The sequence below is a fragment of the Roseateles flavus genome (genome assembly GCF_039872765.1).
GTDB lineage: Bacteria > Pseudomonadota > Gammaproteobacteria > Burkholderiales > Burkholderiaceae_C > Roseateles_B > Roseateles_B flavus.
In genome coordinates this window covers 109,035-204,608 of record NZ_JBDPZC010000009.1, presented here as the reverse complement: position 1 = coordinate 204,608, position 95,574 = coordinate 109,035, and the positions used below count along the sequence as shown (strand labels likewise).

The 95,574-nt window shown below is 68.2% G+C and carries 84 protein-coding genes, 1 tRNA gene and 1 rRNA gene (1 of these 86 cut by a window edge); 31 read left to right on the top strand and 55 right to left on the bottom strand.

The window, feature by feature from the left end:
• From rrf to ABDJ40_RS18860, 3 genes are all read left to right on the top strand, one after another.
• A 5S ribosomal RNA gene (rrf, locus tag ABDJ40_RS18870) occupies window positions 1-113 on the top strand.
• Between the two features lie 430 nt (window positions 114-543).
• A complete protein-coding gene (locus ABDJ40_RS18865; RefSeq protein ID WP_347611921.1) occupies window positions 544-837 on the top strand; it encodes a hypothetical protein in 294 nt (97 codons plus the stop codon).
• Window positions 838-1,045: 208 nt separating this feature from the next.
• Window positions 1,046-1,432, top strand: a complete 387-nt coding sequence (locus tag ABDJ40_RS18860) for an SET domain-containing protein (protein ID WP_269633755.1) — start codon at window positions 1,046-1,048, stop codon at window positions 1,430-1,432.
• Window positions 1,433-1,495: 63 nt separating this feature from the next.
• Here the strand turns inward: ABDJ40_RS18860 and ABDJ40_RS18855 are convergent, their stop codons facing one another.
• On the bottom strand, window positions 1,496-2,083 hold the full coding sequence (locus ABDJ40_RS18855) for a UPF0149 family protein (RefSeq protein ID WP_347611919.1): 588 nt from the start codon (window positions 2,081-2,083) through the stop codon (window positions 1,496-1,498).
• Between the two features lie 130 nt (window positions 2,084-2,213).
• Window positions 2,214-4,841: an alanine--tRNA ligase gene (gene alaS, locus ABDJ40_RS18850; RefSeq protein WP_347611918.1), complete on the bottom strand. Its 2,628-nt coding sequence runs from the start codon at window positions 4,839-4,841 to the stop codon at window positions 2,214-2,216.
• 164 nt (window positions 4,842-5,005) lie between these two features.
• Here alaS and ABDJ40_RS18845 point away from each other — a divergent pair, with 164 nt between their 5' ends.
• Complete coding sequence (locus ABDJ40_RS18845; protein ID WP_347611915.1) at window positions 5,006-6,496, top strand: NAD-dependent succinate-semialdehyde dehydrogenase; 1,491 nt, start codon at window positions 5,006-5,008, stop codon at window positions 6,494-6,496.
• A gap of 67 nt (window positions 6,497-6,563) precedes the next feature.
• Here ABDJ40_RS18845 and ABDJ40_RS18840 read toward each other — a convergent pair.
• A tRNA-Gly gene (locus tag ABDJ40_RS18840) sits at window positions 6,564-6,637 on the bottom strand.
• Between the two features lie 65 nt (window positions 6,638-6,702).
• Entirely contained in the window at window positions 6,703-7,557 is an 855-nt protein-coding gene (locus ABDJ40_RS18835) for a dioxygenase family protein (protein ID WP_347611913.1), read from the bottom strand.
• 92 nt (window positions 7,558-7,649) lie between these two features.
• Here ABDJ40_RS18835 and ABDJ40_RS18830 point away from each other — a divergent pair, with 92 nt between their 5' ends.
• Window positions 7,650-10,214, top strand: a complete 2,565-nt coding sequence (locus ABDJ40_RS18830) for an ABC transporter permease (protein WP_347611911.1) — start codon at window positions 7,650-7,652, stop codon at window positions 10,212-10,214.
• A 94-nt stretch (window positions 10,215-10,308) separates the two neighbouring features.
• Here the strand turns inward: ABDJ40_RS18830 and ABDJ40_RS18825 are convergent, their stop codons facing one another.
• The 7 genes from ABDJ40_RS18825 to ABDJ40_RS18795 form a co-directional block, all read right to left on the bottom strand.
• Window positions 10,309-12,315: a methyl-accepting chemotaxis protein gene (locus ABDJ40_RS18825; protein ID WP_347611910.1), complete on the bottom strand. Its 2,007-nt coding sequence runs from the start codon at window positions 12,313-12,315 to the stop codon at window positions 10,309-10,311.
• Window positions 12,316-12,489: 174 nt separating this feature from the next.
• Window positions 12,490-14,607: a methyl-accepting chemotaxis protein gene (locus ABDJ40_RS18820; RefSeq protein WP_347611909.1), complete on the bottom strand. Its 2,118-nt coding sequence runs from the start codon at window positions 14,605-14,607 to the stop codon at window positions 12,490-12,492.
• Between the two features lie 96 nt (window positions 14,608-14,703).
• On the bottom strand, window positions 14,704-15,234 hold the full coding sequence (locus ABDJ40_RS18815; protein WP_183105294.1) for a chemotaxis protein CheW: 531 nt from the start codon (window positions 15,232-15,234) through the stop codon (window positions 14,704-14,706).
• Between the two features lie 49 nt (window positions 15,235-15,283).
• Window positions 15,284-17,086 (bottom strand): methyl-accepting chemotaxis protein, encoded by a 1,803-nt coding sequence (locus ABDJ40_RS18810; RefSeq protein WP_430765659.1) that lies wholly within the window; start codon window positions 17,084-17,086, stop codon window positions 15,284-15,286.
• 43 nt (window positions 17,087-17,129) lie between these two features.
• A complete protein-coding gene (locus ABDJ40_RS18805) occupies window positions 17,130-19,262 on the bottom strand; it encodes a chemotaxis protein CheA (protein ID WP_347611904.1) in 2,133 nt (710 codons plus the stop codon).
• 26 nt (window positions 19,263-19,288) lie between these two features.
• Window positions 19,289-19,651: a response regulator gene (locus ABDJ40_RS18800; RefSeq protein WP_183105291.1), complete on the bottom strand. Its 363-nt coding sequence runs from the start codon at window positions 19,649-19,651 to the stop codon at window positions 19,289-19,291.
• A 49-nt stretch (window positions 19,652-19,700) separates the two neighbouring features.
• On the bottom strand, window positions 19,701-20,084 hold the full coding sequence (locus ABDJ40_RS18795; RefSeq protein WP_269633766.1) for a hypothetical protein: 384 nt from the start codon (window positions 20,082-20,084) through the stop codon (window positions 19,701-19,703).
• A gap of 379 nt (window positions 20,085-20,463) precedes the next feature.
• On the opposite strand from ABDJ40_RS18795, the gene ABDJ40_RS18790 reads away from it, so the two are divergent.
• Genes ABDJ40_RS18790 through ABDJ40_RS18770 form a run of 5 tightly spaced genes read left to right on the top strand, consistent with a single transcriptional unit; the run spans window position 20,464 to window position 26,168 of the window.
• On the top strand, window positions 20,464-21,618 hold the full coding sequence (locus ABDJ40_RS18790; RefSeq protein ID WP_347611902.1) for a hybrid sensor histidine kinase/response regulator: 1,155 nt from the start codon (window positions 20,464-20,466) through the stop codon (window positions 21,616-21,618).
• On the top strand, window positions 21,615-22,262 hold the full coding sequence (locus tag ABDJ40_RS18785) for a response regulator (RefSeq protein ID WP_269633768.1): 648 nt from the start codon (window positions 21,615-21,617) through the stop codon (window positions 22,260-22,262). The genes ABDJ40_RS18790 and ABDJ40_RS18785 overlap by 4 nt, the downstream gene beginning before the upstream one ends.
• A gap of 48 nt (window positions 22,263-22,310) precedes the next feature.
• A complete protein-coding gene (locus tag ABDJ40_RS18780) occupies window positions 22,311-23,651 on the top strand; it encodes a diguanylate cyclase domain-containing protein (protein ID WP_347611900.1) in 1,341 nt (446 codons plus the stop codon).
• Window positions 23,641-25,650, top strand: a complete 2,010-nt coding sequence (locus ABDJ40_RS18775) for a TonB-dependent receptor plug domain-containing protein (protein WP_347611899.1) — start codon at window positions 23,641-23,643, stop codon at window positions 25,648-25,650. Before ABDJ40_RS18780 ends, ABDJ40_RS18775 begins: the two co-directional genes overlap by 11 nt.
• Window positions 25,650-26,168 carry a YfiR family protein gene (locus tag ABDJ40_RS18770; protein WP_347611897.1) on the top strand — a complete coding sequence of 173 codons (519 nt, stop codon included), beginning with the start codon at window positions 25,650-25,652 and terminating at the stop codon, window positions 26,166-26,168. The genes ABDJ40_RS18775 and ABDJ40_RS18770 overlap by 1 nt, the downstream gene beginning before the upstream one ends.
• A 40-nt stretch (window positions 26,169-26,208) precedes the next feature.
• On the opposite strand, the gene fliR is transcribed toward ABDJ40_RS18770, so the two are convergent.
• From fliR to fliF, 13 genes are all read right to left on the bottom strand, one after another.
• Window positions 26,209-26,973 (bottom strand): flagellar biosynthetic protein FliR, encoded by a 765-nt coding sequence (gene fliR, locus ABDJ40_RS18765; protein ID WP_347611896.1) that lies wholly within the window; start codon window positions 26,971-26,973, stop codon window positions 26,209-26,211.
• An 18-nt stretch (window positions 26,974-26,991) separates the two neighbouring features.
• A complete protein-coding gene (gene fliQ / locus ABDJ40_RS18760; protein ID WP_183105284.1) occupies window positions 26,992-27,261 on the bottom strand; it encodes a flagellar biosynthesis protein FliQ in 270 nt (89 codons plus the stop codon).
• Window positions 27,262-27,381: 120 nt separating this feature from the next.
• A complete protein-coding gene (gene fliP, locus ABDJ40_RS18755) occupies window positions 27,382-28,143 on the bottom strand; it encodes a flagellar type III secretion system pore protein FliP (RefSeq protein WP_347611895.1) in 762 nt (253 codons plus the stop codon).
• On the bottom strand, window positions 28,133-28,480 hold the full coding sequence (locus ABDJ40_RS18750) for a FliO/MopB family protein (RefSeq protein WP_347611893.1): 348 nt from the start codon (window positions 28,478-28,480) through the stop codon (window positions 28,133-28,135). The genes fliP and ABDJ40_RS18750 overlap by 11 nt, the downstream gene beginning before the upstream one ends.
• Before the next feature lie 120 nt (window positions 28,481-28,600).
• Complete coding sequence (gene fliN / locus ABDJ40_RS18745; RefSeq protein ID WP_347611891.1) at window positions 28,601-29,020, bottom strand: flagellar motor switch protein FliN; 420 nt, start codon at window positions 29,018-29,020, stop codon at window positions 28,601-28,603.
• Between the two features lie 10 nt (window positions 29,021-29,030).
• Entirely contained in the window at window positions 29,031-30,035 is a 1,005-nt protein-coding gene (gene fliM, locus ABDJ40_RS18740; RefSeq protein ID WP_347611889.1) for a flagellar motor switch protein FliM, read from the bottom strand.
• Between the two features lie 24 nt (window positions 30,036-30,059).
• Window positions 30,060-30,656 (bottom strand): flagellar basal body-associated FliL family protein, encoded by a 597-nt coding sequence (locus ABDJ40_RS18735; protein WP_347611887.1) that lies wholly within the window; start codon window positions 30,654-30,656, stop codon window positions 30,060-30,062.
• Window positions 30,657-30,821: 165 nt separating this feature from the next.
• Window positions 30,822-32,306 (bottom strand): flagellar hook-length control protein FliK, encoded by a 1,485-nt coding sequence (locus ABDJ40_RS18730; protein ID WP_347611885.1) that lies wholly within the window; start codon window positions 32,304-32,306, stop codon window positions 30,822-30,824.
• A 46-nt stretch (window positions 32,307-32,352) separates the two neighbouring features.
• On the bottom strand, window positions 32,353-32,826 hold the full coding sequence (gene fliJ, locus ABDJ40_RS18725) for a flagellar export protein FliJ (RefSeq protein WP_347611884.1): 474 nt from the start codon (window positions 32,824-32,826) through the stop codon (window positions 32,353-32,355).
• Between the two features lie 34 nt (window positions 32,827-32,860).
• Window positions 32,861-34,297 (bottom strand): flagellar protein export ATPase FliI, encoded by a 1,437-nt coding sequence (gene fliI, locus ABDJ40_RS18720; protein WP_347611883.1) that lies wholly within the window; start codon window positions 34,295-34,297, stop codon window positions 32,861-32,863.
• Window positions 34,294-35,076: a FliH/SctL family protein gene (locus tag ABDJ40_RS18715; protein WP_347611882.1), complete on the bottom strand. Its 783-nt coding sequence runs from the start codon at window positions 35,074-35,076 to the stop codon at window positions 34,294-34,296. Before ABDJ40_RS18715 ends, fliI begins: the two co-directional genes overlap by 4 nt.
• A gap of 42 nt (window positions 35,077-35,118) precedes the next feature.
• Window positions 35,119-36,114 (bottom strand): flagellar motor switch protein FliG, encoded by a 996-nt coding sequence (fliG, locus tag ABDJ40_RS18710; RefSeq protein WP_269633782.1) that lies wholly within the window; start codon window positions 36,112-36,114, stop codon window positions 35,119-35,121.
• Window positions 36,115-36,450: 336 nt separating this feature from the next.
• Window positions 36,451-38,151, bottom strand: a complete 1,701-nt coding sequence (fliF, locus tag ABDJ40_RS18705) for a flagellar basal-body MS-ring/collar protein FliF (RefSeq protein WP_347611881.1) — start codon at window positions 38,149-38,151, stop codon at window positions 36,451-36,453.
• Window positions 38,152-38,374: 223 nt separating this feature from the next.
• On the opposite strand from fliF, the gene fliE reads away from it, so the two are divergent.
• Window positions 38,375-38,698, top strand: a complete 324-nt coding sequence (gene fliE, locus ABDJ40_RS18700; RefSeq protein ID WP_347611879.1) for a flagellar hook-basal body complex protein FliE — start codon at window positions 38,375-38,377, stop codon at window positions 38,696-38,698.
• Between the two features lie 28 nt (window positions 38,699-38,726).
• On the opposite strand, the gene ABDJ40_RS18695 is transcribed toward fliE, so the two are convergent.
• From ABDJ40_RS18695 to ABDJ40_RS18665, 7 genes are all read right to left on the bottom strand, one after another.
• Window positions 38,727-39,476 carry a flagellar brake protein gene (locus ABDJ40_RS18695; protein ID WP_347611877.1) on the bottom strand — a complete coding sequence of 250 codons (750 nt, stop codon included), beginning with the start codon at window positions 39,474-39,476 and terminating at the stop codon, window positions 38,727-38,729.
• A 90-nt stretch (window positions 39,477-39,566) separates the two neighbouring features.
• Window positions 39,567-39,866 (bottom strand): flagellar protein FliT, encoded by a 300-nt coding sequence (locus ABDJ40_RS18690; protein WP_183105270.1) that lies wholly within the window; start codon window positions 39,864-39,866, stop codon window positions 39,567-39,569.
• A 54-nt stretch (window positions 39,867-39,920) separates the two neighbouring features.
• Window positions 39,921-40,352, bottom strand: a complete 432-nt coding sequence (gene fliS, locus ABDJ40_RS18685; RefSeq protein WP_347611875.1) for a flagellar export chaperone FliS — start codon at window positions 40,350-40,352, stop codon at window positions 39,921-39,923.
• Between the two features lie 172 nt (window positions 40,353-40,524).
• Window positions 40,525-41,928, bottom strand: coding sequence for a flagellar filament capping protein FliD (gene fliD / locus ABDJ40_RS18680; RefSeq protein WP_347611874.1), 1,404 nt, complete (start codon window positions 41,926-41,928; stop codon window positions 40,525-40,527).
• A gap of 153 nt (window positions 41,929-42,081) precedes the next feature.
• Window positions 42,082-42,996, bottom strand: coding sequence for a flagellin N-terminal helical domain-containing protein (locus ABDJ40_RS18675; protein ID WP_347611872.1), 915 nt, complete (start codon window positions 42,994-42,996; stop codon window positions 42,082-42,084).
• 306 nt (window positions 42,997-43,302) lie between these two features.
• Window positions 43,303-44,217, bottom strand: coding sequence for a flagellin N-terminal helical domain-containing protein (locus tag ABDJ40_RS18670; protein ID WP_183105266.1), 915 nt, complete (start codon window positions 44,215-44,217; stop codon window positions 43,303-43,305).
• Window positions 44,218-44,567: 350 nt separating this feature from the next.
• Window positions 44,568-45,476 (bottom strand): flagellin N-terminal helical domain-containing protein, encoded by a 909-nt coding sequence (locus tag ABDJ40_RS18665; RefSeq protein WP_347611868.1) that lies wholly within the window; start codon window positions 45,474-45,476, stop codon window positions 44,568-44,570.
• A 715-nt stretch (window positions 45,477-46,191) separates the two neighbouring features.
• Between ABDJ40_RS18665 and ABDJ40_RS18660 the strand changes: the two genes are divergently transcribed.
• The 14 genes from ABDJ40_RS18660 to ABDJ40_RS18595 all read left to right on the top strand — a co-directional run bounded on the left by ABDJ40_RS18660 (window position 46,192) and on the right by ABDJ40_RS18595 (window position 60,104).
• Entirely contained in the window at window positions 46,192-46,683 is a 492-nt protein-coding gene (locus ABDJ40_RS18660) for a hypothetical protein (protein WP_347611865.1), read from the top strand.
• Window positions 46,684-46,921: 238 nt separating this feature from the next.
• Window positions 46,922-47,248 carry a flagellar transcriptional regulator FlhD gene (flhD, locus tag ABDJ40_RS18655; protein WP_347611863.1) on the top strand — a complete coding sequence of 109 codons (327 nt, stop codon included), beginning with the start codon at window positions 46,922-46,924 and terminating at the stop codon, window positions 47,246-47,248.
• A gap of 209 nt (window positions 47,249-47,457) precedes the next feature.
• On the top strand, window positions 47,458-47,994 hold the full coding sequence (gene flhC, locus ABDJ40_RS18650; RefSeq protein ID WP_183105262.1) for a flagellar transcriptional regulator FlhC: 537 nt from the start codon (window positions 47,458-47,460) through the stop codon (window positions 47,992-47,994).
• 17 nt (window positions 47,995-48,011) lie between these two features.
• Window positions 48,012-48,806, top strand: a complete 795-nt coding sequence (locus tag ABDJ40_RS18645) for a class I SAM-dependent methyltransferase (RefSeq protein ID WP_347611860.1) — start codon at window positions 48,012-48,014, stop codon at window positions 48,804-48,806.
• Between the two features lie 124 nt (window positions 48,807-48,930).
• A complete protein-coding gene (gene motA, locus ABDJ40_RS18640; RefSeq protein ID WP_269633793.1) occupies window positions 48,931-49,791 on the top strand; it encodes a flagellar motor stator protein MotA in 861 nt (286 codons plus the stop codon).
• A 45-nt stretch (window positions 49,792-49,836) separates the two neighbouring features.
• The gene (gene motB, locus ABDJ40_RS18635; RefSeq protein WP_269633794.1) at window positions 49,837-50,763 is read left to right on the top strand and encodes a flagellar motor protein MotB; all 927 of its coding nucleotides are present in this window, start codon (window positions 49,837-49,839) and stop codon (window positions 50,761-50,763) included.
• A gap of 104 nt (window positions 50,764-50,867) precedes the next feature.
• Window positions 50,868-51,260 (top strand): chemotaxis response regulator CheY, encoded by a 393-nt coding sequence (gene cheY, locus ABDJ40_RS18630; RefSeq protein WP_183105258.1) that lies wholly within the window; start codon window positions 50,868-50,870, stop codon window positions 51,258-51,260.
• Window positions 51,261-51,271: 11 nt separating this feature from the next.
• Window positions 51,272-51,907, top strand: coding sequence for a protein phosphatase CheZ (locus ABDJ40_RS18625; RefSeq protein ID WP_183105257.1), 636 nt, complete (start codon window positions 51,272-51,274; stop codon window positions 51,905-51,907).
• A gap of 275 nt (window positions 51,908-52,182) precedes the next feature.
• The gene (flhB, locus tag ABDJ40_RS18620; RefSeq protein WP_347611857.1) at window positions 52,183-53,361 is read left to right on the top strand and encodes a flagellar biosynthesis protein FlhB; all 1,179 of its coding nucleotides are present in this window, start codon (window positions 52,183-52,185) and stop codon (window positions 53,359-53,361) included.
• Window positions 53,358-55,448, top strand: a complete 2,091-nt coding sequence (flhA, locus tag ABDJ40_RS18615) for a flagellar biosynthesis protein FlhA (RefSeq protein WP_430765658.1) — start codon at window positions 53,358-53,360, stop codon at window positions 55,446-55,448. The genes flhB and flhA overlap by 4 nt, the downstream gene beginning before the upstream one ends.
• Before the next feature lie 46 nt (window positions 55,449-55,494).
• The gene (gene flhF / locus ABDJ40_RS18610) at window positions 55,495-57,123 is read left to right on the top strand and encodes a flagellar biosynthesis GTPase FlhF (RefSeq protein ID WP_347611855.1); all 1,629 of its coding nucleotides are present in this window, start codon (window positions 55,495-55,497) and stop codon (window positions 57,121-57,123) included.
• A 37-nt stretch (window positions 57,124-57,160) separates the two neighbouring features.
• Window positions 57,161-57,970 carry a MinD/ParA family ATP-binding protein gene (locus ABDJ40_RS18605; RefSeq protein WP_347611853.1) on the top strand — a complete coding sequence of 270 codons (810 nt, stop codon included), beginning with the start codon at window positions 57,161-57,163 and terminating at the stop codon, window positions 57,968-57,970.
• Window positions 57,971-57,987: 17 nt separating this feature from the next.
• Window positions 57,988-58,701 carry an RNA polymerase sigma factor FliA gene (locus tag ABDJ40_RS18600; RefSeq protein ID WP_269633798.1) on the top strand — a complete coding sequence of 238 codons (714 nt, stop codon included), beginning with the start codon at window positions 57,988-57,990 and terminating at the stop codon, window positions 58,699-58,701.
• A gap of 44 nt (window positions 58,702-58,745) precedes the next feature.
• Window positions 58,746-60,104, top strand: a complete 1,359-nt coding sequence (locus tag ABDJ40_RS18595; RefSeq protein WP_347611851.1) for a methyl-accepting chemotaxis protein — start codon at window positions 58,746-58,748, stop codon at window positions 60,102-60,104.
• A gap of 30 nt (window positions 60,105-60,134) precedes the next feature.
• Here ABDJ40_RS18595 and ABDJ40_RS18590 read toward each other — a convergent pair whose 3' ends face one another.
• Genes ABDJ40_RS18590 through ABDJ40_RS18580 form a run of 3 tightly spaced genes read right to left on the bottom strand, consistent with a single transcriptional unit; the run spans window position 60,135 to window position 66,700 of the window.
• Complete coding sequence (locus tag ABDJ40_RS18590; RefSeq protein ID WP_347611849.1) at window positions 60,135-61,997, bottom strand: GGDEF domain-containing protein; 1,863 nt, start codon at window positions 61,995-61,997, stop codon at window positions 60,135-60,137.
• 15 nt (window positions 61,998-62,012) lie between these two features.
• Complete coding sequence (locus ABDJ40_RS18585; RefSeq protein WP_269633801.1) at window positions 62,013-64,262, bottom strand: putative bifunctional diguanylate cyclase/phosphodiesterase; 2,250 nt, start codon at window positions 64,260-64,262, stop codon at window positions 62,013-62,015.
• Window positions 64,259-66,700, bottom strand: coding sequence for a PAS domain-containing hybrid sensor histidine kinase/response regulator (locus tag ABDJ40_RS18580; protein ID WP_347611847.1), 2,442 nt, complete (start codon window positions 66,698-66,700; stop codon window positions 64,259-64,261). Before ABDJ40_RS18580 ends, ABDJ40_RS18585 begins: the two co-directional genes overlap by 4 nt.
• Window positions 66,701-66,951: 251 nt before the next feature.
• On the opposite strand from ABDJ40_RS18580, the gene ABDJ40_RS18575 reads away from it, so the two are divergent.
• Window positions 66,952-68,286, top strand: a complete 1,335-nt coding sequence (locus ABDJ40_RS18575) for a sensor histidine kinase (protein ID WP_347611845.1) — start codon at window positions 66,952-66,954, stop codon at window positions 68,284-68,286.
• Between the two features lie 25 nt (window positions 68,287-68,311).
• Here the strand turns inward: ABDJ40_RS18575 and ABDJ40_RS18570 are convergent, their stop codons facing one another.
• The 14 genes from ABDJ40_RS18570 to flgB all read right to left on the bottom strand — a co-directional run bounded on the left by ABDJ40_RS18570 (window position 68,312) and on the right by flgB (window position 84,953).
• Window positions 68,312-68,923, bottom strand: coding sequence for a response regulator (locus ABDJ40_RS18570; RefSeq protein ID WP_347611844.1), 612 nt, complete (start codon window positions 68,921-68,923; stop codon window positions 68,312-68,314).
• 224 nt (window positions 68,924-69,147) lie between these two features.
• Entirely contained in the window at window positions 69,148-72,873 is a 3,726-nt protein-coding gene (locus ABDJ40_RS18565) for a PAS domain S-box protein (protein ID WP_347611842.1), read from the bottom strand.
• Between the two features lie 111 nt (window positions 72,874-72,984).
• Complete coding sequence (locus ABDJ40_RS18560; RefSeq protein WP_347611840.1) at window positions 72,985-74,172, bottom strand: EAL and HDOD domain-containing protein; 1,188 nt, start codon at window positions 74,170-74,172, stop codon at window positions 72,985-72,987.
• A 19-nt stretch (window positions 74,173-74,191) separates the two neighbouring features.
• Window positions 74,192-75,403, bottom strand: a complete 1,212-nt coding sequence (gene flgL / locus ABDJ40_RS18555; RefSeq protein ID WP_347611839.1) for a flagellar hook-associated protein FlgL — start codon at window positions 75,401-75,403, stop codon at window positions 74,192-74,194.
• 36 nt (window positions 75,404-75,439) lie between these two features.
• Window positions 75,440-77,440, bottom strand: a complete 2,001-nt coding sequence (gene flgK, locus ABDJ40_RS18550) for a flagellar hook-associated protein FlgK (protein ID WP_347611838.1) — start codon at window positions 77,438-77,440, stop codon at window positions 75,440-75,442.
• Between the two features lie 42 nt (window positions 77,441-77,482).
• Window positions 77,483-78,343 (bottom strand): flagellar assembly peptidoglycan hydrolase FlgJ, encoded by an 861-nt coding sequence (gene flgJ, locus ABDJ40_RS18545; RefSeq protein ID WP_347611837.1) that lies wholly within the window; start codon window positions 78,341-78,343, stop codon window positions 77,483-77,485.
• 138 nt (window positions 78,344-78,481) lie between these two features.
• Window positions 78,482-79,588 (bottom strand): flagellar basal body P-ring protein FlgI, encoded by a 1,107-nt coding sequence (locus ABDJ40_RS18540; protein ID WP_269633811.1) that lies wholly within the window; start codon window positions 79,586-79,588, stop codon window positions 78,482-78,484.
• Between the two features lie 42 nt (window positions 79,589-79,630).
• On the bottom strand, window positions 79,631-80,320 hold the full coding sequence (locus tag ABDJ40_RS18535; RefSeq protein WP_347611835.1) for a flagellar basal body L-ring protein FlgH: 690 nt from the start codon (window positions 80,318-80,320) through the stop codon (window positions 79,631-79,633).
• A 42-nt stretch (window positions 80,321-80,362) separates the two neighbouring features.
• Window positions 80,363-81,145 (bottom strand): flagellar basal-body rod protein FlgG, encoded by a 783-nt coding sequence (flgG, locus tag ABDJ40_RS18530; RefSeq protein ID WP_269633813.1) that lies wholly within the window; start codon window positions 81,143-81,145, stop codon window positions 80,363-80,365.
• A gap of 33 nt (window positions 81,146-81,178) precedes the next feature.
• A complete protein-coding gene (gene flgF / locus ABDJ40_RS18525) occupies window positions 81,179-81,913 on the bottom strand; it encodes a flagellar basal-body rod protein FlgF (RefSeq protein ID WP_269633814.1) in 735 nt (244 codons plus the stop codon).
• Window positions 81,914-82,040: 127 nt separating this feature from the next.
• A complete protein-coding gene (gene flgE, locus ABDJ40_RS18520; RefSeq protein WP_269633815.1) occupies window positions 82,041-83,372 on the bottom strand; it encodes a flagellar hook protein FlgE in 1,332 nt (443 codons plus the stop codon).
• Between the two features lie 32 nt (window positions 83,373-83,404).
• Entirely contained in the window at window positions 83,405-84,070 is a 666-nt protein-coding gene (locus ABDJ40_RS18515) for a flagellar hook assembly protein FlgD (protein WP_347611834.1), read from the bottom strand.
• A 17-nt stretch (window positions 84,071-84,087) separates the two neighbouring features.
• Window positions 84,088-84,504 carry a flagellar basal body rod protein FlgC gene (gene flgC / locus ABDJ40_RS18510; protein WP_183105235.1) on the bottom strand — a complete coding sequence of 139 codons (417 nt, stop codon included), beginning with the start codon at window positions 84,502-84,504 and terminating at the stop codon, window positions 84,088-84,090.
• A 35-nt stretch (window positions 84,505-84,539) separates the two neighbouring features.
• Complete coding sequence (gene flgB, locus ABDJ40_RS18505) at window positions 84,540-84,953, bottom strand: flagellar basal body rod protein FlgB (protein WP_269633817.1); 414 nt, start codon at window positions 84,951-84,953, stop codon at window positions 84,540-84,542.
• A 204-nt stretch (window positions 84,954-85,157) separates the two neighbouring features.
• Between flgB and flgA the strand changes: the two genes are divergently transcribed.
• The 3 genes from flgA (at window position 85,158) to ABDJ40_RS18490 (ending at window position 86,803) form a co-directional block, all read left to right on the top strand.
• Window positions 85,158-85,907, top strand: a complete 750-nt coding sequence (gene flgA, locus ABDJ40_RS18500) for a flagellar basal body P-ring formation chaperone FlgA (protein WP_347611833.1) — start codon at window positions 85,158-85,160, stop codon at window positions 85,905-85,907.
• A 145-nt stretch (window positions 85,908-86,052) separates the two neighbouring features.
• The gene (gene flgM, locus ABDJ40_RS18495) at window positions 86,053-86,385 is read left to right on the top strand and encodes a flagellar biosynthesis anti-sigma factor FlgM (protein ID WP_269633819.1); all 333 of its coding nucleotides are present in this window, start codon (window positions 86,053-86,055) and stop codon (window positions 86,383-86,385) included.
• A gap of 16 nt (window positions 86,386-86,401) precedes the next feature.
• The gene (locus ABDJ40_RS18490; protein WP_183105231.1) at window positions 86,402-86,803 is read left to right on the top strand and encodes a hypothetical protein; all 402 of its coding nucleotides are present in this window, start codon (window positions 86,402-86,404) and stop codon (window positions 86,801-86,803) included.
• A gap of 66 nt (window positions 86,804-86,869) precedes the next feature.
• Here the strand turns inward: ABDJ40_RS18490 and ABDJ40_RS18485 are convergent, their stop codons facing one another.
• The 3 genes from ABDJ40_RS18485 to kefF are packed head-to-tail and all read right to left on the bottom strand — an operon-like array spanning window position 86,870 to window position 89,796.
• Window positions 86,870-87,301 (bottom strand): DUF1841 family protein, encoded by a 432-nt coding sequence (locus tag ABDJ40_RS18485; RefSeq protein ID WP_347611831.1) that lies wholly within the window; start codon window positions 87,299-87,301, stop codon window positions 86,870-86,872.
• A gap of 42 nt (window positions 87,302-87,343) precedes the next feature.
• The gene (gene kefC, locus ABDJ40_RS18480; RefSeq protein WP_347611830.1) at window positions 87,344-89,188 is read right to left on the bottom strand and encodes a glutathione-regulated potassium-efflux system protein KefC; all 1,845 of its coding nucleotides are present in this window, start codon (window positions 89,186-89,188) and stop codon (window positions 87,344-87,346) included.
• A complete protein-coding gene (gene kefF / locus ABDJ40_RS18475; RefSeq protein ID WP_347611829.1) occupies window positions 89,185-89,796 on the bottom strand; it encodes a glutathione-regulated potassium-efflux system oxidoreductase KefF in 612 nt (203 codons plus the stop codon). The genes kefC and kefF overlap by 4 nt, the downstream gene beginning before the upstream one ends.
• Window positions 89,797-89,903: 107 nt before the next feature.
• Here kefF and ABDJ40_RS18470 point away from each other — a divergent pair, with 107 nt between their 5' ends.
• Both ABDJ40_RS18470 and ABDJ40_RS18465 read left to right on the top strand, forming a co-directional pair.
• The gene (locus ABDJ40_RS18470) at window positions 89,904-90,533 is read left to right on the top strand and encodes a nucleotide-binding protein (protein ID WP_347611828.1); all 630 of its coding nucleotides are present in this window, start codon (window positions 89,904-89,906) and stop codon (window positions 90,531-90,533) included.
• Between the two features lie 147 nt (window positions 90,534-90,680).
• Window positions 90,681-91,421 carry a response regulator gene (locus ABDJ40_RS18465; protein ID WP_347611827.1) on the top strand — a complete coding sequence of 247 codons (741 nt, stop codon included), beginning with the start codon at window positions 90,681-90,683 and terminating at the stop codon, window positions 91,419-91,421.
• Between the two features lie 64 nt (window positions 91,422-91,485).
• On the opposite strand, the gene ABDJ40_RS18460 is transcribed toward ABDJ40_RS18465, so the two are convergent.
• From ABDJ40_RS18460 to metG, 4 genes are all read right to left on the bottom strand, one after another.
• The gene (locus tag ABDJ40_RS18460) at window positions 91,486-92,355 is read right to left on the bottom strand and encodes a segregation and condensation protein A (RefSeq protein ID WP_430765657.1); all 870 of its coding nucleotides are present in this window, start codon (window positions 92,353-92,355) and stop codon (window positions 91,486-91,488) included.
• A gap of 41 nt (window positions 92,356-92,396) precedes the next feature.
• On the bottom strand, window positions 92,397-92,600 hold the full coding sequence (locus ABDJ40_RS18455; RefSeq protein ID WP_269633825.1) for a DUF3460 family protein: 204 nt from the start codon (window positions 92,598-92,600) through the stop codon (window positions 92,397-92,399).
• A gap of 66 nt (window positions 92,601-92,666) precedes the next feature.
• Entirely contained in the window at window positions 92,667-94,376 is a 1,710-nt protein-coding gene (locus tag ABDJ40_RS18450) for a SulP family inorganic anion transporter (RefSeq protein WP_347611826.1), read from the bottom strand.
• A 211-nt stretch (window positions 94,377-94,587) separates the two neighbouring features.
• Window positions 94,588-95,574: the 3' portion of a methionine--tRNA ligase gene (gene metG, locus ABDJ40_RS18445; protein ID WP_347611825.1), read on the bottom strand. It continues 1,059 nt past the right edge of the window; only the last 987 of its 2,046 coding nucleotides appear in the window; the start codon falls outside the window, past its right edge; the stop codon is at window positions 94,588-94,590.

Here is a 95,574-nt window from a genome sequence, read left to right as displayed (position 1 = left end):
CCTGATGACCATAGCGACTTGGTCCCACTCCTTCCCATCCCGAACAGGACAGTGAAACGAGTCAGCGCCGATGATAGTGCGGATTCCCGTGTGAAAGTAGGTCATCGTCAGGCTAATATCCCGCCAAACCCCCGGTCCCCAAAGGATCGGGGGTTTTGCTTTTGGGGCGAGGATGCCCGCCGAGTATTCGCGGACGCCTTCCAACAATGCACGGGCGACATTCCGGTGAGCAGATGTCTTCTCCCCGCAGCCCTATCCAGACATGCCGCAGGCGTTGCGCTCTATCGGCGCTCCGGAGGGCCGATCAGTGCCCGCAGTCTGATGGGGCGCGCTGTGTATGCATCCAGACCAGGCGCCTGTCCTGCGCTCGCTCCCCGCTCATCACAACTGCGAGCGACTCGCATTTCGTCCGCTACCCAGGCGTTTCATCCGACGTGGGCGCAGGTCACTCTTCAAGGACGGCGCTTCGTCGCTTAGGGCTGGCGGGCGCCCCCATGACTTCAGATACTGTGTCTACACAATCTGACAGGGCTGGTGGGATCTATGAAGCAAATGCAGCAAGCTGAACGCGTAAGCCGCAAGGGTGCGGTGATGGCCGCTGCATGCCTGCTGGCTGTGAGCCTTTTTGCTCCTGCCCGGCCTGCGGATGCCAGCGAAGTCGTCAAGCTGACCCGACTGGTCCTCACCGGCAAGCGCTCCGTGGACAACGGCAGCAAGGCTGGCCCTGCTCAGGGCCCGATTGAGCGACTTCCCAAGGTCAGTGTTGATGGTCTCCGCATGGATGAGACCCCCACCCAGGTTGCCGGCCAGCTGCGCAGCGGCAGTCGCCCCAGCTGAAGCTTCCTCATCCCTACCGAGGGAACGGGGCCCTGCACCTGAGAGCGCCTGAGCAGTCCTTCAGCACCGCGTTACAGTGCAGGGCATTGCCATTGCCGACCCTGCCTAGATGCCCAAGCTTGTTTCCATTGCCACCGCCGAGCCCGCCCGGACTGCCACGCCCCGCGGAGAAGCGCCTGCTGGGCCTCAAGCAGCCGAGAAGTTTCTGGTGAGCGTGCAGCCTTCTCGCATTGACGGCCACGGCGTCTTCGCCGCTGAGCCTATTCCGGCGCGGCGCAAGATCGGCGAGATGCGCGGTGAGCTGATTTCCGTCGCCGAGGCCCGGCGGCGTATCAAGGGCCGGGCCCGCATCCACATGGTGGAGGTGAGCGAGCGCCGCGCCATCGATGCCACCAATTCCGATGGCCCGCTGCGCTACATCAACCACTCCTGCCAGCCTAACGCGGTGCTGCGCATCCGCCAGGGGCGTGCCGAGTTCTATGCTATCCGCGACATCGAACCCGGTGAGGAGCTGACTGCCGACTACGGCGAGAGCCACCACGAGGGACGGCTGCGCTGCGCCTGTGGGGCCTCCAATTGCAAGGGGCGCCTGTAAGTCTGGCTGCGGCCATGCCGGGCGCGGTCTTGCCCGCACCGTCAATGGCTCGCGAGGGAGGTTTCAGCGGGGCGCCTGGCGCAGATCCTGGGCAGCAAACAGTGCATCATCGATGAGTGCTGCCGCGCCGATGTCCTGCGGCCTGTCGTAGGCCTCCTGAAGATAGCCGAGCAGCTCAGGGCCCTCGTCCATGGTCAGGGCTGCAATCACGCCTAGCAACTCAGGGTCAGCGTCAGGGTGGGCCTCGGCCTGGCACTGGTGAAGGAAGCCCTCCGCCCATGCGCGCGCGGCTGCAGGCATTTGTCCTGAAGGAGCCCCCGCGCCGAGCCGGTCGATCGCCCATGGCAGGACCTCGGCCAGGGGCAGGGCGTCCGGGTCCTGGTGCAGCTGCTGAGGGTCGAGAGCCTCCTGCAGCGCTTGCCACCGTTCTTCCAGCCACGCCATGAACTCGTCCAGGAGCTCCTGTTCCACGAGGGCTTCGGCCCAGTCCTGGCCCCAGCAGGTGTCCAGAACGGCGACCGGCTCGTCGGCGGCTTGGAGGCACAGGGCGGCACACAGATGTCCGTCCAGATGATCCGGTGACAGGGGCGCTGCGCCACTCCGATCATGGACCGGGAGCAGGGCGAGGAGCTGTATCAGGCGTTCTTGCACAGAGTGGGTTTCCTCGGGCGATTGGCGTCAGACGCCGGCCCATTGCCGGTACAGGCGGTCCGCCTGCAGTGGGGCGCATGAAAAGAAAAAGGGGCCTCGCTGGAGGCCCCATGATGCATCAGGCAGGTGTTCAGAGGCGCTCAGCCACCCAAGCCTGCACGCTGGCCAGGGCTGCGGGCACAGCGCGCACATCGGTGCCGCCGGCCATGGCCATGTCGGGCTTGCCACCGCCCTTGCCGCCGACCTGTTGGGCCACGAAGTTCACCAGCTCGCCGGCCTTCACCTTGCCAATGCTGTCAGCGGTGACGCCTGCGGCCAGCTGGACCTTGTCGCCATCCACGGCGGCCAGCACGATGGCGGCGGTCTTGAGCTTGTCCTTGAGCTTGTCCATGGTCTCGCGGAGGGTCTTGGCGTCGGCCCCGACCAGCGTGGCCGCCAGCACTTTGAGCCCCTTGACGTCCACGGCCTGGCTCAGCAGTTCATCGCCCTGGGCCGAAGCCAGCTTGCTCTTGGCAGCCGCCAGGTCTTTCTCCAGTGCACGCACCTGGTCGAGAACGCCTGCCACGCGTTGGGCCAGCTCCGCCGGGGCGGCCTTCAGGCTACCGGCCAGACCGTTCACGGTGTCTTCCAGCGACTGCAGATAGGCGAGGGCGTTGTCGCCCGTCACCGCCTCCACGCGCCGCACGCCAGCGGCCACACCGCCTTCCGCGACGATCTTGAAAAGGCCGATGTCACCGGTGGCCTTGACATGGGTGCCGCCGCAGAGCTCCTTGGAGCTGCCGATGCTCAGCACGCGCACGGTCTCGCCGTACTTCTCGCCGAACAGCATCATGGCGCCGCTCTTCTGGGCGTCGTCCAGTGCCATCACCTCGGCCTTGGCACCGGCATTGGCCAGGATCTCGGCGTTGACGATGGCTTCGACCTTGCGGATCTCTTCGGCCGTCATCGGCGCGTTGTGGGCGAAGTCGAAGCGGGTGCGCTCGGCATTGACCAGCGAGCCCTTCTGCTGCACATGGGCGCCCAGCACTTCACGCAAGGCCTTGTGCATCAGGTGGGTGGCGCTGTGGTTGCGCACGGTCTTGGCGCGCGCCTCGGCGTTGACCTGGGCCTTGAAGCCGTCACCCACCTTGACGGAGCCTTCCATCACGCGGCCGTGGTGGCCGAAGACGTCCGCCTGGATCTTGAGCGTGTCCTCGACGAGCACGCGCGTGCTGGCGTTGCGCAGTTCGCCGCTGTCGCCCACCTGGCCGCCGCTCTCGGCGTAGAAGGGGGTGTGATCCAGCACGATCACGGCATCGTCGCCGGCCTTGGCCTCTTGCACGGACACACCGTCCACGTAGACGGCCGTGACCTTGCTGGTCTCGCAGACCAGGTGCTCATAGCCATGGAAGGCGGTGGCGGCACCGCTGTACTCCAGGCCCTGGGCCATCTTGAACTTGCCGGCAGCGCGAGCCTGCTCGCGCTGCTTGTTCATGGCGGCGTCGAAGCCGGCCTGGTCCACGGTCACACCGCGCTCGCGGCAGACGTCGGCGGTCAGGTCCACGGGAAAGCCGTAGGTGTCATGCAGCTTGAAGGCGGTGTCGCCGTCCAGCTGCTTGTCGCCCTTGGTCAGGGCGGCTTCCAGGATTTCCATGCCGTTGGCGATGGTCTGGAAGAAGCGCTCTTCCTCCTGGCGCAGCACCTCGGTCACGCGGCCTTCAGCCTGGCGCAGCTCGGGGTAGGCCTCGCCCATCTGGCGGACCAGCTCGGCCACGATCTTGTGGAAGAAGGGGGTGCGGGCGCCCAGCTTGTAGCCGTGGCGGATGGCGCGGCGGGCGATGCGGCGCAGCACATAGCCGCGGCCTTCGTTGCCCGGGATCACGCCGTCCACGACGGTGAAGCTGCAGGCGCGGATGTGGTCGGCGATGACCTTCAGCGAAGCGCTGCTCTTGTCGCAATCGCCGGCGCCGGCACCGTCCACGGCAGCCTTGGCAGCGGCCAGCAGGCCCACGAAGGTGTCGATCTCGTAGTTGGAGTGCACGTGCTGCAGCACGGCGGCAATGCGCTCCAGGCCCATGCCCGTGTCCACCGAAGGCTTGGGCAGCGGATGCATCACGCCGTCCTCGGTCCGGTTGAACTGCATGAACACGTTGTTCCAGATCTCGATGTAGCGGTCGCCGTCTTCATCGGGGCTGCCGGGAGGGCCGCCGGCGACGTCCGGGCCGTGGTCGAAGAAGATCTCGGTGCAGGGGCCGCAGGGGCCGGTGTCGCCCATCATCCAGAAGTTGTCGGACAAGTAGCGGCCGCCCTTGTTGTCACCGATGCGCACGATGCGCTCGGCGGGCACGCCCACCACCTTGTTCCAGATCTCGTAGGCCTCGTCGTCCTCGGAGTAGACGGTCACCCAGAGTTTCTCGGCCGGCAGCTTGAAGTGCTGGGTCAGCAGTTCCCAGGCGTAGCTGATGGCGTCCTTCTTGAAGTAATCACCGAAGCTGAAGTTGCCCAGCATCTCGAAGAAGGTGTGGTGACGCGCGGTGTAGCCGACGTTGTCCAGATCGTTGTGCTTGCCGCCGGCGCGGATGCACTTCTGGGCCGTGGTGGCCCGGCTGTAGGCGCGCTTGTCGAAGCCCAGGAACACGTCCTTGAACTGGTTCATGCCCGCGTTGGTGAACAGCAGGGTGGGGTCGTCCCCCGGCACCACGGGGCTGGAGGCGACGATCTGGTGTCCCTTGGATTCGAAGAACTTCAGAAAGGTCTGGCGAATGTCTGCTGCTTTCATGCGGCCACTTTCATTGCGGGCGTGGGCCCGGGGCAAGGGCGTCGGCGACGCGGTAAATACTTGATTTTTGGGGATTTTTGATTATAAGGGCCTGCATTGACCGAGGTGGCTTTGCGGCCGGGGTAGAGTGCTGTCTCCACACCCCCCCATTCCCGGAGTTTTCAATGGACAGCAAGACCCCCGCCCTGGCCGCCCTGGACGACGCCAGCCTGTTGCGCCAGCAGGGCCTGATCAACGGCGAATGGGTCGGCGGCGAGACACGTTTTCCCGTGAACGATCCGGCCACGGGTCAGCTGCTGGCCGAGGTGTCCCGGCTGGGGGCGGCGGAGGCCGAATCTGCCATCGCTGCGGCCAATGCGGCCTGGCCGGCCTGGCGCAGCAAGACCGCCAAGGAGCGGGCGGCCATCCTCATGCGCTGGCACCAGCTGATGCTGCGCCATGCGGATGATCTGGCTCGCATCATGACGGCGGAACAGGGCAAGCCCCTGGCCGAGGCGCGGGGCGAGGTGGTGTACGGCGCCAGCTTTCTGGAATGGTTCGCCGAGGAAGGCAAGCGTGTCTACGGCGAGACCATCCCCACCACGGACAACAACAAGCGCTACCTGGTCATCAAGCAGGCCATGGGCGTGTGCGCGGCCATCACGCCCTGGAACTTCCCCATCGCCATGATCACCCGCAAGGTGGCGCCCGCCCTGGCTGCGGGGTGCACCGTCGTGATCAAGCCGGCCGAGGCCACGCCGCTGTCGGCCCTGGCCGTGGCAGAGCTGGCGCAGCGCGCCGGGCTGCCTGCCGGCGTGCTGAATGTGCTGACCTCCGATGCGCAGGGCTCCATCGAGATCGGCCAGGTGCTGTGCCAGAGCGACGTGGTGCGCCACCTGTCCTTCACCGGCTCCACCGAGGTGGGCCGCATCCTGATGCGCCAGTGCGCGCCCACGGTCAAGAAGCTGTCGCTGGAGCTGGGGGGCAATGCACCCTTCATCGTCTTCGACGATGCCGACCTCGATGCCGCCGTGGAAGGCGCCATGGCCAGCAAGTACCGCAATGCCGGCCAGACCTGTGTCTGTGCCAACCGGCTGTATGTGCAGCGCGGTGTCTATGACGCCTTCGTGGAGAAGCTGTCGGCCAAGGTGGTCGAGCTGAAGGTCGGCAATGGCTTCGAGCCTGGCGTCAACGTCGGCCCGCTGATTGACGCGGATGCCGTCGCCAAGGTGGAAAGCCATGTCGCCGATGCGCTGGCCAAGGGCGCGCGGCTGCTGGCCGGCGGCTACCGTGCCGAGGGCCTGGGGTCCGGCCAGTTCTACGCGCCCACCTTGCTGGCCGATGTGAAGGCCGACATGCTTTGTGCCCGGGAGGAAACCTTCGGCCCCGTGGCGCCGGTGTTCTGCTTTGACACCGAGGCCGAGGTCATCGAGGCAGCCAATGCCACTGAGTTCGGGCTCGCGAGCTACTTCTACAGCCGCGACATCGGCCGTGTCTTCCGCGTCGGAGAGGCACTGGAGTACGGCATGGTCGGCGTCAACACGGGCCTGATCTCGACGGCCGAGGTGCCTTTTGGCGGCGTCAAGCAGTCCGGCCTGGGACGCGAGGGCGCTCACCAGGGCATCGACGACTATGTGGAGGTGAAGTACCTCTGCCTGGGAGACATCCTGCGCTGAGGCGCTGCATCCGGAGGCTCGCCGGGAGGGCCCTTGTCGAAGAGCGCCGGGAAGGCGGAGGGCGGGATGGAGCGGGTGATGGGAATCGAACCCACGTATCGAGCTTGGGAAGCTAGCGTTCTACCATTGAACTACACCCGCTGAGGTGTGGCACCAGCGCGCGGTGCGTGGGGCTGGCGCGGATTATAGGCAGGTTCAGGCGGGGCTCAAGGCGCCCGCCCTTTCTGGGCCAGGGCTGCGGCCAGGGCCGAGGCGCGCGGGCCGAAGGCGTAGGCGTCCATGCCCAGGCAGCCGTAGGTCACGCTCTCGTGCAGGCGCAGGGCTGGCGAGGCCGGGCCACCGGCGCCCGCGGCCACGAACCAGGGGAGCAGGTGCTCGTCGGTCGGGTGCATGTCCACGGCATGCGGGGCCTGGCGGCGGTAGTCCAGCAAGGCGGGCCAGTTCGAGGCCACGGCCTGCTCGGCCCACCAATGGCGGAAGGCCCTGGATTCTGCGACTTCCGGCGCGTCGACCGCCGCCCCGCCCTGGAAGACGCGGCGCAGGTTGTGGGTGATGCTGCCACTGGCCAGGATGAGGACGCCCTGCTGTGCCCAGGGCGCCAGGGCCTGTCCGAGTGCCCACAGCTCGGCCGGACTGGCCTGGGGCGAGAAGCACAGCGGCAGGACGGGGATGTCCGCCTGCGGCACCATGTAGCGCAGCGGCGTCCAGATGCCGTGGTCCAGGCCGGCCATGGCATGTGTTTGAAGCAGATCCGGCAAGGCCGACTGAAGCTCTGCGGCCAGCGCTGGTGCGCCAGGGGCGTCGTATTGCAGCTGATACAGCGCCGGGTCGAAGCCGCCGAAATCATGGACGGCATGCTGGCGTTCGGCCACGAGCAGGGTGGGGCGCCGCGCCAGGCTGTGTGCGGACAGGGCCAGGATGGCCCGCGGGCGCATCTCGGCGCTCGTCACGAGCTGGCGGCCCAGGGCCTGCATGAACAGGCCCGCAGCACCTGGCTCCAGCGCCGTCATCGGCGAGCCGTGCGACAGGAAGAGGGGGGCGATGGCAGTGGCGGTGGTCATGGAAGCATTGCAGCAGAGCGATCGCCGCACAGGGCTGAGGGGACTTGCACGCAGGGTTCAAATGCATTGGACATCCGCCCTTACAGTGCGGCATGGATTCCTCCACCGCCTCGGAGCGCCGCCCGTCTGCTGCGCCTGCTGAACGACCCCGCACGCCCTCGATCTTCCTGCTGGCCTGGCGCCAGCTGCAGCGCGACTGGCGAGCCGGCGAGCTGCGCATGCTGAGCCTGGCACTGGTGCTGGCGGTGGCCGCGGTGACGGCCGTCGGCTTTCTCTCGGAGCGCATGGAGGCCGGGCTGCGGCGCGACGCCTCGCAGCTGCTGGGCGGCGACGCGCTGGTGGCCTCGGACCATCCGGTGGCGCCCGAGCTCCAGGCGCTGGCCCAGCAGATGCAGCTCAAGCGCATGCACAGCGTCACCTTCTCCAGCATGGCGCGCGCCGAAGGCGGGAGCACGCGCCTGGTGACGGTCAAGGCCGTGTCGGCCAGCTACCCGCTGCGGGGTCAGGTCTTGCTCACTGACGGCCGGCGCGTTGGCGCGCCATCACCCGGCGAGGTGTGGGTGGACGCCCCGGTGCTCGACGCGCTGGACCTGAGCTCGGGGGGGACGCTGCTGCTGGGAGACAGCCAGCTGAAGGTCGCAGGCGTGATCCTCAACGAGCCGGACCGGGGCGCCGGCTTCCTCAGCTTTGCACCGCGCCTGATGCTCAACGAGGCTGACCTGGCCGCGACCGGCCTGGTCCAGCCCAGCAGCCGCGTCACCTACCGGATGGCCGTGCTGAGCCCTGCCGCCGATCCTGACGCCGCGGCACGCTTCCTGAAGGAGGCGGGCGCCCTCATCGAACGCCAGGGTTGGCGCGGCTTGCGCCTGGAGAACCTGGAGACAGGCCGGCCGGAGATGCGCCAGACCCTGGACCGCGCCAGCCTCTTCCTGCGCCTGGTGGCCATGCTGGCCGCCTTGCTCGCGGCCGTGGCCATCAGCCTCGCCTCGCGCGATTTCGCGCTGCGTCATCTGGACGACTGCGCCATGCTGCGCGTGCTGGGGCAGTCGCAGTCGAGGATCGCGCGCCTCCACGTGCTCGAGTTCGCCATGGCAGGCCTGCTGGCCAGTGCCGTGGGCGTGCTGGGCGGACTGGCCCTGCATGAGGTCTTCGTGCGGCTGCTGGCAGGGCTGATGTCGGTGAGCCTGCCGGCGCCCGGCTGGGCAACGGCCGTGGGCGGGCTTGGCCTGGGGCTGAGCCTGATGCTCGGATTCGGCCTGGGACCGGTGCTGCAGCTGGCTTCGGTGCCACCGCTGCGCGTGATCCGGCGGGACCTGGGCGGCGTGCGCATGGCCTCGGGCCTGGTGCTGCTGGCGGGCCTCCTCGGCTTTGCCGGGCTGCTGGCCCTGGTGGCCGGTGACTGGAAGCTGGGCCTGGGCACGGCGGGCGGCTTCATGCTGGCCCTGGCCGTCTTTGCACTGGTTGCCTGGCTGGTGCTGCGCATCCTGCGGCGTTCAGTGCCCCAGGCCGGCGCACCGCGCTGGCTGGCTCTCGCCACCCGCCAGCTCAGCGCACGGCCGGTGTTCGCCGTGGTGCAGGTCTCCGCCCTGGGCGTCGGGCTGCTGGCCCTGGCACTGCTGCTGCTGCTGCGCACCGACCTGATCAACAGCTGGCGAGCGGCCACGCCCAAGGAGGCGCCGGACCGCTTCGTCATCAACATCCAGCCCGAGCAGGGCGAGGCCTTCAGGCGCAGCCTGGACAGCGCCGGCGTGAAGGGCTACGACTGGTACCCCATGATCCGCGGCCGGCTGGTGGCCATCAACGGCGCTGAGATCAAGCCCGAGCAGTACAAGGAGGAGCGCACGCAGCGCCTGGTGGAGCGCGAGTTCAACCTCAGCCACTCCGACACCCTGCCTGTGCACAACCAACTGGCCGAAGGCCGCTGGGTGGCCGACGAGCAGGACGGTCTCAGCGTGGAGCAGGGCATCGCACGGGACCTGGGTCTGAAGCTGGGCGACCGCCTGCGTTTTGCCGTGGCCGGGCAGCCCGTCGAGGCCCGCATCACCACCATCCGCAAGCTGGACTGGTCCTCCATGCGGGTCAATTTCTTCGTGCTCTTTCCGCGCCGCGAGATGGCGGATCTCCCGCGCAGCTACATCACCGCCTTCCGTGCGCCCGCGCAGGCCAAGGCCCTGGACAAGCAGCTGGCGCGTGACTTCCCCAACATCACGGCCGTCGATGTGCGCGCACAGCTCGACCAGGTCCAGCAGGTGCTGGACCAGGTGGCTTCCGCGGTGCAGGTGCTGTTCGCCTTCACGCTGGCCGTGGGGCTGATCGTCTTGCTGACGGCGGTGAGCAGTACCCGCGAGGCCCGCATGCGCGAGTTCGCGCTGATGCGCGCCATGGGCGCGGGCTCCCGCCTGCTGGGCCGGGTTCAGAGCGCTGAGCTGCTGGGCCTGGGGCTGCTGGCCGGCGTGCTGGCCGGTGCCGCGGCCTTGCTGATCGGCGCGGTGCTGGCGGCCAAAGTCTTTGAGTTCAGCTGGACGCTCAACCCCTGGCTGATCCCCGCCAGTGGTCTGGCGGGCGCACTGCTGGCCTGGCTGGCGGGCTGGTGGGGCCTGCGTGGAGTGCTGCAGAAGCCGGTCATGCAGAGTCTGCGCCTGCAGGACATCACCTGAATCGCCGGACTCAGGCCCGCACATGACAAAGCCCCCGTGCCGCAAGGCGACAGGGGCTTTGTCCTGATGACCCGCGTGGGGTCTCAGGCCTGGCTCAGAAGGACTGCCAGTCGTCGTCGCCCTCCGCCTTGGGCGCAGGGCTGGCGGCCTTGGGCGCCGGGCTGGCCATGGGCGTGGGGGCAGGTGTTGCCTTGGCCGGGCGCGGGGCCGGACGGGCAGCCGTCGGGCTGGGCGCGCTCGGTGCCGGACTCATGCTCTTGCGCGGCTTGGCGGTGTAGGCCTTGAGCTGGCGCTCCTCCTCGCCCAGGCGGAACACGGACACCACCTCGGTCAGGCGCAGGGCCTGGTCCTTGAGGCTCTCGGCGGCCGCGGCGGATTCCTCCACCAGGGCGGCGTTCTGCTGCGTCATCTGGTCGAGCTGGACCACCGCGCCGTTGACCTGGCCGATGCCTTGGCTCTGCTCTGCGGCGGCGGCGGTGATCTCGCCGATGATGTCGGTCACGCGCTGCACGCTGGAGACGATGTCGGTCATCGAGGAGCCGGCCGCCTGCACGAGGCGAGAGCCAGCCTCCACGCGGTCCACGGAGGCGCCGATCAGGGCCTTGATCTCCTTGGCCGCTTCGGCACTGCGCTGGGCCAGGCTGCGGACTTCCGAGGCCACGACGGCGAAGCCGCGGCCCTGCTCGCCGGCTCGCGCGGCTTCCACCGCGGCGTTCAGTGCCAGGATGTTGGTCTGGAAGGCGATGCCATCGATCACGCCGATGATGTCGTTGATCTTCTTGGAGCTGGTGTTGATCTCCTCCATGGTGGAGACCACCTGGGACACCACGTCGCCGCCCTTGGCCGCTGCGTCGCTGGCCGAGGAGGCCAGCTGGTTGGCCGTGGTGGCGGCGTCCGCCGTCTGGCGCACTGTGCCGGTCAGCTGCTCCATGGAGGAGGCGGCCTGCTGCAGATTCGAGGCGGTCTGCTCGGTGCGCTGGGAGAGGTCCTGGGCCCCGACGGCAATCTCGCTGGAGGCCGTGGAGATCGAGTTGCTGGCCGAGCGGACGTCGATGAGGATGTCCTGGATCTTCTTGGCAAACAGGTTGAACGAGGACGCGATGCGGGCGATCTCGTCATTGCCATGCTCGGGCAGGCGCTGGGTGAGGTCGCCGCCGCCGGCACTGATCTCGTCCAGTGCGGCGCGCACGCGGTCCAGGCCGCCCATGGCCCGGGTGATGGTGGCGGCGATGACAGCGCCGGAGAGGGCCACCATGATGATCAGGATCACGGCGGCGGCACGCAGCAGCGAGCTCAGCGAGGCCAGCGCCTCGGACTTGTCCGCTGCCAGGATGAGGGTCCAGTTGGTGTCAGCGATGGGCACGCCGCGCAGCAGGTAGGTGCCGTCACCGATGGCCGCCTCCACCCAGGCCCCGCCAGCCGTCTGCGCCGCCTTCAGCGCATTGCCGTCCAAGGCCGGGGACAGCGCGCTGGACGGCTTCAGCGAGAGCTTGCTGTCCGGGTGGGCGATGATCTTGCCGTCCTTGTCGACCAGGAAGGCGAAGCCGTTGGGCGTGGGCTTGATGGCCTTCACCGTGGACACCACATCTTCCAGGAACACGTCCGAGGCCACGACGGCCTTGGTGCCGCTGCCGTCCTTGACGGCGCTGGCGAAGGTCACCACCAGCTGCTGGCGGGCCGCGTCCATGTAGGGGTCGGTGAGGATGGGCCCACTGGCCGCTGCGGCCTGTGTGTACCAGGGGCGGCCCGTGGGGTCATAGCCCGCGGGCAGGTTCTGGGGCGCGTTGAACGAGATGCGCTTGTCGGCGAAGCCCACATAGGCCGCGTCCAGGCGGCCGGACTTGGCGGCCTGCACGAGGAAGGGCACGGGCTCGGCTTGATCGGCCACGGGCTGCATGGCCGTCACGATGTCGCGCTGGCTGCGGACCCACTGGGCGATCACCGAGGCACGGGCCGCCGCCAGTTGGTCGAGACCGGCCAGCTGTTGCGCATTGGTGTGCGACTTGACGGTCATGTAATTGGCCACGGTGGCTGCTGTCAGGGACAGCACCACCACCGCGATACCCAGGGCAATGAGCCGGGTCTTGATTGAGTCAAACATCGTCGCTCCTTCTTGGCTCTGCATCGCGGAGCGGTGGCCGCTCCGTCGTCTTGGTCGTCCGCCCCCCACGGGGTCCGGATCCTGGCGGCCCATCTGTGGGGCCTGCCGATTGATTCAGCAGACGGCACCTCGGTGGTCCCGGCTGCTGGCGCCCGGCCCTGCGGCCGGCGCGGGTCAGAACGTCTCCCAGTCGCCGTCGGACGCCGGCTTGGCCGCTGCGGCCCGAGGCGCAGGGCTGTCGGCGGTGCTGGCTGCGGCCGGGCTGCGCGGGGCGCTGGCCGCGGCCTTCACCGTGCTGGGCTTGATCGGTGCGGGTGTGGCCGGCGAGCGCGGGGCGGCCCGCGGTGCCGGGCTGGATGCCGCGGTATGGTGACCGCTCACACGGAACACGCTCACGGCCTCCACCAGGCGCTGGGCCTGCTCCTTGAGGCTTTCAGCGGCCGCGGCGGACTCCTCGACCAGGGCCGCATTCTGCTGAGTCATCTGGTCGAGCTGGACCACGGACTGGTTGACCTGGCCGATGCCATCGCTCTGCTCGGTGGCCGCAGCGCTGATCTCGGCAATGATGTCCGAGACCCGCTGGACGCTGCTGACGATGTCCTGCATCGAATGGCCGGCATCCTGCACCAGCCGGGAGCCTGCCTCGACCCGGTCCACCGAGGCGCCGATCAGGGCCTTGATCTCCTTGGCTGCTTCGGCGCTGCGTTGTGCCAGGCTGCGCACTTCTCCGGCCACCACGGCGAAGCCACGGCCCTGCTCGCCGGCCCGGGCAGCTTCCACCGCGGCGTTCAGCGCCAGGATGTTGGTCTGGAAGGCGATGCCGTCGATCACGCCGATGATGTCGTTGATCTTGCGCGAGCTGTTGTTGATCTCGTCCATGGTCGTCACGACCTGGCCCACCACCTGGCCACCGCGGGCGGCGGCACTGTTGGCGGACGCGACCAGCTGGTTGGCGGTGCGGGCCGAGTCGGCAGTCTGGCGGACGGTGGAGGTGAGCTCCTCCATCGAGGAGGCCGCGATCTGCAGGTTCGAGGCCGTCTGCTCGGTGCGGTGGCTCAGGTCCTGGTTGCCCGTGGCAATCTCGGTGCTGGCCGTGCCGATGGAGTCCACGGAATGGCGCACGGTGCCGATGGTGTCGGCCAGGCGCTGGCGCATGGACTCGGTGTCACGGATCAGGTCGCCGATCTCGTCGTTGCGGGCGTTGTCGACGCTCTTGGTCAGGTCACCGCTGGCGATGGCCTGCACGGCGTCGCGCAGATCCCGCAGCGGGCGTGCCACCCAGTTGCGCATCATCCAGAACAGGCCGTAGCCCAGCGCCGCGGTGGCGCCGCCCAGCATGATCCAGAAGGGCACCATGGTGCGCCAGTGGCTGGCCAGCGCCTCGCTGCTGGACACCTGGGACACGACCCAGTAGCCGGCCGCATCGTTCTTGCGGAGCACGGCGACGTAGGAGCTGCCGCTGGCGCCCAGGACATTGGGCGTGCTGGACATGTAGCCGTCGCTGGTCTTGCCCAGCTCGACGAGGAAGGGCTCGATGTCGGGGGACAGCTCGCTCACGGCCTTGCCCTTGGCCGTCGGGTGGGCCAGGAAGCGACCGCCCTTGCCGTCCTTGCCCACGGCCACCACGTAGGTGCCGCCGGTCTCGAAGAAGCGTGAGTCCTTGGCCATCTTCTCCATGGCCTTCTGGAAGCCTTCCATGTCCAGGGCGATGGCCAGGATGCCGATGACCTTGCCGGCCTCGTTCTTGATGGGGTCGTAGTAGGCCATGAAGGCCTTGCCATTGAGCACGGCACGACCGGCAAATGGCTGGCCCTGCATCATGGAGGCGAAGGCCGGGTGGTCCTTGCCCAGCATCTGGCCGACGGAGCGCTCGCCGCTGGCGGTCTTGAGGGAGCTGGTGATGCGGACGAAATCGCCGTCCTTGGCCGCGAACACGCTGGCGGCGCCGCCGGTGGTGCCGGCGAACTTGTCGACCTGCGTGGTGTTGCCGTTCAGCTTGGGGCCCCAGTCGCGCAGGTCGCCCGTGGCCTCGTCCAGCTGGAACACCGGGCCGAACTCCTGGCGGAAGGCGCCGTAGGACTGCTTCACCATGGTCTTGGCGACCTCGTCCATGGCGTCCAGGGCATCGATCAAGGTCTGGGTCTTGTCGCCGACCCAGGCGATCGTGCGATCGTTGGCGACGCGCGTCAGCAACACGCTGAGGATGGCGCTGGTCCCCAGCAGGATGGCCGCGATGGCCGTGACGCCCACCATGGACACGCGGCGCGCGATGGAGGTGGATGAGCTAGACATTCCGGAAACTCCCAACTCTCAAAACGAGGTGCACCTCCCACCTCTGAAACCTGGCAGCAGGGTGGGTGTTCTCCTGCTGCCGTGAGCCAGCTGGCATCAGCTGGTCAGGCTGTCCATCAGGCCCATGTCGGCACTGCTCATGAGACCTTCGATGTCCATCAGGATCAGCATGCGGTCACTGACGGCGCCGATGCCGGTGATGAAGCTGGTGTCGACCGCGCTGGCGTTGAGCTCGGGGGCCGGGCGGATGGCATCGCGCGACAGCTCCAGCACATCGGACACGGAATCCACCACGGCGCCGACCACTCGGCTCTTCACGTTCAGCACGATGACCACGGTGAAGCTGTTGTACTCGGCCGTCGGGCAGCCCAGCTTCAGGCGCAGGTCCACGATGGGGACGATCACGCCGCGCAGATTGACCACGCCCTTGATGAAGTCCGGCGAATTGGCGATGCGGGTGGGCGGCTCGTAGGAACGGATCTCCTGGACCTTCAGGATGTCGATGCCGTATTCCTCAGCACCCAGCCGGAAGGTGAGGTACTCGCCACTGGCCGGGCCATGGTTCTTCACCGCGACGGCGCCGCCTTCATGTCGAACGACCTGATTCGATTGTTGGACGATTTCCATGTTGACCTCAGCAGGGGTTGATTGGGTGTTGACAGGTGTTCTCAAAGGCTCAGAAGGTTTCCCAGTCGCCTTCGCTGGACGGCGCAGCCGGCTTGCCGGCCGCGGGCCTGGGCGTCGCGGCTGCAGCCGTTGCTGCAGCAGGGCGGACCATCGGGGCCGATGCGGGCCTGCCGGCGCTGCCGCTGGCCCGGCTGGCCGAAACGGTGGCTGCCGGGCGCGGCTTGGTTGACGTGCTGCCGGCCGCGGCGCCTGGTGTGCGGCGGGGCTTGGCGATCGAGGCAGACAGCTCGACGCCGCCGGTGATCTTGAAGCGGCCCACTGCCTGGGCCAGCTGCTCGGCCTGGTCACGCAGACTTTCCGCGGCGGCAGCGGACTGCTCGACCAGCGCAGCGTTCTGCTGCGTCATCTGGTCCAGCTCCACCACCGACTGGTTGACCTGGCCGATGCCATCGCTCTGCTCGCTGGCCGCGGCGGTGATCTCGCCGATGATGTCCGTCACGCGCTGCACGCTGGAGACGATGTCGGTCATCGACTCGCCGGCTTCCTGGACCAGCTTGGCGCCGGTCTCCACCCGCTCGACGCTGGCGCCGATCAGGGTCTTGATCTCGCGGGCCGCGCCGGCGCTGCGCTGGGCCAGCGAGCGGACCTCGCCAGCGACCACGGCGAAGCCGCGGCCCTGCTCGCCGGCCCGGGCGGCCTCGACAGCGGCGTTCAGCGCCAGGATGTTGGTCTGGAAGGCGATGCCATCGATGACGCCGATGATGTCGCCGATGCGCTTGGAGCTGACGTTGATCTCGTCCATCGTGGCGACGACCTGGCTCACCACCTCACCGCCCTTGGCCGCCGCCGAGGAGGCGGAGCTGGCCAGCTGGTTGGCGGTGCGGGCAGAGTCCGCCGTCTGCTTGACCGTGCCGGTCAGCTGCACCATGGAGGAGGCGGCCTGCTGCAGATTGCTGGCCGTCTGTTCGGTGCGGCCGGAGAGGTCCTGGTTGCCGCTGGCGATCTCCACCGATGCGGTGCGGATATGGTCCGCCGAGGTCCGCAGCTGACCCACCAGGTCCTGCAGGGCCTTCTGCATCAGCTGCAGGCTGTGCAGCAGGTGCGAGGCCTCGTCCTTGCCCTCGATGGGGCGGTCGTCGTTGGTCAGGTCACCCTTGGCGATGGCGCTGGCCAGCTCCTCGGCCTCGGCCAGGGGCTTGCAGATGCTGTACATGTTCAGCAGGGTCAGCGGCACGACCACCACGGCGCTGGCGATCAGCACGATCACGAAGACCGTCAGCACATTGCCCTGCGTCTTGGCGGCCGTCTCCTGCAGCTGGCGGGAGTCCTTGAGCAGGATGGCCTGGTAGTCCATCACCAGCTTGTCGGCTTCGGTGGCCAGATCCTTGGCGCCGGCCAGCATGCGGTCGGCCACGGCGGCGTTGTCGTAGGCGCCGGCCTCCAGCTGCTGCAGCACGGGCTTGGCCTTGGCGTCGTAGTCGCCGAGCACACTGGGCAGGCGGCTCAGCGGGCCGGTGTCGGAGCCGTGCTGGAGGGCCTTGCCGATCTTCAGCACTTCGTCGCGGGACTGCTCCCAGCGCTGGCGAAGCGCCTTCACGTTCTCCGGCTTCTCGTAGTTGACGATCATGTCCTTTTCGAAGCGACGCATGTCACCCAGGGCATGGACCAAACTGGTCAGCTCCGTGGAGTCGTTGACCGAGCGCTGGAGGATGTCGTCGGACTGCTTGCGCATGGAGTTCATGCCAAACAGACCCACGCTGCCCAGGGTCAGCAGCAAGGTCAGCACCATCACGATGGCGCCAATCATGCGCAGGCGGATGCTGAACTGCCGCAACAGCGAGCTCATGCTCATTGGAGATGCTCCCAGGGGCCCCTCGTGGGGGCCCGTTCAATATTCAATGACGCGAACGACGGACGAGGCTGCCCACGTCCAGGATCAGAGCCACCCGACCGTCGCCCATGATGGTGGCGCCGGAGACGTCGGTGACCTTGCGATAGTTGGCTTCGAGGTTCTTCACCACCACCTGCTGCTGGCCCAGCAGCTCGTCGACCAGCAGGGCGACGCGGCCGCCCTCCGCCTCGACGACGACCATGATGGAGCTGACGTGCTCGAAGTCGAAGCGCGGCACATTGAAGACTTGCTCCAGCTCAACCACGGGCATGAATTCGTCCCGCACCTCGACGACGCGACCGGAGCCGCCCACCGTCTTGATGGTGTCCGCCTGAACCTGGAAGGACTCGACCACGGAGGACAGGGGCAGGATGTAGACCTCTTCGCCCACGCCCACGCTCATGCCGTCCATGATGGCCAGGGTCAGCGGCAGGCGCACCGAGACCTTCATGCCGTAGCCTTCGGCGGAGTCGATCTCGACGGTGCCGCCCAGCTGTGTGATGTTCTTCTTGACCACGTCCATGCCCACGCCGCGGCCGGAGACGTCCGTCACCTGCTCGGCAGTAGAGAAGCCCGGCGCGAAGATCAGGCCCCAGACTTCCTGGTCGGTGAGGGAGTCGGGCGCGTCGATGCCCTTCTCGCGGGCCTTCTTGATCAGCTTCTCGCGGTTCAGGCCGCGGCCATCGTCACGGACCTCGATCACGATGGAACCGCCCTGGTGGGAGGCCACCAGGGTGATGGTGCCGTGCTCGGGCTTGCCCTTGGCCAGGCGTTCGGCCGGCAGCTCGATGCCGTGGTCGCAGCTGTTGCGCACCAGGTGCGTCAGCGGGTCGGTGATCTTCTCGACCAGGCCCTTGTCCAGCTCGGTGGCCTCGCCCTGGGTGACCAGCTCGACGCGCTTGCCCAGCTTGGCGGCCAGGTCGCGCAGCATGCGGGGGAAGCGGTTGAAGACCACCGACATGGGAATCATGCGGATGGACATCACCGACTCTTGCAGGTCGCGGGTGTTGCGTTCCAGATCGGCCAGGCCGGAGGACAGCTGCTGGTACAGGCCCGGGTCCACATTGCGCGAGTTCTGCGCCAGCATGGCCTGGGTGATCACCAGCTCGCCGACCAGATTGATCAGCTGGTCCACCTTCTCGACCGAGACCCGCAGCGTGGACTGGTCCATGCCGCCGCCACCGGCGCGCGGCTCGACCTTGGCAGCAGGGCGGGCCGCCGCCACGGGCTTGGGGGCCTCGGCCACGGTCTTGACCTCGGTGCCCGTGCTCGCGGCAACGGGCACACCGGGGGCGTCGTCGAAGAAGCCGTAGCCCGGGTCTTCGTCCTTCTTGACCTCAGGGGGCGCGCCGGGCGCGCCCTCGTGGAAGCCGTAGCCTTCGCCCAGGGGCGAGAGCTGCACCTGCTCACGGGCGACGTGGAAGGTGAAGAGGTCCAGCAGGTCGTTGTCGGTGCTGGTTGTCAGGACCTTGAAGCGGCGGATGCCGTCGGCCGCAATGCCACCGTCCAGGGGTTCGATGGTGCCCAGGTCGGTGATCTCCTTGAAGAGCTCGACCAGGTTGTCGGCCTGTGCGGGGTTGTTCAGCGGGCCGACCTTCAGCTCCAGCTGGCGCGCCACCGGGCCTGCCGGCTTGGCCGGGGCAGGTGCGGCGGCCATGGGCGCAGCGGCCGGTGCGGCCGGTGCAGCCTTGGGGGCCGGGGAGCCGTCCAGCGTGCCGCCGTCGACCAGGGTCTTGATGCTCAGCAGCAGCTCGCTGGTGTCCACGGGAGCGGCGCCGGAGCCCTGATGGCGGCCCAGCTGCTCGCGCAGGGCGTCACCGGACTGCAGCAGCACGTCCACCATCTGTGAGGTGGGTTGCAACTCGTGGCGGCGCAGCTTGTCCAGCAGCGTCTCCATCTGGTGGGTCAGTTCGGCGACATCGCTGAAGCCGAAGGTCGCGGCGCCACCCTTGATGGAGTGGGCGCAGCGGAAGATGGCGTTCAGTTCCTCGTCGTCAGCCGTCTCGATGTTCAGGTTCAGCAGCAGCTGTTCCATGTTGTCGAGGTTCTCGCTCGCCTCCTCAAAGAAGACTTGATAGAACTGGCTCAGGTCGATGCCCGCGCTGAGGCTGGCGCCTTCGGAGGTCATTTCTCCCATGCTTTACTCCTGGCGTTGCTCGTGCCTTAGCGGATCACCTTGCCGATCACTTCGATCAACTTCGCCGGGTCGAAGGGCTTGACCAGCCAGCCGGTGGCGCCGGCGGCACGGCCAGCCTGCTTCATCTGGTCGCTGGACTCGGTGGTCAGGATCAGGATGGGCGTGGTCTTGAACTTGGGGTTGTCGCGCAGCTTCTTGGTCAGGCTGATGCCGTCCATGCGGGGCATGTTCTGATCAGTCAGCACCAGATCGAAATCGCGCGTACTGGACTTCTCCCAGGCGTCCTGCCCGTCCACCGCCTCCACCACGTTGAATCCTGCGTTCTTCAGCGTGAAGGAGACCATCTGGCGCATCGAGGCCGAATCGTCTACAGCAAGAATTGAGTGCATCGCTTTCTCTCCGGGTAACTAGCTGATATCGACTGGATCGAGTCGATCCTTAAAACAATTCAATGGACCCCGCGTCCATCTCGTCCTGCGTCACGGGGTTGGGGCGCAGGGGCGCGATCTCGACGACGGTCGTGCCGTCCTCGTCGTCGCCAAAGGTGTCGCGGGCCAGCTGGTCCGCACAATTGCGCAGGCGCTGGCTCGTGTGGGCGATCAATTGCGTGGCCATGTCCTGGAACTGCAGGGCGGTGATGGCACCCGCGATGTCTTCCATGACGCGGTGCAGCTCGCTGCTGCCACTTTCATCAGCCTGCTCGGCCGCGCGTCGCAGCAGCCCATGCAGGATGCTGGATGCACTGAAGAAATGGGTGGAGAGCGACTCCCCGGCGTCGTCCAGCAGGCGCTGCAGGCGCTCCAGATCGTTGGTCACCGTCATCAGGTGATCCTGAAGTTCTGCCGCGGCCAGGAGGGGAAGCATTCCCGATTCCATTCCCGAGTCCGAGGCGGAGGTGTCATTCATCAGCATCTTGGCTCCACGGGTTTTGTCTCTGCAGAAGCTGCCGTTTGCATCGAGCGAGGTATCCCTCTATCGACCATTCCGAGCCATGTGTTCATGGACGCGATCTTCGGCATTTCTTGTGGCGATGTCGACAGGACTTGTTGTTCAAACTTGGGCTATTTCCATCCTTCGGCCAATAGTTCTCATATTGGCCCTAGGGTTAACCCTTTGTTTGCGCTTTTGTCACCGGGGGACTGTCGTTTTCCAGCAGGCAATGCCCCCGGCAGGGGTACCTTGCGTTGGCATACTCCCGCCCATGTCCAAGCCGAGTCCCGAGCGTCAGCTGCGAGTCCTCCATGTCGAGGATTCCGAGCTGGATCACCACCTGATCGCCGTCGAGCTGGCCCGCGCCGGGCTGCAGGTGGAGCTGTGCCGCCTGGACAGTCTGGCCGCCGTCAATGCGGCCCTGGATGAGCGGTGGGACGCCATCATCTCCGACTTCAACCTGCCTGGCTTCTCGGGCCTGCAGGTCCTGGCCCTGCTCAAGGAGCGGCACCAGCTGCTGCCCTTCATCCTCGTCTCCGGCGAGATCGGCGAAGACACCGCGGTCGCTGCCATGAAGACCGGTGCCTCGGACTACCTGCTCAAGAACAACCTCACCCGCCTGGCTCCAGCGCTGCTGCATGCCATCGAGGCCAGTGAATCCGAACGTGCGCGCATGGAGGCCGACCGGGCCCTGCGCCGCAGCAAGCAGCGCCTGCATGAGCTGGCGGGGCATCTGCAGACCAGCATCGAGATGGAGCGGGCCGCCATCGCGCGGGAGATCCACGACGACGTCGGCGGCTCCCTGACCGCGCTGAAGTTCGACCTGGCCTGGCTGGCTCGCCATGTGAGCGAGCCGGCCGTCCAGCAGCGTGTGGCCTCGGCGATCGAGACCGTGAGCCAGGCGATCGAGGCCAGCCAGCGCATCATGCACAACCTGCGCCCGGCCATCCTGGAGCAGGGCCTGGTGGCCGCGCTGCAGTGGATGGCGGCGCGCTTCGAGCGCCGCACGGGCATTCAGGTCAGCCTGCGCACGCCCCAGGAGCAGCTGCAGATGCCGGCCGGCGTGCCCCTGGTCGCCTACCGCTGTGCCCAGGAGGCGCTGACCAACGTCTCCAAGCATGCGCAGGCGAGTCGCGTGGACATCGAGCTGAGCCTGGACGCCGGCGTGCTGACGCTGGAGCTGCGTGACAATGGTCGCGGCATGGCGCCCCAGGACCTGGCCAAGACGCGCAGCTTCGGCATCCGGGGTCTGCACGAGCGGGCAGCGACCGTCGGTGGCTGGGTGGACCTCAGCAGCGGCGCCAAGGGCACCAGCCTGATCCTGACCATACCGCTGGAGCCCGATGCGATCGCGCAGGTCCAGGAGGGCGACGAAGAGGCAGAGGACGCCAGCGCGCACGACCCCTCGGTGTGGGGCAATCTATGATCAAAGTGATTCTCTGTGACGACCATGCCCTGATCCGCCGCGGGATCCGGGACACGCTGGCCGATGCGCCCGACATCGAGGTCGTCGGTGAGGCCGGGGATTACGGCGAGTTGCGCACCCTGCTGCGCGGCCTGGGGGACCCGCCCGCCTGCGATGTGCTGGTCCTGGACATCAACATGCCGGGCCGCAGCGGTCTGGACGTGCTGCATGTGCTGAAGGACGAGGGCAGCGCCCTGCGCGTGCTGATCGTCTCCATGTACCCCGAAGACCAGTACGCCATCCGCGCCCTGCGCGCCGGCGCCTTCGGCTACGTCAACAAGGGCGGCGATCCGCAGCAACTGGTGCAGGCCGTCCGCACCGTGGCCCAGGGGCGCAAATACGTCACGCCCGAGATCGCGCAGATGCTGGTCGAAAGCCTCACCGCGCCCGTCACAGAGCAGGCTCACCAGAAGCTCTCCGACCGCGAGCTCCAGACGCTTGTGATGATTGCGTCGGGAAAGCGCCTCTCCGATATTGCGGAGGAATTGACATTGAGCCCCAAGACGGTGAGCGTTTACCGCGCCCGCGTGCTGGAGAAGCTCGGGCTCAGCAACAATTCGGAACTGACCGTCTACGCCATCCGCAACGGCCTGGTCGCCAGCTGACGCAGGGGCCGCTGCCAGGCGTTTCGGCGCCTGTGCCTGTCCACCTGCATGCAAGCCAAGAACAATCCTTCCACGATGCCTGCGGGCGATGCCTTGCGCGACGCGCCAGCCTCGCCGCGCTCAGCTTCGCTGGTCGCCCGTCTGACGCGATGGAACCTGGCGGTGCTGGTGTCCACCTTGCTGCTGTGCTTCGTCCTGATCGCAACGGCCGGCTGGTTCTCGGCCCAGGAGCGCCAGGCCAGCCTGTCGCAGGCCAGCGCCCAGGTCCTGGCCAACAGCCTGGCGACCATGCTGGTGTTCGAGGACCGCGATGCGGCGCGCGCCGAGCTGCAGTCCTTCATCCGCCGGGACGACGTGCTGGAGCTGCAGGTGCTGATGACGGACGGCAAGCTCTTCGCCCAATGGGAGGCTGCCGGCCAGCGCTCGGACCTGCTGGTCAGCGAGGCCGTGAAGGTGAGCGCCGCACGCCACGAGGCCGATGCCCAGCAGCTGCGCGTCTGGATCCCCATCATGCTGCGGGGCGAGCGGGTCGGCGTGCTGTACCTCCGGGAGAGCCTGCAGGCGCTGCGCCAGCAGCTGCAGCAGGCCATCATCATGGCGGCCCTGCTGATGGCGGCGGGCATCCTGGTGGCGTCGCGCGCCCTTCGCTATGTGCAGCGCCGCGCGCTGTGGCCGCTGGTGGAGCTGTCCCGCCTGGCGGAGCAGGTCGCGGCCGATCAGAACTACAGCCGCCGGGCCCGGGTCCATCACCCGGATGAGGTCGGGCGCCTCACGGAGCGCTTCAACCAGCTGCTGCGCCGGGCCGAGGCCTGGCAGACCGAGCTGAACCGCCAGCTGCGTGAGGAGCAGGCGGCCGGTCAGCAATACCAGCGTCTGGCGCACGAGGACAGCCTGACCCGGCTGCCCAATCGCCTGTACTTCCAGTCCGCACTGCAGCGCCTGCTGGCCCACAGCCGTGAGCACCGGGAGTCGCTGTCCCTGATGTTCATCGACCTGGACAACTTCAAGCTCGTCAACGACGGCCACGGTCATGAGGCCGGCGACCAGGTGCTGGTCGAGGTGTCGCGACGCATGAGCGCGGTGCTGCGCAGCAGCGACGTGCTGTGCCGCCTGGGCGGTGACGAGTTCGCCCTCATCCTGCCTGGCCTCGGACCCGAGGGCGTGGTGACGACCCTGGCCCAGCGCCTCATTGCCGTGGTCCGTGATCCCATCCTGATCAACGGCCAGGCCGTGCAGGTGGGCGCCACGGTGGGCGTGGCCAGCTTTCCAGACGATGCCACCGACGACGCCGGCCTGCTCGGGCAGGCGGACGCCGCCATGTACGCGGCCAAACGGGCCGGCAAGAACACCTACCGCCAGGCCGGCAAGGTCAACAGCCATGACGCATGAACAAGCCCACCCCCGCACGGCTAGAGCCCTGCTGTGCTGCCTCGGCCTGCTATGGGCGCTCAGCGCCGCCGGGATGGCCCGCGCCGAGGACGGCGCTGCGACGCAGGATCCGCCGAGCCTGGAAGAACTGCTCAAGCAGGGCCTGACGGTACTGCCCAAGGCCGTGCAGGTCTCGACGGCCTCGCGCTTCTCGCAGACCGCCGAGACCTCGGCGCTGACCTATGTGCTGACCGAGCAGGACATCCGCAACCTGGGCCTGCGCAGCCTGCGCGAGGTGCTGGATGCCCTGCCGGGCCTCTACATCACCAGCAATTCGAACTTCAGCTTCGTCGGCGCCCGCGGCCTGGGTCGGCCGGGCGATTTCAACTCCCGCGTGCTGCTGATGATCGACGGCGTGCGGGTCAACGAGAACACCACGGATGCCGCCCTCATCGGTCCCGAGTTCTACCTCGATGTCCAGTGGATCGAACGCGTGGAGTTCACGCCCGGGCCCGGCTCTGCCGTCTATGGGAACAACGCCTTCCTGGGCGTGATCAACGTGATTCCCAAGCGGGCGGACAAGCTCCTGGGCTGGCGCGTCGGCCTGAGGGTGGACAGCAGCGACCGCCGGGAAGCGCAGATGAGCTGGGCGGCGCGGGGCAGCGAAGGTCAGGAGGCCATGCTGGGCCTCTCGCTCGTGGAGCAGGCGCGCCTGCCCCTGGCCTATGACGTGCAGCCGGAGCTGTTCGACGCCATCCAGTCCCTGAACTCCGAGCGCGTGCAGCGCCTGTTCGGCAGCTACAGCCACCGGGGCCTGTCGGTGCGCGGCGGGCACACCGAGCGCACGCTGGGCAGCGCCGTCTGGCTGGACGGGCGCAAGCCCGAGCGGGGCCTGGCCAAGCGCGAGTCCTACTACCGCAACAGCATGCTCGCGCTCAGCCAGGAAATCGCCCTGGGCCCGAGCGTCGACCTTTCGCTGGACATCTCCGGCAAGCGGACCCGTGTCGAGGGCCGCCAGCCTTACCTCGACGAGGAAGGGCGCCGGCGCGTGTGGCGCACGGTGAATGATGGTCGCTGGGTCAATGCCAGCGTGCGCCTGGGGCTGTCGCAATGGGCAGGGCACCGCCTCATGTTCGGCTGGGACACGCAGCAGGACCAAGTCCAGCAGATCTTCCTCGGCCCGTGGGGTGAAGAGCCCTGGCTGACTTTCCTCGCCGGCGGGCGCGGCAACGGTCTCTTCGTCCAGGACGACTGGACGCTGGGCCAGGGCCATCACCTGTCCCTGGGCCTGCGCCGCGACCGCGACGACCGCGTGGAGGGCGCGCAGCTCAACCCCCGCCTGGCCTGGACCTGGCAGATCGACGCCGATCGCCGCCTGCGCCTGGTGCATGGCAGTGCCTACCGCGTGGCCAACCTGATGGAGTTCGCGCAGAACTACTTCGTCGAGGCGCCGCAATGGCTGCCCTCCGAGGAACGGGTCCGCTCGCAGGAGCTGGTCTACGAGCACGCCTTCTCGCGCAGCACGCAGCTGCGAGTGTCGGTGTTCCGTTCCACCTTCAAGGGGCTGATCAGCCTCAACCAGGGCCTGGCCTATGTGAACGATGGGCCGATGAAATCCGTGGGCATCGATGCCGGCCTGGAGCACCGCTGGGCCGATGGCGGCCGCCTGCAGGCCGCACTGACGGCGCAGCGGCTGCGCGACGCGGCTGACCTGGTCCCCGACAACTCCCCGCGCTACCTGCTCAAGCTGCAATACCAGCGGCCGCTGGACGGGCGATGGACGCTGGGCTGGCAGACACTGGCCATGGGCGCGCGCCACGTGGGCGAGGAACGACTGGGCCCCAGCCTCGTGAACCACGTGCACCTGAGTGCGCGTTGGGACCAGGGCTGGACCCTGGGGCTGGGCCTGCGCAACATCGGCCAGAAGCGCTATGGCGACATCGCCGAGCCGGGCAGCGGCCTGGTCCGGGCGCCTGGACGGACCCTGTTCGTGCAGCTGTCCTCTGCATGGGGATCGTGATGCGACGCTGGCTTCGCATGGCGCTGGCTGCGCCCGCCTTCTCCTTTTCTGCGCTGGCGGGAGCCGCGCAGGCCTCGGACGAGGCGGCGCTCAAGGCCGCCTTCGTCTACCGCTTCGCCCAGTTCACGCAGTGGCCGCCGCCGCCGCTGAAGGACTTCACCTACTGCCTGGCGGGGTCCTCCGACATGGGCGAGGCACTGCGCGGCCTGGCTGCGCGCCAGCATGAGGTCAGCCAGGTGCGTGTCGTGACGCTGACCCAGGTGGGGCAGGCGTCGGGCTGCCAGCTGCTGGTGCTGAGCCTGCTGGACCGCCAGGAGATGCTGCGCTGGCAGCAGGCGCTGGCGGACGCCCCGGTGCTGATCGTCGCGGACTCCCCGGAAGCCCTGCGCAGCGGCGCCGTCATCGCGCTGGCCCAGGAGCCCAACGGCCTGACCTTCCGCATCAACAACACCGAGGCCAAGCGCCGTGGCCTGACGCTCAGCTCGCAGGTGCTGAAGCTGGCGCGCGAGGTGCGCTGAGGCGCGGTCGAATCCGGGAGGGTCAGGTCTTGCCCGGCTTTCAGGTGAAGGCTGCGAGCATCCGGTCCAGCACCAGCTGGAAGGGCCCCTGCATCAGCGGCAGCGTGGCGACCATGCCGATGAGGCCGATGCTCACGGTCAGCGGGAAGCCCACCGAGAAGACGCCGATCTGTGGCGCCACGCGCGAGATCACGCCCAGCACCAGGTTGACGAACATGAGCATGGTGATCAGCGGCAGGGCGATCCAGAAGCCCATGCGGAAGATCTCCGCCCCCCAGATGTGAGGCTGGGCCACCCGCAGGAACTCGAAAGGTGACTGCCCCACGGGGAAGGCCTGGAAGCTCTGCACCAGGGCCTGGATCAGCAGCAGGTGGCCGTTCACCGCGATGAACAGAAAGGCCACCATGGAGCCGAAGAAGCGCGAGGTGGAGGTGCCCTGGCTGCCGGTCGAAGGGTCGAAGAAGCCCGCGAAGTTCAGGCCCATCTGCAGGCCGATGACTTCCCCCGCGAACTCCAGCGCCGAGAACACGAGGCGCACGGCAAAGCCCATGGAAAGGCCGATCAGCAGCTGCTGCGCCAGCAGGAGCAGCAGCAGGGGCAGGGAGTCCAGGGGCGTGGCCGGCATGGCCGGCAGCGAGGGCTGGGCCGCCACCGAGATCAGCAGGGCCAGGCCGATGCGCAGGCGCATGGGCATGGCGCGCTGGCTGAACACCGGCATGCCGGCGAACAGGGCCAGGGTCCGGAAGAAGGGCCACAGCAGCGGCGTGAGCCACTCCAGCAGCTGCGCTTCGGTGAAGCTGATCATGAGCGTCGCGTCTTGCGTTCAGCCCACGACCTGGGGGATGGTCTGCAGGGTGCGCTGGATGTACTCGACCAGCGTGGTCATCATCCAGGGCCCGGTGATGGCCAGCACCAGCACGGCCGCGACGACCTTGGGCACGAAGCTCAGCGTGGCCTCGTTGATCTGCGTGGCAGCCTGGAACACGCTCACCAGCACGCCCACCGCCAGCACGGTCAGGAGCACCGGTGCGGCCACCAGCATCAGCATGTAGAGGCCTTGCTGGCCGAAGGTGAAGACTTGTTGGGCGTCCATCTCATTGCTCCTTGCTGGCGTTGAATGCTGCCAGTGTGGACTTGGCTTCCCGCCGAAGGGCCGGGCCGAGTGCCTGGTGCGGCCCGCAAGGCCGGCGAAGCCGGTAGGGGGTGGGCGGCTTCATGTGGCAAAGGAGGCGGCGAGCGAACCCAGCAGCAGGTTCCATCCGTCCGCCAGCACGAAGAGCATCAGCTTGAAGGGCAGGGACACCAGCACCGGTGACAGCATCATCATGCCCAGGCTCATCAACACGCTGCTGACGATCATGTCGATGACCAGGAAAGGGATGAAGATCAGGAAGGCGATCTGGAAGGCCGACTTCAGCTCGCTGGTCACGAAGGCCGGCACCAGCACCCGGAAGGGCACGGCCTCGGGCTTGACGTCTCCTTCGAGCTTGGCCAGGCGGCTGAACAGGGCGACGTCGGCCTGGCGCGTCTGCTTGAGCATGAAGCCGCGCATGGGCACCTCGGCCCGCTTGAGAGCCTCATCGAAGCCGATCTGGCCGGCGGAGTAGGGCTGCCAGGCGTCGCTGTAGACCTTGTCCAGCGTTGGGCTCATCACGAAGAAGGTGAGGAACAGCGAGAGCCCGATGATGACCTGGTTGGGCGGCGCCGCCTGGGTGCCCAGGGCCTGGCGCATCAGCGAGAGCACGATGACGATGCGCGTGAAGCCCGTCATCATCAGCAGCACCGCCGGCAGGAAGCCCAGGGCGGTGAAGAAGAGCAGGGTCTGGATGGGCACCGAGTAGCTGCCGCCCGAGCCCTGGCCGATCAGCAGGGGCAAGGTGGCCGGCGGCGGATTGCCCTGCTGGGCAATGGCGCCTCCCGCGGCCAGCAGCAGCGCCAGCACGGTCCCGGCGCGCAGGAAGGTGTCACTGCGCATGGCCGTCTCCGTTGCCGCGCGCCAGACGCTGGCGCAACTGGGCCGCGAAGCCGCCGGCCTCAGGCGCAGCCGGCAGGGTGGCCTGCGGGGCCATCACATGCAGGGTCTGGATCTGCTGCGCGGTGACGCCCAGCACCAGCCAGCGCCGGTCCTCGCCTTCGCCGACCTCCACGGTCAGCAGCTTCTGGCTGGGCGACAGCGGCAGGATGGAGACCAGGCGCATCTGCGCATTGGCAAGACCTGGCCCCAGCGGGCTGCGTTTGAGCAGCCACAGCGCCAGCGGGATCAGCGCGAGGATGGCCAGGAACCACAGGACCGGCAGCACTTGAGAATTCATGTGCCGATTCTGGGCAGGACTTGAGGGTCGGAGTCTCTGGAAAAGCGCCGGAAAAGCCCCGCGACAGGGGGCGAAGCGGCGCAGCCTGGTGTGTCTGCAGGGCTGCGCAGGCGAGCGGGTTCAGCCGCCCTTGGAGAGACGGCGCATGCGCTCGGAGGGTGTGACGATGTCGGTCAGGCGGATGCCGAACTTGTCATTCACCACCACCACCTCGCCCTGGGCGATCAGGTAGCCGTTGACCAGCACGTCCATGGGTTCGCCGGCCAGGGCGTCCAGTTCCACCACCGAGCCCTGCGCCAGCTGCAGGATGTTCTTGATGGGAATGCGGGTGCGGCCCAGCTCCACCGTCAGCTGCACGGGGATGTCCAGGATCATGTTGATGTCCTGGCCCGGCATATTGCCCGGGGTGGGCGTGAAATTGGCGAAGCTGGCGGGCGCGACCTGCTCGGTGGGGGCTTGCACCTCCTCCGCGACTTCGGTGCCCTTGGCTTCTGCGAGTGCGGCCGCCCATTCGGCCGCCATTGCGTCTTGTTCGTCCATGGCAGTGCCTTCAGCCTGTGTTGCGGGTGCCCAGCCAGCCCTGGTCATGGCCGGTCAGCATCTGGTCCACCTTGAGGGCGTACTTGCCATTGGAGGTCCCGTAGTGGGCCTCGAAGACAGGCACGCCGTCGATCTTGGTCTTGATCACCGGTTCCAGGTCCAGCTCGATGAAGTCGCCGGGCTTGAAGGCCAGCAGCTGCTCCACCGTGGCCGGCGCCTGGGCCAGCTCGGCCACCAGCTCCACCTCTGCCGATTGCAGCTGGTGCTTGAGCAGGTTGACCCAGCGGCGGTCGGGTTCGGTGGAGTCGCCCTGCGTGCTGGAGTACAGCACGTCGCGGATGGGCTCCAGCGTCGAATAGGGAATGCAGAAATAGACGGTGCCGCTGGTCTCGCCGATCTCCAGCGTGAAGGAGGTCGAGACCACGATCTCGCTGGGCGTCGCGATGTTGGCGAACTGCGGCTGCATCTCCGAGCGCTGGTATTCCAGCTCCAGCGGATAGATGCCCTTCCAGGCTTTGTGGTACTCGGCGGTGATCACCTCCACCAGGCGGAAGATCACGCGCTGCTCGGTGGGGGAGAAGTCCCGGCCCTCGATGCGCGCATGGAACTTGCCGATGCCGCCAAAGAGGGAGTCGATCACCGCGAACACGAGCGTGGGGTCGCAGACGATCAGCCCCGAACCTCGCAGCGGCTTCACCGAGACGATGTTGAAGTTCGTGGGCACCACGATCTCGCGCAGGAAGGCGCTGTACTTCTGCACCTTGATGCCGCCGATGGCCACTTCCGGGCTCTTGCGGATGAAGTTGAACAGGCCGATGCGGATGTTGCGGGCGAAACGCTCGTTGATGATTTCCATCGTGGGCATGCGCCCACGCACGATGCGTTCCTGGCTGGCCAGGTTGTAGTCGCGGATGCCGCCCTGCTGGACCTCCTCGGCCTCGAGCTTCTGGCTCTCGCCAGTGATGCCCTGCAGGAGTGCATCGACTTCGTCTTGGGAGAGGATCTGCTGGTTCATGGCGGACTCACTGCGCGTGCGGCATCACTGCACGATGAAGGTGGAGAACAGCACCTGGGTCACAGGGCTCTCGACGGCCTTCTTCTTTTTCTTCTTCTTCTTGCTCGTCGCGGCGGCATCCTCGTCTTCCTCGTCGTCGAGCTCGATGCCCATGGGGCGCACCGACTCGCGCAGGATCTCGCGGGCCAGCTTCTCCTTGCCCTCGCGGGTCAGCAGCTCGGCCGAGGTCTTGTGCGACAGCACCATCAGCACATTGCTGCGGATGGCGGGCATATAGGCCTTGAGCTGGTCCGCGGTCTTGGGGTCGCCGACCTCCAGCGTCACGCCGATTTGCGCGAAGCGGTCCACTTCCTTGTCGGCCAGATTGACCGTGAAGGGGTCCAGCGGCACAAAGGTGGGCGGCGTGCCCGGCTTGGGCTTGGCATGGCCCGTCTCGGCCGCGGCGGGCGCCTCGGCGCCGTCCTCGTCCTCGGCGTGCTGCTTCTTCTTCATCAGCATCAGGGCCGCACCACCGCCGATGATGACCAGCAGCAGCACCGCGGCAATGATGATGATCAGCTTTTTCTTGCCACCGCCGCCACCCCCTGCGGCAGCGGCCTCGGCACCGGCTGGTGTGGCCATGAAGACTCCTTGGATCTGTGGGCCCGGCCGCTGTAGCGCGCCATGGGGCCATCAGGATCAATTATTCGGACGAATGGCGGCTTGGCATATGGCAATAAGCGGGGGAAAAGCGTGCAAAAGACCGGAGAGGCCCCGCCAGGACCCCTCCGACCTGCGATGCGGGACTCAGGCGAAGAGGTCCAGGACGCCGCGGCTGCGGCGTGGCGCGGTCGCGCTGCGCTGCTGCGCCGAGCTCATGTCATCGCCTGCCGTGCTGTCCAGGGAGGAGGCGGCCCAGCGTCCAGCCGCCGCGCCACCGTCGCGGTCCGCCTGGCCGGACTGGCCCGACTGCGCCTGCTGCTGCTGGCTGAACACGCCGCCACCGCTGAGCGTGAGGCCCTGCTCACGCAGCGCACCGGCCAGCTCGGGCAGGCTCTTCTCCAGCACGGCCCGGGTGTCGGCCTGCTCGGCCACGAAGCTGATCTGCGCCTGCTGGCCATCCAGCACGATCTGCACTTGCACGGGACCCATCTCGGAGGGATTCAGGTGCAGCTGGGCCTGTTGCACGCCTTCGGTGGCGGCCAGGCTCAGGCGCGCGGCCATCTCGGGCGCAAAGCCCGGTGCATGCAGCGGTGACTGCAGCTCGTAGCGGGCGCCGGCCGGGACAGCGCCCGTGCCACGCTCATGCACGCCACCGGCCTGCGCCTGCTGCAGCAAGCCGGCAAAGCCGGCGGGCAGCGCGGCCGGCTCGTGTGCAGGGCCTGCTCCGGCCTTGCCGCCTTGTGCCGTGGCCTCCAGGGCCAGCGCGGCCTCATCCGCACCGGCGGCCTGCGCTGGCGGCGACCCTGCGCCGGCCAGTGCCTGCGCCTGGGCTTGCGCCGCAGCGCCCGGCAGGCCTGCAGGGAGCTCGATGTTCCGGGCATCCCGCGTGGTCGTGCCGCGAGTGCCGTCCGCCAGCCCCTCCGGGCCAGCATCGCCCAGGCCTTCGGGCCTGGACCGGGCCTGCCTGCCCAGGGCGTCGGTCGATGCCAGGGCGGCATCGCCAGCGGCGGGCAGGGCCTTCTGGGCATCCTGGCCAGGAAGCTGGGCTTGGGGCACCGCCGCCGTCAGGCTGCCGTCCTCCGCCGCATCCTGCGTCTCAGTGGTGGCGTCCTCGGCGGTGGCGTCGACTTCGGCATCGCTGGGACCATCGTCCTTGCGCAGATGCCGCAGCACCTGGGCCAGCACCGGGTCCTGCGCGTCTGCCTCGGCTGCGGCCTGGGCGGCCTGGCCCTGCCTGTCCTTGCCCTGGGCCATGCGCCGGCTGTCGGCCCGGGCGGCGTCCTGGCGCCGCGCCAGATCGGCGGCGGTGTTGCGTGAGGATTCGGCCTCCGGCCTGGGCGAGGCCGGGGCATGGGAAGGGGCAGGGGCCGACGCACGGGGCGAAGGAGCGGCCACCGGTTCGCTGCCTGACAGGGGGGCGGCCGGCGCCTTGCCTGCGGAGGCGGGCTGACGCGGGCTACTCGCGACCGGTGCCGCCGACAGCACGCCGCCCTTGGCCTGCAGCAGCTGTGCAAAGGCTGCCGAGGCCTCGCCGTCCTGGCCGCCACGGGCTGAGCCCAGCTGGCTCAGCAGGTCTGCGGCGGCTGACCGCGAGGTGCCGGCCGTGGGCGTCAACATCATCTTGTTCATGGGAGATCCTTTCGGGCCGGCGCCAGGGGCAGCCGGCGGCGCGGGGTCAATGGCCGAGACGCAGGGCAGGGCCGAAGCCGGTGTGGCGCAGCGTGCGGGCTGCCTGCTCGTCGGTGGCCTTCTGCTCCTGGCGATCCTGGCTGCGGCGCACCTCCAGGCGGCGCCGCTCCAGCAGCTTGCGCACCGAGGCCACGCGCAGCTCGCGTTCGCGCAGTTGTTCACGGATCAGGTCCAGGCGCTGCTCGGCCTGGTTGCTCAGCAGGTCCTGCTGGCTGATGGCCTGGTCCAGGCGGCCGCCGAAACTCTGGTAGCAGCTGAGGATGTCCACCGTGGTGCTGCGGGCGAAGCTCTGGGTCCAGCGTGTCTGGTACTCCGTGCGGTATTGCGCGAGCTGCTCGTGCTGCTGGCGCATGGCACCGGCCCGCGCCTCGGCGTCACGCAGCAGGCGCAGGGCCTCGTCGCGTTCGGCTTCGGCACGTTCCAGCAGCATGTCCAGGGCTTGCAGGGATTGAGCGCTCATGAAAGTTTCTCCGTCTTGGGACTATCGGCAGTTCTCAGGAAACATTGACCAGTTTTTCGAGCTGGTCGACGCTGCTCACCAGGCCGGCCGGCGAATGCATGTCCTGTTGCAGCAGCTGGGCCATGTCAGCATGCAGCCGCACCGCGAGGTCGAGCTCGTGGTCATGGCCTGGCACATAGGCGCCCAGCTGGAGCAGGTCGCGGGCCTTGTTGTGCTTGGCCCAGAGCTGGCGGAAGCGGCGGGCGCAGACCACATGCGCGGGCTTGGCCACATTGCTCATGACCCGTGAGATCGAGCGTTCGATGTCGATGGCCGGGTAGTGCCCGGCCTCGGCCAGCTCGCGCGAGAGCACGATGTGTCCGTCCAGGATGCCGCGGGCGGCATCGGCGATAGGGTCCTGCTGGTCGTCGCCTTCCGACAGCACGGTGTAGAAGGCCGTGATGGAGCCGCCGCCCGCCATGCCGTTGCCGCTGCGCTCCACCAGCTGGGGCAGCTTGGCGAAGCAGCTGGGCGGATAGCCCTTGGTGGCCGGCGGCTCGCCGATGGCCAGGGCGATCTCGCGCTGGGCCATGGCGTAGCGGGTCAGGGAGTCCATCAGCAGCAGCACGTGCAGGCCGCGGTCGCGGAAATGCTCGGCGATGGCGGTGGCGTAGGTCGCGCCCTGCATGCGCAGCAGCGGCGGGGCGTCGGCCGGCGCGGCAACGACCACCGAGCGGGCCAGGCCGTCCTCGCCCAGGATGTCTTCAATGAACTCCTTGACCTCGCGGCCGCGTTCGCCGATGAGGCCCACCACGATGACGTCGGCCTGCGTGTAGCGCGCCATCATGCCCAGCAGCACGGACTTGCCGACGCCGGTGCCGGCGAAGAGGCCCAGGCGCTGGCCGCGGCCCACGGTGAGCATGGCGTTGATGGAGCGCACGCCGGTGTCCAGCGGGGTGCGCACCGGATCGCGGTCCATGGCATTGATGGGGCGGCGCACCATGGGCTCGGGGTGCACGTCTTCCAGCGGGCCGCGGCGATCCAGCGGGTGGCCGTGGGAGTCCACCACTCGGCCCAGCAAGCCATTGCCCATGGGCAGGTGCAGGCCGCGGTCCTCGTCACGGCGCCAGGGATGGCGCTGCTGGCCCAGCACCGGGCCGTGCAGGGCCGCGGGGCGGGGCACGACCATGGCGCCGCTGGAGAGGCCATGGACCTCGTCGGTGGGCATCAGGTAGGCGCGGTCGCCGGAGAAGCCCACGACCTCGGCATTGACCGGCGCCTGGCCGCGGCGCGGATTGGCCGCCGAGCTGGGCATGTGGATCTGGCACACCGAGCCGACGGGCACGCGCACGCCGGTCGCCTCCAGCACCAGCCCGGCGACGCGCACCAGCTTGCCCTGCGGTTCCAGGGCCACGGGGGCCGCGGCGAAGGCCTGCAGGTCGTCGAGGTACTGGCCCCAGCGCGAGAGGCGCTCGATGCTGTCGTTCCTCATGCGGCACCGTCCTCTTCCGGCTCGCCACTGCCGCGGCGGTCTTCCCACAGCGAGTGCTGGCCCATGGCGGCCATCACCTGCTGCCAGCGGGCGGGCAGGGTGGCATCGACGCTGGAGATGTCGGAATCCACCTTGCAGCCGCCGCGGGCGATGGCCGGGTCAGGGATCAGCTGGGCCTCGCGGGCCTTGAGTTCCTCACCCGCGCCCTGCTCGACCAGGGGCAGATCCTCGGGATGGACCCGCACGCGGATGTGGCGGGCCGAGATGAGCAGGGCTTCGACGGCGTCATGCGCCACGCGGGCGATGGCCTCGGGCTGCTGTTCCAGCTCGGTGCGCACCACCTGGCGGGCCAGCTCGACGGCGCAGCGCGTCAGGGTCTCGGCCATGCGGACTTCCATCTCCTCGAAGTCGGCATTGAAGTTGCGCACCAGCTCGCCGATCTGGGCGCTCATCTGCTGGGCGAAGCTCTTCTTGAAGGCGTCCAGGGCCTCCATGCCGTCGCGGTAGCCGTCCTGGTAGCCGCCCTGGCGCGCAGCGGCGAGCAGCTCCTCGACATTGGGCGCCGCCGGTTCGGCCGGGGCTTCGGCGACGGCGGGCTCGGGGGCGGCCGTCGTGTAGGTCGGCTTGGTCTCCGGCACGCCGTGGAAGGCGTCCGGATTCCAGCTGGAGAAGCCCTGCAGCTCCTCGCGCGGGATGAAACGGCTGTAGTGGCTGGTGCGCGTCGGGCTGCCCTCGGGGCGCACCGGCGGGGGGACTTGGCGAGGCGGGCGAGGCGGCATGGTGAACATTCAGGGCATTCGGTGAGGGCGGTGTCCGCAGGCTCAGAGGAACTGGTCGTCCCCGCCGGTGGCGAGCACGATCTGGCCTTCGTCCACCAGGCGGCGAACGATCTTGAGGATCTCCTTCTGCTCGCTCTCGACCTCCGAGAGACGCACGGGGCCGCGGGAATCCAGGTCCTCGCGCAGCGTCTCGGCCGCACGGGTGGACATGTTGCGGAAGATCTTCTCGCGCAGCTCGGGGCCGGCGCCCTTGAGCGCGACCACCAGGGACTCGCTCTGCACTTCCTTGAGGGTGGCCTGGATGCCCTTGTCGTCGATCTTCTCGAGATCGTCGAAGGTGAACATGTTGTCCATGATCTTCTGCGCCAGGTCGCTGTCGGCCTCGCGGATGTAGTCCAGCACCGAGGCCTCGACGCTGGATCCCATCATGTTGATGATCTCGGCGGCCGTCTTCACGCCGCCCAGCGAGCTCTTGCGCATGCGGTCGCCGCCGGCCAGGATCTGGCTCATCACCTCGTTGAGGTCCTTCAGGGCCATGGGCTGGATGCCATCCAGCGTGGCGATGCGGATCAGCACCTCGTTGCGCTGGCGCTCGGTGAAGAGCTTCAGGACGGAGCTGGTCTGGTCGAAGTCCAGGTGGGCCAGGATGGCGGCGATGATCTGCGGGTGCTCGTTGCGCAGCAGCTCGGCCACCGAGCCGGCGTCCATCCACTTGAGGCTCTCGATGGAGGACACATCGCTGCCCTGCAGGATGCGGTCCAGCAGCAGGTTGGCCTTGTCCTCGCCGAGGGCGCGACGCAGCACCGTGCGCACGTATTCGTCGGTGTCGTTGACCAGCATGCTCTGGGTCTCCGCCACTGCGTCGAATTTGTCCAGCACCTTCTCGACCTGCTCGCGCTTGACCACCTTCAGCTTGGCGATGGTCTCGCCCAGCTTCTGCACTTCCTTGGGCGCGAGATGCTTGAAGACCTCGGAGGCCTCCTCCTCGCCCAGCGACATCAGCAGGATGGCCGCTTGTTCAACGCCTTCGTCATCCATGGTGATGCTTTCCTGTCAGTTCGTCCGATCGAGCAATGAGCATGGTATTCCGGGCCGAGCGCCGGGCCGCTCCCAAGCCGGCCCGCCAAGTCGATGTCAGCGGCCCAATGCCGCAGACATCGTCGCCCCCCCGGGGGACCGACCGGGCAAGCCCGCGTCCAGCGAGGCGAGCCTGGGCGAGGGGCCAGGCATTCCGGGCCGAGCGCCGGGCCGTTCCCAAGCCGGCCCGCCAAGTCGATGTCAGCGGCCCAATGCCGCAGACATCGTCGTCCCCCCGGGGGACCGACCGGGTTTGCCCCCGTTCAGGGTGGCAAGACTGGGCGAGGGGCTCACATCTCACACTGGCTCCTCGCCGTTCACCCACGCGCGAACGATGTTGGCGACGGCCGCGGGGTTCTCGCGGGCCAGCTGGCGGGCCCGTTCGAGCTTCTGGTTGTTGGCGGGGGCTTCCAGGGCGGGCAGGCCATCGGCGCCAGGCAGCAACTCGGTCTCGTCGGCCACGGCATTGAGCTGGCCGCCGGCCTCCTCGGCCTTCTCTTCCGCGGGCGGCGGGAAGGCCGCGCGGATGGCCGGCTTGACCATGCCGAAGACGGCGATCAGGGCCACCAGCACCAGGGCTGCGGGCACGGCGGCGGCGCGCACCACGTCCAGCACCCAAGGCTGCTTCCACAGGGGCAGCTCGGTGCTGTCGATCTTCTCGACCACGAAGGGCGCCGAGACCACGCGCACGGAGTCGCCGCGGTCCTGGCTGAAGCCCATGGTCTCCTTGACGAGCGCGGTCAGCTTGTCGAGCTCGTCCTGGGACACGGGCACTGTCGTGACCTTGCCCTTGGGGTCGGTGATGCTGCGATGGTTGACGACCACCGCGGCATTGAGCCGGCGCACCACGCCGGTGGCGTTGCGGGTCACGCGGACGGTCTTGTCCAGCTCGTAGTTGGTGACAGCCTCGCGGCGGCTGCTCTGCTGGCCGCTGCCCGCGCCACCCGCCGTCTGCAGCGGGGCCGAGGCGCCATTGATGGGGGCCGTGGCAGGCACCGGCGGCTGGTTGGTGGCGGCGCCCGGCACGCCCGAGGGCTGGGCGGGCGTGGCGTTGGTCGATTCCTGGGTCTGCTGGCTGCGGATGGCGCTGCTGGCATTGGCACCCTGATTGGGCTTGTATTCCTCGGCGGTGGACTCGACCTGGGAGAAGTCGACATCGGCGGTGACGGTGGCGCGCAGGTTCTCGCGGCCCACCACCGGCTCCAGCAGCTCATAGATGCGCTTGTGGAGGTTGGCCTCGACCTGCTGCTTGTACTGCAGCTGCTGGCTGTCCAGGCCGGAGCCGTTGTCACCCGGGTTGGAGAGCAGGGCGCCGGTGCTGTCCAGCACGCTGACGGCCTTGGGATTGAGTTCGGGCACCGAGGCCGAGACCAAATGCACGATGCCGGCGACCTGGGCGCGATCCAGGGTGCGGCCGCCGCGCAGGGTCAGCATCACCGAGGCGCTGGGCTTCTGCTGCTCGCGGAAGAAGCCGTTCTGCTGGGGCATGGCCAGGTGCACGCGGGCATCGGCCACGTCTGCCATGGCGGTGATGGTGCGGGTCAGCTCACCCTCCAGGGCGCGCTGGAAGTTCAGGCGCTCGTTGAACTGGGTCTGGCCGATGGACTGCTTGTCCATGAGCTCGAAGCCCACCACCGAGCCCTTGGGCAGGCCGGCCGAGGCCAGCTTCATGCGCACGTCATAGACCTGGTTGGCTGGCACGAGGATGGTGCCGCCGGGCTCGTTCCTGTAGGGCACCTGCATCTGCGCCAGCTGGGCGATGACGGCACCGCCGTCCTTGTCCGAGAGGCCGGTGAAGACGGGGCGGAAGTCGCCCTGCGAGGACCATAGGCTCATGGCCAGCACCACGCCCACGAGCGCGGCGAGCCCCAGGCCCAGGCCGAGCTTGCTGCGGGCGGGCAGGGCCACCAATCGCCCGGCCAGGCCCGGCTGGCCTGCGGGCTGGACCGGGACGGGCTCCAGGGTGACGGCGGTAGGGGCGGTGAGGGCGTTGTCCATGGCGGGTGGCTGCTGAGCAAGGGTGCAGGGTTCCCGCACCAATGACCAGGATTTTTTTGTCATTTCCCCCTCAAGAAAGGCGAAATGAGGCCGACAAAGCGCGCTCAGTTCACGCCTTTGTCCTTTGGCCTGCCCCGTAGCATTTGCCTACCTGAAGAGCGGGACCGTGTCCTGCCGCCGCGCCCCGCCGGGCCGGATGGCACCGTCAGCTCCGGGAGATGCCATGGACCTCAAGCTTCGCCCCTTTGATTTCGCAGCCGCCGTCGCCCGCGCCGGCATGAGCAGCAACGGCCAGCCGGTGACGCAGACGCGCGCCACCGGTGGCGCCAGCTTTGGCGATGCCATGGTCAAGGCCATGCAGTCGGTGAGCACCCAGCAGAACGAGGCCCAGCGCCTGCAGCGCGAGGTCCAGCTGGACAACCCGACGGTCAGCCTCGAAGAGACCATGGTGGCCATGCAGAAGGCACAGATCGGCTTCCAGGCCACGCTGCAGGTGCGCAACCGCCTGGTCTCGGCCTACTCGGAAATCATGAACATGCAGGTCTGAGGCCTGCCGCGGGCCGGCCAGAGGGGCTTCACAGCCGCATCTGGCGGCGCCGCTTCTGGGTCTGGTCGATGTAGAGCTGCAGGGCACGCGCCGTCTCTGGCGGCAGCGTCTGGAAGGCGCAGCCCAGGTGGCGGCCGCTCTGGATCTCGGCATGCTGCGTCACGTGCAGCAGCCGCAGGCCTACTTCCAGGCGGGTGTCTCGGTCCAGCTCCAGCACACAGCCGCCGAGGTCCTGGTTGGGCGGGAGCTCGGGCTGGTCGCCCGGCAGCAGCAGGCCCAGGCCGCCCATGCTCACGTCCAGCACGCGCAGGCGCAGCAGCTCACCTTGCAGGGGGTGGCGCAGCTGCAGCAGCGGATAGTTCACGCCCGTGGGCTGGACCCGGAAGGTCTGGCGGCGCTGGAAGCGGTACAGGCGCTGGGGCAGGGCGGCACGCAGCACGCTGCCGCCGCCATCGCGCACGATGACGGGCTGCTCCAGCTCGAACTCCAGCCGGATCGAGGCCAGGTAGGCCGTGGCGGTGATCTCGTCGCTCTCGAGCAGGGATTCCGCCTGGCTGCTGCTGCTGGGGAGGTCGAAGCCCATGAGCCCGGTCCGGGCGTCCAGCACGCACAGGGTGGTGTGCAGGTCGACCCCTTCCGGATTGCGCAGGTAGACCCGTGCCTGCTCGCTCATCAGCTCACGCAGGTAGGCCGCAATCTCGACGGGGGCGCTGATCCGGAAATTCTCCCGCTGCGGGTCATCGAGGGCGGTAGTGGCGGCGGTGTCGGGCAGGCTCATCGGGGCGGACCAGTTGCAGCGGGCGGCCTGCCGCGCCATTGGGCGGCGGCCGTGATGTGAAGAAGCGCACCGGGGTGCGCTTCGAAGTCTTCAGTGTACGGTCTTGAACTTGCCGCTGAGCACCTGATCCAGATCATCGAGCCAGGGCTCGGCGAGGTGGCGGATCTCCGCGTCGTTGAGCAGGATGCGCTGCATGATGCGCGTCTTGAGCTGGCTTTCCTCGGGCGCCAGCTGCTCGCGCTGGGCGGCATGCTTGAGCTGCGAGATCAGCAGCACGCAGGCGCCTTCCAGCTTGACGACTTCATCCCAGTTGCCCGAGCGGGCCGCGGAGAGCATGTCGGCGCTGGCCTGTTCGATCGCTTCGTAGTAGCTGATGAGGTGGGTGTTCATGGGGCTGTCCGGAATGCTGGGTGGGCGGGCTGTCGTGGTTTTGACGCGCATGGTTCAGGCCACTCGTTTGGTGTCGCCGCGTTCGCCGATGGCATGCCAGGCTTCTCGGATGGGCTGCAGCAGCCGCTGGCATTCCTGGATGGTGGCGATGTCGCTGTGCAGGTTGGCATGCGTCAGGCGCATGCACAGGTAGGCGTAGAGGTCGCGCAGGTCGCGGGCCAGGGTGCCGGATTCCAGGTTCAGGGCCGCCTTCAGCCCTTCGTCCAGGATACGGACGCAGCGGCCGAGGCTGCGGTTCTTCATCTCGTGGTTGCCGGCCTGGATGTGGCCGATGGCCTGGGTCATGCCGTCGTGCACGCCGTCGAACAGCAGGGTCACCAGGCGGTGCGGGCTGGCATTCAGCACGTCGGTTTCCAGACCGACCTTGCTGTACATGGCGCTGGCCCGATGCGTGCGCGATGCGAAGGGGGAAGAGTTGCCGTACATATGCTCAGTTCTCTGTTGGGCCGTGTTGAGACATTTTTCGACATGCCGGCGGGAAACTTGAGCCTCCGCGACGCGACGAATTGCACGGGGAAAGCAGTGGGTTTGTGAGTGGACAGTTTGAATGAAAAAGGCGCCCCGCGGGGCGCCTTGTCAGAGCAGGCAGGACAGCGCCTCAGCCAGAGGACTTGTTGGAGAACTGCTGCGTCACGTAGGCCGACAGGCCGTTGAGCTGCCCCATCTTGGTGTCCAGCGCCGTGTACTGGGCGCGCAGGCGCTTCTCCATCAGGTCCAGGTGGTCCTGCAGCCGGTCGATCTGCTTGTCGTTTTCCTTGATGCGCTTCTGCAGGCCGGTCTGGCCCACGGAGATGGCCCCGTCCGTGCTCAGGTTCTTGCTGGCGAATTCGTTCCACTTCTTGGCAAAGCCGTTGTGGCTGGCGTCGGTCACGTCCACCGCGCTGAAGAAGCGTTTGAGGTCGCCCAGATTGCCCAGGGCCTTGTCCAGCTTGGCGCTGTTGACGGTGAGCGTGCCGTTCTGCCCGGGGTCCAGGCCGATGTCGGCCAGGCGCGCAAAGGCCCCGCCCAGCGTGGTCGAGCCGCCGCTGACGTTGCGCAGCATCTGCTGCAGCGAAATGGCCTTGGCATCGCCCTGCAGGGTGCCGGCGGTCTTGGTGGCCGAGTCGTACTTGGTCTGGTCGCGCATCAGGTTCATCAGGCCGTTGTAGGCGGTGACGAAGTCCGTGATGGATTTCTTGATGGCCGCGGTGTCCGTGCTGCTGCCGATGTTGATGGCCGTGGTGCTGGTCTTCAGCAGGGTCAGCGTGAGGCCGTCGGCGACGGTGGTGAGGGTGTTGGATTCGGAACTGAGGTCCAGCCCGTCCATGTTGAAGGTGGCATTGCCGGCGCTCTGCTTGAGGCTCATGCCGCCGGCAGCCGGGCCTTCATAGCTCAGGGCGGCCAGGCTGGGGTCCGAGGCGCTGATCTGGAAGCCGTTGGTCTGCCCGCTGTCACGCGAGCGGATGACCAGGCGCGTGCCTGCGGCATCGCTGACCACGCTGGCCACCACGCCGGCATTGGCTGCGTTGAGCTTGTCGCGGATGCTGTTGAGCGTGTCCGTGGCCGTGATGTTGACGCTGATCGAGCTGCTGCCCGACTTGCCGGTGAACACGGGCGGGTCGCCTTCCCAGCTGCCCAGGGCGATGGTCAGCGTCCCCTCACCGACGGTGCTGGTGCCGCTGGCAAACACGCCGCTGGCCACGCTCTGCGCTGTGGCGAGCTGGCTGACGGTGATCACATGGCTCTGCGTGCCGGCACTCGGGCCGCTCACGGTGACGGCGGTGGCGTCCGAGCTGCTGGCCGACGAGGCGGACCAGGTGGCCGGGTCGCTCAGCTTCTGGGCGGCGGTCTGCATGGCCGACATCGCGGCCTGCATCTGCCCATAGGCTGAGATCTTGGTCTGAAGGCCGGCGGAGGCCTTCTTGATGTTGTTGATGGGTGTCTGTTCGACGGACATCAGCTTCGAGATCATGTCCTCGACATTCAATCCGCTGCCAATCCCCACTGAAGTAATGCTCGCCATGGCATCCTCTCAAAAAGACACTGCCCCAAGCCCTCTTCGGCAGGGTCGGAGCGAACTTTAGGGCTTTTTGCGTTTTTTCAGCGCCCGCAGGCCGAGACCGTCTCCCGAAAGCATCGGGAAACCGCCTCGGCCTGCAGGCTGCCGCCTGATGGCTCAGCCCTTCAGCAGCTGCAGCACCTGCTGCGGGAGCTGGTTGGCCTGCGCGACCATGGCGTTGCCGGCCTGCTGCAGGATCTGCGCCCGCGAGAGGCTGGAGGTCTCCTGCGCGTAGTCGGCGTCCATGATGCGGCTGCGGGCGGCGGCCTGGTTCTCCACCGCGACCTGCAGATTGGAGATCACGGCATCGAAGCGGTTCTGCGTCGCACCGAAGGTGGACCGGGCCAGGTTGACCTGCGCCAGCGCCAGGTCGATCTTGGCCAGTGAATCCAGGGCGCCCTGCGTGCCGCCGGCGTAGACATCGAAGGTCGTGCCGGTGCCGGCAGCGCCCAGGTTCAGGATATCCGTGGCAGTGGTGTCGATGACTGCCGCCAGCGCGCCGTCATTCTTGCCCGCTGCCGTGGTGGTGGTCAGCATGTCGCTCACCGCCACCTGGATCTGGTCGTCCGTGGTGGCGTTGGCCCCCACCTGGAAGGTGTAGGTCGTCGCCGCGCCGGTGAGGATCTGCGAGCCGTTGAAGGTGGTGTTGCGCACCAGCCGTCCGATTTCGGTCTGCAGCTGCAGGAATTCGTTGTTCAGCGCGGAGCGGTCGTCGACGTTGTTGGTGCCGTTGGCACCCTGCACCGCCAGCTCACGCATGCGCTGCAGCATGTCGCCGATCTTGCCGAGCGAGCCTTCAGCCGTCTGCGCCAGCGAAATGCCGTCATTGGCATTGCGCACGGCCACCGTCATGCCTCGGACCTGCGTGTTCATGCGTTCCGCAATCGCGAGGCCGGCGGCGTCGTCCTTGGCCGAGTTGACTCGCAGGCCGGAGGACAGGCGTTGCATCGCGACGCTCAGCATCCCCTGAGACATGTTCAGGTTGCGCTGCGCATTCAACGAGGCGATGTTGGTATTGATGGTCTGGGGCATTTGAGCACTCCTGCAAATTGCCGGAGGGTTCGGACCCCGAGGACGGCGCTCCGGCGCTTTGTGCGCTCAGGAACGAAATCTTCGGAGTCGCCCCGCGAAAGGCATCAGGCCGGAACTGAACCTGACTGCGATCCGGAGGGCTCCGGAATCCACGCCGGGAATTCCTGACGTGTTGGACGAATTCTGAAAGTGCTCGTGCGTCTCCAAAGACTCGATAAAGGGGTGAAACCACCGCCAAAACAAAAGGCAGCACCCCGCCCTGGGCGAGACGCTGCCTTCCTGCTGGGCGCCTTTGCGGCGCCGGGATCAGCCGCCGCGCAGCAGCGAAAGCACCTGCTGCGGCAGCTGGTTGGCCTGGGAGACCATCGCATTGCCAGCCTGCTGCAGGATCTGGGCGCGGCTCAGGTTGGCGGTTTCCGAGGCGTAGTCGGCATCCATGATGCGGCTGCGGGCGGCGGTCTGGCTTTCCACCGACACATTGAGGCTGGAGATCACCGCATCGAAGCGGTTCTGTGCCGCACCGAAGGTCGAGCGTGCCGTGTTCACTTGCGAGAGCGCCAGATCGATCTTGGCCATGGCATCCAGCGCACCGATGGTGGCGCCGGTGTAGACGTCGAAGGTGGTGCCCGTGCCGGCGGCGCCCACGTTCAGGATGTCGGTGTTGGTCGTGTTGATCACCTCGGCCAGGGCCGCGGCATTGGTGCCGGCGCTGGTGGTGGTGCCGGTGATGTCGACGCCGGTGATGGTGATCTGATCGTTCGTCGTGGCGTTGGCGCCCACCTGGAAGGTGAAGCCGGTGGTGCCCGTCAGCACGGGCTGGCCGTTGAAGGAGGTGTTGGCAGCCAGGCGGGTGATTTCGCTCTGCAGCTGGGTGAACTCGTTGTTCAGCGCTTCACGGTCGGTCTGGTTGTTGGTGCCGTTGGCGGACTGCACGGCCAGCTCACGCATGCGCTGCAGCATGTCGCCGATCTTGCCCAGCGCGCCTTCGGCCGTCTGCGCCATCGAGATGCCGTCGTTGGCATTGCGGATGGCCACGGTCATGCCGCGCACCTGGGTGTTCATGCGTTCCGCGATGGCCAGGCCGGCGGCGTCGTCCTTGGCGGAATTGACTCGCAGGCCCGACGACAGGCGCTGCATGCTGACAGAGAGGGAGTTCTGCGACATCGACAGATTGCGCTGTGCATTCAGCGATTGCAGATTGGTGTTGATGATTTGAGGCATGACGCGATCCTTTCAGTACCGATGAATGGAAACCGAGCCCAAGCAGACCAGCGTCGCGGCCGCTTCAGTGACAGTGCGGGCGATGTGCCTGCGCTGCCGGCCTGGTGCGCTCTCGAGGGGAGAGGCGGTGGCCGCTGTCGCTTGTCGCTAACGAGCTGGGACCCGTTGAGAGGGTTATCGGACCGATGTGGATGCGCTTGAGGTCAGACCTTGAAAAGAGGGGCCGCTCAATCACCTGAAAAGCGGGGTGATTGGCGGCCTGTTAGGGTGTTTGCGCTGGCGGGCTTTGCCCTTTGACCTCGACGGTCGTCGCAGCGTTGGAGCTCAGGGCCAGCGGGGCTGGCCCAGGGTCATCGAAGAAGCGACAGCACTTGCTGCGGCGTCTGATTCGCCTGGGCGATCATCGCCGTGCCGGCCTGCTGCAGGATCTGCGCTCGGCTCAGGTTGGCGGTTTCCATGGCGTAGTCAGCGTCCATGATGCGGCTGCGGGCGGCAGACTGGTTCTCCACCGAGACCTGCAGGCTGGAGATCGCCGCGTCGATGCGGTTCTGCGCTGCACCGAAGGTCGAGCGTGCCACGTTCACCTGGGCGATGGCCAGGTCGATCTTCGCCACCGAGTCCAGGGCGCCCTTGGTGGCGCCGGTGTAGGCGTCGAAGGTCGTGCCGGAGCCGGCGGCGCCGACGGCCAGGATGTCCGTGTTGGTGGCGTTGGTCACTTCAGCCAGCGCACCGTCGTTCTTGCCGGCGGCGGTGGTCGTGCCCAGCATGTTCAGCCCGGAGATCGAGATGACGTCATTGCTGGTCGCGTTCGCGCCGACCTGGAAGTCGAACGAGGTGGTGGTGGTCAGGGTGGCCTGGCCGTTGAACGTGGTGTTGTTGGTCAGACGGGTGATTTCGCTCTGCAGCTGCGAGAACTCGTTGTTCAGCGCGGTGCGGTCATCCGTGTTGTTGGTGCCGTTGGCCGACTGCACGGCCAGTTCACGCATGCGCTGCAGCATGTCGTTGACCTTGCCCAGTGCGCCTTCAGCCGTCTGCGCCAGGGAGATGCCGTCGTTGGCATTGCGGATGGCCACATTCATCCCCTTGACCTGGGAATTCATGCGTTCCGCGATGGCCAGACCGGCGGCATCGTCACGGGCAGAGTTGACTCGCAGGCCCGAGGACAGGCGCTGCATGGACACCGCCAGCGCAGACTGCGCGGTGTTGGCGTTGCGCTGTGCGTTCAGCGACAGCAGATTGGTATTGATGACGGCGGGCATGATGTGCTCCTTTCAGCTTGAAGAACCCCGGCTTAGCGCCGACGTGACTCGGGTGCCCGGGTACTGACACCCGTGCTTGCAGCCCGACAGGCGAACCTGCCGCTCTGCACCGCCCGGCGCTAGTCAACCGTTGAAGCCGGAACCTCGTCTTGCCATCGAGGTGCCCGTTCTCGGCCTCCTAACCGGACCACGAACCTGTTTCCAGACCCGTTGGAATGGCTATCGGAGCCCCCCAGTCGGAACTTGAGGGCTTTTTGTCAAGACCTGTGATCTTTTGAATAGCCGGGGGACTTGCCGTGCTTTTCTTCGTTTCAAGAACAGGCGGGAGCGGGCCTGGACTGTGAAGAAATGCCGGTCTGGCGTCAGGTGGGGCTGGAGGGGCTCGGGCGTCCTTTGCTGAAAGGTGGGCCGCGTCGTCGCCGCGGCACAGGTGGAAGAAGGCAAGAGGTGAGCGTCAGGAGCACGCTGCTGCGGGCCGCGCCCTCATGCCACTGGAGGCGGGGCCCTGTCTGCTATTTCGGCCCGCACCGGACGAGGCAGGCGCCGAGATGAAGGCGGCAGACCCCGCTTTTCAAGCCTTTGGCAGGGAGGGGCGATCCCTAAAGTGGGCGCCAACGCGGACGATAAGCCTGCCCCTGCCGGTCAGCGATGGCAGGCCATGCATTGTTTGCGTCCCTTTCAACGGCCCCGCACGGCCTATCTGCAGGAGATGCACATGCGTTCGACCCATACTGAAGGCGCGCGCGAGGCCTTGCCCGCCGCCATGATCAATCCCAACCCCGAAGCCCAGTGGCTGCTGGCTCAGGCCCGCAACGCGGCTTTTGCCGAGGCCTCCCGCGGTCGCCTGGGCCAGGGCCTGGCCTTGCTGGCCGGTGCACTGGAACAGGAGCCGCTGAGCCACGAGCTGCTGAGTGACATGGCTGCCTTGCTGCTGAGCGCCGGAGAGCTGACCCATGCGGTGCGCTACGCCCGCGAGGCGCTGGTCATCACGCCTCACCACGGTGCCAGCCTCTACACCCTGGGCTTTGCCCTGGCAGGCCTGGGCGAGGAGGCTGCGGCCCTGGAGGTGCTCACCCAGCTGATGACCGGGCAGGGCCTGATCAGTCTGGAACGCGAGGCTCCCGAGCTGGTGGGCCTGGTGCGCGTCGAACTGGCCCGGCTGCAGACCCGCGCCAACGAGGCGTCCGGCCTGTCATCCCAAGGCTGACAAGCCCGCCCTTCCAGCCGCCTCCAGGGGCGGCATGCCCCCGCAAAGGCCTTCTGCCCCCGTGCAGCAGGCCTTTCTTCTTTGGTTCGGCCGACAGGCTTGTAGGAATTTGCCTGACAAGCGGCTGAGAAATACCGGGACTTCATCGACGGAAATGGGCTGATGTTTCGTTCCAGTTGTGCTCTTCACAATTCGTCTCACGTTGACACGCAATTGAAGCGACACACAGGAGCCCGACATGAATGCCGATCAAATCCTCACCGAGATCCGTGAAGCCAATCTGTCGTACCTGATGCTGGCCCAGAGCCTGATCCGCACCGATCGCGAGCAGGCCCTGTTCCGCCTGGGCATCTCGGAAGAGACGGCGACGCTGATCGCCACCCTGACTCCGGCCCAGATCATGAAGATCTCCTCCGGCAACACCCTGCTGTGCCGCTTCCGCATGGACGACGACCTGGTGTGGGGCCTGCTGACCAGCCATGGCAAGCCGGCCGCCGCCAACGACCAGGTGTCCCGGCTGCATGCCTCCATCCTCCTGGCCGGCCGGCACCAGGAAGCCGCATGACATGTGTGCCCCCGGTCGCCCGGGTACGGGCGGCCACCCCCCGAGGGGGTGCAGTTCATAGCCGCCCTGGGGCGGATATGAACTGCAAGGGGGCCGGCTTGGGGCGGCCCGGCGCCGGCCCTTTGAATACGCCGTTCGAGCCCGCCGTGGGGCGGGATCGAATGTCAAGCCAGATGAACCGAGTAGTTTGAATAGACTGGAGACCTACCATGCGCAGCAAGTCCATCCTGACCGAAGCCCGCCAGATCGAGCGTGCCGTCACCCTGATCCAGCTGGGTGCCCGCCTGCAGGTGCTGGAATCGGAAACGGACCTGTCGTATGAGCGCCTGCTGCGCCTGTACAAGGAAGTCTCCGGCAAGTCGCCGTCCAAGGGCCAGCTGCCCTTCTCGACGGACTGGTTCATGACCTGGCAGCCCAATATTCATGCCTCGCTGTTCCTCAACGTGCATGAATACCTGAACAAGGTGGCCGAGATCGACGAGATCGACACGGTCATCAAGGCCTACCAGCTCTACCTGGAGCAGGTGCAGGCCCAGGGGCTGGAGCCGCTGCTGTCGGTGACCCGCGCCTGGCGTCTGGTGAAGTTCGTGGACAACGGCATGCTGACCATGACCAAGTGCTGCAAGTGCGGCGGTCACTTCGTCACCCACCCGCACGAGATCTCCCGCCATTACGTTTGCGGCCTGTGCAACCCGCCGGCCCGCGCCGGCAAGGGCCGCGCGCAGGGCGCGATCCAGATGCATTGAATCGGGGCAGGGTGGTGATGCAGGATCGATCGGCAGCACCCTCTGGCCCGAGCACGCCGCCGGGCGCCGAGCAGGCGCTGCCGGCGGCGCGCGCCTGGACCCGCCGGCTGTGGCCGGCGTCGGCGTTTCTGTGCTGGCTGCTGGGCTGGCTGCTGCTGGCGGCGCTTCAGCCGCTGGGACCACTGTGGGCCCTGGTGGGCGCGTTGCTGCCGGTCGCGGGCCTGGCCTGGTTGCATGAGCGCCGCTGGCGCCGGTTCATGGTGCTGGGTGGCTTTGCCGCCTCCTTGCTGCTGCACCAGGGGCTGGCAGGCCTGCCGGCCTGGTGCTGGCTGCTGTCTCTGGGGCTGCTGGTCCTGATGTACCCGCGCAGCACCTGGCGTGATGCCCCTCTGTTCCCGACGCCTGCCGGCGCGCTGGCGTCCCTGGCCGCCCATGTCGAACTGCCGTCCCAGGCCCGCATCCTCGACGCCGGCTGCGGCCTGGGCGCCGGCCTGCGCGAGCTGCACCGTTGTTTCCCCGCCGCAGAGATCCATGGCGTGGAATGGAGCCCCTTGCTGGCCCTGGCCTGCCGGCTGCGTCATCCCTGGGCCCGCGTCCGGCGGGGGGATATGTGGGCCCAGCCCTGGGCGGGCTACCAGCTGGTCTACCTCTTCCAGCGGCCCGAAAGCATGGCGCAGGCCGAAGCCAAGGCCCATGCAGAACTTGAGTCCGGTGCCTGGCTGATCAGCCTGGACTTTCCGCTGCCGGGCACGCCTGCCATACTGAACCAGCCCCTCGCGGGGCGTCATTCCGTTCATGTCTATCGTTTCTGAACCCTCGTCATCGGCCCGGGCCGTGCCTTCTTGGCGGTCCGCCGGGGAGATGGTGCACCGGCCTCGCTCAAGAGCCCGGGCGCATGGCCGATAAGGGCTTCAGACACAGCAGCATTCACACACCATGTTCGTCATCGTCGGCTGGCTCATTGCCATGGGTTGCATCTTCGGCGTGTTCATCGCGCACGGAGGCAATATCGGCGTCGTGCTGCATGCACTGCCCTTCGAGTTCATCACCATCTTCGGGGCCGCCTTCGGCGCCTTCCTGGCCAACAACCAGATGAAGGTGGTCAAGGGCGCCATGAAGGGCCTGGGCATGTGCTTCAAGGGCAGCAAGTTCAGCAAGGCGCGCTACATGGAGCTGCTGGCGCTCATGTACGACATCCTCCAGAAGGCCCGCAAGGAGGGCCTGATGTCCATCGAGAAGGACGTCGAGGACCCGCACAGCTCGCCCCTGTTCCAGAAGTACCCGACGGTGGGCAACGACCACCACGTGACCGAGTTCATCACCGACTACCTGCGCATGATGGTCTCGGGCAATCTCAACGCCCATGAGATCGAGTCCCTGATGGACGCCGAGATCGAAACCCACCACCAGGAAGAGCATGCCGCCGTGGCAGCCCTCAATCGCCTGGCAGGCGGCCTGCCGGCCTTCGGCATCGTGGCCGCCGTGCTGGGTGTGGTGAACACCATGGGCTCGGTGGGCCAGCCCCCGGCCGTGCTGGGCGGCATGATCGGCTCGGCCCTGGTCGGTACCTTCCTCGGCATTCTGCTGGCCTATGGTTTCGCGGAGCCGCTGGCCGGCCTGCTGGAGCAGAAGGTGGAGGACGCCGGCAAGGAGCTGCAGTGCATCAAGACCACCCTGCTGGCCAGCATGCAGGGCTATGCGCCGCAGGTGGCCATCGAGTTCGGCCGCAAGGTGCTGTACTCGGGCGACCGCCCCAGCTTCACCGAACTCGAGAGCCACGTGAAGGGCAAGAAATGAGGCTGAGTTCCTCGATGCCTGCCAACGCCAGGGGAGGGCAGCACCATGGCCGGTGACGCCAAGAAGCTCCAGCCCATCATCATCAAGAAGATCAAGAAGGGCGGCCATGGCGCCCATGGTGGCGCGTGGAAGATCGCCTATGCCGACTTCGTGACGGCCATGATGGCCTTCTTCCTGCTGATGTGGCTGCTGGGCTCCACGACGGAGGGCGACAAGAAAGGCATTGCCGACTACTTCTCCTCGCCGCTGAAGGTGGCCTTGAGCGGCGGCTCGGGCTCGGGTGATTCATCGCACGTGATCAAGGGCGGGGGGCAAGACCTGACCCGCCAGACGGGCCAGGTCAAGGCCGGTGATGTCGACGCCCCGCGCCACACCATCAACCTGCGTGCCCTGAAGGAGGAGCAGCGCCGTGCCGAGCGCACCCGCCTGCAGGAGCTCAAGGACAAGATCAAGGAGGTGCTGGCCAACAACCCCTCCCTGGCATCACTGGGGGGGCAGATCCGTCTCGAAATGACACGCGAGGGCCTGCGCATCCAGATCGTCGACGAGAACAACCGTCCCATGTTCGACAGCGGCAGCGCCGTGGTCAAACCCTATATGCGAGAACTACTTCGCGAACTTGGCGCCGTCCTCGCGGAGGTGCCCAACCGCCTGACGCTGGAGGGGCATACTGATGCTCAGCCCTTCTCGGGGGGCGAGCGGGGATACAGCAACTGGGAGCTGTCGGCGGACCGTGCCAACGCTTCCAGGCGGGAGTTGCTGTCCGGGGGATTGCCGGAGTCGCGGGTGCTGCGTGTGCAGGGCCTGGCGGCGAGCAAGCTGCTGGAGCCCGACGATCCCCGAAGCCCGATCAACCGCCGGATCAGCATCATCGTGATGAACCGTGATGCGGAAGACGCGGTGCTGAAAAATCTGCCGGACAACGAGGACGAACCGGCCGACAATGCAGCATCAGCGGCCGAGAAACCGTAAAGAAGCGTTGAAACGTCCCGTCGCAGCAGGCCCTCGCCACCGCCGGTCAGGCCCGCTGCAGGAACCAGGTTCGACCAGCCCTCAAGCCCCTTGCGAGGAACGCCATGAGCACTGATATGAAATTTCTGATCGTCGATGACTTCTCGACCATGCGCCGCATCGTGCGCGGTCTGCTGAAGGAGATCGGCTACAACAATGCCGAAGAGGCTGAGGATGGCGTCGAGGCCCTGAACATGCTGAAGAACGGCAAGTTCGACTTTGTGGTGAGCGACATCAACATGCCCAATATGACGGGCTTCGAGCTGCTCAAGGCCATCAAGGAAGACGCCTCGCTGAAGCACCTGCCGGTGCTGATGGTGACCGCCGAAGCGCGCAAGGAAGACATCGTGCTGGCCGCCCAGAGTGGCGCCGCCGGCTACATCGTCAAACCCTTCACCAAGGCGACGCTGGAAGAGAAGGTGCAGAAGATCATGCAGAAGCTGGCCGCGGCCGCTTGAGGGAGAAGGCCATGAAAGCCGAAGATTTCACCAAGCTGGGCGCAGGTACTGACCCCCTGATGGTCTCGCCGGAGGTGTTCCAGCAACTGGGCACCATCACGCGGGTCCTGCACGACACCATGCAGCAGCTGGGCGTGATGCCCAAGCTCCAGACCGCCACCGACGGCCTGCCCGACGCGCGCAGCCGCCTCACCTACATCGCCAACAAGACCGCCGAGGCCGCCAACAAGGTGCTGAACTCGGTGGACCAGGCCAAGAGCGAGCACGCCAAGATCTCGGCCGCGACGGCGGAGATGGCCAAGGCCATCACGGCGGACCCGGTCAAGGCCGTGGCCTCGGGCGCTGTCTTCAATTTCGTCAAGCAGGTCGAGGACTCCACCGCCCACATCGACCAGCACCTGACGGACATCATGCTGTCCCAGGACTTCCACGATCTGACCGGTCAGGTGGTCGCCAAGGTGGTGACCCTGGCCAATGACCTCGAAGACAGTCTGGTCAAGCTGCTGGTGCAGGTGGTGCCGCCCGAACAGCGCGAGAAGGTGGACCCCAACATCCTGCAGGGTCCGGTCGTGAATCCGGAAGGTCGCACCGACGTCGTAGCCAACCAGAGCGAGGTCGACGACCTGCTGGCCAGCCTGGGCTTCTGACCCTTTGTTGTCCTCCGGCCCGGCCGGCCACATCAGGTGGCGCCGGACCTTCCACAGCCCGCTGTGTGCGATGCACCGGCGGGCTTTTTGTTTGTGCCCATGACTTCGCGGTGCTGGCGAGGCCGTTGACACGTCGGCCGCTGCAGTGCGCCCCGCAGCACGGCGCTGGCGGGAATGACCGCCCCTTTCCCCCTGCTTATCCGGCTTAAGTTTCCCCGGCCTACGGCCAAGAATGTCGCCATCCCCCGGACCGTCCCGTCCGGCGGCACTACGCCATGGCAGACCAAGACGCACAGGACCGCAACTTACCGGCATCGGCCAAGAAGATCCAACGATCTCGGGCCGAGGGCCAGCTGCCGCGCTCGCGTGACCTGCCGCACTTCGCCATGCTGGTCAGCGCCGGCGCCCTGCTGTCCGCCGGTGCGCCCCAGGCCCTGGACTGGCTGCAGAAGATGATCCAGCACGGCCTGCGCTTCGACGCCCAGCTGCTGCAGCGCCCCGGCTTCATGGGCGAGCGCCTGGGTGAACTCACGATGCAGGCGCTGCTGTTCCTGCTGCCCATCTGCGGCTTGCTGATGCTGGTCGCCGTGGCCGCCAATGTGGCTGCCGGCGGCTGGAACTGGACCCTCAAGCCGCTCACGCCGCGCTTCGAGCACCTCAATCCCTTGCAGGGCATCGCGCGCTTGTTCCAGTGGCAGCAGCTGGGCCAGGCGCTCAAGGCCGTGCTGCTGGCCCTGCTGCTCGGCGGCGTGGGCGCCATGGTGCTGCGCGACCGCATCTCGGCCTATGTGGGCATCATGTCCGTGCCCCTGCCCAGCGCCATTGCCTACGCCGGCCAGCAGCTGATGCAGGGCCTGGCCCTGCTGGGCCTGGCGCTGGCCCTGTTCGCCATCATCGACGTCCCGCTGCAGCGCCATCTCTACCTCAAGCGCCTGCGCATGAGCCGCGAAGAGGCCAAGCAGGAAATGAAGGAGATCGAGGGCAACCTCGAGATGAAAGGCAAGATGCGGGCCCGCATGCGCGAGATGGCCAAGCGCCGCATGATGGCCGCCGTGCCCACCGCCGACCTGGTGGTGATGAATCCCACCCACTACGCCGTGGCGCTCAAGTACGAAGAGGGCAGCATGGCCGCGCCCAAGGTCGTGGCCAAGGGCACGGACCTGCTGGCCTTGCGCATCCGCGACCTGGCCAAGGACTCCAAGGTCCCGGTGCTGCAATCCCCCATGCTCGCCCGCGCCCTCTACGCCCACGCCGAGGTGGACCGCGAGATCCCCGCCGCCCTGTTCGCCGCCGTGGCCCAGGTGCTGGCCTATGTGTACCAGCTCAAGGCCGCGATGGCCGGCCAGGGTCAAGCCCCCACGCAGATGCCGGATCCGCAGGTGCCGCCCGAGCTGGACCCGCACAACAAGCCGCATCGCCCCGCCGATGCCGATCTTCTGGAGGATGAGGCATGAACGCCCTGATGGCTCAACTGCAGGCCATGCTCGGCCCGCGCGCGCAGATCGTCGGCGCCCTGGGCGCGCCCATCGCCATCATCATGATCCTGTCCATGATGGTGCTGCCGCTGCCGCCCTTCGTGCTGGACCTGCTGTTCACCTTCAACATCGCCATGGCTGTGATGGTGATGATGGTGGCGGCGCACATGCTCAAGCCGCTGGACTTCGCGGCCTTCCCCACGGTGCTGCTGCTGACCACGCTGATGCGCCTCTCGCTGAACGTGGCCTCCACCCGCGTGGTGCTGCTGCAGGGCCACACCGGCACGGGTGCGGCGGGCCGCGTGATCGAGTCCTTCGGCCACTTCCTGATCGGCGGCAACTTTGCCGTCGGCCTGATCGTGTTCGCCATCCTGGTGGTGATCAACTTCATCGTGGTGACCAAGGGTGCGGAGCGCATCGCCGAGGTCGGGGCGCGCTTCACCCTGGATGCCATGCCCGGCAAGCAGATGGCGGTCGATGCCGACCTCAACGCCGGCCTGATCGACGAGAAGGAAGCCAAGCGCCGCCGCGCCGAGCTCAGCGACGAAGCCGACTTCTTCGGCTCCATGGACGGTGCCAGCAAGTTCGTGCGCGGTGATGCCGTGGCGGGCATCCTGATCCTCTTCATCAACATCATCGGCGGCTTCATCATTGGCGTGGTCCAGCACGGCCTGTCCGCCGGCCAGGCGGCCGATTCCTACATCCTGCTGGCCGTCGGTGACGCGCTGGTGGCCCAGGTGCCGGCCCTGCTGATCTCCGTTGCTGCCGCCATGGTCGTGTCGCGCGTCGGCAAGGACAAGGACATCGGCACCATGATCGGACGCCAGGTCTTTGGCTCGGCCAAGAGCCTGTCCATCACCGCCGGCGTCATCGGCATGCTGGGCCTGATCCCGGGCATGCCGCATGTGGTCTTCCTGCTGATCGCGTCCGGCCTGGGCTACCTGGCCTGGTGGCTCAAGCGCAAGGAGCAGCTGGCGCAGGAAGCCAAGGCCGAACAGATGCCGCCTCCGCCGCCCGAGGCCAATGCAGAGGCCAGCTGGGACGACCTGCAGCCAGTGGATGTGCTGGGCCTGGAGGTCGGCTACCGGCTGATCACCCTCGTGGACAAGACCAAGGAGGGCGACCTGCTCTCGCGCATCAAGGGCGTGCGCCGCAAGTTCGCGCAGGAGGTGGGCTTCCTGCCGCCGGCCGTGCACATCCGCGACAACCTCGAGCTGCGCCCCAGTCAGTACCGCCTGATCCTGCGCGGCGCCGTCATCGGCGAGGCCGAGGCCTATCCCGGCATGTGGCTCGCCATCAACCCCGGCCATGCCACGCAGAAGCTGATCGGCACCGCCACCACCGACCCCGCCTTCGGCCTGCCCGCGACCTGGATCGAGGAGCGCCAGCGGGAAATGGCCCAAATGGCCGGATTTACCGTCGTTGATTGTTCGACTGTCATTGCCACCCATCTTTCACACTTGATGCAAGTTCACGCGGCCCGTCTCCTGGGTCGTGTGGAGGCCCAGCAGCTGGTGGACCACCTCACCAAGCAGCAACCCCAGTTGATCGAAGACGTGATCCCCAAGATGGTCGGCATCGCCACACTGCAAAAGGTTCTCCAGTTCCTGCTGGAAGAGGGCGTGCACATCCGCGACATGCGCTCCATCGTCGAGTCCATCGCGGAGAACGCCGGCGCCACCAACGATCCCATCGAGCTGGGCCGCCGCGTCCGCGTGCACATCGCTCCGGCCATCGTCCAGCAGATCTACGGCCCCGTGAAGGAGCTGGACGTGATCGCCCTGGAGCCCGAGCTGGAGCGCCTGGTCACCCAGGCCCTGAACTCCCCCCATGGCGCCGCGCTGGACCCCGGCGTGGCCGACACGCTGGCCCGCAGCGCGGCCGAGCAGAGCCAGGCCCAGGAGGACCGCGGCGTACCCGCCTGCCTGCTGGTGCCGGACCTGATCCGTGCGCCGCTGGCCCGACTGCTGCGCCGTGCCGCCCCGCGCCTCAAGGTGCTGGGCCACAGCGAGATTCCCGAGACCCACTCGATCCGCATCGGATCCATCATCGGAGCAGCCGCATGAGCGCCCGCGCCTTGATGACTGATGCTCTGCCTTGTCTGGAGGCCGCATGAACGTCAAACGCTTCACCGCCCGTACGTCCCGCGAGGCCCTCGCGCTGGTGCGCCAGGCCTTTGGCGACGATGCCGTCGTGCTGTCCAACAAGCCCTGCGCCGGAGGCGTGGAGGTGCTGGCCATGGCCCCCGAGGGCATGAACCAGATCGAGCGCGTGGCCGCCACCGCACCGCGCGCCGAAGCCCGCGGCCCGGCCCGCGTGCAGGCCCGCCCTGCCACCGCACCCGTGCCCACCATGGCCGGCAGCGCCCGCCTGGCCCAGCGCGTGGCCGAGCGCAATGAACCCAGCTTTGGCCAGCCCGTGGACGAGGACGTGCAGACCCTGGCCATGAGCACCCTGAGCTTCCAGGACTATGTCCGCGAGCGCATGCTCAAGCGCCGCCAGGCCGAGCTCAACGGTCAGCCCGATCCCATGGACCTGCCCGCTGCGGCACCCGAGCTGCCCGCCGCCGAAAGCCTGGCCACCATGGCCGCCGCCCGCCAGCAACGCGCGCAGTCCGCCATGCAGACCCTCAACGCCCGCCGCCTGGACACCCCGGCAGCGCCCGTGGCCGAGCCGCCGCGCCGCAACCCGCCCGTGCTGCGCGACGAGATCCGCATCTCTGCCGAGCAGCGCCCCATGCCCCAGCTCTCCGACATGCCCGGCACCGCCCGCCGCGACCAGCAGGACATGATGAATGAGCTGCGCTCGATGAAGGGCCTGATCGAGGAGCGCTTCGGCGCCCTGGCCTTCATGGAGAAGCTGCAGCGCCAGCCCGTGCAGGCCCGCCTGACGCAGCGCCTGCTGGACGTGGGCTTCTCGCCCGCCCTGGTGCGCAAGCTGGTCGAGGGCTGCCCTGCGCATCTGGAGGGCAAGGAAGGCGCCGATGAAACCCAGTGGGCCGCGCAGGTGCTGGCCCGCAACCTGATCACCGACGAGACCAACCTGCCGCTGGAGGAGCAGGGCGGTGTCTTCGCCCTGATCGGCTCCACCGGTGTGGGCAAGACCACCACCACGGCCAAGATCGCCGCCGCCTTCGCGACCCGCCATGGCGCCTCGCAGCTGGGCCTGATCACGCTGGATGCCTACCGCGTCGGCGCCCACGAGCAGCTGCGCGCCTATGGCCGCATCCTGGGCGTGCCCGTGCACACGGCGCACGACCGCGCTTCGCTGGAAGACCTGCTGGAGCTGCTGTCGGCCAAGAAGATGGTGCTGATCGATACCGCCGGCATGGCCCAGCGCGACAGCCGCACCCACGAGCTGCTGGAGATGCTGGCCCACCCGAGCATCCGCCGCATCCTGGTGGTCAATGCCGCCCAGCAGGGCGAGACCATCGAGGACGTGGCCGGCGCCTGGCGCGCCCAGACCTGCCAGGGCGTGGTGCTGTCCAAGATCGACGAAGCCGTGAAGCTGGCGCCCGCGCTGGACACCATGATTCGCCATCGTTTGCGCATTATTGGCGTTGCCAACGGGCAGCGGGTGCCGGAAGATTGGCATCGCCTGTCGGCGACGGCCCTGGTGCAGCGCGCGCTGCGCAGCCAGGCCCACGCCGCTTGGCGCATGGACAGCGCCGATGTGAACCTGATCTTTGCCGGAGGCCCCGCGCTGGCCGCCGTGCAGTCCACGGCCCCGGGCGTGCACTGACCCGCCCCAGAGTCATCGAACCCATCGAGACCACCCCATGCGCGAGCCACCCTTCAGCAAGACCCCGCAAGACCAGGCCGATGGCCTTCGCAAGCTCTTTGCCGCCTCACGCGTTCGCTTCATCCCTGTGGTGAGCAACCCCGAGGTGCTGGACTCCGGCGTGCTGCTGGAAGGCCTGTGCGCCGCCTTTTCCGAGATGGGCCTGCAGACCCTGGTGGTCGATGCAGGCGAGCTGTCTCCGGCGGCCACGGAGATGGCCGCGGTGGACCTCTCGGCCTGTGTGGAACGGCTGTCTCGCCAGGTGAGCTACCTGGCCGCGCGCGGCCTGCCGCTGCGCTACATCAATGCCAACGGGTCCGCTGCCGAATTCCTGCAGGCCCTCAGCGAGGCGGCGCCCCAGGCCGACGTGATGATCCTGCACGCCCCGGCCGCCGAGCTGGCCCGCGTGCTCAATTCCCGCGAGCTGCGCCCGGTGCTGCTGGCCGACACCGACGCCCGCAGCGTCACCCAGGCCTATGCCGGCATGAAGTGGCTCAGCCAGCGCGCCGGCATCATGGTCTACAGCCTCTTGATGGCCTGCCACCCGCAGCTGCGCCTGGCGGAGCGCATTGCCCAGCAGATCAGCAGCTGCGGCGATGGCTTCCTGGGCGCCGTGCTGCGTGACTGGGCCTGCATGGATCCCCGCACGCCGCCCACGGCCCCGCTGTCGCCCGAAGTGCGACACCTGGCCCGCGAGCTCCTGGCGGTCGTGCCCCAGGGCCTGGCGCCGGATGCGGCCCAGCAGGCCCGCCCGCTGCGGCCCCTGGTGAATCTCCGTCCGGCGCGGCCGGCGGTGGCCGCCAACTGATGTTGCAGGAGCTGAAGATGTATACCGCCAAAGGCCGCCTCGACAACTCTGCGCTGATCCAGCAGTACAGCGGTCTGGTTCGACGCCTGGCTCACCAGATGATCGCCAAGCTGCCGGCCAATGTGGAACTGGACGACCTGATCCAGGTGGGCCTGATCGGGCTCACCGATGCGCTGTCGCGGTTCGATTCCGCGCAGGGCGTGCAGTTCGAGACTTTCGCCACCCAGCGCATCCGCGGCGCCATGCTGGACGAGCTGCGCGGCGGTGACTGGATGAGCCGCGGCACGCGCCGCCAGCAGCGCTCCATCGAGACGGCGGTTCACAAGCTGGAACAGCGGCTGGGCCGTGCGCCGCATGAATCCGAGATCGCTGCCGAGATGGGCCTCAGTCTGGGCGACTACCAGGACATGCTGTCCAAAGTGCGCGGCACCCAGCTGGTTTACCTGGAGGACATGAGTGGCGAGGAGGGGAGTGATGACTACCTCGATCGTCACGTGGTCGACGAGAGCAACAACCCCATGGCGCAGCTGCAGGACCATCGCATGCGCGAGGCCCTGGTCGCCGCCATCAAGAACCTGCCCGAGCGCGAGCAGTACGTGATGAGCATGTACTACGAGCACGACATGAACCTCAAGGAAATCGCGGCGGTGCTCAAAGTGACCGAATCCCGGGTCTGCCAACTGCACAGTCAGGCCATCGCCCGCTTGCGCGTAAAGCTGCGCGACTGGTAAAACTTCTCCCCAGACGGCCGGGTCCGGCCTGGAGAGGAGTCCGCATGAAGTCCTGGTGGCAGACCGGCTCGCGAGAGCCGGCGCAAACCCCTCAAGCCGCCGAGCCGGCTGGCAAGACTGCAGACGCGCAGGCGCTGGTGCGCTCGCTGGCCCAGCCGGTGTCCAGCCTCGGGCGCGATGCCGCCGAGGTGCGCGGCGCTCTGGAAGACACGCAGAAGGTGGTCGTCGCCCAGCGCGAGGCCATGCAGGCCCTGGGCCACGAATTGCAGCTGGTCCAGCAGGCCCAGCAGGGCATCGCCCTGGCCACGGCGGAATCCATCGAGGCCGTGGCGCAGGCCCGCCTGGCCTTGCAGAACATCGGCGCCGAAGTGGGAGGCATCGTGCAGACGCTGCGCCAGGTCTCGGATGCCGCCTCTGAAATCACCCGCATCGCCCTGCAGACCCGCCTGGTGGCCTTCAACGCCTCGGTGGAGGCCAAGCGGGCGGGCGAGGCCGGCCGCGGCTTCGGCGTGGTGGCCGATGCCGTCAAGGACCTGGCCGCCCAGGTCGAGCAGAGCTCCAAGTCCATCATGGGCACGGTCGGCGCCCTGGATGCCCGCATCGACACCTTCAGCCGCGAGCTCAGCAGCGAAGGTCGGCAGGCCCACGAGCAGAGCAGCATCCATGCCGCCTTCGGCACCGTGCATGCCGACGTGCTGCGCATCGCCCAGGCTGCCGACCAGAGCCAGCAGACCACCGCCGCCCTCGCGGAACGCGCCGCCGAGCTGGGCGGCGAGGTGGCCCTGGCCCTGCGGCACCTGGAGTCCGCCTTCGCCTGCAGTGACCGATTCCTGCGCCTGTCCGAGGACCTGATCGAGCGCATCGCCTCCTCCGGCGTGCGCGTGGACGACGCGCTCTACATCGAGGGTGCCCAGCAGGCCGCGCAGGAGATCGGTCAGCTGCTGGAAACGGCGGTGAAGCAGGGGCGCATCAGCCTGCAGGACCTCTTCGACGAACACTACCAGCCCGTGCCGGGCAGCAATCCTCAGCAGCACCTCGCGCGCTTCTGCGAGCTGGCCGACCAGCTCTTCCCGCAGGTGCAGGAGCGGCAGCTGAAGCTCTCGGACAAGGTCGTCTACTGCATCGCCGTGGACCGCAACGGCTATGTCTCGACCCACAACCGCCAGTACTGCCAGCCTCAGCGGCCCGGCGATGTGGTCTGGAACACGGCCCACAGCCGTTATCGCCGCATCTTCAATGACCGCACGGGCCTGGCCTCGGCGCGCAACGAGCGGCCCTTCCTGCTGCAAACCTACCGGCGCGACATGGGCGGGGGCCGCTTCGTGCTGCTCAAGGAAGCCTCGGCGCCCATCTGGGTGCAGGGCCGGCACTGGGGCGGCCTGCGCCTGGCCTTCAGCTTCTGAGCCCGCGCCCGCGAGCCCGGGCACCCTGGCTCACTCGACGATGCAGGCGCGGTTCTTCCCGGTACGCTTGGCCTCGTAAAGGCCTTCGTCGGCGCGGTCCAGGGCCACCTCCAGGGTCTCTCCGGCACGGTAGAGCGTGATGCCGGCTGAGAAGGTCACGAAGACGTCCTTGCCCTCGTGCATGAACAGCGCCGCGGAAAGCGAGCGCTGCAGCCGCGTCAGCACCTGCTGGGCCTCGTCCAGGGGCGTGCGGGGCAGCATCAGTACGAACTCCTCGCCGCCATAGCGAGCGACCAGATCGCCAGGGCGCAGCATCTGTGTGACCCGCGCCGCGAGGGATTTCAGGGCCTCGTCGCCTGCGGCATGACCCAGGCTGTCGTTGAGCTTCTTGAAGTTGTCCACGTCCAGCAGAGCCAGGGCCAGCACGGTGCCCTCACGTTCCAGCTTGGCCTGCTCGGTGTTGAAGGCCGCCTCCAGCCCGCGGCGGTTGGCGATCTTGGTGAGCTGGTCGGTCTGGACCTCGCTGGAGAGGCGGCGCAGCTCGACCTCCAGCTCGTCGACTCGCTTCGAAAGCTCGGAGGCACGTTCGTGCTCGGTGCTCAGGCGCTGTTGCGTGCTGTGGACCAAGGTCTGCACCGTGCGACTCTCTTCGACCATCTCGCGCACGACGCCGGCCAGGCTCTCGAGCGTGTCGGCCTTCTCGATCACGTCGGCATAGCGGCTGACGTTGCTCTGGAAACGGTCGGTGTGCTGGCCCAGCTGGCCCAGCTCCTCGAGCATGCGGTGGATCAGGAGCTTCAGCGAATCGCGGGCGCGGGCACGCTCGGCCTGCAGGCTCTTCTGGCGCTCGCGCGTGCCTTCCAGCATCTCGCTGACCATGCGCACGCCGCGGGAGCTGAGGCCGGTGTCCAGGGCCTGCGTCATCAGTTCGCACTGGCCCCGGGCCCAGGAGTCATCCTCCGCCAGCTCGACCAGGCTGGCGCTCAGCGCGCGGCAGAGCTCGCCCATCTGGCCGAAAAGATGGTGGCGGTGGTCCAGCATCCGGCGGGCGCGCACGCACAGGGCCTCCATGGATTCGGCGCGCTGCGGCGTGGCGCCCTGCTCGCGCAGGCTGGCCAGGGCGGTCTCGAGCTCGCGCTTCAGGGCGTCGGCGCGCTCGTCCATGGCGGGCAGGGCGTGCTGCACGGTCTCATGCAGGCTCTCGCCCACGAGGGGCCAGGCCTGCGGGCCGGCCTCGCGGTCCAGGGCACTGGTGTCCAGCTGGAGTTCGTCTTCGCTGAAGAACTGGCTGGGCGTGCCGCCCGGCTCCTCGACGGCTTCCTGCACGTCCACGCCGACATCGCTGGTGTCACTGTCCCAGCTGGTGAGGAGTTGACGCAGGCGGTTGAGCAGTCGGTGCGGGTCGCTGCGGTTGGACTCCAGTACGCGCTGCAGGCCGTCCTTCTTGCGGGCCAGGGTCCACTGGCGCCCGCCTCGTTCCAGTCCGCGCACCAGGCGCTCGGTCACGCCGGCCATGCCATCGGCCAGCACGGCCGGGCCGGCGCTCTGCTGGAAGCGCTCGAGGACGCGCTGGGCCTCGTCCCAGCGTGACTCGCGCAGCATGGCCATGACGTCCTGGCGGGCTTGGATCTCACTGAGCCCAAGGCTCAGCAGGCGCTGGACCACGGGCTGGGCGCGCTCGGGGAGGGTGTCTGCCGTCGCGGCCGGCGCAGCGGCGGCCTCGCTGCCGCCGGACTCGACGAGATAGGCCCGCGCGTAGTTCTCGGGCGTGGGCTCCAGCTTGGCCATGGCCAGGCGGCGCAGTGCGGCCTTGGCGATCAGGGCCGGTGCCTGGCCGGCTGCCGCGGCAGCTGCGGGGCGGGTGGCGGGAGAGGAGGGCGAACGGTCGTCCATGGTGTTCCTGAAGGCTCAGCGCTGGCCGCCGGCCGGGCTGCTGAGGGGGCGGCTCAGGGCCGGGTCGCCGTCCAGGCCGTTGGCCTGGACGATCCAGGGTGCCTTGCGGGGCAGCACGGTCTGCGCGAGCCAGCGTTCGAGGTCGTCCGCGGCCAGAGGGCGGCTGAAGAGGAAGCCTTGCATTACGCTGCAACCCAGGCGGTGCAGCACCTCCATCTGGCGCAGGGTCTCCACGCCCTCGGCGATCACGCGCAGGCCCAGCGAGCGCGCCAGGGCGATGATGGCGGTGACCACGGCCGAGCTCTGCGGCGTGATGCCCAGATCACGCACGAAGCTGCGGTCGATCTTGACCTCTGAGATGGGCAGGGTGGTCAGGTAGGCCAGGGAAGAGTAGCCGGTGCCGAAGTCGTCGATGGAGATCTCCACGCCCACCTCGTTGAGCCGGTGCAGCGCGGGGATCACGTTCTGCAGGTCCTTCATCAGGCCGGTCTCGGTGATCTCCAGCTGGATGGCCCGGTGCGGCACGCCGTAGGCACTGACGCACTGGTGGATGTGCTCGACCAGGTCCGAGCGCTCGAACAGCCGGTTGGGCAGGTTGACGGCGATGGCGTCCGAGAAGCCGAAGTTGAGCTGCCAGACCTTGGCCTGGCGGGCCGCCTCGCGCAGCGCCCATTCGGACAGCGGCACGATCAGGCCGGTCTCCTCGGCCAGGGGGATGAAGTCCCCCGGGGGCACGAGCTTGTCGCCGCGCTGCCAGCGCATGAGCGCCTCGGCGCCCACCATGCGGGCGGCGCGCACGTCGATCTTGGGCTGGTAGTGCAGCACGATCTCGTTGCGCTCGATGGCCTTGTGCAGGGCGGACTCCAGCTCCAGCTTCTCGCGGCCGCGGCCGGCCAGCTGCGGGGTGTAGAGCGCCGAGGCATTGCGCCCCTGGCTCTTGACTGCGTACATGGCGACGTCGGAGTTGCGCAGCAGGTCGGCCGTGGTGGTGCCGTCACGCGGATAGATGGCGATGCCCACGCTGGCCGTGACGAAGCACTCCTGGCCGGCAATGAAGATGGGCTCGCGCAGGGCCTCCAGCACGCGCTGGGCCACGCGCTCGGCGTCGCGCTCGTCGGTCACCTCGGGCAGCAGGGCCACGAATTCGTCGCCGCCCAGGCGGCCCACGGCCTCCAGGGTGCGGTGCGAACGGCCGCCTACTGATTCGAGCAGGCCTTCCATGATCTGGTCGGAGTGGCGCACGCAGGCGCGCAGGCGGCGGCCCACTTCCATCAGCAGCTCGTCGCCGGCGGCATGGCCCAGGGTGTCGTTGATGACCTTGAAGCGGTCCAGGTCGATCAGCAGCAGGCCCACCTCGTGGCCGCTGCGCCGCGCCGCCTCGATGGCGCGCTCGGCCCGCCAGATCAGCTGGCGGCGGTTGGGCAGGCCGGTGAGGGCGTCGAAATTGGCCAGCTGGCGGATCTTGTCCTCGGCCAGCCGGCGGTCGGTGACGTCCTGGATGACGCCGGTGTAGCCGCTGGCATTGCCGTGCTCGTTGAACTCGGGCTCGGCCTCGATGTGGAGCACGCGCTGCCGGCCGTCGACCAGGGTCACGGCGACGTCGGTCACCAGCACCGAGTTGTGGGCCATGACCTCGCGCAGCAGGCGCATGAAGAGCTGCCGCTCGTCCCGGGGCACCATGCGCATGACGCCGATGAAGTCCAGCGGCTCGTTCGGGCCGTAGCCGAACACGCGCAGGGCTTCCGTGGCCAGCACGAAGCCGCCCGCGCCGCGGTGCCATTCGAAGCTGCCCATGCGTGCCAGGTCTTGCGCGCGGGCCAGGCGGGCCTTGCTGCGCTCCAGCTCGATGCGGGTGCGCGAACTGCGCAGCAGGTAGCGCAGGCGCCCGGCCAGCAGGCTCCACTGGGTGGACTTGACGAAGAAGTCGGTGGCGCCGACCTGGTAGGCGCGGTTGATGGAGGCCTCGTCGTCGAGACCGGTCAGCATCAGCACGGGCGTGGACTCGAAGCCCGGCATCTCTCGCAGGCGGCTGCAGGTCTCGAAGCCGTCCAGCTCCGGCATCATGGCGTCCAGCACGATGATGTCTGGCGTCCAGCCCGACACCGTGCGCAGCGCCTCCTCGCCACTGCTGGCCTCGGTGATGTCAAAGCCCCGCTCCCGCAGGGCGATGGCGGTGAGCAGCAGATTGACTTCGTCGTCGTCCACGAGCAGCACGCGGGGCTGCTCGGGCAGGTCCTGGTCCACGGTCGGGTTGGCTGAGTTCATTGGGGCCCCGTCAACAAGGCTTCAAGGGCATGGCGTACCAGCCCCGCCTCATCATGCATGGCATCGATGAGCTTGTCCAAGCCTTCGGTCTGTCCGTTGCGGGCCATGGTCTCGATATCGGCACAGTGCCGCGACAGCTGGAGGGCTCCCAGGCTCGCCGAGGAGGACTTCAGTGTATGGGCCACATGCCGGATGGCCGCCAGGTCCATGCCGGCCTCCCGGGCGCGCTGGAGGTCGGGCAGGAGCTTGTCCAGGGACTTGACGAAGGCGTTGATCACCCGGGGCAGCAGCTGGTTGCTGCCGCTGGGGTCCAGGTCGCGCAGGCGTTGCAGCGAGGCCTCATCCAGGCAGCCGGCGCTGCGCTCGGGCGAGGTGGGCGGGGTGGCAGACGGCATGGTCTCTCCAGGAGGAAGGTGGGCCGATTCGGCAGGCGCGGGGGCGGTCTCGGGGCCGGACGGGGCGGCCTGGCCCAGCTGGCGCTGCAGCACGGCCTGCAGTTCACCGCTGCGGATGGGCTTGGGCAGGTAGTCGTCGAAACCATAGGCCAGCAGCTTGCCGCGGTCGCCTGACAGGGCGTTTGCGGTCACGGCGATCACTGGCAGGCGTCCCGGATTGACGAAACGGAAGCGGCCGTCGCCGCCTCGACGGAAGATCTGCAGGGCCTGGATGCCATCCATGCCGGGCATGTGGATGTCCATCATGACCAGGTCGAAGGCCGATTCGCCCAGGGCGAGCAGTCCTTCTTCGCCGCCGTTCGTGAGCTGCACCGTGCAGCCCAGCTGCAAGAGCATCTGCTGGATGACTTCCTGGTTCACCGGGTTGTCCTCGACGACGAGGATGCGCCACGCCGGTGGCGTCGCGGGCCCGGCCGCGGCCGGCGCCTGAGCCGCCGAGCCGCCGGCTGCCGCCAGGGGCAGCGCCAGGCTGAAGATGCTGCCGCCCTCGGGTCGCGCGGCGGCTTCCAGACGCGCGCCCATCTGCTGGGCCAGCTGCTGGGCCACCGCCAGGCCCAGGCCGGCGCCACCGTAGCGGCGCGCGAGGCTGGCATTGCCCTGGGTGAAGGGCATGAACAGGCGCTGCAGCTTTTCCGCCGGGATGCCGATGCCGGTGTCCACCACCTGCAGCATCAGGCCGTCCGGTGAGCTGCCAGTGGGCTGGCGCAGGGCCCTCAGGCGGACCTCGCCCTGTTCGGTGAACTTGAGGGCGTTGTCCAGCAGCTTGCCCAGCAGTCGGCGCAGCGCGCCGGCGGACACCGGCACCGAGGCCGGCAGGTCCTCCGGCAGCTCCAGCGTCAGACGCAGGCCGCGCGACTCGGCCTGCGGACGGTACTGGGCGGCCAGCGTCTCCAGCAGCGGCCGCAGCGGGCAGTCGCCCCCGCGGAGCTCGGCGGCCTCGCCTTCCAGGTGGGCGAGGTCCAGCATGTCGTCCAGCAGGTGCTGCAGGTCCTCGGCGCTGGCCTGGACCTGGCGCGCGTAGTGCTGCTGCCGCTGGTCCAGCGGGGTGTTGAGCAGGAGCTGGGTCATGCCCAGGATGCCGTTCATCGGCGTGCGGAATTCATGGCTCATGTTCGCCATCAGCAGGCTCTTGGCCTGGCTGGCGGACTCGGCCTTGTCCCGTGCGGCCTGCAGCTCGCGGTGGCGCTGCTGCTCCTCGGTCACGTCGGCCAGGATGCCGTAGACCAGGGGCGCCCCGCCCGCGTGCACCTGGACCCGCGTGCGCAGACGCACCCAGCGCAGGCCGCGGCCGGGGTGCTGGATGCGCAGCACCATGTCCGAGGACTCGCCGGCGGCCTGGGCCAGCAGACGGCGCTGGTAGAGCACGCGGTCCTCGGGGTGGATGCGCTCCTCGAACAGGCGGGGGCCGTGGCGCAGGTCCATGGGGCTCAGCCCCAGGGTGTCCAGCAACAGGGGCGAGCTGAAATGCAGGCGGTCCCACTCGGCATTGGTGACGAAGAGGCACTCGCTGACGGCATCGGTCACTTCCCGGAAACGGGTGTCGCTTTCCTGCAGCGCGCGCTCCAGCTGGCGGCGGGCGTTGGCGTCCTGCAGTACCAGCACCGCGAGGGTGCGACGCTGTCCGGCCAGCGGCAGCAGCAGCCGCTGCACCTGCAGCCAGCGCGGGCCGAAGGGGGTCTGCACGCGCAGGTCCTCGCGAGCGCCGCGGCGGCCTTCTCGCAGCGTCTGCCACCGTGCGGGGGCGCAGAGCTCGGCCAGCGCCGGGTCCACGCCCTGGCCCAGGGGCTGGCCCAGCACGGCAGCGCCGCGCAGCGAGAGCAGGCGCTCGGCCTCGCGGTTGAGGTGCATCAGGCGGCCGTCCTGGCTGTCCATCAGCAGCAGGCCCAGGGGGAGCAGGTCCAGCAGGGCCAGGGAATCGGCCGGATTCAGGGCCTGCAGGAGCTGCCGAGCCGCCTCGCCGGCCAGGGAGGAATCAGGCGTCATGGGCGCCCTGCGGGCCAGTGGGGCGGCCGGCGCGGGCCTCGGCCCTCAAGACCTGACCCTCGTCCCGGTGGCGGGCGGTGCCTGTCGGTGCATGTGCTGCCGCGCCCCCCGGGGCCCGGCCTGTGTCTCGTTCCTGCATGGATCGTCTCTCTGCGGTGGGCGGCGCCTCCAAGGCGGGCCCTGGACCCTCATCGCCGCATTCTCGGTGAAACGCCGCTGAACTGGGTAGAGGGATCTTTACAATGAGTTGCATGAGCAGTCTCAGCCAAGTCCCGCAGCGTGGTCGACGCCGACCCTGGTGGGGGGGCGCCCTCGTCGGACTGGGGCTCGCGCTGGCGGCGCTGGGCCTGTGGATGCTGGGCAGCATGGAATCGCAAGGCGCGCTGTGGAGCGGGCTGCTGGCCGTGGCGGCCATGCTGCTGCTGTGCGTGGCGCTGGCGCTGGGCTGGCACCTGGGCGTGCGCCTCACGCGCCAGCAGCTGGGCGAGTCCCTGCGCGAGCTGCGCCAGCAACTGCACGCACAGGCTCAGGTGCAGTCCGACTGGCAATGGCAGACCGATGCCCAGCATCACCTGGTGCGCTGGCAGGCTCCTTGGGGCCAGCCCGGCTCCAGCTGGGTGGGCCTGGCCGCTACGCAGTCCCTGGCCGAGCGCCTGCAGCTGGAGGCGCCCCTGGCGCTGCAGCTCCACGAAGCCCTGACGGCCCAGCGCCCCATTCAACAGCTGAGCCTGCCCGGGGCCTCCGCCTGCGCGAAGCCGCAGGCCGGCAGCTGGTCCCTGCAGGCCGTGCCCCTGCTGGACGGCAGCGGGCGTTTCTGTGGCTTCCTGGGCAGCGCACGTTTCATCGCAGCGCCGGAGGCCGCAGCGCCCGCCCAGGGCGCCGTCACCACGCTGCAGCAGGCCGACAGCGAAGGCCTGCGCGCCGAGCAGGCCGCCTTCGCCTACACCGTCTCGCATGACCTGCGCGCGCCGCTGCGTGTGGTCGAGGGCTTTGCCCGCATCCTGCGGGAGGACTATGGCCGCCTGCTGGACCGCGTGGGCAATGACCACCTGGACCGCATCTCCGGCGCGGCCCAGCGCATGAATCAGATGATCGATGCCCTGCTGGCCCTGAGCCGGCTCTCGGTCCAGGCGCTGGAGTGCCGGCCGGTGGACCTCAGCGTGCTCGCCGGCCTCGTGGTCGAGGAGCTGCGCCGCGACGCGCCGCAGCGCCAGGTGGAGGTCCGCATCCAGCCCGGCCTGGTGGCCCAGGGCGATCCCACCCTGCTGCGCGTGGTGCTGGAGAACCTGCTGGGCAATGCCTGGAAGTACAGCAGCAAGTGCGAGCTGGCCCACATCACCTTCGAAGCCAAGGACACGCCGCAGGGCCGGGTCTTCGTGGTGAGCGACGACGGCGCGGGCTTTGACATGCGCTTTGCCGACCGGCTCTTCGCGGCCTTCCAGCGCCTGCACAGCGCCAGCGATTTCCCCGGCACGGGCGTGGGTCTGGCGTCGGTGCGGCGCATCGTCAGGCGCCATGGGGGCGAGATCTGGGCCGAGTCGGCCGTGGGGCAGGGCGCTCGCTTCAACTTCACGCTGCCGGGCTGAACGCCGCGGGCGGCGCACTGCCGCCTCAGGCCTGATCCGTCGCGGGCAGGGCCAGCAGTTCCACGGCTTCGAGCAGGCGCGCGGCCTGATCCGGGAGGGAACGGCCTTCCGCAGCCGCCATGCGACGCAGGCGCGTCAGGGCATCACGGCGGGAGAGGGAATAGCGGTGCATCAGCACGCCCACGGCCATGGCCTCGGTCTGGCCGAGCACCTCGTCGCCGCCCTGGGCGCGCGGCGGCTCGGTCGGGGTGCTGCCGCCGATCCTTCCCCGCAGGTTGGCAAAGGCCGCTTCCACCGCCGGCACGATCTGGTGGATGTCCAGGGGCTTGACCAGATAGGCCACGGCGCCCAGTTCCTTGACCTTGGCCACAGTGTCTTCGTCGGCGAAGGCCGAGAGGAACATGAAGGGCGTCTGCAGGGCCTCGCGCAGATAGGCGGCGACGTCGAAGCCGCTCATGCCCTCCATGCGGATGTCCAGCAGGGCGAGTTCAGGGCGGTGCTCGCGCGCCAGCAGGATGGCATCGTCGCCGTTGTCGGCGTCGATGACCTCGTAGCCAGCCTGGACCAGGCCGTGGGTGAGCGTCGCCAGGACCAGCCTGTCGTCGTCGACCACCAGAATCTTGCCTTTGCTCGTCACTGCCTGCGTTCTCCCACCCAAGGTGGCCGGATTCGCCCGGCCTGGCCACGCTTTCGGCCCCGGGGTGGAGCTGCGTGATCTGTGCCGCTCCTGGTCTTTCCGGGCGGCCAAAAGCAGTCATTGTCGCCGAATTGCCGCCTTGCCTGCCTTCACGCTTGCCCTAGTCAGGCACAGAGTGGGGCGCAGGGCGACCGTGTCGGTCATGGGCAAGCCCGGGGCCTGGTTCAGCCGGCGGCCAGCCAGGTGATGCTGGGCGGCTGCAACTCCATGGTGCAGCACACCAGCAGGCCCTGCTGCTCCAGGCTCAGCTTGGCGCTGCGTCGGGGCAGCAGCGCACGCACCAGTCCCAGGCCCGAGACGCTGCCGGGCACGCCGGCCAGGCTGAAGCCCGGTGGCAGCTGGCCCGGGTTGACGATCTGGATGGAGACCCGGTCGGCCTCGCAGCGCAGGTGGCAGTGGATGGGCGCGTCCACGCTGTGCTTGATCGCGTTGGTGAGCAGCTCGTTGAGCGTCAGCGCAATCGGGATGGACTCGGCCTCCGGCAGGGCCCAGCGCGCCGCCTCGGCCGCCATGCCGCCCTCGATATGGCAATGGATGGGCCGGCCGAACATGCGCTGCACGGAACCGGTGATGGCCTCCACCACCTTGGGCACGCGCAGCGGACCGGCGCCGCCCACCTGCAGGCCGTAGACCTGGGCGATGGCCTGGACCTGGCCCACGGCCTCGGAGATCACGCCCTTGATCTCCGGGCGGCGTGCGGCGATCTGCTGCAGCAGGCCCGCCACGCCCTGGAGGTTGTTCTTGATGCGGTGATGCACTTCCTTCACCAGCAGCTCGCGCTGGGCGATGGCGGCCTCCAGGCGCGCAGCCTCGGCTGCGCGCTGCTCGGTGACGTCGCTGGCCACCATCAGCAGCTGCTCGGGCTCGCTGGCGCCGTCGGGGCGGCTGACGTCACTGAGATGCAGGTAGCGGGTGTCCCAGATGCGGGTCTCGCCGCCCATGCGCAAGGGGTACTCGCGCTGAGTGACGGCGTCGGTCTGCAGCGCGGCTTCCATGTCCAGGCGGATGGCGCTGCCCTGCTCGGCGCCGAAGAGCTCTTCCGGCGTCGCGCCCAGCAGGGCCTGCTCGGGGCGGCCGGCCAGTCGGGCCGCCACCTGGTTGATCTTCTCCAGGCGCAGGCTGCGGGCATCCAGCAGGCTGATGGCCAGGGGCGCGGCCTCGATGATGCGGCGCAGGGAAGCCTGGGCCTGCTGGGTCTGTGCCTCGGCCTGGCGGCGGCGTTCGATGTCCAGCAGGGCGTAGGTGAGCTGGCGGCCATGCTCGGCAAGACCTGTCACCACGGCGTTGCCCACCACCCAGAACTCGCGGCCGTCGCGGGCCATCAGCCGGCATTCGAAGGTCTCGGCCTGGCCTTCGGTGAGCTCGTCGAGGTAGTGCGTCTGGCGGAAGGGATGCTCGGGCTCGGGTGTGGCCACGATGCTCATGGGCTGGCCCAGGAACTCGACCAGGTCGCCGCCGAACATGCGCCGCGCCGAGCGGTTCATCCACTCGATGCCGCCGCGGCCCACCGTGACGATGCCCACCAGCACCGAGTCCAGCACCGCCCGCTCGCGCTCGGCCTGCAGCAGCAGCGACTGCTGTGCGCGCCAGCGGTCGTCCACGTTGACGTAGGTGGCGATCAGGGCTTCGTCGGCCAGGCCCTGGCGCATCAGGCGCTTGCTGACCTGCATCCACAGCAGGCTGCCGTCGCGCCGGCGCACGCGGCGCTCGCCGCGCCACAGGCCGCTGTCCTGCAGGGCCATCTGGGTGAGGCGGCCGATGTGCTCGTACTCGTGCTGCGATTCATAGAGCGCCTGCAGAGGCAGGCCCACCAGCTCCTCGATGCGGTAGCCCGTCAGCTGGGCCAGGGCTTCGTTGGCTCGCTCGATGCGGCCGTTGCGCAGGATGGCGATGCCCACGTCGGACAGGCTGAACATCAGCTCGCGGTCCTGCACCAGGGTCTCCAGCTGCGCCTGCTGGCTCTTGAGGCGGCTGATGTCGCTGATCACCGCAATGGCCTCGGGCTCCATCGACTGCCCCGCCGGCACGGCCTTGAGGCTCAGGGACAGCCAGCGCGCCTGGGCCTGGTTCGGGCCGACCTGCTGGAACTCGGCCTCGAAAGGCTGCTGCGGATCCAGGGCCTGCAGGGCATCCAGCACCTGCCGGGCCAGCTCGGGCAAGGCCTGGAGCAGCCGGGCGATGCCGGTGCCGGCCTCCGGCTGCGTGGCATGGCCCAGCATGCGGGCGAAGCCGGGATTGCAGCGCACCAGGCGCTGGCCGCGCAGATAGGCCAGGCCCAGGCCGGCGCCGTCCATGGTGGTGGTGAGCTCGTGCAGCAGTTGCTCGCTGCGGGCCTGGGCCTGCTGCTGCGCGGTCATGTCCAGGGTCACGACGGAGGTGGTGCGCTGTCCCGATCCCAACTGACCGGGCTCGACCCGCGTGAGCAGCCAGCGCCGGCCCAGCTCGGGGTGGCGCACGGCGTAGCGGACCTCGGCCTTCTCGCCGGTCTTGAGCGCCCGCTGCAGGCGCTCGAACTCAGGCAGGGATTCGGGCTCGACGATGTCCCGCCCCACGCCCTGCAGGCCGGCCAGGGGGCCGGAAGGCGCGGCGCCACCCTTGCCCGGGCGGGGCCGCAGCCAGCCGGCGTCCTGCTGGAAAGTGGCCAGGCCGACGCCGGCGGTGTCCATCAGGGCATCCAGCTGCTGGTGCGCCAGGTCGCGCTCCTGCTCCAGGCTGCGGTCCTCCAGCAGGGCCATCACCCGGCGCTGGCCCGCATGCTCGGGCAGGAGGCGGGCCTTGGCCTGCCACCAGCGGGTGCGGCCCTGCGGGTCCAGCAGGCTGGCCTGGGTCAGCAGCATGCCCTGCCCCTCCAGCAGCAGGGGATGCAGCCCCTGCGGCGTCCAGCCCAGCAGGGACTGCAGGGCGGGCTCAGCCTCGTGAAGCGTGGCGGGGACCTGCAGGCACAGGGCGGCGAAGGCGCTGTTGTGGCGCAGCAGCAGGCCCTGGGCGTCGAAGAGCACCATGGGCAGTGGGCTGAGGTCCAGCCACTGTGACGTCTCCAGCTGCACGCGGTCGGCCTGCTCGCGGGCCAGCATCTCGGCGCTGCAGTCCTGCAGCAGGACCAGGGTCTGCGTGGGCGACTGCGGCTCGTGGAGCCGGTGGCTGCTCAGGCGCACCCAGCGTTCGGGCCCGCCGGGCTCGCGCAGGCGCAAGGGGCGCGCGGCGGTGTCGGCCCGCACCAGGCTGCGCGCCAGGGCTCGGCTGTGCGGGCGCTCACGCCACTGGGCGCGGTCCTCGGGCGCCAGCCACTGCGCGAAGTCCTGGCCCTGCAGGGCCTCCAGGGGCCTGCCCAGCAGCGTGAGCAGGGCCTCGTTGGCCGACTGCAGCCGGTGCTGCCCGTCCTCGACAAAAGCCGGAAATGGGGAATGCCAGAGCAGTTGCAGCAGGTCCTGGGCCGCGCCTGGGGCCGCAGGTGCCAGGGGCGCTGGCGGATTCGATTGCGAATGCGATTGCGACGGCAGATGGGGCGTCACGCCGACATCGCTCGCCGGGTGGCGGCCCAGCACGCTGCGCCCTGCGCGGGCGGGGCGCGCCGTTTCGGGGGAAGACTCGACGCGGGCATGCAGCATCCAGCAGGCCGCGTCCTGCGTGTCGGGTGTCAGCCCGATGAGGTGGAGCTGGGCGCGCAGGGCTTCGCTGAGGGCCCAGGTCGGGGCCACCGGCGCCCGCCGGCCTTCGGCCAGCGCCTGGGTGGCCAGCTTGAGCCAGTCGAAGACCTTGGTGCCGGCGGCGGTACGCAAGCCTTGCAGGCTGCCTCCCGGCTGCAGGTCCAGGGCCTGGGCCGCGGGGTTGGCTTCGAGGATCTCCAGCCGCCGGCCGAGCAGGACGACGGGATCGCTGAGCTCATGCATGAGCCCGCGCAATGCGGTCAGGTCCTGGGCGAGCAGAGAGAGCTGGGATGGCACGGAGCGCAGTGTAGGACAAGCGCCTGGCCCCAATCCCGAGCGGGACTTGCCGCCGGCCTACTCCAGCTGCGCGGCCTTGCCCAGGGCACGGACGACGGCCAGATTGACTTCCTCGATGCCCAGCATCAGGGCGTCCGTGCTGGCGCGGAAGTCGAAGGCTGACTCGTTCTCGACGGCGTGGACCAGGTCGAGATAGGGCTTGTAGGGCCCGGTCTGGTCGACCAGGGCCTGGCGAACGCGCTCGGGCACGGGGATGGACTGCAGCAGCTTGTCGAAGGGCTGCTTGAGCATGTGGTCCAGCAGAGAGAACAGGCCGCAGATGAACATCTCGTCCCGCATCTCGGACTCGCTCATGCCCTTGGCCAGCTCCTCCATCAGCAGGCCGCGGCGCAGCGCGGCGTACATGATGGGACGCATGGCGTGATCCTTGCTGGCGGTGGCCAGCAGCAGGGCCAGCCAGCGCTTCAGCCGTGCATAGCCCAGCAGCATGATGGCGTGACGGAAGGAGCTGACCTCCACCGGCAGGCCGAAGGCGGCCGAGTTCATGTAGCGCAGCAGCTTGAAGGCCAGGCTGGGGTCGCGCTTGAGGGTCTGCTCCAGGCGCTCGACGTCATCGCCCTGGTCCAGGCGGGACATCAGCTCCACGATAACCTGCAGGTCGGCCTGGATCTCCTGCTTGCCGGCGCCCGGAGGGGGCTCGTAGGCCTCGACCGCGGGGCTCCCGGCAACCAGGGCCGCGCCCAGCTTGAAGGCTTCATCGATCTCGGCGGTGCCGCGGGCATTGCCCACCAGCACGTTCTTGCCCTGCAGCGCGGCCAGGCCCAGGCGACGGGCGTCGTCCAGGTCCAGTTGGACGCGGCCGAAGGCGCCGCGCAGCTCGGGCGCCAGCGGATTGGCACTGAGCCCCTTGAGCAGCAGGCCGGTGCCGTTCTTGCGGGCGGCCTGGATGGCTTCCGCGGCCTCGGGGCTGGCGCCCATGAAGGCCGGCCATTCCAGCTGGGTCTGCGGAGGCAGGGGCAGGGCGGCCAGGCCCTGGAGGCCGGCTTCGCTCATCAGGTTGAGCTGCAGGGGCTTGGGCGGTTCGCTGAAGGCCGGCTGCAGCGCGGCCAGCAGGGCGCTTCCATCCAGCGGGGCGTCGGGGCGCAGGGGCAGGATGCTCAGGCGCGTGGCGGTGACCGTGCGCTGGGCGTCGATGACGGGCGCATAGCCCAGGGCCAATTGGCCCAGGATGGGATGTTCACTCATGCAGGCGCTTCGCTTGGGTTCAGTTGTTCAGGTAGTTGAAGAGGGACATGCGCTGCACGGTGGCATAGGCCTTGAGGGCGGCTTCGTAGCCTGTCTGCTGGTTCTGGAAATCGGAGATCGCCCGGGTCATGTCAAGGTCTTCCGCGGCCGATTTCTCGGCTTCGTTGTACTGCTTCAGCGCGGCCAGGCGGGTTTCGGTGCCGTCCAGATTGTTCAGGCGTTCCCCGACCTGGCTTCGCACATTCTGCAGGTTGGCCATGGAGGCGTCCAGATCTCGCAGCGCCAGGACGTTGCTTTGCACGATCTCGGTGCCCGTACGGTTGGTCTTGCGCAGGTCGGCCACCGCGCCGTCGAGTACATCAAAGACCTTCAGCGTGTTCGTCGCAGGCTGGATCTGGAACTCGTCGCCATCGGCGGCCACGCCCTGCAGTGTCATGGACATGCCATCGAAGTCCAGGGTCTTGCCTGGCACATAGGTGCCGGATTTCACGACACCACCGCTTGTCGTGTCCGTCACGGTGTAAGTGGCTGTAGGTCCTGTACCACTGATGGAAATCTTGTAACTGTCTCCAGTCAAGGCCGCCGGATCGATGACGCGGCCGGAGTCGATCCAGGACTTGGCCGGCCCGCCCGTGATGCTGTTGGGCAGGGCCGAGGTCACGAAGCTGCCATTGCCGCTGCGGGCCTGTTCCCAGGTCTGGCGGCCGTCGACGGTGAGGGGGAAGTTGTCGAGGTTGCCGGTCTGGATCTGGCCGGAGGAACCGCTGTAGACCACGCCGGTGGCCGTGTCCAGGAAGGGCGGGTTGCCTGCGCCCTGGCCGGAGAAGAGGTAGCCGCCGCTGCCGTCAGCCCGGTTGGCGATGGACAGCAGCTGGGCCCGCAGGCCCTCGATCTTGTTGGCCAGGCCGTTGCGCTCCGAATCACTGTAGGTGCCGTTGCCGGCGGAGACCAGGGTCTCGCGGATCTGCTGGAGGATCTCGTTGGCGTCACCCAGGGCGCCTTCGGCCAGCGTCATGCCGTTGCGGCTGGCCTCCAGCGCGCGCTGGTTGGCGTCGACGCGGCCGATGGCCGAGAGCGCCCGCTCGGCGCGGGCCGCGCCGGTCGGGTCGTCGCTGGCCATCTCGACCCGCTTGCCGGAAGTCAGCCGCTGCTGCGCTTCCTGCATGCGCTGCTGGCGGGCCTGCAGTTCGGTGATGCCGGCGTCGAAGACAGTGATGGTGGCGAGTCTCATGGCGGAATTCCTTCAGCGGCGCGTGAGGGCCGGGGTTCAGCGCTGAGCCAGCGTGAGCAGCTCGGCAAAGACGGTCTGGGCGGTCTGCAGCACCTTGGCGGCGGCCTGGTAGCCCTGCTGGTACTGCATGAGCCGGGCAGCTTCCTCGTCGAGGTTGACGCCGGCCTGGCTGGCACGGCTGGTCTCGGCGTCGGCCGCCACCGCGGCGGACACATTGCTCAGGTACTGGGCGCCCTGCACCCGCGCGCCTATCTCGGACATGGCGGCCGCATAGGCGTCGTTGATGGTTGAGCCCGCGGCCAGGCTGCCGTCGGGCAGCAGGCGCTGGCCCACGAAGGCTTCCTTCTGGATGTTCAGGAAGGCCTTGGCATTGCCGTTGTTGCTGGCCGGGAACTTGGTGGTGGTGATGTCGACCGCATCGTCCTTCTTCGGCACGCCCACCAGGCGCAGCTCGAAGCCCAGGTCGATGGGCGGCGTCGCGCCGGGTTCGTTGCCGATGGGCGAGCCGGGCGTCCAGGTGCCGGTCAGCGTGCTGCCGTCGGACAGGGTGATGGTGTAGTCCACGCCATTGGGCACCAGCGGATTGGGGTCACCGAAGACCAGGCGGGCCGGCGTCAGGCTGAGGTCCAGCTTGTTGTTGACCGCGTACATAGCGTCCACGCTGACGGTGCCCTTGTTGTTGACGTCGGTGGTGGCGCTGACGGGCGAGGCGGCAGCGATGCCGGTGGTCTGGTCCAGCACGCGGCGCATGTCGACCGAGGCCTGGGCCACGGGCTCCAGCAGCATGCTGTCGGTGCTGGCCAGCGGCGCGCCGACGATCTTGACGGTGAAGCCGTCGACCGTGTCGCCGTCCGAGATGGTGCGCTCCAGGCCGTCGGACAGGCGCGTCAGCTTGTACTGGCCGGGCGAGGTGGCATCGGGCTGCAGCTTGTAGGAGCTGGCCTGCAGCTGCTTGGCGTCGCTGATGGTGAGGTCCACCTTGCTGGCGAAGGTGCCGTCGGGATTGCGCACATTGGTCTCGGCCGGCAGGGCCCGCGGGGGCGCCAGCGAGAAGATGGGATTGCCCGCGCCGGGCGGGTTGGTGAGGGTCCAGCCCAGGGCCTGCTGGTCGTTGACGCGGGTGGCCAGCGCGGTGGCCATCTGGCCGATCAGGTTGCGGGCGTCCTGGATGTCCTTGTTCTGGTAGCGCAGCAGGGCGCTCAAGGAGCCGCCGGTCAGGATGGACTCGTCCAGCTTGCGGGCGCCGCTGACGTCGATGATGCTCAGCGAGGCGCGGGCCGGATCGTAGGGATCGGCCGTCACCTGCAGGGCCTGGGCGTCGGCGCCCAGCACCAGACGCTGGCCGCCGCCGATGAAGACGCCCAGCGTGCCGTCGTCCTGGGCCAGCGTGGTCACCTGCACGTACTGGCTCAGCTGCGAGATCAGCTGATCGCGCTTGTCCAGCAGGTCGTTGGGCGTGTGGCCGTTGCCGTTGGAACGGGCGACCTGGTCATTGGCCGCGGCAATCTGCTTGGAGAGCTGGTTGATCACGTCCACATTGGCCCGCAGATCGCTCACCACGCCGGCCTGCAGCTGCTGCAGCTGCTCGCCGGCATTGGAGAAGCGCGCGGCCAGCTCCTGCGCACGGCCCAGCACCACCTGGCGGGCGGAGGGGTCGTTGGGCCGGCTGGTCACGTCGACCATGGCGTTGAGGAACTGGCTGGCCGCATAGCCCAGGCCCTGGGTCCCGGGCGGGAAGAGCTTCTCCAGCTGGGACAACTGCTCCAGGCTGGTCTGATCCATGAAGGCCGTGGACTTGGTGCTGGCCGCGTTGTTGGTCAGGAAGGCGTTGTAGGAGCGGGTGACGGTCTCGATCACCACGCCCTTGCCGAAATAGCCGGCGCCGGTGTACTGGCCGTCCGGCGTGGTGAGCTGCAGGCTCTGGCGCGAGTAGCCCGGCGTGTTGGCATTCGAGATGTTCTGGCCGATGACCTGCAGCGCCGCCTGGTTGGCGAACATGGCCCGCATGCCCAGTGACATCAGTGCGGAGTTGCCCATGGTTCTGTCCTCGATTGGGTCCGGTGCTCAGGCGCCGGGCGCTCAGGCCATGGCGCGCTGCACGCGCACCGTGGTGTTGATGGTCTTCGCCAGCTTGACGGCGTAGTCCGGGTCGGTGGCATAGCCGGCCTTCTGAAGGCCCTGGGCGAAGGTCTCGGCGTTGCCCTTGCCGGCCTTGGCCACCACGTCCTTGTAGCGGTCATTGCTGCTCAGCAGCTTGGCATAGTCCTTGAACGCGTCGGCGTAGCTGTCGTAGGCGCGGAACTTCGCGGTGACCTTCTGCAGGCGGCCGTCGATGTACTCGGTGGTCTGGACCTCGGTGGTCTTGCCCGTCCAGCCCGCGGTGGCCTTGATGCCGAAGATGTTGTGCGAGCTGCTGCCGTCCTTGTTCATGATCTCGCGCTTGCCCCAGCCCGACTCGTGCGCGGCCTGGGCGATCATGAAGGAGGCCGGGATGCCGGTGCTGGCCTGTGCCTCCTTGGCGGCGCCGTCGTGCTTGAGGATGAAGTCCTGCACATGCGGGGCCACGTTCTTCTTCGCCAGCTGCGGCAGGGCCTGGGGGGCGGCGGTCTTGTCGGCATCAGCGCTGATGCCCATCTGGCGCTGCAGCTGGCGCGTGATGGCGTCCGAAAGCCCGCCGGGCAGGCCCGTCATCTTGGTGGCGAACTGCTGGTCCAGCATCTCGGTGCCCATCTGCGAGCCGGCGTTGTCCAGCATGCCCGAGGACAGCGTGGCGGCTCGCATGCTCTTCATCACCTCCTGCATGAAGAGGGACTCGAACTGCTTGGCCGTCTCCCGGATCTGGCTCTTGGGGTCGCGCGCGGCGGAGGCGCGCAGGGCGTCCAGCGAGCGCGTGTCGGTGCTGAGGCTGTTGCCGCTGAGGGTCGGTGGATTGAATCGCATGTCAGTTCTCCTCGGCGACGCCCCGCAGCCGTGGGCGCAGTGCATCAGCCAAGCCAAGCGACGTCCGAGGATCCGGCTTTGCCGGGCCTGCGGGCGTGCCCCCTGAGGGGGCTGGCGAAGCCAGTAGGGGGGGAGTCATCAGATCACTTCCAGCTCTGCATTGAGCGCGCCGGCAGTTTTCATCGCCTGCAGGATCGCCAGCAGATCCTGCGGGGTGGCGCCAAGTGCGCTGAGCGCCTTGACCACGTCCGAGAGCTTCGCGCTTGCGGGCAGCTGGATCAAGGGGCCAGCCTCCTGGCGGATCGCGATATCGGTCTTTTCTGTCACCACGGTCTGCCCGCCGCTGAGCGCGCCGGGCTGGCTGACCTGCGGGGTGCTGGTGATGGTGACGGAGAGGTTGCCATGCGCCACGGCGCAGTTGCCGATGCTCACGGCCTGGTTCATCACCACCGAGCCGGTGCGGGCGTTGATCACCACCCGGGCCGCCGGGGCCGCCATCTCGATGGGCAGCTCTTCCAGGTCGGCGAGGAAGGCCACGCGCTCGTCGCTGTCGGTGGGGGCCTTGACGCGCACCACGCGGCCGTCCACGGCCTGGGCCACGCCCGTGCCCTTGGCCTTGTTGATGGCGCGGGCCACCGCGCGGGCGGTGGCGAAGTCGGCGGAATTCAGGTCCAGCTGGATGGCCTCACCCAGGGCCAGGGGCGTGGGCACTGAGCGCTCCACGGTGGCTCCGGCGGGAATGCGGCCGGCGCTGAGGTGGTTGATCTGCACCTTGGCGCCACCGGCCGAGGCCCCGGCGCCGCCCACCACCAGATTGCCCTGTGCCATGGCGTAGACCTGGCCGTCGGCACCGCGCAGGGGCGTGGCGATCAGCGTGCCGCCGCGCAGGCTCTTGGCATTGCCGATGGAGGATACGGCAATGTCCAGGGTCTGGCCCGGCTGGGCGAAGGGGGGAAGCTGGGCCGTCACCATCACCGCGGCGATGTTGCGCGGCTGCATGGTCACGCCCTGGGGCAGGATGACGCCAAACTGCTGCAGCATGGCCTGCAGGCTCTGGCCGGTGAAGGGGGCCTGGGTGGTCTGGTCTCCGGTGCCGTCCAGCCCCACGACCAGGCCATAGCCCGTGAGGGCATTGGTGCGCACGCCCTGGACGGCGGCGACTTCCTTGAGGCGCACCGCTTCGGCAGTGCCTGCCGCGAACAGCAGGGCGGCGAGCAGGAGACGCAGGACGGTGGTGGTGGACATGATGGTCGCAGGGGTAGCCTTGCGACCAATTTTGCGAAAACTTTAGACCGGCGAAAGACTCAAAAAGAAGCGCGACAGCCAGCCTATTCCATGGGCCTCGGCCGGCGCGCCGCGACCGCGCTGCTCGATGCGCACGTTCGCGATGGCCGTGGAGGGGATGGCATTGCCCTGCTGGATGGCGCGTGGGTCCACCTGGCCCGAGAAGCGCAGCACGTCGACGTTCTGGTTCACGCCGATCTGCTTCTCCGCAATGATCAGCAGGTGCCCGTTGGGCAGCACCGCGGTCACCACAGCGGTGACGGTGCCCGTGAACTCGTTGGTGTTCTGGTTCGCGCCCTTGCCCGCCGCCTTGTTGGAGGAGCTGCCCGCTACCGAGGCCCGGCCGAAGCTGTTGCTCGCGATGCCGGGCAGGGCGGTGAGGCTGCCGCTGAGGTCGCCGCTCTTGGCCAGCTCGCTGGTGGAGGACTGGCTGGCGCTGACCTTCTCGGCGATCTGTACCGTCAACGTGTCGCCCACCAGGCGGGCACGGTGGTCCTCGAAGAGTGGTCGGTAGCTGGCAGCCTGGTAGATGGCGCCGTTGAGGGCCGTCTGCGGCGGCAGAGCCGGCATCTGCACCACGGGCGTGTTCTGCATCTCGACCTGGGGCATCTTCATCGAGCTGGCACAGCCGGCCAGCAGGGTGACGGCAGCCAGGGCGGCCAGGGCGGACGGGGCAGCGGTGCGGGAACGCATGGGGAACCTCTCAATCAGCGGGCGTGGGACTCAGGGGCGCGATCAGATCTGCGAGAGCTTCTGCAGCATCTGGTCCGAGGTCTGCACGGCCTTGGAGTTCAGCTCGTAGGCGCGCTGGGTCTGGATCATCTGCACCAGCTCCTCGACCACGTTGACGTTGGACGTCTCCACGAAGCCCTGCTGGATGGCGCCCATGCCATTGGCATTGGGGGCGCCGGCATTGGGCGTGCCGGAGGCGGCGGTCTCGGTGAAGAGGTTCTGGCCCTTGGGCTCCAGGCCGGCCGGATTGACGAAATTGGCCAGCTGGATCTGCCCCAGGGTCTGGGGCTGGGTCTGGCCGGGCACCATGACGCTCACCGTGCCGTCCTGGCCGATGGTGACGCTCTGGGCATTGGCCGGCACGGTGATGCCGGGCATCACCGTGTAGCCGTTGTTGGTCACGACCTGGCCGTTGGCGTCCAGCTGGAAGCTGCCGTCGCGGGTGTAGGCCGTGGTGCCGTCGGGCATCTGGATCTGGAAGAAGCCGCTGCCCTTGATCGCCAGGTCGAAGTTGCCCGTGGTCTGCTGCAGGCTGCCCTGGCTGAAGTTGCGCGAGGTGGCGACGGTGCGCACGCCCAGGCCCAGCTGCAGGCCGGTGGGCAGCTGCGTCTGCTCGGTGGTGTTGGCGCCGCTCTGGCGCAGGTTCTGGTAGATCAGGTCCTCGAACACCGCATGGCTGCGCTTGAAGCCGTTGGTGCCCACATTGGCCAGGTTGTGCGAGATGTTGTCCAGCTGCGTCTGCTGGGCTTCCATGCCGGTCTTGGCGATCCAGAGCGAGCGAATCATGGCGGGGTCCTTCTCTAAGCCTTGCCCTCAGGCTCAGCTGTTGCTGGACAGCAGCTTGGCGCTGGTCTGTCCCTGGGTCTGGGCAATCTGCAGCAGCTTCATCTGCTGCTCGAACTGGCGGGCGGCGGCGATCATGCTGACCATGGTCTCGACGGCGCTGACGTTGGAGCCCTCCAGCGCGCCGTCCTGCAGCCGTGCGGCCTGGTCGGCGGGCAGGTCGCCGTTGGCGGCTCGGAACAGACCGTCGGTGCCTCGGGTCAGCGGGGTCTCGGCGGTGGGCGTGACCAGCTTCAGCCGGCCGATCGCCGTCGGACGGCCCGTGGCCCCCTTGGCGGTGATCGTGCCGTCATTGCCGATGCTCAGCTCGCTGTTGGGCGGCACGTTGATGGGGCCGCCGTCGCCCAGCACCTGCAGGCCGTTGCGCAGCACCAGCAGCCCTTCGCTGCTGACATCCAGGGAGCCTGCACGCGTGTAGGCCTCGGTGCCGTCCAGTCCCTGCACGGCCAGCCAGGCGTCGCCGCGCATGGCCACGTCCAGGTTGCGGCCCGTGGCGCTGATCACGCCGGGATCCGGGTTGTAGCCGATGGTCGTCTCCAGCGCGTACGCCCGCGTGCTGGCGCCATCGCCGCGCACAGGCACGGCGCGAAAGGCGGCCAGCTCGGCCCGGAAGCCGTTGGTGGAGACGTTGGCGAGGTTGTTGGCCAGCACGTCCTGGCGCTGCATGGCCGCCTTCGCGCCCGCCATCGACAGATAGATCATGCGGTCCATGAGAGGGCTCCCGAACTGAAACTAGCGCCCCCGGCGCCTTCCCGCGCGGGCGCCGCCGATCCGGCTTCGCCGGGCGGTCGGCGCCGCCCCCTCGAGGGGGCGCGCGAAGCGCGTAGGGGGTGGGACATCAACGGAGGTTGACGAGGGTTTGCAGCACCTGGTCCAGCGTCTTGATGGTCTGGGCATTGGCCTGGTAGACGCGCTGGGCCGTGACCATGTTGACCAGCTCGGCCGTCATGTCCACGTTGGATTCCTCCAGCGCGCCGGACTGCAGCACGCCCATGTTGCCGTCGCCGGCCACGCCGACCACCGCATCGCCCGAGGCGTAGGTCCGCGCCCAGACGTTGCCGCCCAGCGGCTGCAGGCCCTGCGTGTTGCGGAAGGTGGCGAGCTCGACCTGGCCGGCCGGCTTGGACTGGCCGTTGGAGTAGCGGGCCATGATGATGCCGGACTTGTCGATCTGGATGCCCGCCAGCTGGCCCGGCGCGTAGCCGTTCTGCTTCACGTCGGTGACGGCGAAGCTGGAGCCACCCTCGGTGGTCTTCAGGATGTCCAGCTTGATGCCGTTGATGGGCAGGGTGACGGCGCCGGCCGAGTTGGTCGACACGGGGATGTCCATGTTGATCTTGTCGGTCGGGCTCACCGGCTTGGAGCCGTCGTAGGCCGAGAAGACCAGGGTGGTGTAGGGCAGGGTGGGGTTGCCGTCGGCGTCCACCGGCGTGGCACCGCCGAGGGCATCGACCTCCAGCGGCTTGCCGTTGGCCGTGGCATAGATGTTCCAGGTCGTGGTGGAGCTGGGATCGGGCGGCGCGGGGGTGGGGTCGCTCTTCTGGAAGTAGAAGGTCAGCGCCACGCTCTGGCCCTTGGCGTCGTAGACCGTCATGGAGGTGGCGTTGTTGTAGGTGGCCGGGTCATTGAGCTGCATGCCCGTGCCGATGCCGCCGGGCGCCGTGCTCTTGGCCCGCGAGTCCAGGTTGAATTCCATGGACATCTCGCTGGTGACCTGCGGCGTGATGCCGGCGGTGGGCAGCTGCAGGGCCTGGGCCAGGCCCGGCTGGATCACGCCGGTGCCGTCGGCCGGATAGCCCAGCAGCTTGAGCCCGGCGTTGTTGACGATGTAGCCGTCGCGACTGACCTTGAACTGGCCGTTGCGCGAGTACATGACCGGGTTCTTCTCGTCGCTGAGCTGGAAGAAGCCCGAGCCGTTGATGGCCATGTCCATCGGGTTCTCGGTGGTGCTGATATTGCCCTGCGTGAACTGCTGCGACACCGCGGACAGGCTGGTGCCGATGCCCACCGGATTCTGGCCGGCGCCATTGAGCGCGCTGGCATAGACGTCGGCAAACTCGGCCCGCGAGGACTTGCCGCCGTAGGTGTTGGCGTTGGCGATGTTGTTGCCGATGACCTCGAGGTTCTTGCTGGCGGCATTGAGACCGGAGAGACCTTGCTGGAAGCCCATGATGTGTCCTTCGAAAGAAAGTGCTCGAGGGGTCAGTCGACCCGTTTGACGCTGCTGTAATCGACGAGGCCGACGGTCTGCAGCTGCAGTTGCAGCTTGCCGCCATCGGTGTTGACGGCCATGACCCGGTCGTGGGCATAGCTGGTGCTGCCCAGGACGCTTGCGCCCTTGCTGGCAGTGATGCGGAAGCTGTAGCCGCCGGACTTCGCATCGAACTTGTCCGAGCTCCAGTCGAAGTCGTGCACGCCGGCGCCCTGGGCGCCCAGCTGCACTGTGTCGACCACGGCGCCGGACGGAGCCAGCACCTCCAGCTTGACGGCATCGGCCGGGCTGCCGATCTCGAAGGAGCCCTGGGCCTTGGCCGTCTCCGCGTTCCAGCTGAGCTTGTTGCCGGGGACCAGCACCTCGCGACCGACCAGGCTGACGCTTTGCAGGGCCTGCATCTGGCCGAACTGGGAGCCCAATGCCTTGATGTTGTCGTTGAGGTTGCTGATGCCGGTGACGGTCTGGATCTGTGCCATCTGCGAAGTCACCTGGGCGTTGTCCATGGGGTTCATGGGGTCCTGGTTCTTCATCTGGGCGACCAGCATCTTGAGGAAGCGGTCCTGGGTGTCCTGGGCCTGCTGGGCGGCGCTGGGCGTGGTGTTGGCGCTGCTGCCGGTCACCTTGCTGTTGCCGATCACGGTGCTGTAGTCCATGGTTTACCTCGTCAGGCTCAGGATTGGCCCAGCTGCAGGGTCTTGAGCAGCAGGCTCTTGGCCGTGGTCATGACCTCGATGTTGTTCTGGTAGGAGCGGGAGGCGGAGATCATGTTGACCATCTCCTCCACGCTGTTGACGTTGCTGTAGGTCACATAGCCCTCGGCGTCGGCCTGCGGGTGCTTGGGGTCGTGCACGCGCCGGCCCTGGGTCTGGTCCTCGGTGATCTGGGCCACACGCACGCCGGCAGCGCCGGGGTCCTGGCCGGCGCCCATCAGCTGGGTCTGGAAGGTCACCTGGCGCGCCTTGTAGGCCTGGCCGTCGGGGCCGGCCACGGTGTCGGCGTTGGCCAGGTTGCTGGCCACCACATTCAACCGCTGGCTCTGCGCGCTGACCGCGCTGCCGGAGACATTGAAGATCTGGAACATGGACATGGTGCTCTCCTGCCTGGTGCTTCAGCTCAGCCGGCTCAGGCGGCGTTGTGCGACTTCATCGCGTCCAGCTGCGTGCGCACGCTGCTGTTGATGAAGCGCAGGGTGGCCTCGTACTTCACCGAGTTGTCTGCGAAGCTGGCCCGCTCGCGGTCCATGTCCACCGAGTTGCTGTCCAGATTGGTCTGGGCCGCCATGGCGAACTCGCGACCCGTGGGGCTCAGTGCGCCGGCCAGCGGGGCCAGGTGGCGGCCCTGCGTGGTCTGCAGGGCGCCCGGGGTACCGATCTCGCCGGTGGCTTCCTTCAGGGCGCGGCTGAAGTCGAAGTCGCGCGCCTGGTAGCCGGGCGTGTCTGCATTGGCGATGTTGCTGGCCAGCTGCTGCTGACGCTCCGCCCGCAGCACCAGGGCCTGGGTCTGGAAGTTCAGCGAATCGGTGAGGCGGTTGATCATGGAAGCACTCCTTGCCGGGGCCGGGTATCGAGGGGCTGGGCGGCCTGTCCTGCAGGCCTCTTGCCAGCCGCTTTGCGACGCCATGGCACGGGATGTGGGCATTGTTGGGCGGCGGTCCGCCAAACATGAGCGGGAAAAGAGCGCGCTTTGCTGTTCATTTCGAAGCTAAGGCGCGGCAGGCGGAGGCCTACAGTCCATCCCATCATGTTCAATCGGTCTCATTCCCTGCAGCGCACCGCCCGATGGCTGGCGGCGCTGCTGCTTGGCCTGTGCTGTGGGCCGTGGGCGCAGGCGCAGGTACAAGCGCAGGGGCAGGGGCTGGAACCCTGGCGCCAGGTCCTGCAGCAGACTGCCCAGCAGGCCGCCAGTCAGCTGAACAGGGAGTTCGGCGCCGCCGCGCGCGTGGTGGTGGAGCTGGGGCAGGCCGATCCGCGCCTGCGTCTGGCGCCCTGCCAACGGGCTGAGCCCTATCTGCTGCCCGGCATGAAACTCTGGGGGCGCTCGCGCATCGGCCTGCGCTGTGTGGAGGGGGCCAGCCGCTGGAATGTCTCCCTGCCGCTGACCGTGCATGTCTTTGCGCCGGCCCTGGTGGCCGTGGGCCCGCTGGACGCCGGCACCGTGCTGTCTGCCGAGCAGCTGCGCCTGGCGGAGGTGGACATCGCCGCCGAACCGGGCGCCGTGTTCACCGACGTCGCCGCGCTGCTGGGCCGCAGCCTCGGCCGGCCGGTGCAGGCAGGCGAGGTGCTGCGCTCTGGCAGCCTCAGGCAGCGTCAGTGGTTCGCCGCGGGCACCCAGGTCAAGGTGACGGCCCGAGGGGCAGGTTTCGCCATTGCCGGCGAGGGCCAGGCCCTCAACCAGGGCCTGGACGGCCAGGATGTCCGTGTTCGCTTCGAGAACGGCCGCACCGTGACCGGTCGGGCCATCGGAGAGCGGGAAGTGGAGGTCCTGTTGTGAACGATGCACCTTCCAGACCCCCGCCCCCCCTGTCTTCGGGGCTCTCAGCTGGTATCGTTGAGGAAATGGCTCAAGTCCGCCTGGACGCGGCCGATACACCGTCCAACAGGCTGGGCGGTTTCAAGCTCAGTCCTTGGAGAACATCATGAAAATCGGTCAAAACGCTGACAAGCTCGCCGCCACTGGCCTCGGCCAGGGCGTTGAGCGTCCGGCGACGGCGGAAGCCGGCCGCAGCAAGGGTGCTTCCGAGGCAGGCAGCGTGAAAAATGCCCCGGAAGCCAGTGCCAAGATCGCGCTGTCCAGCACCGCAAGCACTATGTTGCAGGGTGTGCCTGACGATGGCAGCTTCGACGCCGAGAAGGTGCAGCGCATCTCCCAGGCCATCAGCGAGGGCAAGTTCAGCATCAATGCCGATGCCATTGCCGACAAGCTGATCGCCAATGCCCGGGAAATGGTCGGCCGCGTTGGTGCCCACTGAAGGGACGGGTCTCCTCATGCAAACCTTGCCGCCCACCGAGAACACCGAAGCGCTGAGCCAGGATCTGGAGCGGCCGCTGATCGAAGTCGAGAACTGCCTGAACCTGCTGGGCGAAGCGCTGGTGCGCCGTGACAGCCAGGCCATCGAGACCCATGCCGCGGCCCTGCACCAGGCCTTGGCCCATGCCATGAACAGCTTCATGGAAGCCGCTCGCAACGGCAAGGTGCCGCCCCAGCTGCGCAACCGCCTCGTCCAGGCCGGTGGCCGCGTGGCAGCGCAGCGCGAGTCCCTCAACCGTGCGAATGCGGCCCTGGATCGCGCCATCGACGTGCTGATCCCGCCCGAGCCGGGTGGCGTCTATGGCGCCAGCGGCAAGAACGAGCGCAAGAGCAGCCTGGGCGGATCCATCCAGGCCTGAGCCGGCCCCTGACGAAAGAAGCCACGCAACGCGTGGCTTTTTTGCTTTTAAGGCCGCCTGGCAGGCCTACTGCGTGGCCTTGTGCCGCAGCGCCTCGAGGTAGGCGTGGCCATCCGGCGGCCGCCCGCTGCGCTGCGACTCCCAGATCATGGTGCCCAGGCAGTCCATGGCCACATGCTGGGCCTCGTGCAGGGACTGCCGGCGCGCGGTCAGCAGGTCCAGGGCCTGGCGCACGCCACGCGGCTGGTCGATGGAGTGCTGCTCGCTGATGCTCAGGTGCATGGACAGGTGCAGGAAGGGATTGGTGCGGCCCTCCTCGACGCTGTAGACGGCCTGGACGGCCTGCTCTTCGTCCGCCAGCTCGGCGTGGTACTCGGGGTGCTGCTCGATCCACTGCGCCGCCAGGGTCTCCATGGGCGTCAGGGGCAGGCGGTCCCGCCACTTGGCGTAGGTGCTGCAGAAGAACCGGCGGACTTCGATCTGGGACGGGGCAAACATGCCCGCATTGTCGCCGCAAGGCCGCCGCCCTGCCGCGATGGGTCAATCCGGCCGGGCGTCCTCGGCCTCCCCGGGGTTCCAGCCCTGGCGATGGCGCACCTGCGCCCGGGCCTCGCGCTCCTGGGCCATCAGGGTCTCCAGCTGCTGGCGGCCCTGCTTGACCATGGCGATGAGCTGGTCCTCGTCCTCGCGGTGCCGGGCCATCAGGCGCAGCTGGGCCGCGTTGTGCTGCCGGAAGCGCCAGGCCTGGCGGCGCGCCATGGCGGGCTCCACGCCCAGCAGCTCCAGCACGCTGCGACCGCTGAGCAGCGCGGATTCAAAGGTCTCGCGTTCGACGTGCTGGACCCCCAGCTCCTGCAGGCGGTAGAAATGCTGGACATTGCGGGCCCGGGCCACGATCTGCAGCTGCGGAAAGTGCTCGCGGGCCAGCTCGGCGATGGCCAGGCTCTGCGCCACGTCGTCCACCGCGATCACCAGGATGGCGGCGGTCTCCGCGCCGGCCGTGCGGAGCAGGTCCAGGCGGGTGGCGTCGCCGTAGAAGACGCGCCAGTCGAAGCGCCGCAGGCCTTCGACGGTGTGGGCGTCGTGCTCCAGCACCGTGGCCTCATGCCCGTTGGCGTAGAGCAGACGGCCGACGATCTGCCCATAGCGGCCAAAGCCCGCGATGATCACCGGCGCCTGCTGCGGCTCCTTCAGCTCTTCCATGGCCGGCCCGCCGCGCCGGGCCAGGCGGGGATGCAGCCAGCGGTCGGCCGCCGCCAGCAGGGCCGGCGTGCAGCCCAGGGACAGGGCCACTGCGGCCACCAGGGCCGAGGCCTGGGCGTCGCTCAGCAGCCCTGCCTGCTGGCCCAGCTGGAAGACCACGAAGCCGAACTCGCCGCCCTGTGCCAGCAGGATCACGAAGACCGGCCGCTCCAGCAGGGGCAGTCCCATGGCCCGGCCCATGCCCAGCAGCAGGACACCCTTGAGCAGCAGCAGGCCGGCCAGCAGGACCGCGACCAGCCCGGGCTGCAGCAGCAGCACCTGCAGGTCCAGGCCCATGCCCACGGCGATGAAGAAGAGGCCCAGGAGCAGGCCCTTGAAGGGCTCCAGATCGGTCTCCAGCTCGTGCCGGTATTCGCTTTCGGCCAGCAGCACGCCCGCCAGGAAGGCGCCCAGCGCCATCGACAGCCCCACGGCCTGCATCAGCGCCGCCGTGGCCAGCACCAGGAGCAGGGCGGCGGCGGTGAAGATCTCGGGCGTAGCGCTGCCGGCGATCCAGCGCAGCGCTGGCCTGAGGGCCAGCCGCCCGCCCAGGATGAGCACGGCAATGGCGCCCAGGGCCTTCAGCGCCTGCCAGTGGCCCTCCGAGCCGCTGCCATCCGCCCCCGCGAGAGCCGGCACCAGGGCCAGGATGGGGATGGCGGCGATGTCCTGCAGCAGCGCCACGCTGAGGATGCTCTGGCCGGCGGCCGTGCCACCCAGGTTGCGCTCGCCCAGCACGGCCATGGCCACCGCGGTGGATGACATGGCCAGGCCCAGGCTGCCCACCAGGGCCAGGCGCCAGGGCAGGCCGCACAGAAGGGCCAGGGCCATCAGCAGGGCCGTCGATCCCAACAGCTGCACCGAGCCCCAGCCGAAGATGGGCCGGCGCAGCTGCCACAGTCGCCGCGGTTCCAGCTCCAGGCCGACCAGGAACATCATCAGCACCACGCCGATCTCGGCCACCTCCAGGATGGTCTCGGGTGCAGACACCAGGCCCAGCACTTGCGGCCCGATCAGCACCCCGGCGACCAGATAGCCCAGGATGGAGCCCAGCCGTGCCCAGCGTGCCAGGGGCACGGCCAGCACGGCGGCCCCCAGGAAGACGAGCGGCAGGTGCAGCAGGTCGTGCGAGGGCGCGCTCATGCCTTCGCCTCCACCGGGCGTTCTCCCGCCGGCAGCTCTTCCTGCTCGGCCCGTTGGGAGCCGCACCAGTGGGGATAGCTCAGCAGGTGCTGCACGGCCTCGCGCACATGCTGGGCAATGGTCTCGTCGTCGGCCCGATGGGCGCCGTGCAGCACCTGGGGTGGCAGCAGGCGCAGGCCGCACAGGCGCGCCGTCTGTTCGTAGGGCAGCAGGAAGTCCTGGAAGGCGTGGCGATGGTGGCCCTGGGGGCTGTAGGCCGCCTCGGCGCCGCCCGTGGACAGCAGCAGCCACAGGTCCTTGCCCTGCAGCGCATGGCCGCCCGGCCCGTAGGCCCAGCCATAGCTGAAGACCTCGTCCAGCCACAGCTTCATCAGGGCCGGCATGCCGTACCAGTGGATCGGATGCAGCCAGATGACGAGCCGGGCCTGCGCGAGAGCCTGCTGTTCGGCCTCGATGTCGATGGCGTAGTCGGGATAGAGGCGGTAGAGGTCCCGCAGCGCCAGCTTGCCCGGAGGGAAGGGCGTGGTGGCCAGCGCGTCCATCAGGCGGGCGCTGACACGGGAATGGGCGCGGTCCGGATGGGCGCAAAGACACAGGATTTCAGCCATGGCGAAGGGTAGCAGCGTCTGCTGGCCACGACTTCCGGCCTTGCCAGCATTGCCGTGGCCGGAAAGTCGCCGCTAACATCCCCAGCAGCGCCGTCAAGGGAGATGCCATGCCCGTGATCCTGGTTGCCAACCCCAAGGGCGGGGCCGGCAAGAGCACCCTCGCCACCAACATCGCCGGCTTTCTTGCCTGGCAGGGCCATGCGGTGGCCCTGGGCGACGCCGACGTCCAGCAGTCCAGCCGGCAGTGGCTGGCCCAGCGGCCGCCGCAGCTGCCGCCCATCCGGCCCCTGGACATCGATGACAGGCAGGTGGCCCGCGTGCCCAAGGGCGTCAGCCACGTGGTGCTGGACACGCCGGCGGGCCTGCACGGCAAGCGCCTGGCGCGGCTGCATGGGCTGGCCGACCGCATCCTCGTCCCTCTGCAGCCCAGCCTCTTCGACATGCAGGCCTGCCATGCCTTCGTGCTGCGCCTGAAGGAGCTGGCCGCCGAGCAGCGCCATCGGCCGCGGCTGGGGCTGCTGGGCATGCGCGTGCGGCAGGGGACGCTGTCCCAGCAGCAGTTGCAGCAGTTCCGTCTCAGCTTCGGCGAGGGCCTGGACTGGCTGGGCGAGCTGCGCGACACCCAGCACTATGTGCAGCTGGCGGCCCGCGGTCTCAGCCTTTGGGACATTTCGCCCGGTCAGGTGGAGAAGGATTTGCTGCAATGGCAAGCCCTGTGCGGGTGGCTCAAACCATGATCGTCATTCATATTGATGATACGAATGGCGAACCCAGTCTGCGAATCGCCCACCCGGAAGGGGTATGCCCTCGCCCAGGTCCCGCCACTATGATTCGACGCCCCGACACGCGGGGTGCGTTGATACAGAACTAGCGAGGAGACCGGCATGAAGGTGCTGCTCATTGACGACCATCCCCTGATTCTTTCGGCCCTGCAGACGGTGATCTCGGGCCTGGACGAAGGCGTGGAAATGGTCGGGGTGGAGACCGCCGCCGCCGCACGCCAGCGCCTCAAGGACGAGGACGATTTCGACCTGGTCCTGCTGGACCTGCAGCTGGGCGATGCCAGCGGCTTCGACGTGCTGGAGGAGTTCCGTTCCGTCTACCCGGCCCTGCCCGTGGTGGTGATCTCGGCCTCAGACCGCGCCAGCGACGTCATCCGCTCCATCGACATGGGCGCCATGGGCTTCGTCCCCAAGCGCAGCAGCACCGAGGTGCTGTCCCAGGCCCTGCGCCTGGTGATGTCGGGCGGCATCTACGTTCCGCCGATGAGCCTGGGCACCGAGGCCCCCGCGCCGGCCGCCCCCGAGGTCAACAGCCAGGCGGCCCGCCTGCAGCAGATCTCCCAGCTGGCCACGGCCTCCGAGTACCAGATGCAGGCCGGACTGGAGAACCTCTCCCTGACCCCGCGCCAGACCGATGTGCTGGCCCTGCTGCTGCAGGGCAAGCCCAACAAGATCATCGCCCGCGAGCTGGGTGTCTCGGTGGAAACGGTCAAGGACCATGTGGCCGCGGTGCTCAAGGCCCTGGGTGTCAACTCGCGCACCCAAGCCGTGCTGGCCGTCAGCCAGATGGTGCAGCGCACGCCGGAGCAGAGCTTCAGCACCTTCCGCCAGCCGGCGCACTGAGCGCCACCGCTGCGCCATGAAGAAAGCCCGCCTCCTGGCGGGCTTTGTCATTCAGGGGGGCGGGTCAGCTCGGCTCGTAGGCCAGGCGCACGTAGATGGGGGCGAAGGCCTCGGCCTGGGTGATCTCCAGCAGGCGTTCGCGGGCCAGCTCCAGCATGGCGATGAAGGTCACCACCAGGACCTGGGGACCGCGGCTGGTATCGAAGAGATGCTCGAATTCGACGAAGCGCTGGCCCTGCAGGCGGCGCAGCACCATGCTCATGTGCTCGCGCACCGAGAGCTCCTCGCGGCTGATCTTGTGGTGCTGCTTCAGCTGCGCCTTCTTGAGCAGGCCCAGCCAGGCCTCACGCAGGTCGACCAGCTCCACGTCCGGGAAGCGCGGCGTCAAGGACTGCTCGATGTGGACCTGGGCGCGCAGGAAATCGCGGCCGATCACGGGCAGGGCGTCCAGCCGTGCGGCGGCCAGCTTCATCTGCTCGTACTCCAGCAGGCGCCGCACCAGCTCGGCCCGCGGATCCTCGGGCTCGCCGCCGTCATCCGTCTTCTTGGGCGGCAGCAGCATGCGGGACTTGATCTCGATGAGCATGGCCGCCATCAGCAGGTACTCGCTGGCCAGCTCAAGGTTCTGCTTGCGGATCTGGTCGACGTAGCTGAGGTACTGCCGGGTGACATCCGCCAGCGGGATGTCCAGGATGTTGAAGTTCTGGCGCCGGATCAGGTACAGCAGCAGGTCCAGCGGCCCTTCAAAGGCCTCCAGGAAGACCTCCAGCGCATCGGGCGGGATGTAGAGGTCCTGGGGCAGGGCAAAGAGCGGCTCGCCGTACAGGCGGGCCACGGCGACGCCGTCCACGGTCTGCAGCACGGGGCTGGGCTCGGCTTCCGTGAGCGGCTCGGGCAGCTCGACGGGATCGGGCGGGGTGCTGGGGCCGCTCAAGAGAAGGCTCGCCGGTCAGCGCAGGTGAACGGCGGCGCGCTTCAGTGGGACTTGGTCTGGTAGACGTAGGCCTGCTGGGCCACGCGGGCAGCGCGGTAGTCGGCCTGGGCGGCGCGGTCCACAGGCTTGTCCCACAGCAGGGCGCGGCCGTCGCGCTGCTCCTGTTCCAGCGTCGGCTTCTTGGCCTTCAGCTCGTCGATGAACTGGGTGACTTCGGACTTGTAGGGCTTCCAGAACAAAGGCATGGCGCTTGGGCAATGAAGGTTGATGCAGGGCTGCCGCTGCGGGCGCCCTGGCGGGAAACCGGCATTTTAGCCGTCCCGGGGCGGCGCAGGCGTGGCCTGCGGCACGGCTTCGAAGAAAGTCGCCTGCAGCGTGGCCAGGTCCGGCAACAGTCCCTGCTCGCCCAGCAGCGCTCCCAGGCCTCCGCGCTCGACCAGGGAGGCCGGCTGCGCATTGAGGCCCAGCAGCACCAGTCGCCGGCCCTGGCGCTCCAGGCTCTGCTGCAGCTGGACCAGGGCATCCAGGCCGGTGCTGTCCATGGAGACCAGCAGGTGCATGTCCAGGGCCAGCACGCGGGCGTCGGGCGGCAGGCGCTCGGCCAGGGCCTCGACCTTGGCCACCGCGCCGAAGAACAGCGAGCCATAGACCCGCAGCAGGTGCACACCCGGCGGCAGCGCCGTGCCTGGTGGCGCCTCCGAGACGCTGAACAGCTCGCTCATGCGATAGATGAAGAAGCCGCAGGCCAGCATCAGGCCGGCCTCCACCGCCACCGTGAGGTCGAAGATCACCGTCAGCAGGAAGGTGCCCAGCAGGGTGGCGCGGTAGGGCAGCTTGAAATGGCGCAGGCGAGCGAATTCATGCCACTCGCCCATGTTCCAGGCCACGACCAGCAGCAGGCCGGCCAGTGCTGCCAGCGGCACCTGCGCGGCCAGCGGCGCCGCGACCAGCACCACGACCAGCAGGCTCAACGCATGCACCATGCCCGCGACGGGGCTGCTGGCCCCCGCCTTCACATTGGTGACGGTGCGGGCAATGGTGCCTGTGGCCGGGATGCCGCCGAACAGGGGGGCGACCATATTGGCGATGCCCTGGGCCATCAGCTCCTGGTTGGGGTCGTGGCGGCGCTCGCCGCTGAGCCGGTCGGCCACGCGGGCGCAGAGCAGGGACTCGATCGAGCCCAGCAGCGCGATGGTCAGCGCGGGGATCAGCAGCTGCTTGGCCTCCTCGAAGCTGAAGCCGGGCCACTCCGGCCGGGGCAGGGTCTGCGGAATGCCGCCGAAGCGGCTGCCGATGGTGTCCAGGGGCAGCTGCAGCAGGCTCGTCGCCAGCGTTGCGAGCACCAGCGCCACCAGGGTGCCGGGCACATGGGCGGCCAGGCGGTGCAGGCGTTCGCGGGGGCTGCGTGCATGCGACGCCATCGTGTAGCTCTTGGGCCAGATCAACACCAGCAGGCTGCAGCTCGCGCCCACCAGCGGTGCGTAGGGGTTGAGGCTGGAGCGATGGGTCCACAGGGCCTGCAACTGGGCAAAGAAGTCGGCTGGCATGCGCGGGATCTGCAAGCCCAGGAAGTCCTTCAGCTGCGAGAGGGCCACCAGCACCGCGATGCCGTTGGTGAAGCCGATCACGATGGACACGGGGATGTAGCGCACCAGCACTCCCAGGCGCAGGGCGCCCAGCGCCAGCATCATCAGGCCGCCCAGCATGGTGGCGATCAGCAGGTTGTGCACCCCGTAGCGCTGCACGATGCCGTAGACGATGACGATGAAGGCACCGGCCGGCCCTCCGATCTGCACGCTGGAGCCGCCCAGCAGCGAAATCAGGAAGCCCGCGACGATGGCCGTGACCAGCCCCTGTTCCGGTTTGACGCCCGAGGCGATGGCGAAGGCCAGTGCCAGCGGCAGGGCGACGATGCCCACGGTGAGCCCGGCGCCGACATCGCGGACCAGGCGCTGGCGTTCATAGCCGCGCAGGCTCTCCAGCAGGCGCGGGCGAAAGGGATGCAGGTGAGGCAGGGACATGAACGCTCCGGTGGTGGCGGGAGGGGGGCTTGTTCATGGCCAGAGGCGGACCGCAGTGATGCAGTCGCGCGATGAAGCGCCGGCGCCGGCTCGGCGCGGCCAATCGCAGCAGGCGGATGCGTTGGGGGTCCACGCCCCGATTGTGGGGCCGCCCTGCGCGGCCAGCAAAAAGGGCTGCCGAAGCAGCCCTTTTGCGGCGAGGCCCGCGGGCTCAGCGCACCCGCATGCCCGGTTGTGCGCCGGGGAAGGGCTCCAGCACGAAGATGCCGGGATTCGCCTTCTCATCGGCATGGCTGGCGGCCAGCACCATGCCCTCGCTCACGCCGAACTTCATCTTGCGCGGGGCCAGGTTGGCCACCATGACGGTCAGCTTGCCTTCGAGGTCCTCGGGCTTGTAGGCGCTGCGGATGCCGCTGAAGACATTGCGCAGGCGGCCTTCGCCGGCGTCCAGGGTCAGTCGCAGCAGCTTGTCCGAGCCCTCGACCAGCTCCGCCTTGACGATCTTCGCGATGCGCAGGTCGACCTTGCTGAAGTCGTCGATCTTGATCTCGGGGGCCAGGTCTTCACCGCCGGGCACGACCTTCGGTGCGGCAGGCGGCTCGAACAGGGCCTCCAGCAGCTTGGGGTCGACGCGCTGCATCAGGTGCTCGTAGTTGCCGATCTGGTGGGCGCCGAGGGCGCGCTGGGCGTCCGCAAACTGCATGGGCTCGACCTTCAGGAAGGTCTCGACCTTGGCCACCAGGGCCGGCAGCACCGGCTTCAGGTAGATGGACAGCAGGCGGAAGGCCTCGATGCAGACGCTGCAGACGTCCTGCAGCACCTGGTCCTGGCCCTCCTGCTTGGCCAGCTCCCAGGGCTTGTTCTGGTCCACGTACTCGTTGACGCGATCGGCCAGCATCATGATCTCGCGCAGGGCCTTGCCGAACTCGCGGGTCTCGTAGAGCTCGGCGATGGTGCCGGCATGCGCGCGCAGGCCGTCCAGCAGGGCGCGGCCCTCCACGCCCACGTCGGCCGAGAGGTGGCCATCGAAGCGCTTGGCCAGGAAGCCGGCCGCGCGCGAGGCGATGTTGATGTACTTGCCAACGAGGTCGGAGTTGACGCGGGCGACGAAGTCCTCGGGATTGAAGTCCAGGTCCTCCACCTTGCTGTTGAGCTTGGCGGCCAGGTAGTAGCGCAGCCACTCGGCGTTCAGCCCCAA

What these genes read in the sequence shown, in the direction of transcription:
- ABDJ40_RS18450 (WP_347611826.1), bottom strand. Translation starts at nt 94,376, where the DNA reads ATGTCCCTGCCTCACCTGCATCCCTTTCGCCCGCGCCTGCTGGAGAGC.
- ABDJ40_RS18775 (WP_347611899.1), top strand. Translation starts at nt 23,641, where the DNA reads ATGACGCATGAACAAGCCCACCCCCGCACGGCTAGAGCCCTGCTGTGC.
- ABDJ40_RS18670 (WP_183105266.1), bottom strand. Translation starts at nt 44,217, where the DNA reads ATGCCTCAAATCATCAACACCAATCTGCAATCGCTGAATGCACAGCGC.
- alaS (WP_347611918.1), bottom strand. Translation starts at nt 4,841, where the DNA reads ATGAAAGCAGCAGACATTCGCCAGACCTTTCTGAAGTTCTTCGAATCC.
- flgL (WP_347611839.1), bottom strand. Translation starts at nt 75,403, where the DNA reads ATGAGACTCGCCACCATCACTGTCTTCGACGCCGGCATCACCGAACTG.
- ABDJ40_RS18690 (WP_183105270.1), bottom strand. Translation starts at nt 39,866, where the DNA reads ATGAACACCCACCTCATCAGCTACTACGAAGCGATCGAACAGGCCAGC.
- flgJ (WP_347611837.1), bottom strand. Translation starts at nt 78,343, where the DNA reads ATGCGATTCAATCCACCGACCCTCAGCGGCAACAGCCTCAGCACCGAC.
- ABDJ40_RS18625 (WP_183105257.1), top strand. Translation starts at nt 51,272, where the DNA reads ATGAAAGCCGAAGATTTCACCAAGCTGGGCGCAGGTACTGACCCCCTG.
- ABDJ40_RS18865 (WP_347611921.1), top strand. Translation starts at nt 544, where the DNA reads ATGAAGCAAATGCAGCAAGCTGAACGCGTAAGCCGCAAGGGTGCGGTG.
- ABDJ40_RS18600 (WP_269633798.1), top strand. Translation starts at nt 57,988, where the DNA reads ATGTATACCGCCAAAGGCCGCCTCGACAACTCTGCGCTGATCCAGCAG.
- flhC (WP_183105262.1), top strand. Translation starts at nt 47,458, where the DNA reads ATGCGCAGCAAGTCCATCCTGACCGAAGCCCGCCAGATCGAGCGTGCC.
- ABDJ40_RS18770 (WP_347611897.1), top strand. Translation starts at nt 25,650, where the DNA reads ATGCGACGCTGGCTTCGCATGGCGCTGGCTGCGCCCGCCTTCTCCTTT.
- flhA (WP_430765658.1), top strand. Translation starts at nt 53,358, where the DNA reads ATGAACGCCCTGATGGCTCAACTGCAGGCCATGCTCGGCCCGCGCGCG.
- motB (WP_269633794.1), top strand. Translation starts at nt 49,837, where the DNA reads ATGGCCGGTGACGCCAAGAAGCTCCAGCCCATCATCATCAAGAAGATC.
- fliE (WP_347611879.1), top strand. Translation starts at nt 38,375, where the DNA reads ATGGACCTCAAGCTTCGCCCCTTTGATTTCGCAGCCGCCGTCGCCCGC.
- fliQ (WP_183105284.1), bottom strand. Translation starts at nt 27,261, where the DNA reads ATGGACGCCCAACAAGTCTTCACCTTCGGCCAGCAAGGCCTCTACATG.
- ABDJ40_RS18580 (WP_347611847.1), bottom strand. Translation starts at nt 66,700, where the DNA reads ATGACGCCTGATTCCTCCCTGGCCGGCGAGGCGGCTCGGCAGCTCCTG.
- flhF (WP_347611855.1), top strand. Translation starts at nt 55,495, where the DNA reads ATGAACGTCAAACGCTTCACCGCCCGTACGTCCCGCGAGGCCCTCGCG.
- ABDJ40_RS18795 (WP_269633766.1), bottom strand. Translation starts at nt 20,084, where the DNA reads ATGACGGTGACCAACGATCTGGAGCGCCTGCAGCGCCTGCTGGACGAC.
- flgE (WP_269633815.1), bottom strand. Translation starts at nt 83,372, where the DNA reads ATGGGCTTCCAGCAAGGTCTCTCCGGTCTCAATGCCGCCAGCAAGAAC.
- ABDJ40_RS18750 (WP_347611893.1), bottom strand. Translation starts at nt 28,480, where the DNA reads ATGAATTCTCAAGTGCTGCCGGTCCTGTGGTTCCTGGCCATCCTCGCG.
- flgK (WP_347611838.1), bottom strand. Translation starts at nt 77,440, where the DNA reads ATGGGCAACTCCGCACTGATGTCACTGGGCATGCGGGCCATGTTCGCC.
- flgF (WP_269633814.1), bottom strand. Translation starts at nt 81,913, where the DNA reads ATGGACCGCATGATCTATCTGTCGATGGCGGGCGCGAAGGCGGCCATG.
- ABDJ40_RS18590 (WP_347611849.1), bottom strand. Translation starts at nt 61,997, where the DNA reads ATGGACGACCGTTCGCCCTCCTCTCCCGCCACCCGCCCCGCAGCTGCC.
- fliS (WP_347611875.1), bottom strand. Translation starts at nt 40,352, where the DNA reads ATGTACGGCAACTCTTCCCCCTTCGCATCGCGCACGCATCGGGCCAGC.
- ABDJ40_RS18490 (WP_183105231.1), top strand. Translation starts at nt 86,402, where the DNA reads ATGCAAACCTTGCCGCCCACCGAGAACACCGAAGCGCTGAGCCAGGAT.
- ABDJ40_RS18540 (WP_269633811.1), bottom strand. Translation starts at nt 79,588, where the DNA reads ATGTCCACCACCACCGTCCTGCGTCTCCTGCTCGCCGCCCTGCTGTTC.
- flhD (WP_347611863.1), top strand. Translation starts at nt 46,922, where the DNA reads ATGAATGCCGATCAAATCCTCACCGAGATCCGTGAAGCCAATCTGTCG.
- fliI (WP_347611883.1), bottom strand. Translation starts at nt 34,297, where the DNA reads ATGAGGAACGACAGCATCGAGCGCCTCTCGCGCTGGGGCCAGTACCTC.
- ABDJ40_RS18810 (WP_430765659.1), bottom strand. Translation starts at nt 17,086, where the DNA reads ATGAGCATGAGCTCGCTGTTGCGGCAGTTCAGCATCCGCCTGCGCATG.
- kefF (WP_347611829.1), bottom strand. Translation starts at nt 89,796, where the DNA reads ATGGCTGAAATCCTGTGTCTTTGCGCCCATCCGGACCGCGCCCATTCC.
- ABDJ40_RS18820 (WP_347611909.1), bottom strand. Translation starts at nt 14,607, where the DNA reads ATGTCTAGCTCATCCACCTCCATCGCGCGCCGCGTGTCCATGGTGGGC.
- fliG (WP_269633782.1), bottom strand. Translation starts at nt 36,114, where the DNA reads ATGGATGACGAAGGCGTTGAACAAGCGGCCATCCTGCTGATGTCGCTG.
- fliR (WP_347611896.1), bottom strand. Translation starts at nt 26,973, where the DNA reads ATGATCAGCTTCACCGAAGCGCAGCTGCTGGAGTGGCTCACGCCGCTG.
- ABDJ40_RS18780 (WP_347611900.1), top strand. Translation starts at nt 22,311, where the DNA reads ATGCAAGCCAAGAACAATCCTTCCACGATGCCTGCGGGCGATGCCTTG.
- ABDJ40_RS18535 (WP_347611835.1), bottom strand. Translation starts at nt 80,320, where the DNA reads ATGCGTTCCCGCACCGCTGCCCCGTCCGCCCTGGCCGCCCTGGCTGCC.
- flgG (WP_269633813.1), bottom strand. Translation starts at nt 81,145, where the DNA reads ATGATTCGCTCGCTCTGGATCGCCAAGACCGGCATGGAAGCCCAGCAG.
- ABDJ40_RS18825 (WP_347611910.1), bottom strand. Translation starts at nt 12,315, where the DNA reads ATGTTTGACTCAATCAAGACCCGGCTCATTGCCCTGGGTATCGCGGTG.
- flgA (WP_347611833.1), top strand. Translation starts at nt 85,158, where the DNA reads ATGTTCAATCGGTCTCATTCCCTGCAGCGCACCGCCCGATGGCTGGCG.
- ABDJ40_RS18815 (WP_183105294.1), bottom strand. Translation starts at nt 15,234, where the DNA reads ATGGAAATCGTCCAACAATCGAATCAGGTCGTTCGACATGAAGGCGGC.
- ABDJ40_RS18455 (WP_269633825.1), bottom strand. Translation starts at nt 92,600, where the DNA reads ATGCCTTTGTTCTGGAAGCCCTACAAGTCCGAAGTCACCCAGTTCATC.
- fliD (WP_347611874.1), bottom strand. Translation starts at nt 41,928, where the DNA reads ATGGCGAGCATTACTTCAGTGGGGATTGGCAGCGGATTGAATGTCGAG.
- flgC (WP_183105235.1), bottom strand. Translation starts at nt 84,504, where the DNA reads ATGTCCATGTTCCAGATCTTCAATGTCTCCGGCAGCGCGGTCAGCGCG.
- ABDJ40_RS18575 (WP_347611845.1), top strand. Translation starts at nt 66,952, where the DNA reads ATGAGCAGTCTCAGCCAAGTCCCGCAGCGTGGTCGACGCCGACCCTGG.
- ABDJ40_RS18800 (WP_183105291.1), bottom strand. Translation starts at nt 19,651, where the DNA reads ATGCACTCAATTCTTGCTGTAGACGATTCGGCCTCGATGCGCCAGATG.
- ABDJ40_RS18565 (WP_347611842.1), bottom strand. Translation starts at nt 72,873, where the DNA reads ATGCATGAGCTCAGCGATCCCGTCGTCCTGCTCGGCCGGCGGCTGGAG.
- fliP (WP_347611895.1), bottom strand. Translation starts at nt 28,143, where the DNA reads ATGCGCAGTGACACCTTCCTGCGCGCCGGGACCGTGCTGGCGCTGCTG.
- ABDJ40_RS18845 (WP_347611915.1), top strand. Translation starts at nt 5,006, where the DNA reads ATGGACAGCAAGACCCCCGCCCTGGCCGCCCTGGACGACGCCAGCCTG.
- ABDJ40_RS18805 (WP_347611904.1), bottom strand. Translation starts at nt 19,262, where the DNA reads ATGGGAGAAATGACCTCCGAAGGCGCCAGCCTCAGCGCGGGCATCGAC.
- ABDJ40_RS18605 (WP_347611853.1), top strand. Translation starts at nt 57,161, where the DNA reads ATGCGCGAGCCACCCTTCAGCAAGACCCCGCAAGACCAGGCCGATGGC.
- ABDJ40_RS18595 (WP_347611851.1), top strand. Translation starts at nt 58,746, where the DNA reads ATGAAGTCCTGGTGGCAGACCGGCTCGCGAGAGCCGGCGCAAACCCCT.
- fliM (WP_347611889.1), bottom strand. Translation starts at nt 30,035, where the DNA reads ATGAACCAGCAGATCCTCTCCCAAGACGAAGTCGATGCACTCCTGCAG.
- ABDJ40_RS18735 (WP_347611887.1), bottom strand. Translation starts at nt 30,656, where the DNA reads ATGGCCACACCAGCCGGTGCCGAGGCCGCTGCCGCAGGGGGTGGCGGC.
- motA (WP_269633793.1), top strand. Translation starts at nt 48,931, where the DNA reads ATGTTCGTCATCGTCGGCTGGCTCATTGCCATGGGTTGCATCTTCGGC.
- ABDJ40_RS18560 (WP_347611840.1), bottom strand. Translation starts at nt 74,172, where the DNA reads ATGAGTGAACATCCCATCCTGGGCCAATTGGCCCTGGGCTATGCGCCC.
- ABDJ40_RS18645 (WP_347611860.1), top strand. Translation starts at nt 48,012, where the DNA reads ATGCAGGATCGATCGGCAGCACCCTCTGGCCCGAGCACGCCGCCGGGC.
- cheY (WP_183105258.1), top strand. Translation starts at nt 50,868, where the DNA reads ATGAGCACTGATATGAAATTTCTGATCGTCGATGACTTCTCGACCATG.
- ABDJ40_RS18675 (WP_347611872.1), bottom strand. Translation starts at nt 42,996, where the DNA reads ATGCCCCAGACCATCAATACCAACATCGCCTCGTTGAATGCGCAGCGC.
- fliJ (WP_347611884.1), bottom strand. Translation starts at nt 32,826, where the DNA reads ATGAGCGCTCAATCCCTGCAAGCCCTGGACATGCTGCTGGAACGTGCC.
- ABDJ40_RS18485 (WP_347611831.1), bottom strand. Translation starts at nt 87,301, where the DNA reads ATGTTTGCCCCGTCCCAGATCGAAGTCCGCCGGTTCTTCTGCAGCACC.
- ABDJ40_RS18835 (WP_347611913.1), bottom strand. Translation starts at nt 7,557, where the DNA reads ATGACCACCGCCACTGCCATCGCCCCCCTCTTCCTGTCGCACGGCTCG.
- ABDJ40_RS18790 (WP_347611902.1), top strand. Translation starts at nt 20,464, where the DNA reads ATGTCCAAGCCGAGTCCCGAGCGTCAGCTGCGAGTCCTCCATGTCGAG.
- ABDJ40_RS18465 (WP_347611827.1), top strand. Translation starts at nt 90,681, where the DNA reads ATGAAGGTGCTGCTCATTGACGACCATCCCCTGATTCTTTCGGCCCTG.
- ABDJ40_RS18660 (WP_347611865.1), top strand. Translation starts at nt 46,192, where the DNA reads ATGCGTTCGACCCATACTGAAGGCGCGCGCGAGGCCTTGCCCGCCGCC.
- ABDJ40_RS18785 (WP_269633768.1), top strand. Translation starts at nt 21,615, where the DNA reads ATGATCAAAGTGATTCTCTGTGACGACCATGCCCTGATCCGCCGCGGG.
- flhB (WP_347611857.1), top strand. Translation starts at nt 52,183, where the DNA reads ATGGCAGACCAAGACGCACAGGACCGCAACTTACCGGCATCGGCCAAG.
- ABDJ40_RS18830 (WP_347611911.1), top strand. Translation starts at nt 7,650, where the DNA reads ATGGATTCCTCCACCGCCTCGGAGCGCCGCCCGTCTGCTGCGCCTGCT.
- ABDJ40_RS18730 (WP_347611885.1), bottom strand. Translation starts at nt 32,306, where the DNA reads ATGAACAAGATGATGTTGACGCCCACGGCCGGCACCTCGCGGTCAGCC.
- fliN (WP_347611891.1), bottom strand. Translation starts at nt 29,020, where the DNA reads ATGGACGAACAAGACGCAATGGCGGCCGAATGGGCGGCCGCACTCGCA.
- ABDJ40_RS18665 (WP_347611868.1), bottom strand. Translation starts at nt 45,476, where the DNA reads ATGCCCGCCGTCATCAATACCAATCTGCTGTCGCTGAACGCACAGCGC.
- kefC (WP_347611830.1), bottom strand. Translation starts at nt 89,188, where the DNA reads ATGAGCGCGCCCTCGCACGACCTGCTGCACCTGCCGCTCGTCTTCCTG.
- ABDJ40_RS18715 (WP_347611882.1), bottom strand. Translation starts at nt 35,076, where the DNA reads ATGCCGCCTCGCCCGCCTCGCCAAGTCCCCCCGCCGGTGCGCCCCGAG.
- flgB (WP_269633817.1), bottom strand. Translation starts at nt 84,953, where the DNA reads ATGATCAACCGCCTCACCGATTCGCTGAACTTCCAGACCCAGGCCCTG.
- fliF (WP_347611881.1), bottom strand. Translation starts at nt 38,151, where the DNA reads ATGGACAACGCCCTCACCGCCCCTACCGCCGTCACCCTGGAGCCCGTC.
- ABDJ40_RS18585 (WP_269633801.1), bottom strand. Translation starts at nt 64,262, where the DNA reads ATGAACTCAGCCAACCCGACCGTGGACCAGGACCTGCCCGAGCAGCCC.
- flgM (WP_269633819.1), top strand. Translation starts at nt 86,053, where the DNA reads ATGAAAATCGGTCAAAACGCTGACAAGCTCGCCGCCACTGGCCTCGGC.
- ABDJ40_RS18515 (WP_347611834.1), bottom strand. Translation starts at nt 84,070, where the DNA reads ATGGACTACAGCACCGTGATCGGCAACAGCAAGGTGACCGGCAGCAGC.
- ABDJ40_RS18695 (WP_347611877.1), bottom strand. Translation starts at nt 39,476, where the DNA reads ATGAGCCTGCCCGACACCGCCGCCACTACCGCCCTCGATGACCCGCAG.
- ABDJ40_RS18470 (WP_347611828.1), top strand. Translation starts at nt 89,904, where the DNA reads ATGCCCGTGATCCTGGTTGCCAACCCCAAGGGCGGGGCCGGCAAGAGC.